Origin of the sequence: Pseudomonas sp. JY-Q, assembly GCF_001655295.1 — a bacterium.
In the GTDB taxonomy this organism is placed as follows: Bacteria; Pseudomonadota; Gammaproteobacteria; order Pseudomonadales; family Pseudomonadaceae; genus Aquipseudomonas; species Aquipseudomonas alloputida.
This window is the reverse complement of sequence record NZ_CP011525.1, coordinates 170,400-282,912: the sequence shown is the minus strand read 5'-3', so window position 1 is coordinate 282,912 and position 112,513 is coordinate 170,400. Positions and strand designations below refer to the sequence as shown.

The 112,513-nt window shown below is 62.5% G+C and carries 102 protein-coding genes, 1 other RNA gene and 3 pseudogenes (2 of these 106 only partly in view); 38 read left to right on the top strand and 68 right to left on the bottom strand.

The window, feature by feature from the left end:
* The 3 genes in view from AA098_RS01275 to AA098_RS01265 are tightly spaced (at most 51 nt apart) and all read right to left on the bottom strand, a layout consistent with a single transcriptional unit that may run on beyond the window.
* Positions 1-173: the beginning of a thymidylate synthase gene (locus AA098_RS01275; RefSeq protein ID WP_003249029.1), read on the bottom strand. 799 nt of this gene lie to the left of the window's left edge; the window shows 173 of its 972 coding nt (coding positions 1-173); its start codon is at positions 171-173; the stop codon falls past the left edge of the window.
* 51 nt (positions 174-224) lie between these two features.
* Positions 225-1,031 carry a prolipoprotein diacylglyceryl transferase gene (lgt, locus tag AA098_RS01270; RefSeq protein ID WP_003249027.1) on the bottom strand — a complete coding sequence of 269 codons (807 nt, stop codon included), beginning with the start codon at positions 1,029-1,031 and terminating at the stop codon, positions 225-227.
* A 16-nt stretch (positions 1,032-1,047) separates the two neighbouring features.
* Complete coding sequence (locus AA098_RS01265) at positions 1,048-1,830, bottom strand: sulfite exporter TauE/SafE family protein (RefSeq protein WP_064613749.1); 783 nt, start codon at positions 1,828-1,830, stop codon at positions 1,048-1,050.
* A gap of 130 nt (positions 1,831-1,960) precedes the next feature.
* On the opposite strand from AA098_RS01265, the gene AA098_RS01260 reads away from it, so the two are divergent.
* Positions 1,961-2,707 (top strand): NRDE family protein, encoded by a 747-nt coding sequence (locus tag AA098_RS01260; protein ID WP_064613748.1) that lies wholly within the window; start codon positions 1,961-1,963, stop codon positions 2,705-2,707.
* A gap of 133 nt (positions 2,708-2,840) precedes the next feature.
* Here the strand turns inward: AA098_RS01260 and ptsP are convergent, their stop codons facing one another.
* Entirely contained in the window at positions 2,841-5,120 is a 2,280-nt protein-coding gene (gene ptsP, locus AA098_RS01255; protein WP_003249020.1) for a phosphoenolpyruvate--protein phosphotransferase, read from the bottom strand.
* A gap of 22 nt (positions 5,121-5,142) precedes the next feature.
* On the bottom strand, positions 5,143-5,622 hold the full coding sequence (locus tag AA098_RS01250; RefSeq protein ID WP_003249017.1) for an RNA pyrophosphohydrolase: 480 nt from the start codon (positions 5,620-5,622) through the stop codon (positions 5,143-5,145).
* A 141-nt stretch (positions 5,623-5,763) separates the two neighbouring features.
* Between AA098_RS01250 and AA098_RS01245 the strand changes: the two genes are divergently transcribed.
* Positions 5,764-6,420: an HAD family phosphatase gene (locus AA098_RS01245; protein WP_003249010.1), complete on the top strand. Its 657-nt coding sequence runs from the start codon at positions 5,764-5,766 to the stop codon at positions 6,418-6,420.
* Between the two features lie 129 nt (positions 6,421-6,549).
* On the opposite strand, the gene AA098_RS01240 is transcribed toward AA098_RS01245, so the two are convergent.
* Both AA098_RS01240 and ilvA read right to left on the bottom strand, forming a co-directional pair.
* Positions 6,550-6,975 (bottom strand): DUF2269 domain-containing protein, encoded by a 426-nt coding sequence (locus AA098_RS01240; RefSeq protein ID WP_003249008.1) that lies wholly within the window; start codon positions 6,973-6,975, stop codon positions 6,550-6,552.
* A gap of 69 nt (positions 6,976-7,044) precedes the next feature.
* Positions 7,045-8,559, bottom strand: a complete 1,515-nt coding sequence (gene ilvA, locus AA098_RS01235) for a threonine ammonia-lyase, biosynthetic (RefSeq protein ID WP_003249006.1) — start codon at positions 8,557-8,559, stop codon at positions 7,045-7,047.
* Positions 8,560-8,692: 133 nt separating this feature from the next.
* On the opposite strand from ilvA, the gene rpiA reads away from it, so the two are divergent.
* Positions 8,693-9,367, top strand: coding sequence for a ribose-5-phosphate isomerase RpiA (gene rpiA, locus AA098_RS01230; RefSeq protein WP_003249004.1), 675 nt, complete (start codon positions 8,693-8,695; stop codon positions 9,365-9,367).
* 104 nt (positions 9,368-9,471) lie between these two features.
* Here the strand turns inward: rpiA and AA098_RS01225 are convergent, their stop codons facing one another.
* From AA098_RS01225 to AA098_RS01210, 4 genes are all read right to left on the bottom strand, one after another.
* Positions 9,472-10,374, bottom strand: a complete 903-nt coding sequence (locus AA098_RS01225) for an SdiA-regulated domain-containing protein (RefSeq protein ID WP_004575853.1) — start codon at positions 10,372-10,374, stop codon at positions 9,472-9,474.
* Between the two features lie 90 nt (positions 10,375-10,464).
* Positions 10,465-11,385, bottom strand: coding sequence for an SdiA-regulated domain-containing protein (locus AA098_RS01220; RefSeq protein WP_004575852.1), 921 nt, complete (start codon positions 11,383-11,385; stop codon positions 10,465-10,467).
* A gap of 181 nt (positions 11,386-11,566) precedes the next feature.
* Positions 11,567-12,232 carry a fumarylacetoacetate hydrolase family protein gene (locus AA098_RS01215; protein ID WP_064613747.1) on the bottom strand — a complete coding sequence of 222 codons (666 nt, stop codon included), beginning with the start codon at positions 12,230-12,232 and terminating at the stop codon, positions 11,567-11,569.
* Between the two features lie 26 nt (positions 12,233-12,258).
* A complete protein-coding gene (locus AA098_RS01210) occupies positions 12,259-13,656 on the bottom strand; it encodes an FAD-binding oxidoreductase (protein WP_054888577.1) in 1,398 nt (465 codons plus the stop codon).
* A 171-nt stretch (positions 13,657-13,827) separates the two neighbouring features.
* Between AA098_RS01210 and serA the strand changes: the two genes are divergently transcribed.
* Positions 13,828-15,057: a phosphoglycerate dehydrogenase gene (serA, locus tag AA098_RS01205; RefSeq protein WP_003248995.1), complete on the top strand. Its 1,230-nt coding sequence runs from the start codon at positions 13,828-13,830 to the stop codon at positions 15,055-15,057.
* Positions 15,058-15,105: 48 nt separating this feature from the next.
* Here the strand turns inward: serA and AA098_RS01200 are convergent, their stop codons facing one another.
* Entirely contained in the window at positions 15,106-15,582 is a 477-nt protein-coding gene (locus AA098_RS01200; RefSeq protein WP_003248993.1) for a DUF4399 domain-containing protein, read from the bottom strand.
* A 223-nt stretch (positions 15,583-15,805) separates the two neighbouring features.
* Between AA098_RS01200 and AA098_RS01195 the strand changes: the two genes are divergently transcribed.
* Complete coding sequence (locus AA098_RS01195) at positions 15,806-16,294, top strand: ABC transporter substrate-binding protein (protein ID WP_003248991.1); 489 nt, start codon at positions 15,806-15,808, stop codon at positions 16,292-16,294.
* 190 nt (positions 16,295-16,484) lie between these two features.
* Here AA098_RS01195 and AA098_RS01190 read toward each other — a convergent pair whose 3' ends face one another.
* Entirely contained in the window at positions 16,485-16,988 is a 504-nt protein-coding gene (locus AA098_RS01190) for a DUF523 domain-containing protein (protein ID WP_003248988.1), read from the bottom strand.
* Positions 16,975-17,607: a 2OG-Fe(II) oxygenase gene (locus AA098_RS01185; RefSeq protein WP_014861370.1), complete on the bottom strand. Its 633-nt coding sequence runs from the start codon at positions 17,605-17,607 to the stop codon at positions 16,975-16,977. The genes AA098_RS01190 and AA098_RS01185 overlap by 14 nt, the downstream gene beginning before the upstream one ends.
* 113 nt (positions 17,608-17,720) lie before the next feature.
* Here AA098_RS01185 and AA098_RS01180 point away from each other — a divergent pair, with 113 nt between their 5' ends.
* Entirely contained in the window at positions 17,721-18,473 is a 753-nt protein-coding gene (locus AA098_RS01180; protein ID WP_003248984.1) for a DUF2059 domain-containing protein, read from the top strand.
* Here the strand turns inward: AA098_RS01180 and AA098_RS01175 are convergent, their stop codons facing one another.
* On the bottom strand, positions 18,474-19,400 hold the full coding sequence (locus AA098_RS01175) for an alpha/beta hydrolase (protein ID WP_004575848.1): 927 nt from the start codon (positions 19,398-19,400) through the stop codon (positions 18,474-18,476).
* Between the two features lie 280 nt (positions 19,401-19,680).
* On the opposite strand from AA098_RS01175, the gene AA098_RS01170 reads away from it, so the two are divergent.
* On the top strand, positions 19,681-20,250 hold the full coding sequence (locus AA098_RS01170) for a DUF6436 domain-containing protein (RefSeq protein WP_004575847.1): 570 nt from the start codon (positions 19,681-19,683) through the stop codon (positions 20,248-20,250).
* Here AA098_RS01170 and AA098_RS01165 read toward each other — a convergent pair.
* Positions 20,229-20,795 (bottom strand): sugar O-acetyltransferase, encoded by a 567-nt coding sequence (locus AA098_RS01165; protein ID WP_004575846.1) that lies wholly within the window; start codon positions 20,793-20,795, stop codon positions 20,229-20,231. The two genes, AA098_RS01170 and AA098_RS01165, sit on opposite strands and share 22 nt — an antisense overlap.
* A gap of 86 nt (positions 20,796-20,881) precedes the next feature.
* Between AA098_RS01165 and AA098_RS01160 the strand changes: the two are divergent.
* Positions 20,882-23,247: pseudogene (locus AA098_RS01160) on the top strand (penicillin acylase family protein).
* A gap of 209 nt (positions 23,248-23,456) precedes the next feature.
* Here the strand turns inward: AA098_RS01160 and AA098_RS01155 are convergent.
* The 11 genes from AA098_RS01155 to AA098_RS01105 form a co-directional block, all read right to left on the bottom strand.
* On the bottom strand, positions 23,457-24,242 hold the full coding sequence (locus AA098_RS01155) for a MetQ/NlpA family ABC transporter substrate-binding protein (protein WP_003248974.1): 786 nt from the start codon (positions 24,240-24,242) through the stop codon (positions 23,457-23,459).
* A gap of 175 nt (positions 24,243-24,417) precedes the next feature.
* The gene (locus AA098_RS01150; RefSeq protein ID WP_004575844.1) at positions 24,418-25,248 is read right to left on the bottom strand and encodes a sigma 54-interacting transcriptional regulator; all 831 of its coding nucleotides are present in this window, start codon (positions 25,246-25,248) and stop codon (positions 24,418-24,420) included.
* Between the two features lie 64 nt (positions 25,249-25,312).
* Entirely contained in the window at positions 25,313-25,894 is a 582-nt protein-coding gene (locus AA098_RS01145) for an alpha/beta hydrolase (RefSeq protein WP_010955697.1), read from the bottom strand.
* Positions 25,895-26,104: 210 nt separating this feature from the next.
* Entirely contained in the window at positions 26,105-27,094 is a 990-nt protein-coding gene (locus tag AA098_RS01140; protein WP_064613746.1) for a sulfate/molybdate ABC transporter ATP-binding protein, read from the bottom strand.
* Positions 27,095-27,097: 3 nt separating this feature from the next.
* Positions 27,098-27,970 carry a sulfate ABC transporter permease subunit CysW gene (cysW, locus tag AA098_RS01135; RefSeq protein ID WP_004575843.1) on the bottom strand — a complete coding sequence of 291 codons (873 nt, stop codon included), beginning with the start codon at positions 27,968-27,970 and terminating at the stop codon, positions 27,098-27,100.
* Between the two features lie 11 nt (positions 27,971-27,981).
* A complete protein-coding gene (cysT, locus tag AA098_RS01130) occupies positions 27,982-28,800 on the bottom strand; it encodes a sulfate ABC transporter permease subunit CysT (protein ID WP_003248961.1) in 819 nt (272 codons plus the stop codon).
* Between the two features lie 185 nt (positions 28,801-28,985).
* Positions 28,986-29,993, bottom strand: coding sequence for a sulfate ABC transporter substrate-binding protein (locus tag AA098_RS01125; RefSeq protein ID WP_003248959.1), 1,008 nt, complete (start codon positions 29,991-29,993; stop codon positions 28,986-28,988).
* A 50-nt stretch (positions 29,994-30,043) separates the two neighbouring features.
* Positions 30,044-30,226: a sulfur starvation response protein OscA gene (oscA, locus tag AA098_RS01120; protein ID WP_003248957.1), complete on the bottom strand. Its 183-nt coding sequence runs from the start codon at positions 30,224-30,226 to the stop codon at positions 30,044-30,046.
* Positions 30,227-30,459: 233 nt separating this feature from the next.
* Entirely contained in the window at positions 30,460-33,513 is a 3,054-nt protein-coding gene (locus tag AA098_RS01115; protein WP_064613745.1) for an efflux RND transporter permease subunit, read from the bottom strand.
* A complete protein-coding gene (locus AA098_RS01110; RefSeq protein WP_003248943.1) occupies positions 33,510-34,577 on the bottom strand; it encodes an efflux RND transporter periplasmic adaptor subunit in 1,068 nt (355 codons plus the stop codon). The genes AA098_RS01115 and AA098_RS01110 overlap by 4 nt, the downstream gene beginning before the upstream one ends.
* Entirely contained in the window at positions 34,574-35,662 is a 1,089-nt protein-coding gene (locus AA098_RS01105) for an efflux RND transporter periplasmic adaptor subunit (RefSeq protein ID WP_004575841.1), read from the bottom strand. The genes AA098_RS01110 and AA098_RS01105 overlap by 4 nt, the downstream gene beginning before the upstream one ends.
* A 278-nt stretch (positions 35,663-35,940) precedes the next feature.
* Here AA098_RS01105 and AA098_RS27725 point away from each other — a divergent pair, with 278 nt between their 5' ends.
* A complete protein-coding gene (locus AA098_RS27725; RefSeq protein WP_371914698.1) occupies positions 35,941-36,972 on the top strand; it encodes an RHS repeat-associated core domain-containing protein in 1,032 nt (343 codons plus the stop codon).
* Between the two features lie 240 nt (positions 36,973-37,212).
* Positions 37,213-38,115, top strand: a complete 903-nt coding sequence (locus AA098_RS27720) for an RHS repeat-associated core domain-containing protein (protein ID WP_082916823.1) — start codon at positions 37,213-37,215, stop codon at positions 38,113-38,115.
* A 108-nt stretch (positions 38,116-38,223) separates the two neighbouring features.
* Here the strand turns inward: AA098_RS27720 and AA098_RS01100 are convergent, their stop codons facing one another.
* From AA098_RS01100 to AA098_RS01070, 8 genes and pseudogenes are all read right to left on the bottom strand, one after another.
* Entirely contained in the window at positions 38,224-39,117 is an 894-nt protein-coding gene (locus AA098_RS01100; RefSeq protein WP_003253739.1) for an ABC transporter permease subunit, read from the bottom strand.
* Positions 39,114-40,034, bottom strand: a complete 921-nt coding sequence (locus AA098_RS01095; RefSeq protein ID WP_003253736.1) for an ABC transporter permease subunit — start codon at positions 40,032-40,034, stop codon at positions 39,114-39,116. The genes AA098_RS01100 and AA098_RS01095 overlap by 4 nt, the downstream gene beginning before the upstream one ends.
* Complete coding sequence (locus tag AA098_RS30050; protein WP_371914697.1) at positions 40,031-40,693, bottom strand: TOBE domain-containing protein; 663 nt, start codon at positions 40,691-40,693, stop codon at positions 40,031-40,033. Before AA098_RS30050 ends, AA098_RS01095 begins: the two co-directional genes overlap by 4 nt.
* Positions 40,694-41,172 (bottom strand): annotated as a pseudogene (locus tag AA098_RS30045) (ABC transporter ATP-binding protein); the annotation flags it as partial. It abuts the gene before it with no gap.
* Between the two features lie 70 nt (positions 41,173-41,242).
* Complete coding sequence (locus AA098_RS01085; RefSeq protein WP_003253732.1) at positions 41,243-42,337, bottom strand: polyamine ABC transporter substrate-binding protein; 1,095 nt, start codon at positions 42,335-42,337, stop codon at positions 41,243-41,245.
* 156 nt (positions 42,338-42,493) lie between these two features.
* Positions 42,494-43,591, bottom strand: a complete 1,098-nt coding sequence (locus tag AA098_RS01080) for a polyamine ABC transporter substrate-binding protein (protein WP_004575838.1) — start codon at positions 43,589-43,591, stop codon at positions 42,494-42,496.
* A gap of 168 nt (positions 43,592-43,759) precedes the next feature.
* Positions 43,760-45,121 carry an aspartate aminotransferase family protein gene (locus AA098_RS01075; protein WP_064613744.1) on the bottom strand — a complete coding sequence of 454 codons (1,362 nt, stop codon included), beginning with the start codon at positions 45,119-45,121 and terminating at the stop codon, positions 43,760-43,762.
* A gap of 48 nt (positions 45,122-45,169) precedes the next feature.
* A complete protein-coding gene (locus AA098_RS01070; protein ID WP_003253727.1) occupies positions 45,170-46,528 on the bottom strand; it encodes a glutamine synthetase family protein in 1,359 nt (452 codons plus the stop codon).
* 574 nt (positions 46,529-47,102) lie between these two features.
* Here AA098_RS01070 and AA098_RS01060 point away from each other — a divergent pair.
* Entirely contained in the window at positions 47,103-48,479 is a 1,377-nt protein-coding gene (locus tag AA098_RS01060; protein WP_003253725.1) for a glutamine synthetase family protein, read from the top strand.
* Between the two features lie 147 nt (positions 48,480-48,626).
* Here AA098_RS01060 and argA read toward each other — a convergent pair whose 3' ends face one another.
* Positions 48,627-49,925: an amino-acid N-acetyltransferase gene (argA, locus tag AA098_RS01055; protein ID WP_003253723.1), complete on the bottom strand. Its 1,299-nt coding sequence runs from the start codon at positions 49,923-49,925 to the stop codon at positions 48,627-48,629.
* Between the two features lie 124 nt (positions 49,926-50,049).
* The gene (gene argE / locus AA098_RS01050) at positions 50,050-51,192 is read right to left on the bottom strand and encodes an acetylornithine deacetylase (RefSeq protein WP_003253722.1); all 1,143 of its coding nucleotides are present in this window, start codon (positions 51,190-51,192) and stop codon (positions 50,050-50,052) included.
* Between the two features lie 116 nt (positions 51,193-51,308).
* On the opposite strand from argE, the gene AA098_RS01045 reads away from it, so the two are divergent.
* The gene (locus tag AA098_RS01045) at positions 51,309-52,676 is read left to right on the top strand and encodes an inorganic triphosphatase (protein ID WP_064613743.1); all 1,368 of its coding nucleotides are present in this window, start codon (positions 51,309-51,311) and stop codon (positions 52,674-52,676) included.
* A gap of 131 nt (positions 52,677-52,807) precedes the next feature.
* On the opposite strand, the gene AA098_RS01040 is transcribed toward AA098_RS01045, so the two are convergent.
* Entirely contained in the window at positions 52,808-53,278 is a 471-nt protein-coding gene (locus tag AA098_RS01040) for an Lrp/AsnC family transcriptional regulator (protein ID WP_003253717.1), read from the bottom strand.
* A 126-nt stretch (positions 53,279-53,404) separates the two neighbouring features.
* Here AA098_RS01040 and AA098_RS01035 point away from each other — a divergent pair, with 126 nt between their 5' ends.
* The 3 genes from AA098_RS01035 to AA098_RS01025 all read left to right on the top strand — a co-directional run bounded on the left by AA098_RS01035 (position 53,405) and on the right by AA098_RS01025 (position 55,963).
* Entirely contained in the window at positions 53,405-53,710 is a 306-nt protein-coding gene (locus AA098_RS01035; RefSeq protein ID WP_003253715.1) for a hypothetical protein, read from the top strand.
* A gap of 176 nt (positions 53,711-53,886) precedes the next feature.
* Positions 53,887-55,560 (top strand): GspE/PulE family protein, encoded by a 1,674-nt coding sequence (locus AA098_RS01030; RefSeq protein ID WP_004575835.1) that lies wholly within the window; start codon positions 53,887-53,889, stop codon positions 55,558-55,560.
* Positions 55,561-55,648: 88 nt separating this feature from the next.
* Complete coding sequence (locus tag AA098_RS01025; protein WP_004575834.1) at positions 55,649-55,963, top strand: DUF2388 domain-containing protein; 315 nt, start codon at positions 55,649-55,651, stop codon at positions 55,961-55,963.
* 65 nt (positions 55,964-56,028) lie between these two features.
* Here the strand turns inward: AA098_RS01025 and gcvP are convergent, their stop codons facing one another.
* From gcvP to AA098_RS00975, 10 genes are all read right to left on the bottom strand, one after another.
* Positions 56,029-58,902, bottom strand: a complete 2,874-nt coding sequence (gene gcvP, locus AA098_RS01020; protein ID WP_064613742.1) for an aminomethyl-transferring glycine dehydrogenase — start codon at positions 58,900-58,902, stop codon at positions 56,029-56,031.
* A 196-nt stretch (positions 58,903-59,098) separates the two neighbouring features.
* Positions 59,099-59,482, bottom strand: coding sequence for a glycine cleavage system protein GcvH (gene gcvH, locus AA098_RS01015; RefSeq protein ID WP_020191591.1), 384 nt, complete (start codon positions 59,480-59,482; stop codon positions 59,099-59,101).
* 51 nt (positions 59,483-59,533) lie between these two features.
* Positions 59,534-60,616, bottom strand: coding sequence for a glycine cleavage system aminomethyltransferase GcvT (gcvT, locus tag AA098_RS01010; RefSeq protein ID WP_003253703.1), 1,083 nt, complete (start codon positions 60,614-60,616; stop codon positions 59,534-59,536).
* Between the two features lie 127 nt (positions 60,617-60,743).
* Positions 60,744-62,366, bottom strand: a complete 1,623-nt coding sequence (locus AA098_RS01005) for an iron ABC transporter permease (RefSeq protein ID WP_003253701.1) — start codon at positions 62,364-62,366, stop codon at positions 60,744-60,746.
* A 152-nt stretch (positions 62,367-62,518) separates the two neighbouring features.
* Positions 62,519-63,520 carry an extracellular solute-binding protein gene (locus AA098_RS01000; protein ID WP_004575832.1) on the bottom strand — a complete coding sequence of 334 codons (1,002 nt, stop codon included), beginning with the start codon at positions 63,518-63,520 and terminating at the stop codon, positions 62,519-62,521.
* Positions 63,521-63,688: 168 nt separating this feature from the next.
* The gene (locus AA098_RS00995; RefSeq protein WP_162996151.1) at positions 63,689-64,906 is read right to left on the bottom strand and encodes a 2-octaprenyl-3-methyl-6-methoxy-1,4-benzoquinol hydroxylase; all 1,218 of its coding nucleotides are present in this window, start codon (positions 64,904-64,906) and stop codon (positions 63,689-63,691) included.
* A gap of 9 nt (positions 64,907-64,915) precedes the next feature.
* Positions 64,916-65,398, bottom strand: coding sequence for a DUF4442 domain-containing protein (locus AA098_RS00990; RefSeq protein WP_003253696.1), 483 nt, complete (start codon positions 65,396-65,398; stop codon positions 64,916-64,918).
* The gene (ubiH, locus tag AA098_RS00985; RefSeq protein WP_064613741.1) at positions 65,395-66,594 is read right to left on the bottom strand and encodes a 2-octaprenyl-6-methoxyphenyl hydroxylase; all 1,200 of its coding nucleotides are present in this window, start codon (positions 66,592-66,594) and stop codon (positions 65,395-65,397) included. The genes AA098_RS00990 and ubiH overlap by 4 nt, the downstream gene beginning before the upstream one ends.
* Positions 66,591-67,925 carry a Xaa-Pro aminopeptidase gene (gene pepP, locus AA098_RS00980; RefSeq protein WP_003253692.1) on the bottom strand — a complete coding sequence of 445 codons (1,335 nt, stop codon included), beginning with the start codon at positions 67,923-67,925 and terminating at the stop codon, positions 66,591-66,593. The genes ubiH and pepP overlap by 4 nt, the downstream gene beginning before the upstream one ends.
* Before the next feature lie 21 nt (positions 67,926-67,946).
* Positions 67,947-68,501 (bottom strand): YecA family protein, encoded by a 555-nt coding sequence (locus AA098_RS00975; protein WP_014861353.1) that lies wholly within the window; start codon positions 68,499-68,501, stop codon positions 67,947-67,949.
* 181 nt (positions 68,502-68,682) lie between these two features.
* Between AA098_RS00975 and AA098_RS00970 the strand changes: the two genes are divergently transcribed.
* From AA098_RS00970 to AA098_RS00955, 4 genes are all read left to right on the top strand, one after another.
* Complete coding sequence (locus tag AA098_RS00970) at positions 68,683-68,865, top strand: TIGR02449 family protein (protein WP_029886233.1); 183 nt, start codon at positions 68,683-68,685, stop codon at positions 68,863-68,865.
* Entirely contained in the window at positions 68,862-69,182 is a 321-nt protein-coding gene (locus AA098_RS00965; protein ID WP_003253687.1) for a cell division protein ZapA, read from the top strand. The genes AA098_RS00970 and AA098_RS00965 overlap by 4 nt, the downstream gene beginning before the upstream one ends.
* A 17-nt stretch (positions 69,183-69,199) precedes the next feature.
* Positions 69,200-69,379: non-coding RNA, 6S RNA (ssrS, locus tag AA098_RS00960), on the top strand.
* Between the two features lie 125 nt (positions 69,380-69,504).
* Positions 69,505-70,113, top strand: coding sequence for a 5-formyltetrahydrofolate cyclo-ligase (locus AA098_RS00955; RefSeq protein WP_003253685.1), 609 nt, complete (start codon positions 69,505-69,507; stop codon positions 70,111-70,113).
* Positions 70,114-70,132: 19 nt separating this feature from the next.
* Here the strand turns inward: AA098_RS00955 and AA098_RS29415 are convergent, their stop codons facing one another.
* Entirely contained in the window at positions 70,133-70,285 is a 153-nt protein-coding gene (locus AA098_RS29415; protein WP_003253683.1) for a hypothetical protein, read from the bottom strand.
* Positions 70,286-70,463: 178 nt separating this feature from the next.
* On the opposite strand from AA098_RS29415, the gene AA098_RS00950 reads away from it, so the two are divergent.
* The 4 genes from AA098_RS00950 (at position 70,464) to AA098_RS00935 (ending at position 75,799) form a co-directional block, all read left to right on the top strand.
* The gene (locus AA098_RS00950; RefSeq protein WP_003253680.1) at positions 70,464-70,913 is read left to right on the top strand and encodes an EVE domain-containing protein; all 450 of its coding nucleotides are present in this window, start codon (positions 70,464-70,466) and stop codon (positions 70,911-70,913) included.
* Between the two features lie 95 nt (positions 70,914-71,008).
* Positions 71,009-71,968 (top strand): HlyD family secretion protein, encoded by a 960-nt coding sequence (locus AA098_RS00945; protein WP_003253678.1) that lies wholly within the window; start codon positions 71,009-71,011, stop codon positions 71,966-71,968.
* A complete protein-coding gene (gene rbbA / locus AA098_RS00940) occupies positions 71,965-74,685 on the top strand; it encodes a ribosome-associated ATPase/putative transporter RbbA (protein WP_014754796.1) in 2,721 nt (906 codons plus the stop codon). The genes AA098_RS00945 and rbbA overlap by 4 nt, the downstream gene beginning before the upstream one ends.
* A 1-nt stretch (position 74,686) precedes the next feature.
* Entirely contained in the window at positions 74,687-75,799 is a 1,113-nt protein-coding gene (locus AA098_RS00935; RefSeq protein ID WP_003253673.1) for an ABC transporter permease, read from the top strand.
* 180 nt (positions 75,800-75,979) lie between these two features.
* On the opposite strand, the gene AA098_RS00930 is transcribed toward AA098_RS00935, so the two are convergent.
* On the bottom strand, positions 75,980-76,414 hold the full coding sequence (locus AA098_RS00930) for a type II toxin-antitoxin system PemK/MazF family toxin (RefSeq protein WP_060489058.1): 435 nt from the start codon (positions 76,412-76,414) through the stop codon (positions 75,980-75,982).
* Between the two features lie 163 nt (positions 76,415-76,577).
* Complete coding sequence (locus tag AA098_RS00925; RefSeq protein ID WP_003253671.1) at positions 76,578-76,982, bottom strand: flagellar basal body-associated protein FliL; 405 nt, start codon at positions 76,980-76,982, stop codon at positions 76,578-76,580.
* A 157-nt stretch (positions 76,983-77,139) separates the two neighbouring features.
* Between AA098_RS00925 and AA098_RS00920 the strand changes: the two genes are divergently transcribed.
* The gene (locus AA098_RS00920) at positions 77,140-78,117 is read left to right on the top strand and encodes an NADPH:quinone oxidoreductase family protein (protein WP_064613740.1); all 978 of its coding nucleotides are present in this window, start codon (positions 77,140-77,142) and stop codon (positions 78,115-78,117) included.
* Positions 78,118-78,282: 165 nt separating this feature from the next.
* On the opposite strand, the gene AA098_RS00915 is transcribed toward AA098_RS00920, so the two are convergent.
* The 5 genes from AA098_RS00915 to trxA form a co-directional block, all read right to left on the bottom strand.
* A complete protein-coding gene (locus tag AA098_RS00915) occupies positions 78,283-78,933 on the bottom strand; it encodes a gamma-glutamylcyclotransferase (RefSeq protein WP_012054059.1) in 651 nt (216 codons plus the stop codon).
* 246 nt (positions 78,934-79,179) lie between these two features.
* Positions 79,180-80,148, bottom strand: coding sequence for a CDP-6-deoxy-delta-3,4-glucoseen reductase (locus tag AA098_RS00910; protein ID WP_064613739.1), 969 nt, complete (start codon positions 80,146-80,148; stop codon positions 79,180-79,182).
* Positions 80,148-81,614 carry a 4-hydroxy-3-polyprenylbenzoate decarboxylase gene (gene ubiD / locus AA098_RS00905; protein ID WP_003253663.1) on the bottom strand — a complete coding sequence of 489 codons (1,467 nt, stop codon included), beginning with the start codon at positions 81,612-81,614 and terminating at the stop codon, positions 80,148-80,150. The genes AA098_RS00910 and ubiD overlap by 1 nt, the downstream gene beginning before the upstream one ends.
* Positions 81,615-81,821: 207 nt before the next feature.
* Entirely contained in the window at positions 81,822-83,081 is a 1,260-nt protein-coding gene (rho, locus tag AA098_RS00900; RefSeq protein WP_003253661.1) for a transcription termination factor Rho, read from the bottom strand.
* Between the two features lie 227 nt (positions 83,082-83,308).
* Positions 83,309-83,638 (bottom strand): thioredoxin TrxA, encoded by a 330-nt coding sequence (trxA, locus tag AA098_RS00895; RefSeq protein WP_003253660.1) that lies wholly within the window; start codon positions 83,636-83,638, stop codon positions 83,309-83,311.
* 253 nt (positions 83,639-83,891) lie between these two features.
* Between trxA and ppx the strand changes: the two genes are divergently transcribed.
* Positions 83,892-85,394, top strand: coding sequence for an exopolyphosphatase (gene ppx / locus AA098_RS00890; RefSeq protein ID WP_064613738.1), 1,503 nt, complete (start codon positions 83,892-83,894; stop codon positions 85,392-85,394).
* Here the strand turns inward: ppx and ppk1 are convergent.
* The gene (gene ppk1, locus AA098_RS00885) at positions 85,381-87,624 is read right to left on the bottom strand and encodes a polyphosphate kinase 1 (protein WP_003253658.1); all 2,244 of its coding nucleotides are present in this window, start codon (positions 87,622-87,624) and stop codon (positions 85,381-85,383) included. The genes ppx and ppk1 overlap by 14 nt on opposite strands.
* 213 nt (positions 87,625-87,837) lie before the next feature.
* Between ppk1 and AA098_RS27715 the strand changes: the two genes are divergently transcribed.
* A complete protein-coding gene (locus AA098_RS27715) occupies positions 87,838-88,482 on the top strand; it encodes a DedA family protein (protein WP_012054060.1) in 645 nt (214 codons plus the stop codon).
* Positions 88,483-88,983: 501 nt separating this feature from the next.
* Here AA098_RS27715 and AA098_RS29665 read toward each other — a convergent pair.
* Positions 88,984-89,610: pseudogene (locus AA098_RS29665) on the bottom strand (sterol desaturase family protein); the annotation flags it as partial.
* A 112-nt stretch (positions 89,611-89,722) separates the two neighbouring features.
* On the opposite strand from AA098_RS29665, the gene elbB reads away from it, so the two are divergent.
* Complete coding sequence (gene elbB, locus AA098_RS00870; RefSeq protein WP_003253655.1) at positions 89,723-90,382, top strand: isoprenoid biosynthesis glyoxalase ElbB; 660 nt, start codon at positions 89,723-89,725, stop codon at positions 90,380-90,382.
* A 201-nt stretch (positions 90,383-90,583) separates the two neighbouring features.
* On the opposite strand, the gene AA098_RS00865 is transcribed toward elbB, so the two are convergent.
* Positions 90,584-91,036 carry a YaiI/YqxD family protein gene (locus AA098_RS00865; protein ID WP_003253654.1) on the bottom strand — a complete coding sequence of 151 codons (453 nt, stop codon included), beginning with the start codon at positions 91,034-91,036 and terminating at the stop codon, positions 90,584-90,586.
* A gap of 166 nt (positions 91,037-91,202) precedes the next feature.
* Here AA098_RS00865 and AA098_RS00860 point away from each other — a divergent pair, with 166 nt between their 5' ends.
* Positions 91,203-94,058: a class I adenylate cyclase gene (locus tag AA098_RS00860; protein WP_064613737.1), complete on the top strand. Its 2,856-nt coding sequence runs from the start codon at positions 91,203-91,205 to the stop codon at positions 94,056-94,058.
* Between the two features lie 90 nt (positions 94,059-94,148).
* Here AA098_RS00860 and rnk read toward each other — a convergent pair whose 3' ends face one another.
* From rnk to cyaY, 3 genes are all read right to left on the bottom strand, one after another.
* Complete coding sequence (rnk, locus tag AA098_RS00855) at positions 94,149-94,559, bottom strand: nucleoside diphosphate kinase regulator (protein WP_003253652.1); 411 nt, start codon at positions 94,557-94,559, stop codon at positions 94,149-94,151.
* 146 nt (positions 94,560-94,705) lie between these two features.
* A complete protein-coding gene (locus AA098_RS00850) occupies positions 94,706-94,930 on the bottom strand; it encodes a DUF1289 domain-containing protein (protein ID WP_003253651.1) in 225 nt (74 codons plus the stop codon).
* A 1-nt stretch (position 94,931) separates the two neighbouring features.
* On the bottom strand, positions 94,932-95,264 hold the full coding sequence (gene cyaY, locus AA098_RS00845) for an iron donor protein CyaY (protein ID WP_004575827.1): 333 nt from the start codon (positions 95,262-95,264) through the stop codon (positions 94,932-94,934).
* 239 nt (positions 95,265-95,503) lie between these two features.
* Between cyaY and AA098_RS00840 the strand changes: the two genes are divergently transcribed.
* From AA098_RS00840 to AA098_RS00815, 6 genes are read left to right on the top strand one after another with little or no spacing between them, the layout of a single operon-like run.
* Positions 95,504-95,722: a lipoprotein gene (locus AA098_RS00840; protein WP_003253649.1), complete on the top strand. Its 219-nt coding sequence runs from the start codon at positions 95,504-95,506 to the stop codon at positions 95,720-95,722.
* A gap of 9 nt (positions 95,723-95,731) precedes the next feature.
* Entirely contained in the window at positions 95,732-96,979 is a 1,248-nt protein-coding gene (gene lysA, locus AA098_RS00835) for a diaminopimelate decarboxylase (protein ID WP_003253648.1), read from the top strand.
* A 4-nt stretch (positions 96,980-96,983) separates the two neighbouring features.
* Positions 96,984-97,814 (top strand): diaminopimelate epimerase, encoded by an 831-nt coding sequence (dapF, locus tag AA098_RS00830; RefSeq protein WP_003253647.1) that lies wholly within the window; start codon positions 96,984-96,986, stop codon positions 97,812-97,814.
* A gap of 13 nt (positions 97,815-97,827) precedes the next feature.
* Positions 97,828-98,538, top strand: coding sequence for a DUF484 family protein (locus tag AA098_RS00825; protein ID WP_003253646.1), 711 nt, complete (start codon positions 97,828-97,830; stop codon positions 98,536-98,538).
* Entirely contained in the window at positions 98,538-99,437 is a 900-nt protein-coding gene (xerC, locus tag AA098_RS00820; RefSeq protein WP_003253645.1) for a tyrosine recombinase XerC, read from the top strand. Before AA098_RS00825 ends, xerC begins: the two co-directional genes overlap by 1 nt.
* A complete protein-coding gene (locus AA098_RS00815) occupies positions 99,434-100,129 on the top strand; it encodes an HAD family hydrolase (protein WP_003253644.1) in 696 nt (231 codons plus the stop codon). Before xerC ends, AA098_RS00815 begins: the two co-directional genes overlap by 4 nt.
* 98 nt (positions 100,130-100,227) lie before the next feature.
* On the opposite strand, the gene sutA is transcribed toward AA098_RS00815, so the two are convergent.
* The 3 genes from sutA to glnK form a co-directional block, all read right to left on the bottom strand.
* Positions 100,228-100,557: a transcriptional regulator SutA gene (gene sutA / locus AA098_RS00810; protein WP_003253643.1), complete on the bottom strand. Its 330-nt coding sequence runs from the start codon at positions 100,555-100,557 to the stop codon at positions 100,228-100,230.
* Between the two features lie 429 nt (positions 100,558-100,986).
* Positions 100,987-102,318: an ammonium transporter gene (locus tag AA098_RS00805; RefSeq protein WP_003253642.1), complete on the bottom strand. Its 1,332-nt coding sequence runs from the start codon at positions 102,316-102,318 to the stop codon at positions 100,987-100,989.
* A gap of 46 nt (positions 102,319-102,364) precedes the next feature.
* Entirely contained in the window at positions 102,365-102,703 is a 339-nt protein-coding gene (gene glnK / locus AA098_RS00800) for a P-II family nitrogen regulator (RefSeq protein ID WP_002555808.1), read from the bottom strand.
* A gap of 519 nt (positions 102,704-103,222) precedes the next feature.
* Between glnK and AA098_RS00795 the strand changes: the two genes are divergently transcribed.
* The gene (locus tag AA098_RS00795) at positions 103,223-103,489 is read left to right on the top strand and encodes an accessory factor UbiK family protein (RefSeq protein WP_003253640.1); all 267 of its coding nucleotides are present in this window, start codon (positions 103,223-103,225) and stop codon (positions 103,487-103,489) included.
* Positions 103,490-103,843 (top strand): gamma-glutamylcyclotransferase family protein, encoded by a 354-nt coding sequence (locus AA098_RS00790; RefSeq protein WP_004575824.1) that lies wholly within the window; start codon positions 103,490-103,492, stop codon positions 103,841-103,843.
* Here the strand turns inward: AA098_RS00790 and AA098_RS00785 are convergent.
* A complete protein-coding gene (locus tag AA098_RS00785) occupies positions 103,797-105,866 on the bottom strand; it encodes a DUF4034 domain-containing protein (RefSeq protein WP_004575823.1) in 2,070 nt (689 codons plus the stop codon). The two genes, AA098_RS00790 and AA098_RS00785, sit on opposite strands and share 47 nt — an antisense overlap.
* A gap of 262 nt (positions 105,867-106,128) precedes the next feature.
* On the opposite strand from AA098_RS00785, the gene AA098_RS00780 reads away from it, so the two are divergent.
* Positions 106,129-107,619 carry a YifB family Mg chelatase-like AAA ATPase gene (locus AA098_RS00780; protein ID WP_064615153.1) on the top strand — a complete coding sequence of 497 codons (1,491 nt, stop codon included), beginning with the start codon at positions 106,129-106,131 and terminating at the stop codon, positions 107,617-107,619.
* A 67-nt stretch (positions 107,620-107,686) separates the two neighbouring features.
* Here the strand turns inward: AA098_RS00780 and AA098_RS00775 are convergent, their stop codons facing one another.
* Positions 107,687-108,055 (bottom strand): response regulator transcription factor, encoded by a 369-nt coding sequence (locus AA098_RS00775; protein WP_173881306.1) that lies wholly within the window; start codon positions 108,053-108,055, stop codon positions 107,687-107,689.
* Entirely contained in the window at positions 108,052-109,044 is a 993-nt protein-coding gene (locus AA098_RS00770) for a response regulator (protein ID WP_060544904.1), read from the bottom strand. The genes AA098_RS00775 and AA098_RS00770 overlap by 4 nt, the downstream gene beginning before the upstream one ends.
* Positions 109,045-109,283: 239 nt before the next feature.
* Here AA098_RS00770 and AA098_RS00765 point away from each other — a divergent pair, with 239 nt between their 5' ends.
* Positions 109,284-112,513: the 5' portion of an ATP-binding sensor histidine kinase gene (locus AA098_RS00765; RefSeq protein ID WP_064613736.1), read on the top strand. Its footprint extends 1,819 nt past the window's final position; the window shows 3,230 of its 5,049 coding nt (coding positions 1-3,230); it begins with the start codon at positions 109,284-109,286; the stop codon falls past the right edge of the window.

Genomic DNA, 112,513 nt, shown 5'->3' with positions numbered 1-112,513 from the left:
TCACCGATCGCCGACTTGAACGCCAGCTTGCGCGTGGTAATGGCCGGAAAGCCCTTCTGCAGGTCGAAACGCAGCATCGCGCCCGGCAGGCTGATGGTGCGGATGCCGGTGCGGTTTCCCTGCAACGTGCCGTTATCAATGACGTCGCGGACCAGGTCCAGATACTGTTTCATGGCTTACCTGTAGCAAAAACGGCAGGGGGATCGCCCCTGCCGTGGGATTAATCAGGCGGGTTTCGCCGTGGGCTTGCGATTATAAGCCCACCAGATCAGACCGAGGCCAGCCAGGATCATCGGCACACAGAGAATCTGACCCATGGTCAGCCAGCCCCAGGCGATGTAACCCAGCTGAGCATCCGGCACCCGCACGAATTCGACGATGAAGCGGAAGATACCGTAGAACAGCGCGAACATGCCTGACACCGCCATGGTCGGCCGTGGCTTGCGCGAGAACAGCCACAGGATGACGAACAGCGCCACGCCCTCAAGGGCGAACTGGTACAGCTGCGACGGGTGGCGCGGCAACTGGGCCGGGTCGCTGAACGGCGGGAAGATCATCGCCCATGGTACGTCGGTGGGTTTGCCCCACAGTTCGGCGTTGATGAAGTTGCCGATACGCCCGGCACCCAGGCCAATCGGTACCAGCGGGGCGACGAAGTCCATCAGCTCGAAGAACGACTTGTTGTTGCGCTTGCCGAACCACAAGGCCGCCAGCATCACGCCGATGAAGCCGCCGTGGAACGACATACCGCCTTTCCATACCTCGAAGATCAGCGTCGGGTTGGCCAGGTAGGCGTGCAAGTCGTAGAACAGCACATAGCCCAGGCGCCCGCCGACAATCACCCCCATCGACAGCCAGAACACCAGGTCGGACAGCTTCTCGCGGCTCCAGGTGGGGTCGAAGCGGTTCAGCCGGCGTGAGGCCAGCAGCCAGGCACCGCCGATGCCGATCAGGTACATCAGGCCGTACCAATGGATTTTCAGCGGCCCGATGGCCAAGGCCACGGGGTCTATCTGCGGGTAAGGCAGCATGGAACTTCCTCTCGATTCAAATCAAAAAGCTGAGGCCAACACAGAACAACAGGGCTGCGAACAGGCGTTTCAACAAACGGGGCGACAGCTTGTGCGCCAGGCGCGCGCCGAAGCGGGCGAAGAACATGCTGGTCACGGCAATGCCGACCAGCGCCGGCAGGTACACGTAACCCAGGCTGTGGGGCGGCAGGTGCTCCTCGTGCCAACCCAGCAGCATGAAGCTCAGGGCACTGGCCACAGCAATCGGCAGGCCACAGGCCGATGACGTGGCCACTGCCTGCTGCATGGGCAGGCTACGCCAGGTGAGGAACGGCACCGTCAGCGAACCACCGCCAATGCCGAAAATGGCCGAAGCCCAGCCAATCACCCCACCTGCACCGATCAGCCCAGGTTTGCCGGGAACGCCACGGCTGGCCTTGGGTTTGAGGTCAAGGGCCATCTGCGCGGCGATGACCAAGGCGAACACACCGATGATCTTTTGCAGCAGTGGGCCCTGGATCAGCGAAGCGGTCTTGGCACCGACACCGGCCCCCAGGAGGATGCCGAAGGTCATCCAGACGAAGATCGGCCATTGCACCGCGCGCTTGCGGTGGTGCTCCCGCACGGCGTTGATCGAGGTGAAGACGATGGTGGCCAGTGACGTGCCAACGGCCAGGTGAGTCAGCACCGAAGCGTCGAAACCCTGCAGGGTAAAGCTGAACACCAGCACCGGCACGATGATGATGCCGCCGCCCACGCCGAACAGCCCGGCCAGCACACCGGCACAGGCGCCCAACAACAGATAGAGCACGAATTCCATTCGGCGTCCCCTAGAAATCAATCCGGCATGGTAACGGAAGCCGGGCTCGGGGCTCTAGTGAACTCTGTGTCAGGATGGATCCGCATCGTTCCTGTGGGTACAGTGACAAAAAAACACAGAGGCCCAACCTATGTGCCTGATCGTATTTGCCTGGCGGCCGGGGCACGCCCTGCCGCTGATCGTGGCGGCCAACCGCGACGAATTCTATGCCCGCCCCACTCAGCCCCTGGCGGCCTGGGAGGATGCACCTGGGGTGCATGCCGGGCGCGACCTGGAGGCAGGCGGTACCTGGCTGGGCGTAGGCCCACAGGGGCGCTTTGCCGCGCTGACCAACATCCGCGACCCGGGCCAGGCGCAGGGGCCCCGCTCGCGGGGTGAGCTGGTGGCGGCGTTTCTGCAGGGCGAGCTAGGGGTCGAGGCTTACCTGGACCAGGTGGCCAGCCGTAGCGGGCAGTACTCGGGGTTCAACCTGCTGGTGGGTGATGGGCAGCAACTGGGCTATCTGCATGCCCGTGAGGCCACGCCGCGCCTGCTGAAGGCTGGGGTTTACGGGCTTTCGAACGCCGGGCTGGATACACCGTGGCCGAAGCTGGTGAAGGCACGTGACGGGCTGGAAAACCTGCTGGACACGCCGGAGCCGGACAGGCTGCTGGCTTTGCTCGCGGATAACGAGCCCGCAGCTGATGGTGACCTACCCGAAACAGGCGTGGGGTTGGCAACCGAGAAGTTGCTATCGAGCGTCTTCATCGCCAGCCAGAATTACGGGACCCGGGCGAGCACAGTGCTCATTGTGGATGATCAGGGGCAAAGACGGCTGGTTGAGCGCAGTTTCGGGCCTTTTGGCGGGCATTTGGGGGAAATTGAGTTGTTGGCCTGAACATTTGATGTTGTCTGTTCGGGCCTCTTCGCGGGTAAACCCGCTCCTACCACGTACACACATCTGGGGTTGGACCCAGGCCGTTGTAGGAGCGGGTTCACCCGCGAAGAGGCCGGGACAGACCACATCACCCTCACAAGGTTTTATTAGCCCCAGGCCCAATCATCCGCGCCAACCCAAGGTTCTTCAGGGCCAGCTGCAGCGAGCTGTGGATAACCTGCGGGTTGTCATGGCTCAAGGCCTCGGCCAGCAGTTCCTTGGCCTTGCCCATATTGATCTGGCGCAGCATCCACTTGACCTTCGGCAGGTTGGTGGCGTTCATCGACAGGCTGTCGAAACCCATGGCCATCAACAGGACCGCTGCCGCCGGGTCACCGGCCATCTCGCCGCAGATGCTCACCGGCTTGCCTTCGCCATGGGCGTCGCGCACCACCGTGTTCAGCGCCTGCAGTACCGCCGGGTGCAGGTAATCGTACAGGTCGGCGACCCGCGGGTTGTTGCGGTCCACCGCCAACAGGTACTGGGTCAGGTCGTTGGAGCCTACCGACAGGAAGTCCACCTGCCGCGCCAGCTCCTTGGTCTGGTACACCGCCGCCGGAATTTCCACCATCACACCCACGGGCGGCATCGGTACATCGGTACCTTCGTCACGCACTTCACCCCAGGCACGGTGGATCAGGTGCAGCGCCTCTTCCAGCTCGTGAATGCCGGAAATCATCGGCAGCAGGATGCGCAGGTTGTTCAGGCCCTCGCTGGCCTTGAGCATGGCGCGGGTCTGTACCAGGAAGATTTCCGGGTGGTCGAGGGTGACGCGAATGCCGCGCCAGCCGAGGAACGGGTTTTCTTCCTTGATGGGGAAGTACGACAGAGCCTTGTCGCCACCGATGTCGAGGGTACGCATGGTCACCGGCAGCGGGTGGAAGGCCGCCAGCTGCTCACGGTAGATGGCCAGCTGCTCTTTCTCACTGGGGAAGCGCTGGTTGATCATGAACGGCACTTCGGTGCGGTACAGGCCTACCCCTTCGGCGCCGCGCTGCTGGGCACGGGCCACGTCAGCGAGCAGGCCAGTGTTGACCCACAGGGGCATGCGGTGGCCGTCGGGGGTGACGCACGGAAGTTCGCGCAGTGCATCCAGCCCTTGGGCCAGCTGGCGTTCCTCCTCGACCACTTCGCTGTACTGCTTGCGCAGCACTTCGCTGGGGTTGGTGAACACCTCGCCCTTGTAGCCGTCGACGATCAGTTCAATACCGTCGACTTTGGAGTATGGCAGGTCGACCAGGCCCATCACCGTGGGGATGCCCATGGCCCGCGCGAGGATGGCGACGTGGGAGTTGCCCGAGCCGAGTACCGAGACCAGGCCGACCAGCTTGCCTTCCGGCACTTCACCGAGCATGGCCGGTGTCAGTTCCTCACTGACCAGGATGGTGTTGTCGGCATACACCAACGACTGCGAGCGCGCTTCCTGCAGGTAGGCCAAAAGGCGGCGCCCCAGGTCCTTGACGTCGGAGGCACGCTCACGCAGGTAGTCGTCGTCCATCAGCTCGAAGCGGTTGACGTGCTCACCAACCACCTGGCGCAGGGCGCCCTGGGCCCACTGGCCGGTCTTGATGACCTCGGTCACCTCACCGCCCAGGGCTGCGTCTTCTAGCATCATCAGATAGACGTCGAACAGCGCACGCTCTTCCGGGCGCAGCTGGGTGGCCAGTTTGGCCGACAGCTTGCGCATGTCGTCGCGCACACCTTCCAGGGCGTTCTGGAACAGCTTGAGTTCGGCGTCGATGTCATCGACGGTCTTGTCCGGGACCACTTCCAGGTCGGCCGGCGGCAACATCACCACCGCACGCCCCACCGCGGCACCAGGCGAACCCGGCACACCCACGAAGCGCGCTTCCTGAATACCTTTGCCCTGACGGCCCAGGCCACGGATCGAGCCGGTAGCCTCGGCGTGGGCGATAACCCCGGCAAGCTGGGCGCTCATGGTGACCAGGAAGGCTTCCTCGCCCTCGTCGAACTGGCGGCGCTCCTTTTGCTGGATGACCAGTACCCCGACCACACGGCGGTGGTGGATGATCGGCGCACCCAGGAAGGAGGCGAATTTCTCTTCGCCGGTTTCGGCAAAGTAGCGGTAACGCGGGTGGTCGGCGGCGTTTTCCAGGTTCAGCGGCTCTTCCCGGGTACCGACCAGGCCAACCAGGCCTTCGTTGGGGGCCATGCTGACCTTGCCGATGGAGCGCTTGTTCAGGCCTTCGGTCGCCATCAGCACGAAGCGGTTGGTTTCCGGGTCGAGCAGGTAGACCGAGCAGACCTGGCTGCCCATGGCTTCCTTGACGCGCAAGACAATGATCCCCAACGCCGACTTGAGATCTTTGGCGGAGTTTACTTCCTGGACGATCTTGCGCAGCGTATTGAGCATGGCTCGGGGTCGAACTCCGTCGTCAGTCGCGCGTCAACAGACGCGGTGCTAGCTCTTTCAGGGCGCGCCGGTACACCTCGCGCTTGAATGTCACAACCTGGCCCAGCGGATACCAATAGCTCACCCAGCGCCAGCCGTCGAATTCCGGCTTGCCGGTCAGGTCCATCCGCACCCGTTGTTCGTTGCTCACCAGGCGCAGCAGGAACCACTTCTGCTTCTGGCCGATGCACAGCGGCTGGCTGTGGGTACGTACCAATCGCTGGGGTAAACGATAACGCAACCAGCCACGGGTGCAGGCAAGAATTTCTACATCGTCGCGTTCAAGGCCAACTTCTTCGTTCAGCTCGCGGTACAGGGCGTCTTCCGGCGTCTCGTCAGGGTTGATACCACCCTGGGGGAATTGCCAGGCATCCTGGTTGATCCGTCGAGCCCATAGCACCTGCCCGGCATCATTCGTGAGAATGATCCCGACATTGGGGCGAAAACCATCCGGGTCGATCACGGCAGCAACCTCGCAAACGCATGTCAATGCATTGTTCCACAAAGCTTGCGAGCGCAGCAACGCGCCCGCCAAGCTTATGTGCAGCTGCGTGAAAACTCCGTATTCTGCGGGCCTACCCTGTGGCTGATACGAGTGACCGCGATGCGCCTGGCTTTATTCGACCTGGACAATACCCTCCTCGGTGGCGACAGCGACCATGCCTGGGGTGACTATCTTTGCGAGCGCGGCATTCTCGACCCGGTCGCCTACAAGCAACGCAACGACAGCTTCTACCAGGATTACCTCAATGGCACCCTGGACCTGCAGGCCTACCTGGCCTTTTCAATGGAAATCCTGGCGGCAACACCCATGCCCCGGCTCGACGAATGGCACCGCGACTTCATGCGCGACTGCATCGAGCCCATCGTCCTGCCCAAGGCCCTGGCCTTGCTGCAGCAGCACCGCGAGGCGGGTGACCAGCTGGTGATCATCACCGCTACCAACCGCTTCGTCACCGCACCGATCGCCCGGCGCCTGGGGGTGCGGGTGTTGCTGGCAACCGAATGCGAGGTGCGCGACGGCCGCTACACCGGGCGTAGTACCGATATACCGTGTTTCCGTGAAGGCAAAGTGACGCGGCTGGAACGCTGGATGCTGGAGAACGGCTTTGATCTTGAGGACAGCTACTTCTATAGCGACTCGATGAATGACCTGCCGTTGTTGCAGCGGGTGACGCATGCAGTGGCAGTGGACCCGGCCCCGGACCTGCGGGCCGAGGCGGATAAGCGTGGGTGGCCGGTGATCTCGCTGCGGGATTGAGGTTTTCCGTGCCGGTCTTTTCGCGGGCACGCCCGCTCCCACAGGAATCACCACAGGCCTTGAGGGCTGCGCTGTACCTGTAGGAGCGGGTTCACCCGCGAATAGGCCGGCACAATCAGCACAAGGCTGTCAGACCGGCTTGGCCCCCATCAGCCCGGCAATGGACAGGAAGCAAACCCCACTGAATACCGCCAGCGCCAGGGTAAACCGCAGCCCTACCACCTCGGCCTTGCGCAGCCGGTTCAGCCGCACCAGCAGCCACCACACGGCAAACGCGCCAAATGTATAGATGACACTGGATGCCAACACCCAGGTCTGCCCCAGTGGCCAGCCCACCAGGTGTACCAGCCACCAGCCGGTGAACGGCATGCTCACCAGGCTCAGGCCCATCACCAACCAGACGAACACCAATGGCCGGCGCAACAGCTTGGCGTAGGCCTCGGCATCGCCCTGGCGGCGGGCGCGCCAGGTCCAGATCGCCAGGCCCAGGGCGCCCAGAAGCAGCAGCGCGGTGGCGATGATGTGCAGGGTCTTGAGCGTGGTCAGGTGTTCCATGTCTCGGTCGTCCTTAAACGGGCATTTTGCGGTCGCTTCTTCGCGGGCCATCAGCCCTAGCTTAGCCGCTCAGCCCAGGAACAGTTTGTAGGCCGGGTTTTCGGTCTCGTCCCAGTACGGGTAACCGATCTTGGCCAGCGCTGCCGGCACCAGGTGACGTTCGTCCTCCGGCACCTGCAGCCCCGCCACCACGCGCCCATCAGCCGCGCCATGGTTGCGGTAGTGGAACATCGAGATGTTCCAGCGCCCGCCCAGCTTGTTGAGGAAGTTGAACAGCGCCCCCGGCCGCTCGGGGAATTCGAAGCGCAGCACCATTTCGTCGCTGGCACCGGCCGAGTGGCCGCCGACCATATGACGAATATGCAGCTTGGCCAGTTCATTGTCGGTCAGATCGGTAACCGGGAAGCCCTGCTCGGTCAGTTGCTGCACCAGCGCTGCGCGGGGGTCGTTTTCCGGGTGGGTCTGCACCCCAACGAAGATATGCGCTTCGTCAGAGGTGTGCTTGCGGTAGTTGAACTCGGTGATCTGACGCTTGCCGATAGCCTCGCAGAAGGCCTTGAAGCTACCCGGGCGCTCAGGGATGGTCACGGCGATGATCGCCTCGCGCTTTTCACCCAGCTCGGCACGTTCGGCCACATGGCGCAGGCGATCGAAATTGACGTTGGCACCGGAGTCGATGGCCACCAGGGTCTGGCCGCTGACGCCGTATAGCTCGACGTACTTCTTGATGCCCGCCACACCCAGCGCGCCAGCAGGCTCGGTGATCGAGCGGGTATCGTCGTAGATATCCTTGATTGCTGCACAGATCTCATCGGTACTGACAGTGACGACTTCGTCCACATGGTGGCGGCAGATATCGAACGTGTGCTGGCCAATCTGCGCCACCGCCACGCCATCGGCGAACAGCCCGACCTGCGGCAGCACCACGCGCTCACCGGCAGCCATGGCCGCCTGCAGGCAATTGGAATCGTCCGGCTCGACACCGATTACCTTGATTTCCGGGCGCAGGTACTTCACGTAGGCAGCAATGCCAGCGATCAGGCCGCCACCGCCCACCGGCACGAAGATCGCATCCAGCTGGCCAGGGTGTTGGCGCAGGATTTCCATGGCGACGGTGCCCTGCCCGGCGATGGTGTGCGGATCGTCGTAAGGGTGAACGTAGACGAAGCCCTTTTCATCGACCAGTTTCAGCGAGTAGGCCAGCGCTTCAGGGAACGAATCGCCATGCAGCACCACCTTGCCACCGCGCGAGCGCACGCCTTCGACCTTGATCTCCGGAGTAGTCTTGGGCATCACGATGGTGGCCTTGATGCCCATTTCGCGCGCGGCCAGGGCCAGGCCTTGGGCGTGGTTGCCGGCCGAGGCGGTGACCACGCCACGGGCCAGTTCTTCCGGGCTCAGCTGGGCCAGCTTGTTATACGCGCCGCGGATCTTGAACGAGAACACTGGCTGCAGGTCTTCGCGCTTGAGCAAAATCTGGTTGCCCAGGCGCTTGCTCAGCTGCCCGGCGCTCTGCAACGGGGTTTCGACGGCAACGTCATAGACGCGCGAGGTGAGGATCTTCTTGACGTACTGTTCGAGCATCGGGAAAGCATCACTGGGCCGCGGGACGAGGGCTGGGAGTCTACCCTAGCGCTACGTCGGGCGACCACAGCAAAGCCGTGCGAGCCGTTATACTAGGTGACTTTGAAACCGCCCTGCCCCTTCCGGAGCCCGCATGACCCAGGACCAACTCAAACAGGCCGTCGCCCAGGCCGCTGTCGACTTCATTCTGCCCAAGCTGGATGAAAAGAGCGTCGTAGGCGTCGGTACCGGTTCGACCGCCAACTTCTTCATCGATGCCCTGGCTCAGCACAAGACCGCGTTCGACGGTGCAGTCGCCAGCTCCGAAGCCACTGCCCAGCGCCTGAAGGGCCATGGCATCCCGGTCTACGAACTGAACAGCGTCAGCGAGCTTGAGTTTTACGTGGACGGAGCTGACGAGAGCGACGCACACCTGCACCTGATCAAGGGCGGCGGCGCAGCCCTGACCCGCGAAAAGATCGTCGCGGCCGTGGCCAAGACCTTCATCTGCATCGCCGACGGCAGCAAGCTGGTGCCGGTACTGGGGGCCTTCCCGCTGCCGGTCGAAGTGATCCCCATGGCCCGCAGCCACGTGGCACGTCAGCTGGTGAAGCTGGGTGGCGACCCGGTGTACCGTGAAGGCGTGGTCACCGACAACGGCAACGTGATCCTGGATGTGTACAACCTGCAGATCACCAACCCGGTGGAACTGGAAGCGCAGATCAACGCCATCGTCGGCGTGGTCACCAACGGCCTGTTCGCGGCGCGGCCGGCGGATCTACTGTTATTGGGCACTGCTGAGGGCGTTAAGAGCCTCAAAGCCGAGTAACAATCTTCGCGGGTAAACCCGCTCCTACAAGGTACCCCACCGGCCTGGAACCGTGGCGATCCCTGTAGGAGCGGGTTTACCCGCGAACAGGCCCTGACAGGCGATCAGTCAGTCGGCTGCTTGAACACATAGAACAGGTTCGGCTCACTGACCAGGTAAATGGTCCCCGCGTCATCCATCGCAATGCCCTCCGCCTGCGGCACCGTCGCCTGCAACCCCTGGAAGCCCTTGCGCAACGACAAGGTACTCAGCGGCTGGCCCTGTACATCCAGCTCCAGCACCAACCGCGACTCGTCCGACAATGCCAGCAAATGCCCGCTGCGTTCATCGAACTGCAAACTCGACAAATCCCGCACAAACAACCGTGAATCGCGCTTGCGGTCCTGCACCACATGCACGGCATAGGGCTTTTCCGGATTGTCATGCGGGAAGCCATGCACCTCATAGATCAGCATCGGGTCACGCTCTTTCGCCACGAACAGGCGCTTACCCGCCGAATCGTAGGCCAGGCCCTCGAAGCCTTTGTTGCCATTGAGGCCAATACCCAATGTCAGCTGTTCGGCATCACCGGCATCGAGAAACATCGTGTCGTCTTCCAACCGTACGCGAATCAGCCGTTGCTGACGCTCGTCGGTGATCACATAGCTGTTAGGCCCAACGTACTCCACAGCCTCCGGGTCGCCGAAGCCAGTCAGCGGCACACGCCGCAGGATACGGCCATCCAGCGACAGCTCGATCAGCTCCGAACGGGCGTTGGTGACCGTGAAGAGGGTTTTGCGGTCGGGGTCGTAGGTCAGCGCCGAAATGTCATCATCCAGCCCTTCGATCGGCTGCGCCTCCAGCACCACCCGGTAGCGATCCAGACCAATGCTGCGCTCCACAGGCTGCCACCAGGTCTTCAGATTGAACCAGCCACGCTCGAACAGGCGAAACTCCTGCCCTGCCCAGCCAAGCAGGAGCAGACCAAGGGCAGCCAGAACAAGAAACAGGCGAACAAAACGACGCATAGGGACAGACTCGACACAGGGGTGGCGAATCTAATCATGAATGGCTGAAGCAAAGCTTAATGCAAGCGTCAGGCAATTCTGATGATGTTGTCAGTTCTTTTTGAATCGATAGAAAAGCGCCGGCTCGCTGACCATGTACAAGGTGCCCTTGTCGTCCATGGCCACCCCTTCAGCCCGCGGAATGGTGCCTTCAAGCCCGTTGAAGCCGCCCAGCAGCGTCATGAAGCTGACTTGCTGGCCCTGCTCGTCCAGCTCCAGCAGCATGTTGGAGTCGGCCGAAAGCACCAGCAGGTGGCCAGTACGCGGGTCGACACCCAGCGCAGACAGGTTGCGCAAGTCGAGCTCATCGCTAGGCAACGGCTGCTTCTCACCCTTGAGCGGGCTGCGGCCATCGGTGTTCCAGGTGTACAGCTTGGGCGGGCGCTCCTCACCAATGATCAGGCGCTGGCGCAGCGGGTCCCAGGCGATGGCCTCGAAACCCTTGTTGCTCTTGGCCGAAGGGCCCAGGTCATGGCTCGGGAAGTCATCGTGGTTCAGCGCGGTGGTCTGCGCGTTCACCTTGACCACGGTCAGGTCATGCAGGCGCTCGTCGGTGATGGCCAGGTTGCCGTCTTCCAGCACCGCGATGCCTTCGGGGTTGTTCCAGCCGTTGAGCGGGATCTTGCGCAGTACATCGCCCTCCAGGCTCAGTTCGACCAGGATCGGGTTCTTGCCCATGACCGCGAACAGGGTGCGGGTTTGCGGGTTGAAGGCCACATCCGAGGCTTCGTCATCCTCCATGCCTGGCAACGGCTTGGCGTCGATGTCCACCTGGTAATCCGGCAGCCACACGCTTTCGCTGCGCTCGGCGGTGCTTTCGAAGCTTTCTTTTACCCACAGTGCACCGCGGTCATCCCAGTGCATGGCCACGGCCACGCCATAGCCGATCACCGCCGCCACGGCCAGGCCGAAGGGCCAGCGCAGGTAGAAACGACGCTTGGGGGTTACCGGGGCGCTGGAGGAAGACGGCATGCGGTGATCCTGGGGAAATGGGCGTAGGTACGCGCATTATCCGGATTGGGTGTGAAAAATCGGTAAACAGTGCCTGCCTCTTCGCGGGCATGCCCGCTCTCAAGGGGCTGCGCAGTATTCAAGGCCTGTGCAATCCCTGTAGGAGCGGGTTTACCCGCGAAGAAGGCGACGCGGTTTCGAGTTAAAGCACCCGGCTTTCGAAGCGGCTCACACCCGGCAGTTCCAGCACCAGCTCGTCACCGACATTGAACGGCCCAACACCCGCCGGGGTACCGGTGAGGATTACATCCCCCGCTTGTAGCGAGAAATGCGCTGCCATGTACTGGATCATCGGCACGATCGGGTTCAGCATCATCGCGCTGTTACCCTCCTGGCACACTTCGCCGTTCACGGTCAGGCGCACCGGGATGTCTGCCACGTCCTCAAAGCTGGCGGCCGAGACGAACGGTGGCAGCACGCAAGCGCCGTCAAAGCACTTGGCCAGCTCCCAAGGCAGGCCCTTTTCCTTCAGTTTGGCCTGCACGTCGCGCAGGGTCAGGTCCAGCGCCGGTGCGTAACCGGAAATGGCGTCCAGCACCTCTTCCTCGCTCGGGTGGGTCGACAGCGGCTTGCCCAGCAGCACGGCAATTTCAACTTCATAGTGCACCGACCCACGCTCGGCCGGGATCTTGAAGCCACCTTCGGCCGGCACCACGCAGCTGCCTGGCTTGATGAACAGCAGCGGCTCGGTGGGGATCGGGTTGTCCAGTTCCTTGGCGTGCTCGGCATAGTTACGGCCGATGCACACCACCTTGCCCAGCGGGAAGTGAATGCGCGTGCCGTCTACGTACTGGTGCTGGTAACTCATGGCCGACTCCTTCTGGATACTGCTTTTTATTCAGGTGCGAAGATCTTACCCGGATTCATGATGCCGTTAGGGTCGAACACGGCCTTTATTGCCTTCATGCAGGCGATTTCTTCGGGGGAGCGGCTGTAGCCCAGGTAGTCACGCTTGGTCATGCCCACGCCATGCTCGGCAGAAATCGACCCGTTGTAACGCTCGACGATCTCGAACACCCACTTGTTGACCTTGGCACACGAAGCGAAGAAGTCGTCCTTGTTCATATGCTCAGGCTTGAGGATGTTCAAGTGCAGGTTGCCATCACCAATATGGCCGTACCACACCACTTCATAGTCCGGGTAATGCGCTGAGACGATGGCGTCGATATCGCGCAGGAACGCAGGCACTTTCGAGACGGTGACGGAAATGTCGTTCTTGTACGGTGTCCAGTGCGAGATGGTTTCCGACAGGTACTCGCGCAGCTTCCACAGGTTTCTCAGCTGGCTTTCGCTCTGGCTCATCACCCCATCCAGCACCCAACCCTGCTCGACGCAGTGCTCGAAGGTAGCCAATGCTTCATTGGCAACCTCTTCAGTGCTGGCCTCGAACTCCAGCAGCGCATAGAACGGGCAATCCGTCGCGAATGGCGCAGGCACATCGCCGCGGGCGAGGATCTTGGCCAACCCCTTGTCGGAGAAGAACTCGAAAGCGGTCAGGTCCAGCTTGCCCTGGAAGGCGTGCAGCACCGGCATGATAGCGTCGAAGTCCGGTGTGCCCAGCACCATGGCGGTGAGGTTGCGCGGTGCGCGGTCCAGGCGCATGGTGGCCTCGACCACGAAGCCCAGCGTACCCTCGGCACCAATGAACAGCTGGCGCAGGTCGTAGCCGGTGGCGTTCTTGATCAGGTCTTTGTTCAGCTCCAGCAACTCGCCCTTGCCGGTGACCACTTTCAGCCCGGCCACCCAGTTGCGAGTCATACCGTAACGAATCACCTTGATCCCGCCGGCATTGGTGCCGATATTGCCGCCAATCTGGCTGGAACCGCTGGAAGCGAAGTCCACCGGGTAATAGAGACCTTGCTCTTCGGCGTAGGTTTGCAACTGGCGGGTGACGACCCCTGGCTGGCAAACCACAGTACGGTCGAAAGCATTGAAGCCAAGGATCTGGTTCATGTAGTCGAAGGCGACGACAACCTCGCCATTGGCCGCCACGGCGCCGGCAGAAAGCCCGGTGCGCCCGCCAGAGGGCACCAGCGCCACCTTGTGCGCATTGGCCCAGTGCACAATGGCTTGCACCTGTTCTATCGTTTTGGGAAAGACGATGGCGCTGGGCGCTGGCGGGTAATGTTTGGTCCAGTCCTTGCCATACGCTTCGAGGGAAACCGGGTCAGTCAGGACCTTGCCAGGGTCGACAAGGGTCATCAGTTCTTCAATAACAGCGGGGTGGGTCATCGCTGGAACTCTCGACTTATTCATGGTCACCCTGAGCACTCTTCACCTGTCGGGATAAGCTCAGATTGTGTCGCGTATGCTAGCATAGCCCTCCCGCTGTTCATGCTAAGGCTGCCCTCGCGCCTGGCATCACCCCTCGCCAATTTATCTCCGGGATACAGGTTTACGCAGATGAGCAAGACTTCTCTCGACAAGAGCAAGATCCGGTTCCTTCTTCTTGAAGGTGTGCACCAGAACGCGGTCGATACTCTCAAGGCCGCCGGCTACACCAACATCGAATACCTCACTGGTTCGTTGCCGGAAGCCGAGCTGAAGGAAAAGATCGCTGATGCCCACTTCATCGGCATCCGTTCGCGTACCCAGCTCACTGAAGAGATCTTCGACTGCGCCAAGAAACTGGTCGCTGTTGGCTGCTTCTGCATCGGTACCAACCAGGTTGACCTGGAAGCTGCCCGCGCGCGCGGTATCGCCGTGTTCAACGCACCGTACTCCAACACCCGTTCGGTGGCCGAGCTGGTGCTGGCCGAAGCCATCCTGCTGCTGCGCGGCATCCCTGAGAAGAACGCCTCCTGCCACCGTGGTGGCTGGATCAAGAGCGCGGCCAACTCGTTCGAAATCCGCGGCAAGAAACTGGGCATCGTCGGCTACGGCTCGATTGGTACCCAGCTTTCGGTACTGGCTGAGAACATGGGCATGCAGGTGTACTTCTTCGACCCGCTGACCAAGCTGCCACTGGGCAACGCCGTGCAGGTCACCAGCCTGAACGAGCTGCTGGGCCTGGCTGACATCGTCTCGCTGCACGTGCCTGAGCTGCCCTCCACCCAGTGGATGATCGGCGAGAAGGAAATCCGCTCGATGAAGAAGGGCGCGATCCTGATCAACGCCGCCCGTGGCACCGTGGTCGAGCTGGACCACCTGGCCGCTGCCATCAAGGACAAGCACCTGATCGGCGCCGCCATCGACGTGTTCCCGGTCGAGCCACGCTCCAACGACGAAGAGTTCGAGAGCCCGCTGCGCGGCCTCGACAACGTGATCCTGACCCCGCACATCGGTGGTTCCACCGCCGAAGCCCAGGCCAACATCGGCCTGGAAGTGGCCGAGAAACTGGTCAAGTACAGCGACAACGGTACTTCGGTGTCCTCGGTCAACTTCCCAGAAGTGGCCCTGCCGGCTCACCCAGGCAAGCACCGTCTGCTGCACATCCACGAAAACATCCCGGGCGTGCTCAGCGAGATCAACAAGGTCTTCGCCGAGAACGGTATCAACATCTCCGGTCAGTTCCTGCAGACCAACGAGAAAGTCGGTTACGTGGTAATCGACGTTGACGCCGAGTACTCGGACCTTGCGCAAGAGAAACTGCAACAGGTCAAGGGCACCATCCGTTCCCGCGTCCTGTTCTAAATCTCGGTGCAGTATGAAAAAGGGAGGCCCTGAAGGCCTCCCTTTTTTTTATTTCACTTCAACCGTGATCTTCATCGACTCGACGCTAGGCTTGAATGGCACATGATACTGGTCACCCAGAATCAGTTGCAGGGTGTGCTTGCCCGGGGTCAGGGTAATGCTGGTTTCGGTCTGTGCCTTGCCAAAGTGCAGCACTTGCGGGCCCTTCGGCAGTGCGACGCCGGCCTCTGGCATCAGGCTGGTTGGCAGCGGCATGTCAGCCACCGGCTCTTTGTCGACATCCACCAGCAGATGGTGGTGCCCGGTGTGCGGGGTTTGGTCACCCGCAGGCTTGAGGCCCATACCCTCGATACCGAACTTGACGGTGAAGGTCTTGTCGACCGTTGCACCATCGGCGGGGGAAACGATGAAGACCTTCGCCTCCTTGGGCGGCTCCTGGCTCTTCAGGGCGTCAGTGGCACTGGCGAACACCGACGCTCCCATCAGCAGACCGGCAACGGCAGCACGCGAAAATAGGCTGTTCATTCACTTCTCCTGTGATTCACTTATTGACCGCAGCCTGTAATCCAAAGGCGGCGGTAGTTCACCTTAGTTGAAATATCCGCCAAGGTGTTCACATTGCCTGGCAGAAATATTTCAGTCAGGGTTAAACAATGCCGAGGCTTGAAGGTCATAGGCTGCGCTCGATCACGGCGAGGAAGAAAGCCGTGACGATCGATTTCAAACTGCTAAATGAAAAGGGGCATACATGCGTTCGACCATAGGGGTACTGCTGGCAGTACTGATCAGTCCATTGGCTCAGGCAGAGCTGATCGACGAAATCGCCGACCGGGGCGAACTGCGCATTGCCGTACAGGCCGAGAACTCGCCATACGCCTTCAAACAAGACGACCACCTGACAGGTTTCGACATCGAATTTGGCCAGGCCCTGGCCAAGGAACTGGACTTGCGCGCCGAGTTCGTCGAAGCCCCGTCTGCCGAAGTGCTGGCGGGTGTCGAGAGTGGCAAGTACGACATCGCATTCGCCCCGTCGAGTGAATCGCTCACAGACGACGGCCCGCTCGATGTAAGCCTGCCGATTGGTGAGAAGAAGCTGGTAATCCCGTTCCAGAAGGACAACCCGGCGTTTGAAAGTGCCGTAAACAATGCGTTGCAGCGTTTGAAAGAGAGTGGCCGGACTGCCGAGCTTGAGCAGAAGTGGTTCAAGGGTGTGCAGGAGACTGCAGCCGGGCAGTGAGGTCTTCTTTGCAACCTGTAGCCGCGAATACGTTCGCGGCGGCAATGGTGAACGGCGGGTGGAGATTGGCCAGCAGGGCCGGCCTCTTCGCGGGTGAACCCGCTCCTACACGACGGCCTGTGTCCAACCCCCGATGGGTGTCCACCACCGTGGTAGGACCGGGTTCACCCGCGAAAGGGCCGGCACAGGTTCAAACAGATCTATCAGCCAAAGCCCGCCGCGCCTGGTCCAGCTCAAGCTCGCTGAACACCTGCACGCCCGCCCGCCGCAGCAGCGCCGTGGTTACCCCTTCCCCCGCCACTTTCACACCCCTGAAGGTGCCATCATAGGTCAACCGGTTGCCACACGAAGGGCTGCCAGACTTCAGCACCGCTACACGAATGCCATGCCGCCGTACCAGCTCCAGCGCCAACCGCGCACCCGCCAGAAACGCGGCACTGACATCTTCACCCGTCACCGTCAGCACCTGCGTGTCGCCATCGAGCACTGCGCTGCCCTGCCCTCCCGGGATCTCCGCTGGCGGCCGCGGTGTCGGCAAGCCGCCGGCTACCTCCGGGCACAACGGCACCACGCGCCCTTCGGCCTGCCACTGCTGCAACAAATCAGGATGACCGCTTGCCCGGCCGTCATAGCGTACTGGCTGCCCCAACAGGCAGGCGCTCACCAGCACCTTGGGCCTCTCAGAACGGGTCATTGCCACGCCGCCTGAACCAGCCGGTCAACGACAACCGCTCACGCCCGGCCGGCAGGACTTCGTGAGGCACTTCGCCCGACAGGAATACCACCAGGCAACCGGCCACTGGCTCGACATCGTGCTCGACACCGTCGGCCAGGAACATACGCAACTGGCCACCGTCATGCGATTGCCAACCTTCATTGAGGTAAAGCACCGCCGAGACCATGCGACGGTCATCGTCGCGGAAGCGGTCCAGGTGCCGGCGATAGAACGCCCCCGGTGGGTACAGGGCAAAGTGGCACTCAAAGTCTTCCAGGCCCAGGAAAAGGCCTTGGTTGATTGCCAGGCGCAGCTGATCCATCGCCGCCAGGTACTGGTCGCAGGCCTCGGCCTGCCCCGGGTCGATCCACTGGATCTGGTCACCGCGAATGGCTTCGCGCACCTCCTGGGTAGCACCCCGCCCAACCCCTGCGGGGTTCAGTTCGCCTTCGGCATCACGCCGCCGGCACTCGGCTGCCAGCGCGCGCACCAGGTCGGCAGGCAGAAAGTGCGCCTGCTGGGACCAGCCATGGGTGGCCAGATCGTCGACGACGGCCGCAAGCATCGGGTGTTCAGGGGATATGTGCATGGCGCGCATCATATCCATTCGCCCTGTCGCCGCACAGCGCCACTTGGCCGAGAAACACGCGGGTATCTCGACAAACCGGCGCCGGGCCAAGGACAATAGCCACCTGCCGACAGGAGTCCTGAATGCGCCGTCTGTTTTCCCTGATTCTGCTGATGATCTGCACCATGCCTGTCTGGGCAGACAACCTGGATCAACTGTACAAGGCCGCCGGCTGGCCCGACCAGCGCGCCCACTTCAACGATGCCCTGACCGCTGCCCAGGAGCGCTACCGCAACAGTTTGCCACCCGCCGTCTACCAGGCGCTGGTCAACAACAGCAACCAGCGCTTCCAGGCCCAGGCGGTGGACCGTCGCGCCCAGGCAAAGCTGCGCGCCACCCTGGCCAACCCGGCACCGGCCCTGGCCTTCTTCCAGTCACCGCTAGGGCGCAAAGTGGTGGCGGCCGAGCTCAAGGCCACCCGCAAGGACGAACTGGCCAAGAACGCCAAAGGCCTGCCCAAGATCCAGGCCAGCGACGATCGCCTGCTGGTCATCGGCCACCTGGCCCAAGCCCTGCCTGCGCGTGAAGCCGGCGCCGAAGTCAGCCTTGCCATCGCCGGTGTAGCCGCCGACAGCCTCAGCTCGATGATCCCCGGCCTGTTCGGCGGCGGCCAGGCCCAGAACCTGCTGGATGGCCAGCGCCAGCGGTTGATGGGGCAGATTGGCGAAGACCTGAACAACACCCTGCTGTACGTCTACCGCGACCTGTCCGATGCCGAGCTGGAAGCGTTCGCCACCTTTGCCGAGTCGCCCGAGGGCAAGGCTTACTACCAGGCGGCCCTGGCCGCTGTACGCGCCGGCCTGGCGGTTGGCCAAAGCACCAACGACCTGAAGTGATCAGCCCAGGCGCTGGTCGATGAAGTCGAAGTAGCGCTGGCGGATACCCGGCAACTCGTTGGCCAGGTGGTGACGGGCCTCGGGCAGCATCAGGATCTGCGGCTCGGCAAACTTGGCCTTGAGCACTTCGAGGTTGTAGGGCCAGTCCACCGTGCCATCCGCCTCCCCCTGCACGATCAATGGCCGACGCGCACTGCGCGGCGCGGCCTCGATGCGTTTGACCCAGGCGATCAGTGCGCCCACCCAAGCCGTTGGCAGGCGACGCGGTTGCAGCGGGTCGGCCTCCAGGAACGGCAGGAAGGCCGGGTCGTTGGTGTTCTCACTGAAGCGCCGTTCGATGCCATTGACGAAGTGGCGCAGCACGCAATAACTGAACTTCGACCAGCGCCAGGAACTTGGCCGCACCAGCGGGGCCAGCAGGATGACCTGGCCATCGACGGGGCTGCGTGCGCCGTGGTACAGCAGATGATCCACGGCAATCGCCCCCCCCGTGCTCTGCCCACAAAGGTGCCACGGGTGCGGCAGTTGCAGCGTGTGCGCCTGTTCGAACAAGGCCTCCAGCACCTGCTGGTACACCGCAAAATCATTGATGCTGGCCCGCTCACCGCTGGACAGGCCGTGGCCGGGCAGGTCACAGCTGATCACGGCGAAACCCTGCTTGAGTGCCCACTCGATCACATGTCGGTAGAGGCCCATGTGGTCGTAATAGCCGTGCAGCAGGAACAGCGTCGCGCTTGGCTGCTCGGGCAGCCATGCCTGCCCGACCAGGTCGAACCCCGCTGCCTGAAAGCTGCCCAGCCAGCTGTGTGCCGGCAGGTTCAGGCCATAGAAGCGCTGGTAGTCCTGCGCTTGTGCCGACAGTGGCTGGCGAGTGGTGAACGGCGCCAGGCTGGTGCGCAGGCGGTCGGGGTGAAAGGCAGGGGGCATCGGGTACATCCACATTGATGCAAGTATTGATCTGGAATCTTCAGCTCTGGCCGGCGCCATGGCAAGCTTGCTCACCTCGAACAACCAGCACCGAACTAATTGTGGGAGCGGCCTTGTGTCGCGAGCGGGCCGCAAAGCGGCCCCAGCGATCTGTGCATGATGCCGAGATCCTGGGGCCGCTGCGCGGCCCTTTCGCGACGCAAGGCCGCTCCCACAGGGATCGCGCCAGCTTTTAGAAATTGAGCAAGACAGTTGCTCCCACAAGGGCCACCGACTCTTCATGAATAGCCGAATCATCAAACCGCTGTGCACGGTCATCGCCTTGTTGGTCGGCGCCGTAATTCTCTGGCAGGCCTACAGCGCCTTTCAGGCTCGCTACCTGCGTCCGTTCGACAACCAGGCCACGCTGTTCGACGGCAGCCAATTACAGTTACCTGCCGAGCTGGCCGGTGCTGGCCCGATCCGCGTCGTGCATTTCTGGGACCCGGCCTGCCCATGCAACGTTGGCAACCAACAGCACCTGGGCGACCTTATCAGCCAGTTCGCTGGCCACGACGTTACCTTCCATGTGCTGCAAAAGCCCGGCAGCCACGGCCAGCTACCGGCCAATATCGGTAGCTTGCAACCCATCACCCACCTGCCCGGCAGCGAGCACCTGCCTGCGTCCCCGGCCGTGGCCATCTGGGACCGGCAAGGCCGACTGGCTTATTTTGGCCCCTACAGCGAAGGCGCCGTGTGCAACGCCAACAACAGCTTCATCGAGCCAATCCTCAAGGCTTTGCTCGACGGCCGCCAGGTCAACGCCTCCAATACCCTGGCGGTAGGCTGCTACTGCCCTTGGTCGGGCTGACGGACCCTCGCCGGGTTACCCACCACCGTCGCGCCCGCGGGCACATCCCGGGTCACCACACTGCCGGCGCCGACGATGGCGTTATCACCGATGGTCACCCCCGGCAGGATGATCGCCGCACCGCCGATCCACACGTTGTCGCCGATGGTCACCGGCCGCCCACTCTCCAGCCCGCTGCGCCGCACTTCAGGATCGAGCGGATGGTCGGCGGTATAGATCTGCACGTTGGGGCCGATCTGGCAGTCCTCGCCGATACGCACCGGTACCACGTCGAGGATCACGCAGTTGAAGTTCATGAACGTATTACGGCCAACGCTGATGTTGTAGCCGTAGTCGCAATAGAACGGCGGGCGAATCACCGCGCCTTCGCCAACCTGGCCAAAGTGCTCCACAAGCAGCCCGTGGCGTGCGTCGTTGAGCAGTTCGACACTGTTGTTGTAGCGGTGCATCCAGTGCTTGTTGGCGATCTGCTCGGCCTGCAGTTCAGGGCAGCCAGCATGGTAGAGCTGGCCGGTGAGCATTTTGTGTTTTTCGCTGAGGGACATGGAAACTCCTTCCTGGGGCTATGCTCTGTTCGCGAATCCGCCGATGATCGGACCACATTTTTCGTTTGAATGCACAAGGAGTCTGAATGAAGCGCAGCCTGACCCTGCTGGCGGTGGTAGTCACCGTTTCCGCTGGCGCCGCCGGTTACTGGTACGTGCAGGGGAAGCTGCCGCAGCGCGAGGGCGAGGTCGCCATTACCGGCCTGCAAGCGCCGGTCAGCGTGCGCTACGACGCCCGCGGCGTGCCACACCTGCAGGCACAGAGCGAGCCGGACCTTTACCGTGCACTGGGCTACGTGCATGCCCAGGACCGGCTGTTCCAGATGGAGATTTTGCGCCGCTGGCCCGTGGCGAACTGGCTGAGGTGCTCGGCGACAAGCTGCTGCCCACCGACACCCTGTTCCGCAGCCTGCGCATACGCGAGCAGGCCGCGCTGATGGCCAAGCGGCAGGATCCGCAGGCGCCGGCATGGCAGGCCCTGCAAGCCTACCTCGAGGGGGTCAACAGTTGGCAGGCCAGCCACCCCAAGCCCACGGAATTCGACCTGCTCGGCATCACCCCGCGCCCGTTCACCGCCGAGGACACGCTGAGCATCGCCGGCTACCTGGCCTACAGTTTTGCCGCCGCGTTCCGCACCGAGCCAGCGCTGACCTACATCCGCGACCAGCTGGGGCCTGACTACCTGAAAATATTCGACCTTGGCTGGCAACCCGAGGGCGCACTGGGCACGCCACTGGCCGCTGCCGACTGGCAAAGCCTGGAAGCACTTGCGCGCTTAAGCAATGAGGCACTGGGCGACGCCGGCATCCCGCAGTTCGAAGGCAGCAACGCCTGGGCGGTCGCGGGTAGCCGCACCCGCAGTGGCAAGCCGTTGCTGGCTGGCGACCCGCACATCAGCTTCGCCGTACCTGCGGTGTGGTACGAGGCCGAACTGTCAGCGCCCGGTTTCAATCTCTACGGCTATTTCCAGGCACTCAACCCGTTCGCTCTGCTCGGCCACAACCGTGATTTTGGCTGGAGCCTGACCATGTTCCAGAACGATGACGTCGACCTGATCGCCGAAAAGACCAACCCTGCCAACGCCGATCAGGTGATGGTCGATGGCCAGTGGCGCACACTGGAAAAGACCGAGCAGACGATTGCCGTCAAAGGCGAGCAGCCGGTCACCATCAGCCTGCGCCGCTCGCCCCATGGCCCGATCGTCAACGACGTACTGGGCAGCACCACTGGCCCCACGCCAATCGCCATGTGGTGGGCATTCCTGGAAACCGAAAACCCGATCCTCGACGGCTTCTACCAGCTCAACCGCGCCGACACCCTGGGCAAGATGCGCGAGGCCGCCGCCAAGGTTCACGCGCCGGGGCTCAACCTTGTCTGGGCCAATGCCCGTGGCGACATCGGCTGGTGGGCGGCGGCAAAGCTGCCAATCCGCCCCGACGGGGTCGACCCGGCGTTCATCCTCGACGGCACCAGCGCCCAGGCCGACAAGCTCGGTTTCTACCCCTTCAGCGTCAACCCACAGCAGGAAAACCCGGCCCGCGGCTATATCGTCTCGGCCAACTACCAGCCACCGGCGGCGGTGCCGATACCGGGTTACTACAACCTGCCCGACCGTGGCCGCCAGCTCGATCGCCACCTGGCCAACCCAGAGGTGAAATGGGACACCCAAAACAGCCAGGCACTGCAGTTGGACACCGCCAGTGACTATGGCCCGCGCACGCTTGCCCCGCTTCTGGCAACCCTGCGGGCGGTGGCAGAAGGTGATGAAGAGCAAGAGCTGGTCGAGCAACTGGCGGCTTGGGCTGGGGACTACCCGCTCGACTCGACCAGCGCCACGCTGTTCAACCAATTCCTTTATGAACTGGCATTCGCGGCCCTGCATGACGAGCTGGGCGATACCTGGTTCCCGGTGCTGATCAGCACCCGCGCCATCGACGCCGCCCTGCCACGCCTGGCAGCGCAAGCCGATTCACCCTGGTGGAACACCCGTGGTGGCAGCCAGCGAACGGACCGTACCACCGTCGTGCGCACAGCGTGGCAAAGCAGCTTGAAGCACCTGCGCGACACCCTGGGCAGTGATCCGGCCAGCTGGCAATGGGGCAAGGCCCATACCCTGACCCACAACCATCCGCTTGGGGTGAAAAAGCCGCTGAACCTGCTGTTCAACGTTGGGCCGTTCGCCGCACCTGGTACCCACGAAGTACCGAACAACCTTTCGGCGAAGATCAGCGCTGCGCCATGGCCGGTAACCTATGGGCCGTCGACGCGGCGGCTGATCGATTTTGCTGATGCCGGACAGGCCCTGACCATCAACCCGGTCGGGCAGAGTGGCGTGCCGTTTGACCGGCATTACGCGGACCAGGCTGAGGGGTATGTGCAGGGGCAGTATCAGAAGGCACAGATGGGGGTAATACCGGCGCAGAGTACCTTGCGATTGGTGCCAGGGCCGTAAGGGGCTGCCTTGCTCAAAACCCAAAAGTTTGCGCGAGCACTGTGGGGATTTAGCCGCGAACACCGGCGCAGCCGGTGCCATGCTCCGCGTTGGATTCTTCGCGGGTAAACCCGCTCCCACAGGGATCGCACCAGCTTTCAGAAATCCCAGCAATGAAAACGCCGACACAAAGGTGTCGGCGTTGGGTCATGCAAGGTGAAGCAAGCGCATCAGAACGCCGGCAGCACCGCACCTTGGTACTTCTTGGCAATGAATGCCTTCACTTCAGGGCTGGTCAGGGCCTTGGCCAGTTTCTGGATGGCTTCGCTGTCCTTGTTGTCCGGGCGGGCAACCAGGAAGTTCACGTACGGCGAGTCGGCACCTTCGATCACCAGCGCGTCCTTGGCCGGGTTCAGGCCGGCTTCCAGGGCGTAGTTGGTGTTAATCATGTCCAGGTCGACCTGGTCCAGCACACGCGGCAGCATGGCCGATTCAAGCTCGCGGAACTTCAGCTTCTTCGGGTTCTCGGCAATGTCCTTTGGCGTGGCCAGGGCGTTTTTCGGGTCTTTCAGGGTGATCAGGCCAGCCTTCTGCAGCAGAATCAGGGCGCGGCCGCTGTTGCTGCCTTCGTTAGGGATGGCAACGGTGGCGCCCTCCTTCAGCTCGGACAGGTTCTTGATCTTCTTCGAGTAACCACCGAACGGCTCGACGTGCACACCGATCACGGTTTCCAGGTGGGTGCCCTTGCCTTCGTTGAAGCTCTTCAAGTACGGCAGGGTCTGGAAGTAGTTGGCGTCCAGACGCTTCTGGTCCACCTGCACGTTCGGCTGTACGTAATCGGTGAAGACCTTGATCTGAAGGTCCACGCCTTCTTTTGCCAGGGTCGGCTTGATCAGTTCGAGAATTTCGGCGTGCGGTACCGGGGTAGCGGCAACCACCAGTTTCTCGGCAGCAGCGGCCAGGCCGGAGAACGACAGGGCAGCAGCCAGGGCAGTGGTCAGCAGGGTCTTCTTCATGGTGGTCCTTGTTCTGAATCTGGGCCATCGACGATGGCAAATCGGGTGCCCAACCGGTTCACCAGTGGGCTTGAGGCGGACGATACCCAAATTTTTTATTCCGCAACAATATCTTTTACTTAGCTGCTTATTCCAAAAACACAATACCATCAGCCTCTTTACCCATGAGCGATGTCTAACGCGCGGGGTCAGGCAGTTCGAGGTCTTCTGGCAGGATCTCTTCGCCGTCATTGACCAGCAAGGCAAAGTGGATGACGTTCTCCAGTTCGCGGGTATTGCCCGGCCAGAAATGCGCCTCCAGCACCCGCTGCGCCGCCTCGCTCACCAAGGGCACAGGCCGTTGCAGGCGCACGCTGTAGATGCCCACGAAGTACTCGGCCAGCGGCAGGATATCGCCCGGCCGCTCGCGCAGCGGCGGCAGTTCCAGCGCGCCCTCGCGCAGATACTGGTACAGGCGCTCGTTGAAGCGCCCTGCACGTACTACACGGGCCAGGTCGATGCTGGTGGCGGCTACCAGACGCACATCCACCGGCTGTGGCTGCTGCGCGCCCACCCGAGTGACCTCGCGGTTTTCCAGGGCCGCCAGCAGCTTGCCCTGGATGGCCAACGGCAAGTCGGCAATCTCGTCCAGGTACAAGGTGCCGCCGCTGGCCGAACCGAACCAGCCGGCGCGGCTGCTGGCCGTACCGCCATGGGTGCCCGCGCTATAGCCAAACAGCTCGGCATCGGCGTAGGTGGGGCTGATGGCCGCGCAGTTGACCGACACGAACAACCCTCCACGGTCGCTGGTACGGTGGATCTGCCGAGCCAGCAGCTCCTTGCCGGTGCCGGTCTCGCCTCGGATCAGCACCGGCAAAGGTTGTGGCGCCAGGCGCTCAAGGTCCTCGCGCAGCTGCTGCGAGCGCGGGTCGATGAACACCAGCGCCTTGGCACGAATGCTCAGCGGGCTCTTGTCCAGCTCGGGGAAGGTCAGCAGCGGCTGGCCGAACGGGTTTTGAAACGTCATGACGAACTCCCGCCCCAGGCCCGTAATGGCCAGGCGTCAGGCAAAGGGTGAACAGTAAGGGCGATCAGGCGCGGCGCAGTGCGCGCTGCTCGATCCGGCTCTGCAAGCGATACAGGTAGGCGAAGCCTTGTTCCCAGCGCTCATGACCGGACTTGACGTTGATGTGCCCGGCATTGCTCAGCAAACCCGCTTCGGCGCCCCATGCCTGGGCCAGGTACAGCGCCCGTGGCACGTTCACGGCCGGGTCGTTGTCCGAGCTGACGACCTGGCTAGGGAACGGCAGCACCTCGGTAGGGATCGGCGCAAAGTTGCGCAGCACGGGTGCACAAGTGGGCCGTTCGACATCTGCCGGCGCCACCAGCAGTGCACCACGCACCTGCCGCAGCAAGGCTGGGCTTGCCTGCGCTGCCCAATGGGCGACAGTGATGCAACCAAGGCTGTGGGCAATCAGGATCACCGGCGAGCGCTCGGCGGCAATCGCCTGCTCCAGCGCGTGCACCCAGTCCTGCCGCTGCGGGGTGAGCCAGTCTTGCTGTTCAACCCGTGCACTGTTGGGCAGGGTGCGCTGCCAGTGACTCTGCCAATGGTTGTCTGGCGATCCTTGCCAACCCGGCACAATCAGGTAGCGAATCGACTCATTGCGCATGGGGACGCCTCCAGTAAGTTTGCGTGCTTGGAGACAAGTATAGGGAGGACGAAATATTCGTAAAGGAATAAGAAGATATTTATTAATACCCATAGGGCATAACAAGTGCGCTACCGCCACTCGCTTGTAAAAGGCTGTAAAGCTGCCCTGTCAAACGTTCAGGCAAGAAAAACCCGGGACCATGCCCGGGCTCTCTTTTCCTTGTGCGACTCAGATATCCGCCACCTTCTGCCAAACCTTCGGCCGGAAGAACAACGTCTCTCCCCGCGCCAGCCCGGTCAGGCTGTCATGGTCTTTCACCACCTCGGCCTCGATCAGCTCGCTCTGCCCTTCCACCTTCAAGGTCACCCGCGTGGTCGCGCCCAACGGGCGAATGTCGCGCACCTCGGCCGCATGGTGCCCTTCGGTCTCATGCCGCGACAGCGACACCTCGTGCGGGCGAAACAGCACGTGATGCCCTTCGCTCAAGGTCAGGCGGTTGGAGTCACCGAGGAAGTGGTAGACGAAATCGTTGGCCGGCTGATCGTACACCTCACCCGGCGAGCCGATCTGCTCGATCACGCCCTTGTTCATGACCACGATGCGGTCGGCTACTTCCATGGCTTCTTCCTGGTCGTGGGTAACGAACACCGACGTCAGGTTGATATCCTCGTGCAGCCGCGCCAGCCAGCGCCGCAGCTCTTTTCGCACCTTGGCATCCAGCGCACCGAATGGCTCGTCCAGCAGCAGCACCTTCGGCTCCACCGCCAGGGCACGGGCCAGGGCGATACGCTGACGCTGGCCACCGGAAAGCTGCTCGGGGTAGCGGTCGGACAGCCAGTCCAGTTGCACCATGTTCAGCAGCTCATGCACCTTCTCGGCAATCTTGCTCTCGCTTGGGCGCTCGCCCTTGGGCTTCATGCGCAGGCCGAAAGCAACGTTGTCGAACACGCTCATGTGGCGGAACAGCGCGTAGTGCTGGAACACGAACCCGACGTTACGGTCACGCACGTCATGGCCGGAAACGTCCTCGCCATGGAACACGATGTTGCCCTGGTCCGGGGTTTCCAGGCCGGCAATGATGCGCAGCAGGGTGGTCTTGCCACAGCCGGACGGGCCGAGCAGAGCCACCAGCTCGCCGCTGTTGATGTCCAGGTTGATTGCGTTCAGGGCCTGGAAGCTGTTGAAGCGCTTGCTGACGTTACGAACTTCGATCGACATGAATCATTCCTCCGCGGCGCTATGGCGCAGGCGGTTAATACGGTTCTCGCTCCACTGCTTGAGCAGCAGGATGAAGAGCGCCAGGATCAGCAACAGGCTGGCCACGCTGAAGGCTGCGACGTGGTTGTACTCGTTGTAGAGAATCTCCACATGCAGCGGCAAGGTGTTGGTCACGCCACGGATGTGGCCCGACACCACCGACACCGCACCGAACTCGCCCATGGCCCGCGCGGTACACAGCACCACGCCGTAGATCAGCCCCCATTTGATGTTCGGCAGGGTCACGTGCCAGAACATCTGCCAGCCGTTGGCACCGAGCAGCCGTGCAGCCTCCTCCTCCTGCGTGCCTTGCTCCTGCATCAGCGGGATCAGCTCACGGGCCACGAACGGTACGGTAACGAAAATGGTCGCCAGGACAATGCCCGGCAGGGCGAACACGATCTGGATATCGTGGTCCTGCAGCCACGGACCGAACAGGCCCTGCGCGCCGAACATCAGCACGTAGACCAGGCCGGCGATCACGGGTGACACCGAGAACGGCAGGTCGATCAGGGTGACCAGGATGCTCTTGCCACGGAAGGTGTACTTGCTCACGCACCAGGCAGCGCTTACGCCAAATACCAGGTTCAGCGGCACCGAGATAACCACGGCGAGCAGGGTCAGCTTCAGCGCCGACAACGCATCGGGTTCGAAGATCGCCTCGAAGAAGGTGCCAAAACCGTTCTTCAGCGCCTGCGATACCACGATCACCAGCGGCAGCAGCAGGAACAGGGCGAACACCAGCCAGCCAAGGCCGATCAGGATACGCCGTGACGTGGCGCTGCCACGGCGGGCGGCGTTGGCTGCGGCACTTGCACTCAGGGATGAACTGGACATGCCGGCCTCCTTCAAGGGGTTTCGATGCGGCGCTGCAGCAGGTTGATCAGCAGCAGCAGGATGAAGGAAACCACCAGCATCAACACGCCGATGGCGGTCGCGCCGGTGTAGTCGTACTGGTCGAGCTTGACCATGATCAGCAGCGGCAGGATCTCGGTCTTCATCGGCATGTTGCCAGCAATGAAGATCACCGAACCATACTCGCCCACGCCACGGGCGAAGGCCAGGGCAAAGCCGGTGAGCCATGCCGGCAGCAGGGCCGGCGCCAGGATGTGGCGGAACACCTGCAATGGCTTGGCCCCCAGGCAGGCTGCGGCCTCTTCCACTTCACGCGGGATGTCGGCCAGTACCGGCTGCACCGTGCGCACCACGAACGGCAGGGTCACGAAGGTCAGTGCCAGGGTGATGCCCAGCGGGGTATAGGCGATCTTGAAGCCCAGGTCGGTGGCGAACTGGCCGACCCAGCCCTGCGGCGCGTACAGGGCAGTCAGGGCGATACCGGCAACCGCGGTCGGCAAGGCGAACGGCAGGTCGATCATCGCATCGATGATCTTGCGCCCAGGGAAGGTGTAACGCACCAGCACCCAAGCCAGCAGGGTACCGATCACACCGTTGATGATGGCGGCGAACAGGGCGGTGCCGAAGCTCAGCTTGAGCGCAGCGATCACCCGCGGCGCACTGATGATGGTCCAGAACTGCTCGAAGGTCAGCTGCGAGGCATGGATGAACATGGCCGCCAGCGGTATCAGCACGATCAGGCTGAGGTACACCAAGGTGTAGCCCAGCGTCAGCCCGAAGCCGGGTATGACGGGGGAGATGCGACGCGACATAAATATCCCTGGTTGAACGCACTAAGCCCGGAAACAATCCCGGGCCGGTGCAAGCTTTTGTATCCTGGGGCTGCTTGGCAGCCCATTCGCGACACAAGGCCGCTCCCACAGGGGACTATGGTTCCTTGTGGGAGCGGCCTTGTGCCGCGAATGGGCCGCAACGCGGCCCCGCGTTCCTTTGGCCCTTACTGTGCCTGATAGATCTGGTCGAACACACCGCCATCATTGAAGAATTTCGGTTGTGCAGTCTTCCACCCACCAAAGTCCTTGTCGATGGTCACCAGGTCCAGTTTCGGGAACTGCTTGCCGAACTCCGCAGCGACTTTCTCGTCACGCGGGCGGTAGAAGTTCTCGGCGGCAATCTTCTGCCCGGCCGGGCTGTACAGGTGCTTGAGGTATTCGGTGGCAATCTCGGTATTGCCCTTCTTCTCGGCGTTCTTGTCGACCACGGCCACTGGCGGCTCGGCCAGGATCGACAGCGACGGCACGACGATGTCGAACTTGTCGGCACCCCCGTCTTCCTTCAGGGCCAGGAAGGCCTCGTTTTCCCAGGCCAGCAACACGTCGCCCTGGCCATTGTTGACGAAGGTGATGGTCGAACCACGGGCGCCGGTATCCAGCACCGGTACATGCTTGAACAGCTCCTGCACATAGGCCTTGGCCTTCTCTTCGCTACCGCCGGCCTTCAGGCCGTACGCCCATGCTGCGAGGAAGTTCCAGCGCGCACCGCCGGAGGTTTTCGGGTTCGGGGTGATGACCGACACGTCCTTCTTGATCAGGTCGCCCCAGTCCTTGATGCCTTTCGGGTTGCCCTTGCGCACCAGGAACACGATGGTCGAGGTGTACGGGGTGCTGGCGTCAGGCAGGCGGGTCTGCCAGTTCTCGGGCAGTGTCTTGCCAAGCTTGGCCACTTCGTCGATGTCACCGGCCAGGGCCAGGGTCACCACGTCAGCGCGCAGGCCGTCGATCACCGCACGGGCCTGCTTGCCCGACCCCCCATGGGATTGCTGGATTTTCACCTTGTCACCCGGATGGGCCTGTTGCCAGTGTTTGATGAACTCAGCGTTGTACTGCTGGTACAGCTCACGGGTCGGGTCGTAGGACACGTTGAGCAGTTCGTAGTCCTTGGCGATGGCGGAACCGGCAAAAACAGCACTGGCCAGAGCGGCGAGCGCATAACGGCGGATGGACATGGTGAAGCTCCCGATTGGCATTTTTCTAGTTTTGGATGTTGTGGCGCCGATCAGCCGGGCTTGTTGCCGGGCTGTTGCAGGCGGAACTTCTCCTTGCGCTCGATCTGTACGACCTGAGCGTTGTGCACGGTGATCTCCACCGCACCGAAACGCAGGTCGCGCAAGGCGCTCTGGATTTCACGCAAGATGGTGGCTTCGTCCTGACCGTCGATGCTACGCAGAGATGCACTCATGCTCGTTCTCCTTGGAGTGAGGGCGCCGGGCAGAGGTTTGAAGGGGATTTGCGCCTGGCTTGAGGGCAATAGTAGTGAGGCGGGATTATTCTTAAAAATACTGTTTAAGAATTTTTATATAACCATTTAAAAGCACACGCCCCTTGTAGGAGCGGGTTTACCCGCGAATACGGTGGTCGATGCACCATCGCATTCGCGGGTAAACCCGCTCCTACAAGGGGCCATATGGGCCTTCAGGCGTGTTTCTGCGGCTCGCGGATCTTGTACCAGGCCACGTACAGCGCCGGCAGGAACAGCAGCGTCAGCAAGGTCGCCACGATGATCCCGCCAATCATGGCGTAGGCCATGGGGCCCCAGAACACCTCGCGTGCAATCGGGATCATGCCCAGGCTCGCCGCCGCCGCGGTCAGCAGGATCGGCCGGCGCCGATGGTTGGTGGCCTCCACCACCGCATCCCACGGCGACAGGCCCTGGGCTTCGAACTCGTCGATCTGGGTCACCAGGATCACCGAGTTACGAATGATGATGCCCGCCAGCGCAAGGATGCCGAGGATCGCCACAAAGCCCATCGGCGTACCCGTAGGCACCAGCGCCAACACCACGCCAATCAACCCCAGCGGCGCCACGCTGACCACCAGGAACAGCTTCTGCACGCTGTGCAACTGGATCATCAGGAAGGTCGCCATGAGGAACAGCATCAGTGGGATGACCTTGGCGATCGGCCCCTGGGCCTTGCTGCTTTCTTCAACCGTACCCCCCGTGGCCACTTCGTAACCGACCGGCAGCTTGCTGGCGAACTCGTCAATTTTTGGCTTCAGCTGGGCCACCAGGTCAGTGGGCTGGATCTCGCCATTGACTGAGGCCTTGATGGTGATGGTCGGCTTGCGGTCGCGGCGCCACACCAGCGGCTGTTCCAGTTCGTAGCGCACGGTGGCGAACGACAGCAGCGGGATCGACGTGCCGTTAGGGGTAAGAATTTGCAGGTTCTGCAGGGTATCAGGCGAGCCACGTTCGCTGTCTTCGGCGCGCGCGACCACATCGACCAGGTAGATGTTGTCGTTGACCTGGGTGATCTGCACGCCACTGACGATGCTGTTCATCACATTGGCAACATCTTCGGACGACAGCCCCAGCTGGCGTGCCTTGTCCTGGGCAATTTCCACGCGCAGCACCTTACCCGGCTCGTTCCAGTCGTAGATCATCTCGCCGATGTGCTCGTTCTGGTCGAGCAAGGTGGCCAGCTCGATGGCGTGTTTGCGCACCTGGTCGATGTCGGCACCGCTGACCCGGTACTGGATCGGCCGGCCTACCGGCGGGCCCATCTCCAGCGATTGCACGTTGGTGCCGACGCCGACGAACTCTTCGTGCAGGATCTTCCGCAGGCGGTCCATCATGGCCTCACGCTCTTCGAAGCCCTTGCTGACAATCACCAGCTGCGCGTAGTAAGGGTTCTGCAACTGCTGATCGAGGGGCAGGTAGAAGCGGATCGCGCCCTGGCCGATGTAGGTACTCCAGTGCACCAGGTCCGGGTCGTCCTTGATCCGTGCCTCGAAGCGGTCGACCACCTTGCGCGTCTCCTCGATCGAGGCGTTCTGCGGCAGGTTGAGGTCGACGAGAATTTCCGGGCGGTCCGAGGACGGGAAAAACTGGTTCTGCACAAAACGCATGCAGAAGATCGCCAGGGCAAACAGCACCACGGTGCCGATGATGGTCAACCAGCGGTTGCGCATGCACCACAGCAACCCGCCTTCAAATGCCCGCCCGACCCGGCCAGGCTCAGCCTCGTGCGCCTTGAGCTTGTCGCCTTTGAGAATATGCACGCCAAGCACCGGCGCGAAGAACACAGCCACCACCCACGACACGATCAGGGCCACGGCAATCACCGCGAACAGGGTGAAGGTGTATTCACCCGCAGAGCTGGCGTTGAGGCCGATAGGCACGAACCCGGCCACGGTCACCAAGGTGCCGGTAAGCATGGGGAAGGCTGTGGAGGTGTAGGCGAACGTCGCCGCCTGCTCCTTGCTTTCACCCATTTCCAGCCGCGTGACCATCACCTCCACGGTAATCATCGCATCGTCCACCAGCAGGCCAAGCGCAATGATCAGCGCCCCCAGCGAAATCCGCTGCATGGTGATGCCGCTGTACTCCATGAACACGAACACCATGGCCAGCACCAGCGGGATCGAGCAGGCCACCACCAGCCCGGCGCGCACGCCAAGACTGACAAAGCTCACGGCCAGCACGATCACCACCGCCTCGAACAGCGCGCTGGTGAAACCGCCGACCGCCTGCTTGACCACCACGGCCTGGTCAGAAACGGTGTGTACACCGACACCCACCGGCAGGTCCTGGACCACCTGGTCCATGCGCTTTTTCAACGCCGCACCGAACACCTGGATGTTGCCGCCGGCCTTCATGCCGATGGCCAGGCCAAGGGCTGTCTGGCCGTTGTAACGGAACATTGGCGAGGGTGGGTCGACATAGCCGCGCTCGATGTCGGCGATATCAGCCAGGCGGAAGAAGCGGTCGTTGATCCTCAAGTTGACGGATTGCAGGTCTTTTTCCGAGGCAAACTGCCCGGACGTGCGCACCGAGATGCGCTCCGGGCCGGCCTCGATCATGCCGGCCGGCGTCACCGCATTCTGCGCTTGAAGTGCCTGCATTACCTGGCGCTGGTCAATGCCCAGGGCAGCCAGCTTGCGGGTGGAGAAGTTCAGGTACAGCACTTCGTCCTGGGTGCCGACCAGCTCGATCTTGCCGATGTTGGGTACATCGCGGACCTCGGCCCTTGCCTGTTCCACGTAGTCCCGCAGTTGGCGCAGGGTCAGGCCGTCAGCGGTAAAGGCATAGATCGAACCGAATACATCACCGAATTCGTCGTTGAAGCCCGGCCCCTGGATACCGGCGGGAAATTCGCCACGAATGTCCTGGATCTTCTTGCGCACCTGGTACCAGATTTCCGGGATGTCCTTGGCCTTGGTGGTGTCGCGAAGGTACACGTAGACCGTGGACTCGCCGGGGCGGGTGTAGCTTTTGGTGTAGTCGAGTGAATCGAGTTCCTCGAGCTTCTTCTCGATACGGTCGGTGACCTGGTAGAGGGTTTCGTCCTGGGTCGCACCGGGCCAGCGGGTCTGGATGACCATGGTTTTGATGGTGAACGACGGGTCTTCCTCACGGCCCAGGTTGAAGTAGGAGAAAGTCCCCATCAAAAGGCCAACGAACATCAGGTACCAGACGAACGATTGATGCTTGAGCGCCCAGTCGGACAGGTTGAAGCTTCCTTTCATTGCGCATCCTCGTCGAAGGTGACCTTCTGGCCAGGCTTGAGGCTGTTGACGCCGGCAGTGACCACGCGCTCACCGGGCTGCACGCCGGCGCTCAGTACGATGCTGTCATCGGTGCGGTCGATCAGCGCCACGTCACGGGTGGCCACGGTCTTGTGCTGCGTATCGATCACCCACACCTGGGTCTTGCCGTCGCGCTCGAGCAAGGCACTCAAGGGCAGTTCGCTGCGCGGGGACACTTCCGAGCTAAGGGTCACACTGATGGCGGTGCCAAGGTGAAAGGCCGCCGGTGTGCTGGCCAGGGTCAGGCGAGCACGGCGGGTCCGGGTGGTGGCATCGGCCTGGGGCTCCAGTTCGCGCAGGCTGGCCGTGGTGTTGATGGTCGGGTCCAGTTGCGAAGCAACGGTGAAGGTCAGGCCTTTGCTCAACTGCTCGGCCAGATCGATCGGCAGGTCGATTACCGCTTCCTTCACGTCCGGCCGGGCCAGGGTCACCACGGCTTGCCCGGCGGTAACGGTTTGCCCGGCTTCGGCCTGCCACGCGGTAATCACGGCAGCGTGGTCGGTACGCAGGGTGCTGTAGTCGAGCTGGTCGCGGGCCTGGCTGACGGCGGAGCGCGCCTGCTCCAACGCCGCGCTGGTGGTTTTCAGGTTGGTCTGGGCAATATCCAGCTGTGCCTGGGCGCCTACCCCACGGTCATACAACTGCTGCTGGCGACGGGCATCGGCCTGGGCGTTGATCCACTGTGCCTGCACCTTGGCCAGATCGCCTTCGGCGGCGCGCAGCTGGTTCTGCTGGTCGGTGGGGTCCAGGGTGGCCAAGGTGTCACCCGGTTTCACCTGGGCGCCCACGTCCAGCCAGCGCCGGGCAATGCGCCCGGAAACCCGGAAGCCCAAGGTGCTTTCGAAGCGCGCCTGAATACTGCCGGCGAAGCGGCCCAGCTGCGACTGCACCTGGGGTTCGACCTTGACCGACAGCACTGGCCGGATCGCCTCTGGTGCCTCTTCTTCGCTACTGCAACCGACCAGCAGCACCCCGGCCGACAGCATCAGCAGCAGACGCTTCATAGCTCACCCCCTGGGCCCTTGGCGTCGACCTTCTGTACCTGCATGCCGGGGTGCAGCAACTGGCCGCCATTGACCACTACGGTCTCGCCGCCTTTCAGGCCGCTGGCGACCACGATCTTGCCGGTGAGGTAACGGCGGATTTTGACTTTGCGCAGTTCCACCTTGTCGCCCTCGCCCACCACCCACACGGCAGGCTCATGCAAGGCCTTGGTCAGCGCCGACCACGGCAGCTCGATGCTGGGCCGGCCCTGGGCATTGGTGGTGGCAGTAACCGGTGCCCCCAATTGCATCCCGGGCGGCACGTCCTTGAGCCCCACCTTGACCTGCACGGTGCCGCTTTGCGCCGACACGGTGGGGGTTATTTCGCGCACGAAGCCACGGGCCTGGACCTTGGGATCGTCCAGCAGGCTCACGACTACCCCGGCATCGCTGGGCGGCGCCACCAGCAGCGACTCGTAGACGTTGAACACCGCATCGCGGTCGCCATCGACGGCCAGGCTGAAGATCGGCATGGTCGCCTGCACCACTTGGCCAACCTCGGCCTGGCGCTCGGTGATGACCCCGGCGGCCTCGGAGACCAGTGCGGTGTAGCTGAGCTGCTCGTTGGCATTGGCCAGTTGCGCCTGGGCGGCCTTGAGTGCGCTCTGATTGCTGCGCAGCGCGGCCTCGGCAGCATCGTACTCGCTCTGGCTGGTGTAGCCCTTGGGCAGCAGTTTTTGCTGGCGCACGAAGGCCGCACTGGTCTGGGTGACCCGCGCCTGCGCGGCGAATACTTCGGCCTTGGCCGAGTCGACATTGTTCTGCAGGTCTTTCGGGTCAAGCCGGGCCAGCACCTGGTTGGCCTTGACGTGATCGCCCACGTCGACGCTACGCGAAATGATCTTGCCGCCGACGCGGAATGACAAATCGGTCTGCACCCGCGCCTGCACGTCACCGGTCAAAGTGACCCTGGCAGCGAAATCGGTGGGTTGTACCTGCTGCACCCCCACCCGAGGCAGCGTCTTGGGGACCTCTTCCTTGCTACAGCCGGTGAGCATGTACAACAACCCCAGACAGATGACCGACAGCGGACGCATCAACGCCATGCTGGCTCCTTGCTTGCGCACAAATGATTTGTGGGATGCGACTGTGAGCGTAGTTCAGGGTTCGATAAACATCACTGGCGGGGGCCATGCTGGCATTTTTGTTGCCGGCCCCGGCGGTTTCATGGCGAAAGGGCCGAGCCTAGCCGAAGCAGCCGACTCGGAAAGGAAAAATCCGAGGCCTGCATGAGGGCTCGGATTCAGCAAAATGGCTTACTGATGACCTGACATTTCTACCAGTAGCCGGGCACTCCCCGCCACTGCACACTGTGTTCAAACTGATGTTTTCACCTGTGCGAGCAATAACCAGACAGCGCTCTGCTCAATGTCGAATCCCAGGAGGCCCCGTGGCCGCTGCAAAAAAAACACTGCGCTTTTATCAGAACAGTCGTATTGCTACCGAAGTCAAAGACGCTCTGACACATTCGGTCTTCCGGCATGCGGGTGGTCTTTTAGCGCAACGCGCATCATCTGCTGACGAAGGTTACGTGCTCATGGGCGTCAGCAATACAGACACCCTCATGACCCAGTTAGAGGCTGCTGCAAAAAAAGAGTATTCGTACAGCCCTTATGGCCACCGCCCCGCCCGCAACGAGTCGAATATTCCTTTGGCATTCAACGGCGAGCCGCTGGATTTGGCAACCGGCTGTTATGCCCTCGGCAATGGGTATCGTCTGTACAGTCCCACACTCAAAAGGTTTTGCAGCCCTGATAATCTTAGTCCGTTCGGGAAAGGTGGGTTGAGCGCTTATATGTATTGTGCGGGTGACCCGGTAAATCGCGTTGATCCCACAGGACACTTAAGTTCCGGTGTCATTTGGTCGGGGCTTGTATTAACCGGCCTCGCCGCTTCGACTATCGGAGCCGGGTTGTCGGTCGCTGGGGGAGTGAAAAGAGACGTAACACTCACATTGGTTGGAGGAGCACTTATGGGACTAGGCCTAACGATGATGGGTACTGGGCGATATATGTACCCAAGAATGCGCACCCTTTACTATACCAGGCCAACGCAGCCCCCTCGCCGCAACCTTAATTCTAGGCCTATCGCGACAAACAATCAGCGAGTTCCGGCTTTCGCCCCCCCACCAGCTTTCGCTGACAGTATGCCCGCACGTCAACCGGCTAATGCGCCAGCGTCTCGTCAACCTACTACAATTTCACCTCTACCGACTTACGAACAGGTAAGGCAGGCACATCCATCAACTTACCCAGTAATTGAGGAACCTCCACCGACGTACCAAGAAGTGGTGCAAGCCACTCATTCAACCTCATCTATGCGCGACACCGTAAGGACCTCCGGCCAAGTTGAATAATCAAAGAATCCACTGAGGGTACCCGCGAAAGTGGGCGGCGCAGGTCGAAGCAGCCGCCTGGCAGATAAAACAATGCCAAGGCATGCGATACGCGGCAGGCTCAGCTCGCTTGATGACCTGACATTTCTACCAGTAGCCGGGCACTCCCCGCCACTGCACACTGTGTTCAAGCTGATGTTTTCACCTGTACGAGCAATAACCAGATAGCGCTCTGCTCAATGTCGAATCCCAGGAGGCCCCGTGGCCGCTGCAAAAAAAACACTGCGCTTTTATCAGAACGGCCGTATTGCTACCGAAGTCAAAGACGCTCTGACACATTCGGTCTTCCGGCATGCGGGTGGTCTTTTAGCGCAACGCGCCTCAGTTGCTGACGAAGGTCACTTACTCATGGGCGTTAGCAATACTGACACCGTCATGACCGAGTTAGGGCATGCCGCGCTGAAGGCGTATCCCTACAGCCCTTATGGCCACTGCAACGCCCGTAGCGAATCGAATACCCTCTTGGCATTCAACGGCGAGCCGCTGGACTCAGCAACAGGCTGCTATGCGCTCGGTAATGGGTATCGTATGTATAATCCCACGCTCGAGAGGTTCTGCAGCCCAGATAATATTAGCCCATTCGGGAAAGGTGGATTGAACGCTTATATGTATTGTGCGGGTGACCCGGTAAATCGCGCTGATCCCACAGGGCACTTAAGTTTCGGTATCATTGGGGCGGGGCTTCATTATACTGCACTCGCCACCGGGCTTGTGGGAAGCGGGCTGGCGATCGCTGGAATGATTACAAAGTCCAAAAAACTAGAAATGGCTGGAGGATTTCTTTCCTTAGTAACCCTACTGATTATAGGTGCCGGGCAACTTGCCATGCTAAAAATGCGCACCATTAACGCTGCTCGGTCGGCCCCTCTCCCTGAAGATTTACCACCTTCTTACAGTCAAGCTATAAATCGCGCAAGGCCTAGTGTCCCTACAGAGCCCCCACCACCTTCTTACAGTGAAGCTACAGCAGCCTTGGAAGCGGCTCATGCAGCGGCTGCTCGAGCCCTTAACCCTAATGCAGGTACGTCCAGCGGGCCTGTTAACAACAACGGCAGGACAAGCGCATTTGCCACCCAGATCAGCATGGGCAATCTACGCCAATAATCATGATATGCCGACTGAGCTAAGAAAATCTGGTGAATATCAGCCAGGCAATTTCGGAGCTTGTACGAGCCTGTTCGCGGCACTGGCTCGCCGCGAACAGGCTCTATATCAGGCTGAAGCCGTGAGCTGGCTCGGGCGCTTGACCTGCGGCTGCGAAGCGTTGGCTGCAGCACCCTCTTCGATCGCCTGCTGAATCGCCTTGCGACGACGCTCTTCGGCCTGGCGGCTGAAGTACCAGACGAAGAAGGTCACCAGCGATACCGACAGCAAGATCAGGCTGGCCACGGCGTTGATCTCCGGTTTCACACCCAGACGCACCGCCGAGAACACTTCCATCGGCAAGGTGGTCGAGCCAGGCCCGGAGACGAAGCTGGCCAGTACCAGGTCGTCCAGCGACAGGGCGAACGACATCATGCCGCCCGCCGCCAGCGATGGCGCGATCATCGGGATGGTAATCAGGAAGAACACCTTCCACGGCTTGGCACCCAGGTCCATCGCCGCTTCCTCGATCGACAGGTCCAGCTCACGCAGGCGAGCCGACACCACCACCGCCACATACGCCGCACAGAACGTTGTGTGGGCGATCCAGATGGTGACGATACCCCGCTCCTGCGGCCAGCCGATCATCTGCGCCATGGCCACGAACAGCAGCAACAGCGACAGACCGGTGATCACTTCGGGCATTACCAGCGGCGCAGTAACCAGGCCACCGAACAGCGTGCGGCCCTTGAAGCGGGTGACGCGGGTCAGCACGAAGGCCGCCAGGGTACCCAGCGCCACTGCCGCCACCGCCGTGTAGCAGGCGATTTCCAGCGAGCGCATCACCGAACCCATCAGCTGGGTGTTGTCGAGCAGGCCGACGTACCATTTGATCGACCAGCCGCCCCACACCGTCACCAGCTTGGAGGCGTTGAACGAGTAGATCACCAGGATCAACATCGGCAGGTAGATGAACAGCAAGCCGAGCACCAGCATCAGCTTGGAGAAACTGAAGCGTTTCATGCGCGGCCCTCCATCTCTTTGGCCTGGCTACGGTTGAACAGCAGGATCGGCACGATCAGGATCGCCAGCATCACCACTGCCAGGGCGGATGCCACCGGCCAGTCACGGTTGTTGAAGAACTCCTGCCACAGCACTTTACCGATCATCAGGGTTTCCGGGCCGCCGAGCAGTTCCGGGATCACGAACTCGCCCACCACCGGGATGAACACCAGCATGCAGCCGGCGATGATGCCGTTTTTCGACAGCGGTACCGTAATCTTCCAGAAGCTGTTGAAGGTGCTCGAACCCAGGTCGGAGGCAGCTTCGAGCAGGCTCGGATCATGCTTCACCAGGTTGGCGAACAGCGGCAGGATCATGAACGGCAGGTACGAATAGACCACGCCGATGTAGACCGCCAGGTTGGTGTTGAGGATCTGCAACGGCTGGTCGATCAACCCGGTCCACAGGAGGAAACCGTTGAGCAGGCCGTTGTTGCTGAGGATACCCATCCAGGCATAGACGCGGATCAGGATCGCGGTCCAGGTTGGCATCATGATCAGCAACAGCAGGACCGTCTGGGTCTCCTTCTTGGCGTTGGCAATGGCGTAGGCCATTGGGAAGCCGATCAGCAGGCACAGCAGGGTGCTGAAGAACGCCATCTTCAACGAACCCAGGTAGGCCGAGAGGTACAGCTCATCCTCGGTCAACAGCCCGTAGTTGGCCAGGTTGAGGACCAGCTGGATCTTGTCTTCGACGTAGGTGTAGATCTCGGTATACGGCGGGATTGCCACATCAGCTTCGGCAAAACTGATCTTCAGGACGATGAAGAACGGCAGCATGAAGAACAGGAACAGCCAGATGAACGGCACGCCGATCACCAAGTGCCGCCCCTCCGGGACCAGACGCTGGAAGGCTCGCTTGAGCTTGCGCAGTTTCATGACCGCAGTACCACGCCGCTGTCGTCTTCCCACCATACGTACACTTCATCGCCCCAGGTAGGACGGGTACCTTGGCGCTCGGCGTTGGCAACGAACGACTGCACGATCTTGCCGCTCGGCAGCTCCACATAGAACACCGAGTGGCCGCCCAGGTAGGCAATGTCGTGGATCTTGCCGCGCGACCAGTTGTGCTCGCAGGTTGGCTGCTGGGTGGTGACCAGCATCTTTTCCGGGCGCAGGGCGTAGGTGATGTGCTTGTCTTCCACCGAGGTGGTGATGCCGTGGCCCACGTAGATCTTGCGCTCCAGCTCCGGGCTGGCAATGATCGCGTAGCCTTCGGCGTCGTCGACCACGTCACCTTCGAACAGGTTGACGTTACCGATGAACTCGCACACCAGGCGGCTGGTAGGTGTCTCGTAGATGTCCACTGGCGAGCCGATCTGGGCGATCCAGCCCAGGTGCATGATCGCGATGCGCTGGGCCATGGTCATGGCCTCTTCCTGGTCGTGGGTCACCATCACGCAGGTTACACCCACGCGCTCGATGATCTCGACCAGCTCCAGCTGCATCTGCGAACGCAGTTTCTTGTCCAGTGCACCCATCGGCTCGTCGAGCAGCAGCAGTTTGGGGCGCTTGGCCAGCGAGCGGGCCAACGCCACACGCTGACGCTGGCCGCCCGACAACTGGGCGGCTTGCGCTTGGCGTACTGGGTCATGTGCACCAGCTTGAGCATCTCGGCCACGCGGGCATCGATCTCGGCCTTGGGCATCTTGTCCTGCTGCAGGCCGAAGGCGATGTTCTGCGCCACGGTCATGTGCGGGAACAGTGCGTAGGACTGGAACATCATGTTGATCGGCCGCTCGTACGGCGGCATGTCGGTGATGTCGACGCCATCGAGGAAGATCCGCCCTTCGGACGGGCGCTCGAAGCCGGCCAGCATGCGCAGCAAGGTGGACTTGCCGGAACCGGAGCCGCCCAGCAGGGCGAAGATCTCGCCCTTGCGGATTTCCAGGGACACATCGTCCACGGCTACCGTTTCGTCGAACTTTTTCGTGACCCGGTCGATCTTGACCAGCACCTGCTTGGGTTGCTGGCCACCCTCGAGGGCTTTTTTATAGGCACCGGAGGCAACTGCCATGAGTGAAACTCCCAACAAGATTTTTGTGCCCGCGTGGCCTGTTCTACGGTGCCGTCGCGGGTCTGGATTTTTACTTGCCCGACTTGACCTTGGTCCAGCTGCGGGTCATCAGCCGTTGCACCTTGGGGGGCAACTCTGAGTTCACGAACATCTTGTCCAGCACTTCCTGCGGTGGGTAAACCGCGGCGTCAGTCCTTACGGCCTGGTCCATCAGGGCGCCAGCCTTGGGGTTCGGGTTGGCGTAACCGACGTAATCACTGACCTGGGCGATAACCTCAGGTTTCAGCAAATAGTTGATGAAGGCATGCGCCTCTTTGACGTTCTTGGCGTCCTTGGGGATCGCCAGCACGTCGAACCAGAGGTTGCCGCCTTCCTTGGGAATGGCGTAGGCCAGGTTCACGCCCTTCTTCGCTTCTTCAGCACGGGCCTTGGCCTGGAACACATCACCCGAAAAACCTGCCGCGACGCAGATGTCGCCGTTGGCCAGGTCGGTGATGTACTTGGACGAGTGGAAGTAGGTCACGTACGGGCGCACCGCCAGCAGCTTCTGCTCGGCCTTGGCGTAATCCTTGGGGTCGGTGCTGTTGGGGTTGAGGCCCATGTAGTTGAGCACCGCTGGCAGCATTTCGTCTGCCGAGTCGAGGAAGGCCACACCGCACTTGGAGAGCTTCTTCATGTTTTCGGGCTCGAACAGCACGGCCCAGGAATCGATGGTATCCACGCCCAGCGCAGCCTTGACCTTGTCGACGTTGTAACCGATGCCGTTGGTACCCCACAGGTAAGGTACCGCGTACTGGTTGCCCGGGTCGTTCTTTTCCAGGCGCTTCATCAACGCCGGGTCGAGATTGGAATAGTTGGGCAGCAGGTTCTTGTCGAGCTTCTGGAAGGCGCCCGCCTTGATCTGCTTGCCCAGGAAATGGTTGGACGGCACCACCACGTCATAGCCGGTGTTACCGGCCAGCAGCTTGCCTTCCAGGGTTTCGTTGGAGTCGAACACGTCTTGCACAGGCTTGATGCCCGTAGCTTTCTCGAAGTCCGCGAGTGTAGTCGGGCCGATGTAGTCGGACCAGTTATAGAAGTGCACCGTCGGCGCCGCTTGGACGCTGCATGCCAGCGTCAGGCCCGCGCTGGCCATCAAGGCCTTGCGGAATACAGAAATAGACAAGTGGGGGTCCTCACAATCAGTGCCTGGGTAGCGACAATGCTGCCGCACACGCAAAACCGGCGCGCAACTTAACTTCGCAGCTTCGATGCCGCAATCATCAATTACCTTTCAATGGCTCTGGGCCGGCAAACCCGGCCCAGAGGTGTCGCATCAGGCTTACTTGCCCGACTTGATCTTCGTCCAGCTGCGGGTGATCACTCGCTGCACGGAAGCGTCAGGCGCAGCGATCGCGTACAGATGCTTCTTCACTTCAGCAGGCGGATAGATGCTTGGGTCGCTGCTGATGTCTTTGTCCACGAACGGGGTGGCAGCAGCGTTACCGTTCGGGAAGCGCACAGCGTTGGTGATTTCAGCCATGATTTCCGGCTGCATCAGGAAGTTCATGAACTCGTAGGCCGCGTCTTTATGCTCGGCATCTTTCGGGATGGCGACCATGTCGTAGAAAGTACCGGCACCTTCCTTCGGAATGACGTAGTCCACTTTGACCTTGTCGCCCGCTTCATGGGCACGGGCCTTGGATTGCTCCAGGTCACCCGAGTAACCGACGGCTACACAGATGTTGCCGTTGGCCATGTCGCCGATGTACTTGGACGAGTGGAAATAGGTGATCGAAGGACGGATCTTGAGGAACAGGTCCTCGGCGGCCTTCAGGTCTTCTTTCTTGGTGCTGTCGGTCGGCTTGCCGAGGTAGTGCAGCGCAGCCGGGAGCATTTCGGTCGGGGCGTCGAGGAAGCTCACGCCGCAGCTCTTGAGCTTGGCGATGTTCTCAGGCTTGAACACCACATCCCACGAATCGATCTTGTCCACGCCCAGCGCAGCCTTGACCTTTTCCGGGTTGTAGCCGATGCCGATCGAGCCCCACATGTAAGGGAAGGCATGCTTGTTGTCCTTGTCGCTGGCATCGCCAACGGCCTTGAGCAGGTCGGGGTCGAGGTTCTTCCAGTTCGGCAGCTTGGACCGGTCCAGCTCCTCGTACACGCCCGCCTTGATCTGCTTGGCCAGGAAATTGTTCGAAGGCACGACGATGTCATAGCCCGACTTGCCTGCCAGCAGCTTGGCTTCCAGGGTTTCGTTGCTGTCGAAGACGTCGTACTTGACCTTGATCCCCGTCTGCTTCTCGAACTTGGCGATGGTGTCCGGAGCGATGTAGTCCGACCAGTTATAGACGTTCAACACTTTGTCTTCAGCCTGAACAGCGGAGGCCATGGCACCCATCAGGGCGGCGGCCAGCAACGTCTTGCCCATTTTATTCATGCGTAATGCTCCAGAATTTTTATTTAGCAACTGTCCAGCAGCCAGAACCCACGGTGCAGAGCGCGCGGCGACTGAAACAGTCGCTAGTCTGGCAAGTTACAAGGCCCTGTATCAAGGAAAGCAGGGCCATGTAACGACTTAATGTCACAACGCTAGCCTAGCAAACGCTTATCGAATCGCCTCAAGGGTCAGGTCCAGGCACTTGCGCGCCTTTTCCACCAGTTCGTCGATCTCCGCATGGCTGATTACCAGCGGCGGCGCGATGATCATGGTGTCACCCACCGCACGCATGATGAGCCCGTTCTCGAAGCAGAAGGTGCGGCAGATCATGCCCACGCCCTTGCCCTCGTAACGGCTGCGGGTGGCCTTGTCCTTGACCAGCTCGATCGCACCCAGCATGCCCAGGCCGCGCACTTCACCCACCAGTGGATGGTCCTGCAGCTCGCGCAAACGCTTTTGCAAATACGGTGCCGCTTCCGTGCGCGCCTTCTCGACAATTTTCTCGTCACGCAGAATGCGCAGGTTTTCCAGGCCCACCGCGGCCGCCACCGGGTGACCGGAGTAGGTGAAACCGTGGTTGAAGTCGCCGCCTTCGCTGATCACCTTGGCCACGGTGTCACGCACAATCACACCGCCCATGGGGATGTAACCGGAGGTCAGGCCTTTCGCGATGGTCATCAGGTCGGGCTTGAGGTCGTAGTAGTCCGAGCCGAACCACTCGCCGGTACGGCCGAAGCCGCAGATCACCTCGTCGGCGACGAACAGGATGTCGTACCTGGCGAGGATCTCCTTCACCTTCGGCCAGTAGGTTTCCGGCGGGATGATCACGCCGCCAGCGCCCTGGATCGGCTCGGCGATGAAGGCAGCGACGTTGTCTTCGCCGACTTCGAGGATCTTCTTCTCCAACTGCTCGGCGGCCCAGATACCGAATTCGTCAGGAGTCATGTCGCCACCCTCGCCGAACCAGTACGGCTGAGGGATGTGTACGATGCCCGGAATCGGCAGGCCACCCTGCTCGTGCATGCCGCTCATGCCGCCCAGGCAAGCACCGGCGAAGGTGGAGCCGTGGTAACCGTTGATGCGGCCGATGATGGTCTGCTTGTGCGGTTTGCCCTTCAGCGCCCAGTAGTGGCGCACCATGCGCAGCACTGTGTCGTTGCCTTCGGAGCCGGAGCCGGTGAAGAACACATGGGTCATACCCTTCGGCGCCACGTCGGTGATCGCCTTGGCCAGCTCGAGCGCAGGCGGGTGAGCGGTCTGGAAGAACAGGTTGTAGTACGGCAGCTCGCGCATCTGTTTTTCCGCCGCCTGCACCAGCTCTTCACGGCCGTAGCCGACCGCCACACACCACAGACCGGCCATGCCGTCGAGAATCTTGTGCCCCTCGCTATCCCACAAATGCACACCCTGGGCCTTGGTGATAATGCGCGGCCCCTTCTCCTTCAGTTGCTTGTAGTCACTGAAAGGTGCGAGGTGATGCTCCCCGCTCAGGGTTTGCCATTCACGGGTTTGCGGGTTGTTGACGCTCATGTGCTTCTCCGTTATTGGACCGCCGCGCTCCTGCGGCACCAGGGTTGATCAGACAGCGAACAGCAGGAACTCACGCTCCCACGAACTGATGACACGTTTGAAGTTTTCGTGCTCGGCGCGCTTGGTCGCGACATACCCGGTAATGAATTTCTTGCCCAGGTACTGCACCAGCGCACGGCTGTTTTCCATGCGTTCCAAGGCATCTTCGATGGTCAGGGGCAGGCGCAGGTTGCGGCGTTCGTAACCACGGCCCTGCACTGGCGCGCTGGCCTCGATGCCTTCGACCATGCCGATGTAGCCACACAGCAGGCTGGCGGCGATGGCCAGGTATGGGTTGGCGTCGGCGCCCGGCAGGCGGTTTTCGACGCGCCGGCTTTGCGGGCCGGCATCCGGTACACGCAGGCCGACGGTGCGGTTTTCTTCGCCCCACTCCACGTTTACCGGCGCCGAAGTGTCGGGCAGGAAGCGGCGGAACGAGTTGACGTTGGGCGCGAACAGCGGCAGCGCCTCGGGGATGAACTTCTGCAGGCCACCAATGTGGTTGAGGAACAGCTCGCTCATGCTGCCGTCTTCATTGCTGAAGATGTTCTTGCCGGTGGCCACGTCGACCACACTCTGGTGCAGGTGCATGGCACTGCCCGGCTCGCCGGTCATCGGTTTGGCCATGAAAGTGGCAGCCACGTTGTGCTTGAGCGCCGCCTCGCGCATGGTGCGCTTGAACACCAGGATCTGGTCGGCCAGGTGCAGAGCGTCGCCGTGACGGAAGTTGATTTCCATCTGCGCCGTGCCGTCTTCGTGGATCAGCGTGTCGAGGTCCAGTTGCTGCAGCTCGCACCAGTCGTAGACGTCTTCGAACAGCGGGTCGAATTCGTTGGCAGCTTCGATCGAGAACGACTGACGGCCGGTTTCCGGGCGACCGGAACGGCCTACCGGGGGCTGCAGCGGGAAGTCCGGGTCTTCGCTGCGCTTGGTCAGGTAGAACTCCATCTCCGGTGCGACGATCGGCTGCCAGCCCTTGTCAGCGTATAGCTTGAGCACTTTCTTCAGCACGTTGCGCGGCGACAGTTCGACCGGGTTGCCCTTCTTGTCGTAGGTGTCGTGGATGACCTGTGCGGTTGGCTCGATGGCCCACGGCACGAGGAACACGGCGTTCTCGTCAGGGCGGCAGATCATGTCGATGTCTGCAGGGTCGAGCAGTTCGTAATAGATGTCGTCGTCGACGTAGTCGCCGGTCACGGTCTGCAGCAGCACGCTCTCGGGCAGCCGCATGCCTTTTTCAGCGATGAATTTGTTGGTTGGCGAAATCTTGCCGCGCGTGATGCCGGTCAGGTCGCTGATCATGCATTCGACTTCGGTGATCTTGTGCTCTTTCAACCAATCGGTGAGCTGGTCGAGGTTGTTACTCATAAATACCTCAGGAGGTAAGGTGGTCCGCGACTTGATTCTGGATGGAGTCGATTGCTAAAGCAAAAACCCACGCGCAGAGCCACAGTGGATACACTGAAATCAGCTGTGTCCGTAATGAGTTCAAAAGGCAGGAAGACGAAGCGAAGGGCGGCAAGCCGCTACGAGGACGGGTCCGGGAACGCCAAACGTCAATTATTGCGGCCAGGGCGACCACGCCATTGACGAAGCTTGCAAAAACGACGGAAGTACCCGATTGCACTGCGCAGGCAGTACTTTCAGGTCGCGGCAAGCGGACCATGTGACCCTCGTATTATTGTGTTCTGGGTTGTGACCGAGCTTAGCCTTGTTCATTTTTTTACACAACACTTCCGTAAAAAATAAAACACGGCACGTTTGAGATCACCCTTTCAGGCAGAAATAGCGGATAATGGCCTGCCCCGATATGCAGCAAATCTGCCGTAGATGTGCCATTTCAGGGCGTCATGGGGTTGGCTTGACATCAGTATGGCTTTTCGGTTGACTGGTCCTGCAAGCCCCCCTTGATTGATATTTTTAACAACAAAGGTGTTGCATCATGTCGGTACCCCCGCGTGCCGTTCAGCTTAACGAAGCGAACGCGTTCCTTAAGGAACATCCTGAGGTTCTCTACGTTGACCTTCTGATTGCAGATATGAATGGTGTGGTGCGTGGCAAGCGCATAGAGCGCACCAGCCTCCACAAGGTTTACGAGAAAGGCATCAATCTGCCGGCCTCCCTCTTTGCCCTGGACATCAACGGTTCCACCGTCGAAAGCACCGGGCTGGGCCTGGACATCGGCGATGCTGACCGCATCTGCTATCCAATCCCCGACACGCTCTGTAATGAGCCGTGGCAAAAACGCCCTACCGCCCAGCTGCTGATGACCATGCACGAGCTGGAAGGCGAGCCGTTCTTCGCCGACCCGCGTGAAGTGCTGCGCCAGGTGGTGAGCAAGTTCACCGATATGGGCCTGACCATCTGCGCCGCATTCGAGCTGGAGTTCTACCTGATCGACCAGGAGAACGTGAATGGCCGCCCGCAGCCGCCGCGCTCGCCAATCTCGGGCAAGCGCCCGCAGTCGACCCAGGTGTACCTGATCGACGACCTCGACGAGTATGCCGACTGCCTGCAGGACATCCTCGAAGGCGCGAAGGAGCAAGGCATCCCGGCCGACGCCATCGTCAAGGAAAGCGCCCCGGCGCAGTTCGAAGTCAACCTGCACCACGTGCCCGACCCGCTCAAGGCCTGCGATTACGCGGTACTGCTCAAGCGGTTGATCAAGAACATCGCCTACGACCATGAAATGGACACCACTTTCATGGCCAAGCCCTACCCGGGCCAGGCTGGTAACGGCCTGCATGTACACATTTCCGTGCTGGACAAAGATGGCAACAACATCTTCACCAGCGAGGATCCCGAGCAGAACGCCGCGCTACGTCACGCTGTCGGCGGTGTGCTCGAGACCCTGCCCGCGTCCATGGCGTTCCTCTGCCCGAACGTCAACTCGTACCGCCGCTTCGGCGCGCAGTTCTACGTACCGAACGCGCCAAGCTGGGGCCTGGACAACCGCACCGTGGCCCTGCGCGTACCGACCGGCTCGCCGGACGCCGTGCGCATCGAGCACCGCGTGGCCGGTGCCGACGCCAACCCGTACCTGATGATGGCTGCGGTGCTGGCGGGCGTGCACCACGGCCTGACCAACAAGATCGAGCCGGGCGAGCCGATCGAAGGCAACTCGTACGAGCAGCTGGAGCAGAGCCTGCCGAACAACCTGCGCGATGCCCTGCGCGAGCTGGACGACAGCGAAATCCTGAACAAGTACATCGATCCGAAGTACATCGACATCTTTGTCGCGTGCAAGGAAAGCGAGCTGGAAGAGTTCGAGCACTCGATCTCCGACCTCGAGTACAACTGGTACCTGCATACCGTGTAAACGAAAACGCCGCCCCCCATTGTGGGAGCGGCGTCGCGATAGGGGCGAAAGTGCCCCCAATATTTGCGCATCAAGCTGATAATGTCGGGGCCGCTTTGCGGCCCTTTCGCGACGCAAGGCCGCTCCCACATGAGCTGCGGTACAGGCTTACAGGGGCTTCTCGAAAATCTTCGAATTGCGCTGGTAGTTGTACAGCGAAGCCCGCGCCGCCGGCAGCCGCTCCACGCCACTGGGCGCAAAGCCGCGCTCGCGAAACCAGTGCGCAGTGCGCGTAGTCAGCACGAACAAAGTACTCAAACCCATCTGCCGTGCCCGGCTCTCGATGCGTTCCAGCAGCTCATCGCCACGTCCGCCATGGCGGTACTCCGGGTTCACCGCCAGGCAAGCCAGCTCCCCGGCCTCGGAATCGGCAATCGGGTACAGCGCCGCACAGGCGATGATCATGCCCTCGCGCTCGACCACGCTGAACTGCTCGATCTCTCGCTCCAGCACTTCGCGCGAACGGCGCACCAGGATGCCCTGCTCTTCCAGCGGGCTGATCAACTCCAGCAGGCCACCGACGTCCTCGATGGTCGCCTCGCGCACCACTTCGAACTGCTCCTGCGACACCAGCGTACCGCCACCGCCCCGGGTGAACAGCTCGGTGAGCAGCGCGCCGTCCTCGGCATAGCTGACGATATGGCTGCGCGCCACACCGCCTTTGCAAGCCTCGGCCGCAGCATCCAGCAGTTCGCCCTGGTAGTCGCTGCCTAGACGCTGCAGATGCGGAGCAACCTGCTGCGGGCGCAGTTCACGCACCAGCCTTCCGTCAGCGTCCAACAGGCCCGGCTCGGCGCCGAACAGCAACAATTTGTCGGCACCCAGTTCGATGGCCGCGCGGGTAGCCACGTCTTCGCAGGCCAGGTTGAAGATTTCACCGGTAGGCGAGTAGCCCAAGGGCGACAACAGCACGATAGAGCGCTCGTCGAGCAGGCGGCTGATGCCCTTGCGGTCGACGCGGCGCACTTCGCCAGTGTGGTGGTAGTCCACGCCTTCGAGCACGCCGATCGGCCGCGCAGTGACCAGGTTGCCGGAGGCCACGCGCAGGCGCGAGCCCTGCATGGGCGAAGCGGCGATGTCCATCGACAGCCGCGCTTCAATGGCCAGGCGCAGGGCGCCGACGGCATCGATCACGCAGTCCAGGGTGGCCGCATCAGTAATACGCATGCCCCGGTGATAGTGCGGCGTCAGGCCGCGATCGGCCAGCCGGCTTTCGATCTGCGGGCGCGAGCCATGCACCAGCACCAGGCGCACGCCCAGGCTGTGCAGCAGCACCAGGTCGTGAACGATATTGCCGAAATTAGGGTGTTCCACCCCATCGCCAGGGAGCATGACCACAAAGGTGCAGTCGCGATGGGCATTGATATAGGGGGATGCATGACGCAGCCAGTTGACGTAATCGGGCATGACAGGGCCTGTGGATAAGTGGACGGAGAACGGCGATGCAGGGGGCGTTCAGGATCATCGTCGGAACAGGCTTGCGGTCACGCGCGGTCTCCTCTAGGCAGGAACGAATCAGTTCGATTGACGTTTAGTGCAGGCAATAGTGCCGGATCAGGTCACGCAATAGACGCACGGTAGGCTCGATTCGTGACATTTCAAGGTATTCGCCGGGCTGGTGGGCGCAGGCAATGTCGCCAGGGCCCAGCACGATGGTCTGGCAGCCCAGTTGCTGAAGATAAGGTGCTTCGGTGCCGAACGCCACCGCTTCAGCGCGATGGCCAGTCAGGCGCTCCGCGACCTGAACCAGTTCGACATCGGCAGCCTGCTCGAACGGCGGCACCTCCGGGAACAGCGGCGCATAGTCGATGCGCACCTCATGGCGCTCGGCTACGGGTACCAGCTTTTCGCGAATGGCCGCGCGCAGTTGCTCCACATCCATGCCCGGCAGCGGCCGCAGGTCGAATTCCAGGGCACACTGGCCGCAGATGCGGTTGGGGTTGTCACCGCCGTGGATGCAGCCGAAGTTCATGGTCGGGGTCGGCACGGTGAATTGCGGGTTGCTATAGGTGTTTTGCCAGTGCTGGCGCAGGCCCATCAGCTCGCCCATGACTGCGTGCATGGCCTCCATGGCGCTGCGGCCCAGGCTTGGATCCGACGAATGGCCACTGCGGCCGAGGATGTCGATGCGGTCCATGAGGATGCCCTTGTGCATGCGAATTGGCCGCAGCCCGGTAGGCTCACCGATGACCGCTGCACGCCCCAGTGGCTGGCCGGCCTCGGCCAGGGCACGGGCGCCGGACATGGAGCTTTCTTCGTCGCAGGTGGCAAGGATCAGCAGTGGCTCCTTGAAGTCGTGCTCCAGCAGCGGGATGACCGCTTCGATGACCAGGGCGAAGAAGCCCTTCATGTCGCAGCTGCCCAGGCCGACCCAACGGCCATCGGCTTCGGTCAGCTTCAGCGGGTCGCTGGCCCACAGCTGTTCGTCATAGGGCACGGTATCGCTGTGCCCGGCCAGCACCAGCCCTCCTGGGCCGGTGCCACGGCTGGCCAGCAGGTTGAACTTGCCGGGGCTGACCTGCTGGATATCGCACTTGAAACCCAGGTCGCCGAGCCAACCGGCCAACAGGTCGATAACCTGGCGGTTGGACTGGTCCAGCGCAGGTTGGGTACAGCTAACCGAAGGCGCGGCGATCAAGGCGGCAAACTGGTCTTTCAGCGTCGGCAACGGCATGCGCGTACTCCTCGGAAACGTTGCCCATCATAGGACTATCCGCTGTCTGGAATAAACCGTTGAGGGCTGACTGCTGTAGACTCTCTGCCAACCACGCCCCCTCTTTCGAGTCTGTGATGCACAAAGAAACCGAACTGAAGCTCCGCGCCAGCCGCGAGACCCTTGCCGCACTTCGCGAGCACCCTCTGCTGAAAAAGCGCAACAAGTCCGGCTGGCAGACCCGTGAACTGCTCAACCAGTACTTCGACACCCCCGAGCGTGAGCTGTCCGCCGCCCGTGTCGCCCTGCGCCTGCGCCGCGATGGCGACGCTGTCATCCAAACCCTCAAGTGCCGCGGCCAGAGCGTGGCTGGCCTGTCAGAGCGCAACGAGTACGAATGGAACCTGGACAAGGTCAAGCTCGACCTGAAGAAGCTGGACGCCACCTGCTGGCCCGAGCAACTGGCCAATCTGGACAAGAAAACCATCAAGCCGCTGTTCACCACCGACTTCAGCCGTGAATACGCTGAAATCGCCTGGGGCCGCGGCAAGAGCAAGGTGGTGATCGAGGCCGCGCTGGACCAAGGCTTCGTGATCGCCGGCAAGCGCAAGGAAGAGATCTGCGAGCTGGAGCTGGAGCTGCGTGAAGGTGAACCGCAAGCACTGCTGGAACTGGCTGCAGAACTGGCCGCCAGCCTGCCACTGATGCCGTGCGACATCAGCAAGGCTGAGCGCGGTTACCGCCTGCTGGAACCGGACAGCTACGATCTGGACCTGCCGCACACCGCGCTGGAAGCCGAAATGGCCTTGGACGACGCCTATGCCGCCCTCGCCTGGCAACTGCTGGGCAGCAGCCAGCGCCTGGCCGAGCAGTACCGCCACAACGGCCACTGGCGCCTGCTCCAGGACTGGGTCGAGTGCCTGAGCGAGCTGCGCGCACTCACCGCCAGCCTGGGCCAGGCAGCACCGCGCGCCACCACCCGCGACCTGCGCGCCAGCCTTGATGCCTTGCTTGAAGACTGGCGCCCGCTGGTTCAGGCCGGCAACGATGACGAAGACATCCGTCGCGCCGCGCCCGAGCAGTTCGCCGAAGAGCTGGAAGACGTACGCTGGGGCCAGTTCTCGCTGGAAACCTCACGCTGGCTGATGGCCCGGACCTGGACCGCTGAGCGCAAGGGCCGCGGTGAACGCCAGGGCAAGGCGCAGTTGGCCAGCTGGCTGGGTCACCTGCTGGGTGAGGAAGGCCGCGCGCTGAAGCTGCCGCTGTACACCCAGCGCCCGGAAGACCTGGCTGAGCAGCTGCCACGTATCGAGCAACTTCTGGCCTGGCTGCACCACGCCCGCCAGGTGCTGGAAGCGCCGCAAATGGACCGCTTGTACGGCGACCTGAAAAAGCTGCACGAGCTGGCCGAGCAGCCTATCAGCGATGAAGTGCTGGAAGCGCGTATCGAACAGGCTCGGGCGGTGGACCAGAGCCGCGGCTGGAAGCACCTGCTCAAGGCGTGATACCGCGTCGCCTGCTTCGCGGGTAAACCCGCTCCTACGTACGATCCGCGCCAGGCGTGGGGCCAGTGTAGGAACGGGTCCACCCGCGAATGGCCTCAACGGTGTAGGAGCGGGTTTACCCGCGAATGGCCTCAACGCGATAGCGGCAGGCTAGTGGTGGACTTGATCTCGGAAAGCGCCACAATCGAATTCACCTCCTGAATCCCCGGCACGTTCGACAGTTTTTCGAAGAAGAACCGCTCGTAGGCCTCGATGTCCGACGTGACGATGCGCAGCAGAAAGTCCACAGCCCCCATCAGTACATAACACTCCAGCACCTCAGGGAACCCGCGGATCGCCTCGGTGAACTCGGTGAAGTTGGAGCGCCCGTGGGCGTTCAATTTCACTTCGGCGAAAATCTGCGTGTTCAGGCCGACCTTCTTGCGGTCCAGCAAGGTCACCTGCCCACGAATCACCCCCTCTTCCTTCAAGCGCTGAATGCGCCGCCAGCACGGCGATTGCGACAGCCCGACGCGCTCGGCGATCTGTGCACTGGACAGCGAAGCGTCCTCCTGCAGCAGTTCGAGGATGCGACGGTCGTAGGCGTCCAGCTCGCTGTGCATTATCTATTCTCCACATCAGATTTTTTTGAATAAAAGAATTCACCAATAAGGTGAAATAACCCAATCATAGCGAAAAAATACCGCCAACAACGTGCAAGAATTTCTCCCTCATTTGCGGAGACCAGCATGAACGCACAGCCCCGTACCGACGCCTGGGCCGCCACCAACGCCCACAGCACCGTGCACTATCGCCTGCAGGCCGAGGCCGAGCCCGATAGCCTGTGCCGGGTGCTCAACCTGTTCGCCTTGCAGTTCCTGACCCCGCATAGCGTGCAGGTCAGCCAGCAGGATGACTGGCTGGATATCGAAATCGGCATTGGCGGGTTGAGCTGGCACCGGGCCGAGGTCATTGCACAGAAACTGCGTAACCTGGTGTGTGTGGGTGAGGTGAGCCTGACCAACTTGCAGCGAGTGGCGTTGGCAGTGGTCTGAACCACCCTCTCTGCTGGACCTGTACCTCAAGGCACGTACGATCCCTGTAGGAGCGGGTTCACCCGCGAAGCGTCCGGAACAGGCGCAGCAAAATCCCGAAACCTTTCACCTCCAATAGCCACCCGCCGCCCGGCTAGCCTTGATCAGCACTACCCGATCAGGCACGGACGCCACCCATGCATACCCCCGACAATCCGGCACTCGACCTCAAGCGTGTGCTCCAGGCCCTGCTCGCTGACCAGCACCTGCACGCCAGCGATACCCTGCAAGTACTCGAACACGCCGCTGCCCACCCCACTAGCCACCCGCTGGAACACATCGCCGCCTGCAGCCTGGAAAACCGCCAGCACCCTGGTCAGCCTCTGGACCTGGAGTACCTTTGCCAATGGCTGGCCGACAAGGTCGGCCAGCCCTACCTGCGCATCGACCCCATGCAACTCGACCTGCCCCAGGTCACCGGCCTGATCTCCCCAGCCTTCGCCCAGCGCCACGGCATCCTCATCGTCGCGGCCGATGCCTCCAGCGTCACCGTCGCCAGCGCCCAGCCTTTCCAGGATGACTGGCAGGCCGACCTGGCCCGTAGCCTCGGCCGATCGATCCGTCGCGTACTGGCCAGCCCGCAGCAGATCCGTGAGTCAGCGCAGTCGTTCCACCGCCTGGCCCAGTCGGTAAAAGGCGCGCAATACCAGCAGTCGGCCAGCCTGGGGGAACTTGAGCAATTGCTGGAGCTGGGCAAACGCCAGGCCGAGGCCAGCGCAGACGACGCACACATTGTGCATATCGTCGACTGGCTGCTGCAGTACGCCATTGAGCAACGCGCCAGCGATATCCACTTGGAACCGCGCCGCGAACAGGGCCAACTGCGCTACCGCATCGATGGCCTGCTGCACACCGTCTATGCCTTCCCCGCCGGGGTCACCCTGGCCCTCGTCAGCCGCCTGAAACACCTGGGCCGCATGGACGTTGCCGAGAAACGCCGGCCGCAGGACGGCCGGTTGCAAAGCCGCCTGCCCGGTGGTGGCGAAGTGGAGCTGCGGCTTTCGACCCTGCCCACCCCGTTTGGCGAGAAACTGGTGCTGCGCCTGTTCGACCCGCACCAGTTGCAAGAGGGCTTCGACCGCCTTGGCCTGCACGGCCAGCAACTGGCCCAATGGCAGCGCCTGCTACGTCAGCGCCAAGGCATCATCCTGGTCACCGGCCCCACCGGCTCCGGCAAAACCAGCACGCTGTACACCAGCCTCAAACTGTTGGCCACCCCACAGGTCAACCTGTGCACCATCGAAGACCCGATCGAGCGCCTGGAGCCAGCCTTCAACCAGCTGCAGGTGCAGCCCGCGCTGGACCTGGGGTTTGCCAACGCGGTCAGGGCCATGCTGCGCCAAGATCCCGATATCATCATGATCGGCGAAATTCGCGACCGCGAAACCGCCCTGGTGGCAGTTCAGGCAGCGCTGACCGGGCACCTGGTACTGTCCACCCTGCATACCAACGACGCTTGTGCAGCGATTACCCGCTTGCAAGAGCTGGGTGTGGCCGACTACCTCATCAAGGCGACGCTTATCGGGGTGATGGCCCAGCGCCTGGTGCGAACCGTCTGCACCGACTGCCAGGCAGGTTCATCAGCCACCTGCCGAGCCTGCCGCGGCACCGGTTTTCAGGGGCGAACAGGATTATTCGAACTGCTCGAGCCCAGCGACACCTTGCGCGCATTGATCGGCCCTGATGCCGACCTGACCCGATTGCGGCGCCAGGCGCTGGCCGATGGCCTGATTGACCTGCGCCATTGCGGCGAGGCCAAAGTGGCCGCTGGGCAGACCCGTGCCGAGGAAGTGCTGCGCGTCTGCAACTGACGAAAAGTCCTTTGTATTCAAGGAACTTGCCTCGCCCGAAAAGATCCAAGCGCGCATCTTCAACCATCACCCTTCGAGGTGTTTCAACATGCGTCTCAAAACCGCCATTGCCGCCGCTACCTTGCTTTCGCTGCCTATTGGCTCGGCCATGGCCGATACCTTCTGGCGTAACGTGATGACTTCCGGTGCTACCACGGCATCGAGCTACCTGACCTCGCGGGATCACAAGCTGGTAGTGGCCGCGCAGGATGACGCCAGCAGCTTCGTCGCCAGCGAAGGCGCGATCCGCGGGCCGTTCCTGGAAGCGGCCATGCGCGAGGCACGGGCAGAGAACCCAGGGATGCAGGCTTCCGACATGGAGTTGGCCAATGCCATCCTGGCCAAAAATGCAGTAGCCGAGTAACTGCGTCGCCTGCTTCGCGGGTAAACCCGCTCCTACAGGCACCCGCGAAGCATCCAACACCTACCTCAGCGATAAGCCTCCACCGGCACACACGCACAGAACAGATTCCTGTCCCCATACACGTTGTCTACTCGGTTCACCGCCGGCCAGTATTTGTGCTGGCGCACGTGAGCACTGGGGGCCACCGCCTGCTCCAGGCTATACGGCCTGTCCCACCCCCCCAGCACATCAGCCAAGGTATGCGGTGCATGCTTCAGCGGGTTGTTCTCCGCTGGCCAGTTGCCCTGCTGTACTTCGTCAATTTCCGCCCGAATCGCCAGCATCGCCTCGACGAACCGGTCCAGCTCGGCCTTCGATTCACTCTCGGTCGGCTCCACCATCAACGTGCCCGGCACCGGGAACGACATGGTCGGTGCGTGGAAGCCATAGTCCATCAGGCGCTTGGCCACGTCCTCTTCGCTGATGCCTGTCAGCGCTTTCAACGGCCGCAGGTCGAGGATGCATTCATGCGCCACGCGCTGGTTGCGGCCGCGGTAGAGCACCGGGAACGCCGCGCCCAACTGGCTGGCCAGGTAGTTGGCCGAAAGGATGGCCACCTCGCTGGCGTCGGCCAGCTGCGGGCCCATCATGGCGATATACATCCAGCTGATCGGCAAGATGCTTGCGCTGCCCCAGGGCGCGGCGCTGACCGCGCTGTTGTTCGGGTCCAGCCCAGGCACCGGCACCACCGGGTGGCTGGCGACGAACGGCTTGAGGTGCGCGCGGATACCGATCGGCCCCATACCCGGGCCGCCACCGCCGTGGGGAATGCAGAACGTCTTGTGCAGGTTCATGTGTGAAACATCGGCCCCAATGTCTGCGGGGCGCGCCAGGCCCACCTGGGCATTGAGGTTGGCACCGTCCATGTAAACCTGGCCGCCGTGCTGGTGCACCACATCGCAGATTTCGCGTATCCCTTCCTCGTACACACCGTGGGTCGAAGGGTAGGTGATCATCAGGCACGACAGACGCTCCCCGGCCGCGTGCGCCTTGGCTTTGAGGTCAGCCAGGTCGACGTTGCCATCGTTGTCGCAATCGACGATCACCACGTCCATGCCGGCCATCTGTGCCGACGCCGGGTTGGTGCCGTGGGCCGACGAAGGGATCAGGCACAACGTGCGCATCGGCTGATGGCGGCTGCGGTGATAGCGCGTAATGGCCATCAGGCCGGCGTATTCACCCTGAGCACCGGAGTTGGGCTGCATGCAGATCGCATCGAAGCCGGTGATCGCGCACAGCCAGCTTTCCAGTTCGTCGATCATCGCCTTGTAGCCTGCCGCCTGGGCCGCCGGGGCGAACGGGTGCAGCTGGGCAAAACCGGGCCAGGTGATGGGGATCATCTCACTGGTGGCGTTGAGCTTCATGGTGCACGAGCCCAGCGGAATCATCGACTGGTTCAGCGCCAGGTCCTTGTTCTCTAGCTGCTTGAGGTAGCGCAGCATCTCTGTTTCGCTGTGATGCAGGTTGAACACGGGGTGGGCGAGGAATGGCGTGCGTCGCACCAGGCTGGCGGGGATGCCTTCAGGCAGGGCCAGCTGGTCGAGGGCGGTAATTTCCAGGCCATGATCCACCCCCAGGAAGATGTCGAGCAGGCGCAGCACCGTCTGTTCGTTGCAGGTTTCGTCCAGGCTCACGCCCAGGTGCCCGCGACCGAGAATGCGCAAATTGATGTGCGCGGCCTCGGCGCTTTCAATGATGGCAGCCTGGGCACCACCAACATTCAGAGTAAGGGTGTCGAAGAAGTGCTGATTGATGCGTTTGATGCCTTTGGCCTCAAGGCCGGCAGCCAAGATGAAGGTCAGCCGGTGCACACGCTGCGCGATGCGTTGCAGGCCTTCCGGGCCGTGGTACACCGCGTAGAAGCCGGCAATGTTGGCCAACAGCACCTGGGCCGTGCAGATGTTGGAGTTGGCCTTTTCGCGGCGAATATGCTGCTCGCGGGTTTGCAGGGCCATCCGTAATGCAGTGTTGCCACGGGCATCGCGCGATACGCCGATGATGCGACCCGGCATGGCCCGCTTGTAGTCGTCGCGACAGGCGAAATAGGCCGCGTGAGGCCCGCCGTAGCCCATCGGCACACCAAAGCGCTGGGTCGAGCCCAGCACCACATCGGCGCCCAGCTCTCCGGGCGGTGCCAGCACCACCAGGCTCAGCAGGTCAGCGGCTACGCAGGCCAAGGCCTGTTGGCCGTGCAAATGGTCGATCAGCGGGCGCAAATCGCGCACTTCGCCGTGGGTGTCGGGGTACTGCAGCAAAGCGCCGAACACCGAGTGTTTGGCAAGGTTATCCACAGAATCGACGATCAGCTCGAAGCCGAACCCCTCGGCGCGGGTCTTGAGTACCGAAAGGGTCTGCGGGTGGCAGTGCTCGTCGGCGAAGAAGGCGTTGCTCTTGTTGCGTGCCACCCGCTTGGCCAGGGACATGGCTTCGGCGGCAGCGGTGGCTTCATCAAGCAGCGAGGCATTGGCCAGAGGCAGGCCGGTGAGGTCGATGACCATTTGCTGGAAGTTCAGCAGCGCCTCCAGCCGGCCTTGGGCAATTTCGGGTTGGTAGGGCGTGTAGGCGGTGTACCAACCGGGGTTTTCCAGCACGTTGCGCAGGATGACCGTGGGGGTGATGGTACCGTGGTAGCCCATGCCGATGAGGCTGGTCCAGACCTGGTTCTGTTCGGCATAACCGGCCAGCTTGGCCAGGGCGGCTTGCTCGTCCAGTGCCGCAGGGAGGTCGAGGGGGCGATTGAGGCGGATGTCTGGGGGAACGGTCTGCTCGATCAGCTCGTTGCGGCTGGCGATACCCAGGGCGTTGAGCATGGCCTGCTGCTCTGTGGCATCGGGGCCCAGGTGGCGGCGCAGAAATGGGTTGAGCTCTTGCAGTTGATGCAGGGATGGCGACTGGGACATGACGACGCTCTCTTCCTAGACCAGGCCTCATGGAGACTTACAAGTCTAGGAAGGGATTGCCGATTGTGCGGGGAAACTTGTCTGCAGGCCCGGCCTCTTCGCGGCTAAAGCCGCTGCTACAGGGGCTGCACCCGTCTCGAATGCAGCGCTGTACCTGTGTAGGAGCGGCTTTAGCCGCGAAGCAAGCGACGCGGTCTTACTCGCCAATCAGCGCCTGGTAGCCAGCCGCATCCAGCAACTTGTCCAGCTCGGCCGGGTTGCTTGGCTTCAATTTGAAGATCCACGAACCGTAAGGCTCTTCGTTGAGCAGTTCCGGGCTATCGGCCAGCTCTTCGTTGACCGCAATCACTTCGCCACCGACCGGGGCATAGATGTCCGAAGCGGCCTTGACCGACTCCACCACACCTGCAGCGTCGCCAGCGCCAAACACTTTGCCGACTTCAGCCAGTTCGACGAACACCACATCACCCAAGGCTTGCTGGGCGTGATCGCTGATACCCACGGTCACACTGCCGTCGGCTTCCAGGCGAGCCCACTCATGGCTTTCGGCAAAACGCAGTTCGGCGGGGATATTGCTCATGTCTTGAATTCCTCGATTGGCTCAGCGGTACGCCCGCCGGTTATAAATTGTTCAGATCAGGATCTTGCCGTGGCGCACGAAGGTCGGTTTGACCACCCGCACCGGGTACCACTTGCCGCGAATTTCCACCTCGGCCCGATCACCGGTAGCCATAGGCACGCGCGCCAACGCAATGGACTTGCTCAGCGTAGGCGAGAAACTACCACTGGTGATCTCCCCTTCGCCAATGCCGGCTACACGCACGACCTGATGGGCGCGCAGTACACCGCGCTCTTCCAGCACCAGACCCACCAGCTTTTCCTGCACGCCGTGCTCGATTTCCGCAAGCAGGCCGACACGGCCGATGAAGTCGCGCTCGGCCGGTTCCCAGGCGATGCTCCAGCCCAGGTTGGAGGTGAGCGGGGTGTGGTTTTCGTCGATGTCCTGGCCGTACAGGTTCATGCCGGCTTCCAGGCGCAGGGTATCGCGGGCGCCCAGGCCGCTTGGGGCGATACCGGCGCCGACCAGATCGTTGAAGAAGGCCACCGCCTGATCGCCCGGGAAGATGATCTCCAAGCCGTCCTCACCGGTATAGCCGGTGCGGGCAATGAACCAGTCGCCGTCAGCAACGCCCTCGAACGGGCGCAGTTCGCGGATGAGTGCAGCGCGCGCGGGGCTGAGCAGGGCCGCGACCTTTTCGCGGGCCCGCGGCCCCTGGATGGCAAGGATGGCCAGATCAGGGCGGACCTGGAAGTCCACGGAAAACCCGGCACGCTGCGATTGCAGCCAATCGAGCACCTTGGCACGGGTGGCGGCGTTGTTGACCAGGCGATAGCCGGTTTCCGTGCGGTAGACGATCAGATCATCGATTACACCGCCCTGTTCGTTCAGCAGTGGGCTATACAGCGCCTTGCCGGTGTCGTCGAGGCGGGCCACATCGTTGGCCAGCAAGCGCTGCAGCCAAACAGTGGCATCAGTGCCGTCGACATCGATCACGGTCATATGGGAGACATCGAAGACGCCGCAATCGCTGCGCACCTGGTGGTGCTCCTCGACCTGCGAGCCATAGTGCAGGGGCATGTCCCAGCCACCGAAATCGACCGTCTTGGCGCCTAGCGCCAGGTGCAGGTCATACAAAAGCGTGCGCTGTCCCATGGGTTTCTCCTTCCGGGCGTGGCGAAGCGGCGGCGGTCGATGACGTTGGGTCGTCAGCTTTTCTTGTTACTCACACCCGCCGCGCGAATGCCGCGCATTGTAGCCGCAAGGTCGCAAACTGACATCCTCAGTGACTGTGACCGGGTCGACGTGCCGAACGGCGAATCAGGCCGATGACCGGCAGCAGCCCCACCAATACCAAGGTCAGTGCCGGCAGCGAGGCGCGCGCCCACTCGCCTTCGCTGGTCATCTCGAACACCCGCACGGCGAGGGTGTCCCAGCCGAACGGCCGCATCAGCAAGGTGGCGGGCATTTCCTTGAGCACATCGACGAACACCAGCAGCGCGGCGCTAAGTGCCCCCGGCACCAGCAGCGGCAGATACACCTTGAAAAACAATCTTGCGCCGCCAACACCCAGGCTGCGCGAGGCTTCAGGGAGTGACGGGCGGATGCGCTCCAGGCTGCTCTCCAGCGGCCCGTAGGCCACCGCGATGAAGCGCACCAGGTAGGCCAGCAGCAACGCCGAGAGGCTGCCTAGCAGCAGCGGCTTGCCGGCGCCGCCCATCCAGCTGGACAGCGGGATGACCAGGTGGTTGTCGAGGTAACTGAAGGCCAGCATGATCGATACCGCCAACACCGAACCGGGCAGGGCATACCCCAGATTGGCCAGGCCAACCCCGGCGCGGATTCCGCCCGTCGGTGCCTGGCGCCGGGCGAAGGCCAGCAGCAGCGCCACGCATACCGTGACCAGCGCCGCCATGCTGCCCAGGTACAGGGTGTGCAGCACCAGGCCGACGTAACGCTCATCCAGGTCATGCCGACCGCGTTGCCAGAACCACACCAGCAACTGCAGCAGCGGGATGACGAAAGCGCAGGCAAACACCAGCAGGCACCAGCCACTGGCCAGCAGCGCCTTGAGGCCGCACAGGTGATACAGCGCCTGCGCGCGCGGCCGTTCGTTGCCGCTTCGGCTGGCACCGCGGGCGCGGCGCTCACCGTACAGCACCAGCATCACCGCCAGCAGCAGCAGGCTGGCCAGCTGGGCCGCACTGGACAAGCTGAAGAAGCCGTACCAGGTCTTGTAGATGGCCGTGGTGAAAGTGTCGAAGTTGAATACGGCCACTGCACCGAAGTCGGCCAGGGTTTCCATCAGCGCCAGGGCGATACCGGCACCGATCGCCGGCCGAGCCATGGGTAAGGCCACCCGCCAGAAAGCCTGCAGGGGCGATAACCCAAGTACCCGCGCCGCCTCCATCAGGCCCTTGCCCTGAGCCAGAAAAGCCGTGCGTGCCAACAAGTAGACATAGGGATAGAAGACCAGCACCAGGACGGTGATTACCCCACCAGTGGAACGCACACGAGGCAGGCGCATTGGCCCGAACACCTCGCGCAGGGCGCTTTGCACCGGGCCGGCAAAGTCCAGCAGGCCGACGAAGACGAATGCCAGCACGTAGGCCGGGATGGCGAACGGTAGCATCAGCGCCCAGTCCAGCCAGCGTCGACCGGGGAAGTCGCAGAGGCTGGTGAGCCAGGCCAGGCTGACGCCCAGCACGGTGACACCCACACCCACACCCACCACCAGGGTCAGGGTATTGCCGAGCAGGCGCCCCATCTGGGTGTCGAGCAGGTGGGACCAGATCTGCAGGTCGATGGATTGCCAGGACAACAGCAGCACGCTCAGGGGCAGCAGCACCAAGGCGGCGATCAGGGAGACCGGGAGGTACCAGCGGCGTTGAGGGGTGTGGGGCAAGGCTGAAATCTCGAGTGCGATTGCGACCGCTGCGCGGTCGTTCGCGGGTAAACCCGCTCCTACGGGGACCGCGCAAGGCAGTGCAGATCCCGTAGGAGCGGGTTTACCCGCGAAAGGGCCCTAACGGGCCCAAAGAGGATAAGGCCTGGCGCTTAGTTGTAGCCAGCCCGATCCATCAAGCGAATGGCTTCAGCCTGGCGCTTGCCGGCAATTTCCACCGGAATGCTGTCGGCCTTGAAGCTGCCCCACGCCGCCACTTCCTCCGATGGCTTCACCTTCGGGTTGGCCGGGAACTCCTGGTTGATATCAGCAAACAGCTTTTGCGCTTCTTCGCCGGTCATCCATTCCACCAGTTTCTTCGCGGCCTCCGGGTGTGGCGCATGCTTGGTCAGGCCAATGCCCGACAGGTTCACGTGCACACCACGGTCACCCTGGTTGGGCCAGAAGATCTTCACCGGCAGGTTCGGGTTCTGCTTGTGCAGACGGCCGTAGTAGTAGGTGTTGACCACGCCCACATCACACTGCCCGGCCTCGATGGCCTGGATCACCGCGTTGTCGTCGGAGAACACATCGGTGGACAGGTTGTTGACCCACCCTTTGACGATTTGCTCGGTCTTGGCCTCACCGTGGGTTTCGATCAGGGTGGCGGTCAGCGACTGGTTGTACACCTTCTTGGCCGTGCGCAGGCACAGACGGCCTTCCCACTGTTTGTCAGCCAGGGCTTCGTAGGTGCTCAACTCCTCGGGTTTGACCCGCTCGGTGGAGTAGATGATGGTGCGGGCGCGCAGGCTCAGGCCGGTCCAGTCATGGGACGAGGCGCGGTACTGCGCCGGGATGTTCTGGTCGATGACGTCGGACTCGATCGGCTGCAGAATGCCCATCTGCTCGGCCTGCCACAGGTTGCCTGCATCGACGGTCAGCAGCAGGTCGGCCACGCCGTTATCGCCCTCGGCCTTGATGCGCTGCATCAGCGGGGCTTCCTTGTCGGTGATGAACTTGATCTTGACCCCGGTCTTGGCGGTATAGGCATCGAACACCGGCTTGATCAGCTCGTCGATGCGCGAGGAGTACACCACCACTTCGTCCGCTGCCTGGGCAGTGCCGCCGAACAGGGTCAGGGCCAAGGCGGCCAGTAGGGGCTTGCGTGGCAACATGAAATGCACTCCTCGATCGTATGAGAGGTGCGAATGGTAGTGAATCCCATTTTCTGGCTCACCTACCTAGCCGTTACCGGATGTTGCAAAGGGCTGCCACAGGTGATTGCGCCACACTGTGGGAGCGGCCTAGTGTCGCGAAAGGGCCGCAGAGCGGCCCCGGCACTCTCAAGCCTTGGCCAGATCTGGCAGGTCACCACTCAAACCCAACGCCTGGCGCACAAACAGCGCCTTGGCCTCCGGCATCTGCTCCACCAGTTTCAACCCGCTGTTGCGCAACCAGCGCAACGGCAGCGGATCGGCCTGGAACAACCTCTCGAAGCCCTCCATCGCCGCCATCAACGCCAGGTTGTGTGGCATGCGCCGGCGCTCGTAACGGCTCAGCACCTTCACATCGGCCAGTCTCTCGCCGCGCTCGCAAGCATTGACCAGCACCTCGGCCAGCACCGCCGCGTCGAGGAAGCCGAGGTTCACACCCTGCCCGGCCAGCGGGTGGATGGTGTGCGCGGCATCGCCAATCAATGCAAGGCCTTCACCCACATAGCGCTTGGCGTGGCGCTGACGCAGCGGCACGCATACCCTTGGGTCGGCCTGCAACACGTCGCCCAGGCGGCCCTCGAAGGCACGCCCGAGGGCTTGCAGGAAGGCCGCTTCATCCATCGCCATCAGCTGCTCGGCATGCTCCGGAGTGGTCGACCATACGATTGAGCACCAGTCTTGCTGGCCATCGCGGCTCAAGGGCAAAAAGGCCAATGGCCCTTCGTCAGTGAAGCGCTGCCAGGCCGTGGCCTGGTGCCCGGCGCTGCAACGCACGCTGGTGACAATGGCATGGTGCAGGTAGTCCCATTCGCGGGTTTCGCAGCCGGCCAGACGCCGCACCGCCGAATTGGCACCGTCGGCGGCGATCACCAACGGTGCACGCAGTTGCCGGCCATCGGCCAACGTCAGCAGCCACTCATCGCCAGAGCGGCGTAATTGCTCCAGCCGCGCATTGGCCAGCAGGCCGATGTCGCTGTCGTGCAGGCGCTCCAGCAGGCCGTCCTGCACCACCCGGTTCTCGACGATATGGCCGAGCACCTGGGCATGCACACTGGCCGCCGAGAAGTGAATCTGACCGGTGCCGCTGCCATCCCACACATGCATGTCGGAATACGGCGTGGCGCGTCGCTGGGCAATGCCGTCCCAAGCGCCAAGGCGCTCGAGGATGCGCTGGCTGGCCGCCGATAGCGCGCTGACACGCGGCTCGAACGGGGCCTGGGCATCGAAAGGTACGACCGTCAGCGGGCCACCGTCGAGCAACAAAATTTGCAGGCCACTGTGGCGCAACGCCAAGGCCAGGGCGCTGCCGACCATACCGGCACCCACAATCAACAGATCTGCGCGCATGTCCATGCCTTACGCCAGCCTCGCTTGCGGCTTGAGCCGCACGTATAGGGTTTTATCGACCCGCGCCACCAACTCGCCGGCGCCATCGCGGATATCGACCTGCAAACGCGGCAGGCATTTCTTGCCGGTGGCGGCCTGCTGGCGGATTTCCTGCAGCAGCGCATCATCGACGTGGAATTCGGCATACACCGGGCCTTTGCCCGGCGAGATGAAATCGATGCTGGCGGCCTTGTCCCAGACGATGTAGTCACGCCCCAGCTGCTCGATCAACAGCAGCATGTAGAACGGATCGACCATGGCATACAGGCTGCCACCGAACTGGGTACCGACGTAATTGCGGTTCCAGCGAGTCAGTTTCATCGCCACCTTGACGCTACGCAGGTCCGGGCTGATGTGCTGCACACGGATACCGGCACCCAGGTATGGTGGGTAGAGGTTCAGCATCCAGCGCAGCATGCGCGCCCGACGCGCCAGTTTACGCGGGTTGCTCATGCCTGGCCCCGCGGATCAGGGCGGGTGCCCAGGCCCATGGCCTGGCGGGCGAACCAGCTTTTTGCCGGTGGCAGCAGGTCGAGCCCAAGCAGGCCAAGGTTGCGCCCGGCAGCCAGCAACGGCTGATTGCTGCCAAACAGGCGGGTGACCTGGTCAGAGAAGCCGATGGTCATCGCCTGGTCCAGGCGCTGGCGCTGGTGATAGGCCTGCAGCGTGGTCAGGTCGCCAGGCTGTTGTGGCCCCGCCAGCAGCGCCTCGGCCAGGGATTGCACGTCACGCAACGACAGATTGAAACCCTGGCCCGCGATGGGGTGCAGGCTGTGTGCTGCGTTGCCCAGCACCACCAGGTGCGGCCGCACCTGCTCCTGGGCCTCGATCAAGGACAGCGGGTAGAGGTGCCGTGCGCCTACCTGGCGCAGCGCGCCCAAGCGGTAGCCGAACACACCCTGCAGTTCGCGCAGGAAGCTGCGCTCGTCGATGTCGGCCAGGCGCCGCGCATCCATGCCCTGGCGGGTCCACACCAGTGCGCAGCGGTTTTCCGGCAACGGCAGCAAGGCCATGGGGCCCTCTTCGGTGAAGCGCTCGAAAGCCTGGCCGCCGTGGGCCTCACCCGGGGTAATGTTGGCGATCAACGCGCTCTGCTGGTAAGGCGTGTGGCGTACATGGATACCCAACTGCTCGCGCAGGCCAGAGCGGCCACCATCGGCCAGTACCGCCAGGTCACATTCCAGCTGGGTGTCGTCGTTCAGCCGCAGGCGGTAACCGCGTTCGATGGCCTGCATCGAGGTCACTTCGGCCGGGCAGCGCCAGCTCACCACCTCGCTGTCCAGCCCTTGCCACAGGCACTGGCCGAGCCAGGCGTTTTCCACCACGTAACCCAGCGCCGGTACGCCCTCTTCCAGGGCATCCAGGCGGGTGGCGCCAAAGCGACCACGGTCGGACACGTGAATCTGGCGAATAGGCTCGGCGCGGTGGCCGATGACCTGCCACAGGCCCAGTTGCTGATAAATCTGCTGGGTGCCGAAGGACAATGCCGACGAGCGCGCATCGTAGCTGGGCTGGTAGCTGTCGCCGGGGGCGAACGGCTCGATCAGCAGGATCTTCCAGCCGCGCGCCTTGGCGCCGGCCTGCAGGGCCAACGCCAGGCTTGCGCCAACCAGGCCACCGCCGATGATCGCCAGGTTTACCCGGCTCATGCCACGGCCTTGCGGGCAGCCTGCATCAGCGCCTCGATCTCGGCGACGGTACGCGGCACGCCCGAAGTCAGGATTTCACAACCTTGCCTGGTCACTACCACGTCGTCCTCGATCCTTACCCCAATGCCGCGCCACTTTTTGGCCACGGCCTGATTGTCGGCGCCAATGTAGATACCCGGCTCCACGGTCAGCGCCATGCCGGGTTCCAGCACCCGCCACTCGCCGCCCACCTTGTACTCGCCCACGTCATGCACATCCATGCCCAGCCAGTGCCCGGCGCGGTGCATGTAGAAGGCGCGATAGGCTTCGCTGTCGATCAGCGCCTGCACATCACCTTCGAGCAAGCCCAGCTCCACCAGGCCCGCGGTGATGACCCGCACGGTCGCCTCATGGGCGTGGTTCCAGTGCTTGCCGGGGGCTATTTCGGCAAACGCCGCCGCCTGCGCCTTTAGCACCAGCTCGTAGATGGCCTTCTGCTCGGGCGAAAACCGCCCACTGACCGGGAAGGTGCGGGTGATGTCGCTGGCATAGCAGTCGATTTCGCAGCCGGCGTCGATCAGCACCAGGTCGCCATCCTTGAGCGGCGCATCGTTCTGTTGATAGTGCAGGATGCAGCCATTGCGCCCGGCCGCAACGATCGAGCCGTAGGCCGGCATCTTCGCCCCGCCCTTGCGGAATTCGTAGTCCAGCTCGGCTTCCAGGCTGTACTCGTGCAGCCCGGCGCGGCAGGCCTGCATGGCCCGCACATGGGCACGCGCAGAAATGTCTGCAGCAGCACGCATCACCTTCACTTCCGCCGCCGATTTATACAGGCGCATATCATGCAGCAGATGATCCAGCGCAACGAACTCGTTCGGTGGCTGGGCGCCCAGGCGTGCCTTGGAGCGGATCACGTTGATCCAGTCCATCAGCCGGCGGTCGAACTCCGGGTTGCTGCCCATGGCGCTGTAGACCCGCTCCCGGCCTTCGATCAGGCCAGGCAGGATTTCGTCGATATCCGTGATGGGGAAGGCATCGTCAGCGCCGAAATCGCGCACCGCCCCTTCCTGGCCGGCCCGCAGGCCGTCCCACAGCTCGCGCTCGGGGTTGCGTTCACGGCAGAACAGCACGTACTCGCCATGCTCGCGCCCTGGAATCAAAGCAATCACCGCCTCGGGCTCCGGGAAGCCGCTGAGGTACTGGAAGTCGCTGTCCTGGCGGTACACGTGCTCGACGTCGCGGTTGCGGATGGCAACCGCGGCGGCGGGCAGAATGGCGATGCTGTTGGGGACCATCTGCGCCATCAGCGCCTTGCGCCGACGGGCATACTCGGCCTTGGGAATGTGGCTCATGGGCAGACTACCCCTGGTTGATCAGTGCAGCGAGGGCTTGGGGGCGGGTGCGGCCGGCTTGGCCAGTTCGGAGAACAGCAGCAGGGGCGCCACACGCAGGTATTCCATGACTTCCATGTAGTCGCTCTCGCCGTCTTCGGACTCTTCGAGCGCTTCCTGGACCTGCGAAATGGCCACCAGGTCCTGCAGCACTTCCTTGGCCTCATCGGACAAGTCCTTACCGCCAGCGTTCAGGCCGAAACCGGTCACGAAGCCTTGGCACCACTGGCCCAGCGCGGTGGCGCGGTCGCTCAGTGGAGCATCATCGGAAGGCAGCAGCAGGACGATCGCCATGTCGTCGCTGGTCAGCTCGCCCTTGACCATTTCCTGCAAGCCGACCAAGGCGTTGCGGACACTGTCACCAGGCTCGATTTCCAGCAGTTGGGCGGCATCGGCCAACCAGGCATCGGCATCGAAGCCGGCGCCGGCGCAGCTGCGGCCAATCAGCAGGCCGTGCAGTTCGGCCGGGGTGACAGGATGGCCATTGCTCGAGAGCAGCATGGCGAAAGCGTTGTAGGGCGATTGAGTATTGGGCATGGGCAGCTAGGCGCCAGACGGCGCAATGTCTAGAATGAAGACCTTGTATCCTAGCACCGGCAGGCGCGCCAAGACCATCGGCACTGGCCGTTGCCGCCCAGGGAGAGGCATCATCGCCAGGTGACTCAACGACGGAGCGAATCGAGTGCAACCCACGCAAGAGAACGACCTGCAGGCACTGATGAGCCGATTCGAGTTGCTGATCGAACGCGTCGAGCAACTAAAACGGCAAAATGCACTCCTAGTAGCTCAGGAAAAATCCTGGCGCGAAGAGCGCGCCCACCTCATCGAAAAGAACGAGATCGCCAAGCGCAAAGTCGAGTCGATGATTTTACGCCTCAAGGCTCTGGAGCAAGACTCATGAGTTCAAGCAATAGCGTCACCGTGCAGATCCTCGACAAGGAATACTCGATCATCTGCCCGCCGGAAGAGCGCAACAACCTGGTCAGCGCTGCGCGCTACCTGGACGGCAAGATGCGCGAGATCCGCAGCAGCGGCAAGGTGATCGGTGCCGACCGCATCGCGGTGATGGCGGCGTTGAACATTACCCACGAAATGCTGCACCGCCAGGAAGACCGCAACGATGCGCCGGTCAGCGGCACAAACCGCGAACAGGTGCGCGACCTGCTGGATCGGGTAGATAAGGCTTTGTCCGACGACACGGATACCAAAATCGGCTGAGATTGGTATACTGGCGCCACTCCCTGGGGGATGCGCCAGTCGGTTATGTCCCTGAGCCGATACGCACAACCACGGGGGTTGCACGCTGGGGCCGGTGTGCATGTCCGCCCGACGGAAAGCCTTAACGCCCCCTGCAATCTCCACCTTGAACTTTCGGGTTCAAGGGCTACACCGATAGCGGTCTTATCGGGGAGCCTGAATTTTCTTGCCCGCCCCCCAAGGCGGGCAATTCGTTTTGGCCGACTTTATTCAAGCTTTGTACGACGATTCACCGCGCAGGCACTGTTCGTACCAAGCCAGCACATCTGGGATTGCCCGTGCCATGACCGAAAACGTGCCGCTCACCCGTCCCCAGCTTCGTCGCCTGCTTCGCAATGCCCGCCGCGCCCTTACCCCTGCCCAGCAACGCCAGGCCACCCTCGGCCTGTACCGCCAACTGGCGCAACACCCCTTGTTCCGCCGCGCCCGCCACATCGCCCTGTACCTGCCCAACGACGGTGAAATCGACCCTCGCCTGCTGATGCGCGAAGCCCAGCGTCGCGGCAAGTGCACCTACCTGCCGGTGCTGCACGCCTGGCCGCGCACGCGCATGGTGTTCCAGCGTTTTGAGCAGGGTGAGAAGCTCAAGCCCAACCGCTTCCGTATTCCAGAGCCGATCATCGATCGCAAACGCCAGCGGCCGATCTGGGCGCTGGATCTGATTCTGCTACCGCTGGTCGGTTTTGACGAAGTGGGCGGCCGCTTGGGTATGGGCGGTGGCTTCTATGATCGCAGCCTGGCCTACCAGGCGCGTCGGCAAACCTGGAAAAAACCGTTGCTGCTGGGGCTGGCGCATGAATGCCAGAAGGTCGAGCGGCTGGCGCAGGCCAGTTGGGATGTACCGCTGAAGGGCACGGTCTCGGACCGTGGCTGGTACCTGGCGCCACGTTGAGCGGCGCCAGCGGGGGGTATCAACGTTGTGGCTGGCTGGCGTCGACCGGCATCTGATAGGCGTTGTCCAGCTTGCGCTCCCAGAACCCTTGCGCATAACCGGTAGTGACCACACCCAGGCCAAAAATGAACACCAGGATCCACAGCAGATCCGGCTTTTTACGTTGATTCATCGAAGATTGCCCCCCAGGCAAACTGTTCAGTACTCGGCGATATTCTGGGTACCGCCGGCGCACGCGCTTTAAACGGGGCGCATTTTCCGACAACATGCGTCCGCACGCAAACCTTGACGCCAACCGGCTGTCGGTTTCGTGCAACAGGTTATTTCAAACCTTTTCAGGAGCAGCATCCATGGCTTACTGGCTGATGAAATCCGAGCCCGACGAGCTCTCCATCGAAGCCCTCGCACGCTTGGGCGAAGCGCGCTGGGACGGCGTGCGCAACTATCAGGCGCGTAATTTTCTGCGGGCCATGAGCGTGGGTGACGAGTTCTTCTTCTACCACTCCAGTTGCCCGCAACCCGGCATCGCCGGCATTGCCAAAATCACCCGCGCGGCCTACCCGGACCCGACCGCGCTGGACCCGGAAAGCCATTATCACGATGCCAAGGCCACGATCGACAAGAACCCGTGGAGCGCGGTGGATGTGGCCCACGTACAAACCTTTCCAAGGGTGCTGGAACTGGGGTGGCTGAAACAGCAGGCCGGTCTGGTCGAGTTGCCCCTGGTGCAAAAAGGCAGCCGCCTGTCGGTCATGCCGGTAACGCCCGAGCAATGGGCGGTGATTGTCGCGTTGCGCTGAATACGCAGCTAAGGTCAAGGGCTTGACCGATATCAACACGCCACACATGGCCGCCAGGCATGATGTACTGTGCATGACCGCAAGGATGCAGAACGATGAACCGATACGCCCCTAGAATCTTCGCCACTGCACTGATCGCACTGCTCGCTGCAGCCGGCGGGCTGGGGTACTGGAAGTCGCTTCACGACCAGTTGCCCGAAGGCCTGAGCATGGGCAACGGCCGCCTTGAAGCCACCGAAGTGCAGATCGCCAGCAAGATCCCCGGTCGCCTGGCCGAAGTACTGGTCGATGAAGGCGACAACGTGACCCGTGGCCAGCTACTGGCACGCATCGACACACGCACCATGGAAGCCCAGCGCAGCCAGGCCGAAGCCGAAGTGCTGCGCGCCCGGGAAAACTACGCCGCCGCCCAGGCCACCGTGCAACTGCGCCAGAGTGAACTGCTGTTGGCCAGCCAGGAGCTCAAGCGCGTACGCGAAATCTTCCAGCGCAAGTTCGCCAGCCAGCAGTTGCTCGACCAACAGCAGGCGCGCTTTGACACGGCCAACGCAGCAGTAGTCGCTGCCCGCGCCCAACTGGCAGCGATCAAGGCCGCCATTGGCGCCGCCGAAGCCCAAGTGGCGCAGCTCACCAGCGAAATCGACGACAGCAGCCTGCGTGCGCCCATCAACGGCATCATCCAGCTGCGCCTGGCCGAACCCGGTGAAGTGCTGGGTGCCGGCGGCCGTGTGCTGATGCTGATCGACCCCAGCGACCAGTACATGAACCTGTACCTCCCGGCCTCTACCAGCGGCCGGCTGACCGTAGGCGATCAGGCGCGCATCGTGCTCGACGCCCTGCCCGAGCGCGCGCTGCCGGCCAAGGTGGCCTTTGTCGCAGCCAAGGCCCAGTTCACCCCCAAACAGGTGGAAACCCGCGACGAACGGCAAAAGTTGGTGTTCCGGGTCAAACTGCGCCTGAGCGACCCAGGCGCCGTGCCGCAAGCCAAACCAGGCATGCCAGGCGCCGGCTATGTACGCACGGCTGAGGTGGACTGGCCGGCCAACCTGCAATGAACGCCCCGGCACTGCTGGCCGAAGGCATCAGCCACCGTTACGGCGACGTGATAGCCCTCCACCCACTAGGCTTCAGCCTCCCTGTGGGTACCCGCTGCGCGCTGATAGGCCCTGACGGGGCTGGCAAGTCGACCCTGCTGGGGCTGATCGCCGGCGTGAAACGCCTACAGCAGGGAGAGCTGCAGGTGCTGGGTGGCTCGATCCGCCAACGCCGCCATCGCACGGCGCTCTACCCCAAAGTGGCGTTCATGCCGCAAGGGCTGGGCAACAACCTGTACCCGGAACTGTCGATCAGCGAGAACATCCGTTTTTTTGCCACCCTGTTCGGGCTGGGCCGCCGTGAGTGTGAACAGCGCATGGCCAATCTGTTGCAGGCCACCGACCTGCAGCGCTTTGCCCAGCGCCCGGCCGGCAAGCTGTCGGGAGGCATGAAGCAGAAGCTGGGCCTTTGCTGCGCGCTGATCCACGAGCCAGACCTGCTTATCCTGGACGAGCCGACCACCGGCGTCGACCCACTGTCGCGGCGGCGCTTCTGGGAGCTGGTTGAACAGGTTCGCGCACAACGCCCGCAACTGACCCTGCTGGTGGCTACCGCCTACATGGAAGAAGCCGAACAGTTCGAGCATTGCCTGATGCTCGATGGCGGCCGGCTGCTGGCCGCCGGCCCTAGCCACGAACTGGCTGCAGTCACCCCGAGCGGCAAACTGGATGATGCCTTTACCCACTACCAGGGCGCGGGCAAGGCGCAGCATCAACCACTGGCAATCCCGCCGCGCCAAGCCACGGACGGCCCGGTCGCCATCGAGGCACACGACCTGACCCTGCGCTTTGGCGACTTCACAGCGGTGAACAAGGTCAGTTTCGCCATTGGCCGCGGGGAGATCTTCGGCTTCCTGGGTTCCAACGGTTGCGGCAAGACCACCACCATGAAAGTGCTCACCGGCCTAATGCCGGCCAGCGAGGGCAGCGCCAGCCTGCTGGGGCGCCCGGTGGACGCCAGCGACCTGGCCACACGCAAGCGGGTCGGCTTCATGTCGCAGAGTTTCTCTCTGTATGGCGAGCTCAGCACCCGGCAGAACCTGGCCCTGCATGCCCGCCTGTTCGACTTGCCCAAAGCCGAGAGCGCCCAGCGCATCGATGAGCTGATCGAGCGCTTCGACCTCGCCGCTATCGCCGACCAACCGTCTGGCGCCCTGCCCCTTGGTTTGCGCCAGCGCCTGTCGCTGGCAGTGGCGGTTCTGCATCGCCCGGAAGTCTTGATCCTCGACGAACCGACCTCCGGCGTCGACCCCGCCGCCCGCGACGACTTCTGGCGCCTGCTGGTAGAGCTGTCCCGCGAGCAGGGCGTGACCATTTTCCTCTCCACCCACTTCATGAACGAAGCCCAGCGCTGCGATCGTATTTCGCTGATGCACGCCGGGCGGGTGCTGGCCTGCGACACGCCCGATGCCCTGCAGCACCAGTACCAGGGCGACACGCTGGAAGACGCGTTCGTCCGCTGCCTGGAACAGGCCCAGGAACTGGCGCCAGCCGCCACCGACAGCAGCGTGCTGGAACAGGCGTCCACCCCCACCCTACCGCTGCGCCAGGGTTTCAGCCTGCGTCGCCTGCTCGCAGTGGCCGGCCGTGAGGGCAAGGAGCTGCTGCGCGACAAGGTGCGCCTGGCCTTCGCCCTACTGGGTGCACTGTTCATGATGGTGATCTTCGGCTACGGCATTTCACTGGATGTGGAAAACCTCGCCTTCGCCGTGCACGATCAGGACCAGAGCCCGCAAAGTCGTGCCTACCTCGAAGCCTTCCGTGGCTCACGCTACTTCGCCGAACAGGCGCCGATCCGCGACAGCAGCGAGCTGCACCAGCGCCTGCAACGCTCGGAAATCAAACTGGCACTGGAAATTCCGCCCGGCTTTGGTCGCGACCTGTACGCAGGACGCCAGCCGGTGGTGGCTGCCTGGCTCGACGGTGGCATGCCGTTCCGCGCCGAAACCAGCCGCAACTACGTGGAAGCCGTGCACCAGGCCAACCTGGAGCAACTGGCAAAGGCCAGCCCACAACCGCAGCCGCGCCAGGACCCGGTGCGCCTGGAAACGCGTTTCCGCTACAACCAGGATGTGGTCAGCGTGAACGCCATCGGCCCGGGTGTGATGGCACTGATACTGGCCTTCATTCCGGCCATGCTCACGGCACTGGGCATCGTGCGCGAGAAGGAGCTCGGCTCCATCACCAACTTCTACGCCACACCCCTCACCCGCCTGGAATTCCTGCTTGGCAAGCAGATGCCCTACCTGGCTGTGAGCCTGGTCAACCTGGCGCTGCTGGTGGCGATGAACCGCTGGCTGTTCGCCGTACCGCTCAAGGGCAGCGTACTGGCTTTGGCATGTGGCGGCGTGGCCTACCTGCTGGCAACCACCAGCCTGGGCCTGCTGATTTCGGCATTCACCCGCACCCAGATCGCCGCCATTCTCGGCACCATGATCATTACCAGCCTGCCGACCATCCAGTTTTCCGGGCTGATCGTGCCACGCTCGTCGCTGGACGGCGCGGCAGCGGTGATGGGCCAGTTGTTCCCGGCGGGCTACTTCCTCGACATCGCAGTCGGCACCTTCACCAAGGCGTTAGGCCTGCGCGAGTTGTGGCCGCAGTGCCTGATCCTGCTGAGCTTCTTTGCCGCGTTCACCGGCCTGAGCCTGGCAATGCTGAAAAAGCAGGAGGCCTGACATGTCGCGCCTGAACCACACCCTGCGCCTGGGCCTGAAAGAACTGACCAGCCTGCGCCATGACAGCGTCCTGCTGCTGTTCCTGCTATATGCCTTCAGCGTGGCGATCTACATGCCGGCAGCCGGCTCGGTGATCGGTGTACACAACGCCAGCGTGGCGGTGGTGGATGAAGACCATAGCCTGCTCTCGCGCAAGCTCAGCGAAGCCCTGCAACCGCCCGAGTTCCAGCCAGCCGTGCCGCTGCCTCCGCAGCGCCTGGACCAGGCCATGGACAGCGGCCAGTACACCTTCGTCATCAACATACCGGTGAACTTTCAGAGCGACCTGCTGGCCGGGCGCTCGCCGGAGCTGCAGATCAACGTCGATGCTACAGCCATGAGCCAAGCGTTCATGGGCGCCGGCTACATCGGCCGCATCTTCGAGCGCGAGCTGCTCGACTACAGCCAGCGTGGTAACGAGCAAAGCCCGGTGCTGATCAACCCCAAGGCGCTGTTCAACCCCAACCTGGAGGGGGGCTGGTTTCTGGCCGTGATCCAGATCGTCAACAACATCACCATCCTGGCGATCATCCTCACCGGGACCGCGCTGCTGCGCGAGCGTGAGCATGGCACCCTCGACCACCTGCTGGTGCTGCCGTTGACCGCGCTGGAGATCATGCTGGCCAAGATCGGCAGCAACGCGCTGGTGGTGGTGATCTGCACCTGGATTTCGTTGGTGGTAGTCGTCAAAGGTGCACTGGGCGTGCCGCTGTCTGGCTCGATGGGGCTGTTCCTGGCCGTGACCGCGCTGTACCTGTTCGCCAGTACATCGCTGGGCATTTTCCTCGCCACCCTGGCGCGCTCGACGCCGCAGTTCGGCCTGCTGGCGATCCCGGTGATCATCCCGATGCTGTTGCTGTCCGGCGGCAGCACACCTCTGGACAGCATGCCGCAGTGGCTGCAGTGGGTGATGCAAGGGTCACCCTCAACGCACTTTGTCAGCCTGAGTGCCGCAATCCTGTTCAGGGATGCCGGGTGGGCGGTGGTATGGCCGGATATCCTGGCGCTGACGCTGATCGGCCTGGTGTTCTTCAGCGTGGCGCTGGCACGGTTTCGTCGGAGCCTGGCGTCTTGAAGGCATGCGCGAGCGTCCGCCGAAAATTGGAAAACTGGCACAAAGACAAAGGGCGCCTTTCGGCGCCCTACTCACAGACAGGTCGACTTGTCATCGCCATATACCTGCCCGGCTCTGTAATTGCTGGTCGAACCAGGATCCTCAGAGTCTTACAAGCCCCTTGCGGGAACAGGCTGATTATCACGCATCGAGCGTAACATTGACAACAGACCGCTCTGTTGCTGGATGTGTGAAACCCAGCGTAAAGCCAACTGCAGCCCTCACGGCGGCGAAATGCTCTGGCCGCATTGTAAAGGTCATGTATTCCCGACCACTTCCTTGCCGCGATTTGACCCGACATCTGTCCAATCTGGAGGTAGCCACCGTGTAGATCATGTCGCACTTGGCCCAGCATGTCAGGGCCGAACCAGGCAGATAACTCGGCAGCACAACGTGATGCCCTGCCATGTGATCCGGTGCCGTGGTACTCAACGGGACTATCGTCACTAACTGGCGATTTTGACTGTGCTTGCGAAGAACGACCACGGGACGCACCTTGATCATTTCAGGCACTTGAAAGCCTGAAAAGTCGCACATCAGTACAGTCGCCTCTTTCGGCTGGTACTTCAAAGCCATTGCCAACACTCTCGAGCAACTGAAGACAAGGCACAATCTAGCTTGGCCATGGCCCCAACAACTGAAAACTGGCGGGCTTACAGGAAAGACAGAAGGGTCCTACACACGGGGTAAGCCTGAATTCAATCCGACTTACCAGTGATGGACCTCACCCTGTTTCAGGTCACTGCACGATCAGGTTGTTGAACAGCAAGTCTTCAACGATCGGCTTGCCCTCTTCCGCCTCCAGCACCTGCTGCACCTGTTTCAGCGCCTCTTGGCGAAGATGCTCCTTGGCCTCGACGTTGCTCATGCTGTCCACCGTCTGCTGGGTGAACAGTGCCACCAGCTGGTTACGGATCAGCGGTTCGTGGTGCTTCACCGTCTTGGCCGCTTCGTCGCCCGTCACGCGCAGGGCCACGTCAGCCTTGTACACGCGCAGCCGCGGGCTGCCGTCGAGCGCATAGTTGCCAACGAAGGGCGGGCTCAGACTGATGTAGGCGACCTTGGGCACCCCTTCCTTGGCTTCCTCGGCCATGGCCGCAGCCGGCAGCAGCAGCGCCAGCACCATCAAGATCCACGCTTTCACGAATTCGCTCCTCAATACAGTTGGCGCCAGCTTACCCAGCACACCGCTCAAACCCAAGCCCGGGCTTATGCCGGCCCATCAGGGCGGGCCATGCTCGTTGACCTGCCAAGCGGCCCTCCTACACTTATCGGCCACTACCCGCAAAGGAATAGCCCCGATGAAAGCTGTGTTGTGCAAAACCCTGGGTCCGGCGCGCAACCTGGTGCTGGAAGAGGTGGCCAGCCCACTGCCGAAGAAGAACGAGATCCTGCTGGACGTGCAGGCTGCCGGGGTCAACTTCCCCGACATCTTGATCATCGAAGGCAAGTACCAGTTCCAGCCACCGCTGCCGTTCTCTCCAGGTGGCGAGGCAGCAGGCGTGGTGGCCGCCGTCGGCGAAAAGGCCGGCGCGTTCAAGGTCGGCGACCGGGTCATGGCGCTCACCGGCTGGGGTGCGTTCGCCGAGCAAGTGGCGGTGCCGTTCTATAACGTTCTGCCGATCCCGGCGAGCATGGACTTCACCACCGCTGCGGCCTTCGGCATGACCTACGGCACCTCGATGCACGCCCTGCGCCAGCGTGGCCAGTTGCAAGCCGGCGAGACCCTGCTGGTAATGGGCGCTTCCGGCGGGGTGGGCCTGGCGGCGGTGGAGATCGGCAAGGCCATGGGCGCGCGGGTGATCGCGGCGGCCAGCAGTGCCGAGAAACTGGCCGTGGCCAAGGCTGCCGGGGCGGATGAGCTGATCGACTACAGCCAGGCCAACCTGCGCGAAGAAATCAAACGCCTGACCGGTGGCCAGGGCGTGGACGTGATCTATGACCCGGTCGGTGGCGAGCTGTTCGAACAAGCGGTGCGCGGGTTGGCCTGGAATGGCAGGCTGCTGGTGGTGGGTTTTGCCAGTGGCAGCATTCCACAGCTGGCGGCCAACCTGGTGCTGCTCAAGGGCGCGGCGGTACTGGGCGTGTTCTGGGGGGCATTTGCCCAGCGCCAGCCGGAGGACAACGCGGCCAACTTTCACCAGCTGTTTGCCTGGCATGCCGAGGGCAAGTTGAAGCCGCTGGTGTCGCAGACTTATCCACTGGAAGAAGCCGGGGCTGCTATCGAGAAGCTGGGGCAACGGCAGGCGGTGGGTAAGTTGGTGGTGCTGGCCAGGTAAGGCAGTACCGGCCTCTGCGCGGTCGCCTGTAGGCGCGGGTTTACCCGCGAAAGGGCCGGGCCTGCCGGCCAATTCCACCCGCCGTTCACCGTTGTCGCCACCACCGTATTCGCGGGTAAACCCGCGCCTACAGGGATTACCCGCGAAGAGGCCGGAACAGGTTGCTCACACTTCGCGCAGATTGTGGCAACGCCTGAATCGCGCTTCCAGGTTGCGATCGGGCATCTGGTGACTGCGAAGTGCATTCAAGGTCTGCTCGACATAGTCACGCGTGGTGCCATAACGCCCCTTGGCACTGGCCAGGATCTGGCTGAGCAACGTATCCGGCAAGTTACCGGCATAGCACGGCAGATGCCGCTCCAGTACAAAGCCCAAGGCCTGCACCTTGCTACCATCGCCCAGGCGGCAGTTGAGCCAGTGCGGCCGGTATGCCGGATAGGGCATCTCGCGTTGCCACAGGGCCATCAGTGAGTCGTCCAGGTTGCGTTCATCCAGCCGGTAGGCAAAGCCGCTGCAGGAGCCACCGCGGTCCAGGCCAAACACCAGCCCGGGCGTTTCCGGGGTACCGCGATGTTCATGCGACCACAGGTACAAGCCACGGTGATAACCATGTACCCGCGCGCGCTGGCGCTCCACCGAATTGCACTCCGGGCGCCAGATCAACGAACCATAGGCAAACAGCCACACCGGCCCACCCTGATGCCTGGACATGGTTGTTTTCATGGAGCTGAACAACTGTTCGCGAGTATGTTGCTGACCGAAATCAAGTGCCGGAGGGTATGAAACTTCCCAAGACATACTTTCAAGTGCCGACATAAGCTGCCGCCATTATTCCTGTGAACTACGGATGTAGCGAGCTTCGATTACGCTGCGGCCCCAGGCCGCTTTACCAAGGGCGCTTGCAGTAACCATAGGCCAGAATTGCAGGAATACTCAAGCCCTTGAGCACGTGTTTCATACACGGCTCCGACGACTGGGAAGTACTGTTTCAGCAGCGGTGAAAGTTATTGGCCAAGGCGGTAACAATTACCGCCTTATACCGACACTTTCAAACTTCGGTTATTAACCGCGCGGCGCGTAGGCGAACACATCGGCACGCATGCGGTGCGCATCCATACCGGCTTCGACCAGGGCGTCGAGCGTGGCGTAGATCATGTTCGGTGAGCCGCTGGCATACACATGCACGCTATTGAGGTCGGCAATGTCGTCGCAGACCGCTTCATGCAGCAAGCCGCAGCGGCCTTCCCAGCCACACAGGTCGCTGACCACTTGATGCAGGAACAGGTTAGGCAGACGCTGCCATTCGTCCCAGTGCTCGATCTGATAGAAATCCTCGGGCCGGCGCACCCCCCAGTACAGGTGTACCGGGTGCTTGAAGCCCTGAGCCCGGCAGTGCTCGACCAGGCTGTGCATCTGGCCCATGCCAGTGCCGGCGGCAATCAGCACCAGCGGCCCGTCGGGCAGCTCGGCCAGGTGGGTGTCGCCAAACGGCATTTCAATGCGCGCCAGGCCATCTCGCCTCAGCTGGTCGATCAGTTGCACCGCACTGGGCTCACGCGCCAGCACATGCAGCTCCAGTTCACGCCCGGCATGTGGCGCGGACGCCAGCGAGAAAGCTGCCTGCTTGCCGCCCTCACGTTCGATCATCAGGTATTGCCCCGCGTGATAACGCAGAGGTTTACCGGCAGGCGCACGCAGGCGCACCCGCCAGACGTCGCCGCCGACGTCGACGCACTCACTGACGCTGCACGCCAGCTTGCGCACTGGCAGCTCGCCCAAGGCAAGCACACCGTCCCAGAGCAACACGCAGTCCTCCAGCGGTTCGGCAATGCAGGTGAACAACTCACCATGGTCGCGGACTTCGCCATCCTGGCGAACCCGTCCTTCAACCAACAACGCGGCGCAAACATGGCAATTGCCATTGCGGCAGCTGTTTGGGCAGTCATAGCCCAGCCGCCGTGCTCCATCCAGGATCCGTTCCCCGGGTTCAAGCGCCAGCACCGCCCCGGACGGCTGCAACGTTACCTGCATCAATCTATTCCCAACTGATCCCACAGCTCATCGATACGGCGGGTGACGGCCTCATCCTTGACGATGACCCGGCCCCATTCGCGTGTAGTCTCGCCCGGCCACTTGTGCGTAGCGTCCAGGCCCATCTTCGAACCCAGCCCCGACACCGGTGACGCAAAGTCCAGGTAGTCGATCGGGGTATTGTCAATCATTACCGTATCACGCTTGGGGTCCATGCGCGTGGTAATAGCCCAGATCACATCGTTCCAGTCACGAGCGTTGATATCGTCATCGGTGACAATAACGAACTTGGTGTACATGAACTGTCGCAGGAACGACCACACACCCAGCATTACGCGCTTGGCGTGGCCTGGGTACTGTTTCTTCATGGTCACCACCGCCATCCGGTACGAGCAGCCTTCCGGCGGCAGGTAGAAGTCGGTGATTTCCGGGAACTGCTTCTGCAGGATCGGCACGAACACTTCGTTCAGCGCCACGCCGAGAATGGCCGGCTCATCTGGCGGCCGGCCGGTGTAGGTGCTGTGGTAGATCGGTTTTTGCCGGTGGGTGATGCGCTCAACGGTGAACACCGGGAAACTGTCCACTTCGTTGTAGTAGCCCGTGTGATCGCCGTAAGGGCCTTCCGGGGCCATTTCGCCTGGGTGGATCACCCCTTCCAGAATGATCTCGGCGGTTGCCGGTACCTGCAGGTTGCTGCCACGGCACTTGACCAGTTCGGTGCGATTGCCTCGCAGCAGGCCGGCGAAGGCGTACTCGGAAAGGGTGTCCGGGACCGGGGTCACCGCGCCGAGAATGGTCGCTGGGTCAGCGCCCAGGGCCACGGCGACCGGAAACGGCTGGCCGGGGTTCTTCTCGCACCACTCTCGGTAGTCGAGGGCGCCGCCACGGTGGCTGAGCCAGCGCATGATCACCTTGTTGCGGCCGATCACCTGCTGGCGGTAGATGCCCAGGTTCTGGCGGTCCTTGTTCGGACCACGGGTCACGGTGAGGCCCCAGGTAATCAGCGGCGCCACGTCGCCAGGCCAGCAGTGCTGAATCGGCAGCGTGCCAAGGTCGACATCGTCACCCTCGACCACCACTTCCTGGCACACCGCGTCCTTGACCACTTTTGGCGCCATCGACACGACCTTCTTGAAGATCGGCAGCTTCGACCAGGCGTCCTTCAGGCCCTTGGGCGGCTCGGGCTCCTTGAGGAAGGCCAGCAGCTTGCCGATTTCCCGCAGTTCGCTGACCGACTCGGCGCCCATGCCCATGGCCACCCGCTCCGGAGTACCGAACAGGTTGCCCAGCACTGGGATGTCGAAGCCGGTGGGCTTTTCGAACAACAATGCCGGGCCCTTGGCGCGCAGGGTGCGGTCGCAGACCTCGGTCATTTCCAGGACGGGGGAGATCGGTACCTGGATGCGCTTGAGCTCGCCGCGCTGTTCCAGGCCACGGATGAAGTCGCGCAAGTCGCGATACTGCATGCAGGAGCCTCGTGTTGGCCGTATCGGTCGGGGTGCAGAGTGTAGCGCCGTTCGGGCCTTGTTTGGGGGTGAAAATGCATTGGGGCCGCTTTGCACCCCTTCGCGGGCAAGCCCGCTCCTACAAGGGCCGCAGTGACCTGTGTAGGAGCGGGCTTGCCCGCGAAGGGCCGCAAGGCGGCCCCAATCAATCCAGCCTGAAACGCTCGCTTACTTGCGCTTCATCGACAGGAAGAACTCATCGTTGGTCTTGGTCTGCTTGAGCTTGTCGACCAGGAACTCGATGGCAGCGATTTCGTCCATCGGGTGCAGCAGCTTGCGCAGAATCCACATACGCTGCAGTTCGTCGTCAGCGGTCAGCAACTCTTCGCGGCGGGTACCGGAACGGTTGATGTTGATGGCCGGGAACACTCGCTTCTCGGCGATGCGGCGGTCCAGCGGCAGCTCCATGTTGCCGGTACCCTTGAACTCTTCGTAGATCACTTCGTCCATCTTCGAGCCGGTTTCAACCAGCGCAGTGGCGATAATGGTCAGCGAACCGCCTTCCTCGATGTTACGCGCAGCACCGAAGAAGCGCTTGGGCTTCTCGAGGGCGTGGGCGTCGACACCACCGGTCAGCACCTTGCCGGAGCTCGGGATCACGGTGTTGTAGGCACGCGCCAGTCGAGTGATCGAGTCCAGCAGGATAACCACATCTTTCTTGTGCTCGACCAGGCGCTTGGCCTTCTCGATCACCATCTCGGCAACCTGCACGTGGCGGGTTGGCGGCTCGTCGAAGGTGGAAGCAACCACTTCGCCACGCACGGTGCGCTGCATTTCGGTCACTTCTTCCGGGCGCTCGTCGATCAGCAGGACGATCAGGTGGCACTCAGGGTTGTTACGGGTGATGTTGGCCGCAATGTTCTGCAGCATGATCGTCTTACCGGCTTTCGGCGGGGCAACGATCAGGCCGCGCTGGCCTTTGCCGATCGGGGCGCACAGGTCGATGACGCGACCGGTCAAGTCCTCGGTGGAGCCGTTACCGGCCTCCATCTTCAGGCGCTTGTTCGGGAACAGCGGCGTCAGGTTTTCGAACAGGATCTTGTTCTTCGCGTTTTCCGGGCGGTCGAAGTTGATGGTATCGACCTTCAGCAGGGCGAAGTAACGCTCCCCTTCCTTCGGTGGGCGGATCTTGCCGACGATGGTGTCGCCGGTACGCAGGTTGAAACGGCGGATCTGGCTGGGCGAGACATAGATGTCGTCTGGGCCGGCAAGGTAGGACGCATCAGCCGAACGCAGGAAACCGAAACCATCCTGGAGAATCTCCAGCACGCCGTCACCCGAGATCTCTTCGCCGCTTTTCGCATGCTTCTTCAGCAGGGCGAAAATCACGTCCTGTTTGCGCGAACGGGCCATGTTTTCGATGCCCATCTGTTCGGCCATTTCCAAAAGATCGGTAATCGGCTTTTGCTTGAGTTCAGTCAGGTTCATAAGGGGAATGACGTAATCATGTAAGAAGGGAGAATTAAGCTTCTGGCTTAATGAGGCCGCGCCGCTGGATGGCGACAGGATCGCGTACTGATTCGAATTAGGGATGCTTCGGCGACGGCATGTAGAGGGCACTGGAAAAGCAGTGCGAGGCCGAATGTAACACTTGCTTTTTTCTGCGTCTAGTGCTCTGAAAAAGAAAAGCCCCGCATTTGCGGGGCCTTTTCACATCACAGGTGGGCGTCGAGGAATGCGGCCAGCTGCGATTTGGACAGTGCACCAACCTTGGTGGCTTCGACGTTGCCGTTCTTGAACAGCATCAGCGTCGGGATACCACGCACACCGTGCTTGGCCGGGGTTTCCTGATTCTCGTCGATGTTCAGCTTGGCGACGGTCAGTTTGCCCTCGTAGGTGGAAGCGATGTCGTCCAGAACCGGAGCGATCATCTTGCATGGACCGCACCATTCAGCCCAGTAGTCGACCAGTACCGCGCCTTCGGCCTTCAGGACATCGGCTTCGAAGGAGGCGTCGGTGACATGTTTGATCAGATCGCTGCTCATGGATATCTCCAGGGTCGTAAGCAAAAAACGTGGCCCATGATAGCCGCACCTACGCCGGACAGGAAGCCACGGACGATTGAGTGTAACTATAGTTGCGCAAGACGCCTCGAATCGAAACTGTCATATGGCCGTCATAGAATCGAATGGCACATTGCCTTGCATCAAGGCCAGTACAACGGCTGAGTGTCACGCGTTGGCGATAGCCTGCTATCGTGGCACGATTGCCAGGTTAACGACCGAGAACAACCAGATCATGCCGCATACCATCGCGAAGAACCTGTCCCTGATCGCCGCCATCGACCTTGGCTCCAACAGTTTTCACATGGTCATGGCCAAGGCCCACCATACCGAAATCCGTATCCTTGAGCGGCTCGGCGAGAAGGTTCAACTGGCCGCCGGCATCGACGAAGAGCGCATGCTCAGTGAAGAGGCAATGGAAAGGGGCCTGGATTGCCTCAAGCGCTTTTCCCAGCTGATCAACGGCATGCCGGCAGGCGCCGTGCGTATCGTCGGTACCAACGCCTTGCGCGAAGCGCGCAACCGTAACGAATTCATCCAGCGCGCCGAAGCCATCCTCGGCCACCCGGTGGAGGTCATCTCTGGCCGTGAAGAGGCGCGCCTGATCTACCTGGGCGTGTCGCACACCCTGGCCGACACCCCCGGCAAGCGCCTGGTGGCCGACATCGGCGGCGGCAGTACCGAGTTCATCATCGGCCAGCGCTTCGAGCCGCTGCTGCGTGAAAGCCTGCAGATGGGTTGCGTGAGCTTTACCCAGCGTTACTTCCGCGACGGCAAGATCACCCCGGCCCGCTATGCCCAGGCCTACACGGCCGCGCGCCTGGAACTGATGAGCATCGAAAATGCCCTGCACCGCCTGACCTGGGATGAGGCCATCGGCTCATCCGGCACCATTCGCGCCATCGGCGCTGCCATCAAGGCCGGTGGCCTGGGCAATGGCGAGGTCAACGCCGAAGGCCTGGCCTGGGTCAAACGCAAGCTGTTCAAGCTGGGCGAGGTCGACAAGATCGACTTCGACGGCGTCAAGCCAGACCGCCGCACTATCTTCCCGGCGGGCTTGGCGATTCTCGAAGCGATCTTCGATGCCCTTGAACTGAACCGCATGGACCACTGCGACGGCGCCCTGCGCGAAGGTGTGCTGTTCGATCTGCTTGGCCGCCACCACCACGAAGACGTGCGCGAACGCACCCTGAACTCGCTGATGGAGCGCTATCACGTGGACCAGGGCCAGGCTGCGCGCGTCGAGCGCAAGGCGTTGCACGCATTCGACCAGGTGGCCGACGCTTGGAACCTGAAAGACGGAAACTGGCGCGATCTACTGGGCTGGGCCGCGAAAGTGCACGAAATCGGGCTGGACATTGCCCATTATCACTACCACAAGCACGGCGCCTATCTGATCGAGCACTCGGACCTGGCAGGCTTTTCCCGGGAAGATCAGCAGATGATGGCCCTGCTGGTACGCGGCCACCGCCGCAACATCCCCAAGGACCGTTACGCCGAACTGGGTGATGAAGGGGTCAAGCTGCTGCGCCTGTGCGTGCTGCTGCGCTTTGCCATCCTGTTCCACCACATCCGCGGCACTCAGCAAATGCCAAAGGTAGAACTGCACGGCGGGGACAACAGCCTGGATGTAGCCTTCCCTGACGGTTGGCTGGAGCAGAACCAGCTGACCCAGGCCGACTTCGCCAACGAGGCGGAGTGGCTGGCCCGGGTCGGCTTCGTCCTCAGCGTACGTTGAGGACCGGGTTGCTCAGGCGCTCCAGCAAGGTCGCCTGAACGCTGCGCGGGTTCTGGTTGCCGGTCGGGGTGCTGCGCACGTAGCGCCCGTCCGGCTGCAAGGTCCAGGCGTGGGTATTGTCGGTCAGGTAGCCTTCCAGCTCCTTCTTCACCCGCAGCAACAGTTTCTTGCCTTCCACCGGGAAGCAGGTCTCGACACGCTTGTCGAGGTTGCGCTCCATCCAGTCGGCGCTGGACAGGTAGATCTGCTCTTCGCCGCCATTGAGGAAGTAGAACACCCGCGTGTGCTCGAGGAAGCGGCCAATGATCGAGCGCACCTGGATGTTGTGCGAAACCCCCGGAATGCCCGGGCGCAGGCAGCACATGCCACGCACCACCAAGTCGATTTTCACGCCCGACTGGCTGGCCTTGTACAGCGCCTTGATGACTTTGGCGTCGGTCAGCGAATTGAACTTGGCGATGATGTGCGCCGGCTTGCCTTCAAGGGCAAACTGGGTTTCCCGCGCGATCATGTCGAGCATGCCCTTTTTCAGGGTGAACGGCGCATGCAGCAGCTTCTTCATGCGCAAGGTCTTGCCCATGCCGATCAACTGGCTGAACAGCTTGCCGACGTCTTCGGTGAGCGCATCGTCAGAGGTCAGCAGGCTGTAGTCGGTGTACAGGCGGGCGTTGCCGGCGTGGTAGTTACCGGTACCCAGGTGCGCATAACGCACGATCTCGCCCTGCTCGCGGCGCAGAATCAGCATCATCTTGGCGTGGGTCTTGAAGCCGACCACACCGTAGATCACTACCGCACCGGCCGCTTGCAGGCGGCTGGCCATCTGCAGGTTGGACTCTTCGTCAAAACGCGCACGCAACTCGATCACCGCAGTGACCTCCTTGCCGTTACGCGCTGCGTCCACCAGGGCGTCGACGATTTCCGAGTTAGCCCCCGAGCGGTACAGGGTCTGGCGCACGGCGAGCACGTGCGGGTCCTTGGCGGCCTGGCGCAGCAGGTCGACCACTGGCGTGAAGGACTCGAACGGGTGCATCAGCAGGATGTCCTGCTTGCTGATCACACTGAAAATGTTGTCAGCGTTCGCCAGCAGCTTGGGGATCGCCGGGGTGAACGGTGTGTATTGCAGCTCCGGGTGGCTGTCCAGGCCGGTGATGCTGAACAGGCGGGTGAGGTTGACCGGGCCATTGACCTGGTACAGCTCACTTTCGCTGAGGCTGAACTGCTTCAACAGGTAGTCCGACAGGTGTTTCGGGCAGGTGTCGGCCACTTCCAGGCGCACGGCATCACCGTAGCGGCGCGAGAACAGCTCGCCGCGCAGCGCGCGGGCCAGGTCGTCGACCTCTTCAGAGTCAAGCGCCAGGTCGGCGTTGCGCGTCAGTCGGAACTGGTAGCAGCCCTTCACCTTCATGCCCTGGAACAGGTCGTCGGCGTGCGCGTGGATCATCGACGACAGGAACACATAGTTTGCGCCCGGGCCGCCCACCTCTTCCGGCACGCGAATAACCCGCGGCAGCAGGCGTGGCGCCGGAATGATCGCCAGGCCCGAGTCGCGACCGAAGGCGTCCACCCCCTCGAGCTCGACGATGAAGTTGAGGCTCTTGTTCACCAGCAGCGGGAACGGGTGAGTCGGGTCGAGGCCAATCGGGGTAATGATCGGGGCAATTTCGTCGCGGAAGTAGCGGCGTACCCAGGTCTTGAGCTTGGGTGTCCAGTAGCGGCGGCGGATGAAGCGGATCTGGTGCTTTTCCAGCTCTGGCAGCAGCACGTCGTTAAGGATCGCGTACTGGCGCTCTACCTCGATGTGCACCAGTTCGCTGATACGCGCCAGCGCCTGGTGCGGTTGCAGGCCATCGGCGCCGGCCTGTTCACGGGCGAAGTTGATCTGCTTCTTCAGGCCTGCGACACGAATCTCAAAGAACTCGTCGAGGTTGCTGGAGAAGATCAACAGGAACTTGAGGCGTTCCAGCAGCGGGTAGCTCTCATCCAGTGCCTGCTCCAGCACCCGGATATTGAACTGCAGTTGCGAGAGTTCGCGATGAATGTACAGGCTGCTGTCGTCCAGGCCAGGGACGGCGATGGCCGGGGACGGCGCGGGCACCGGAGCTGCAGGCTCGGCCACCGGCTCCGCTACAGGCTCAGCCGCCGGAGGCAGGTCTGGCGGGGTCTGCAGCATCTCTTCTGGGAGCTCCTGAGCATCCTTGATCGCGACAGGGCTTAGCACTTCATTATTCATCTGGCGTTCCTGAGGACGTTAACGCCCTATCATCTATTGAGCGGCAAGATAAGCGCCCATTATGACGCCCGTGTTACACATATGGGCAAGCCGTGGCAAGGGGCCTCTGGCATTGTCTGCGCTGGAATTGTTCACGTCGAGACACATTTGGACACTTTCACGAACGCGCGCGAAGGGGTAGGCTGCGCGTTCATTTCGCCAGCACCTCAGAAAATGCTTCAACAATTCCTGCAGGATTTCGGCTACTTCGCCCTTTTTCTAGGCACCTTCTTTGAAGGCGAGACCATTCTGGTGCTTGCGGGGTTCCTTGCGTTCCGCGGTTACATGGATATCAATCTGGTGTGCCTGGTGGCCTTCTTCGGCAGCTACGCGGGCGACCAGTTGTGGTACTTCATGGGCCGACGCCACGGGCGCAGGATCCTGGCGCGCAAGCCGCGCTGGCAGGCAATGGGCGACCGGGCGCTGGACCATATCCGCCGCCACCCCGATATCTGGGTGCTGAGCTTCCGCTTTGTCTATGGTTTGCGCACGGTCATGCCGGTGGCCATCGGCCTGTCGGGTTACCCGCCACGTCGCTACCTGCTGCTGAACGGGATTGGCGCGGGCATCTGGGCAGTGGCCCTGGGCGCCGCCGCCTACCACTTCGGCGCCATCCTCGAAGGCTTGCTGGGCAACGTCAAACGTTACGAGCTATGGGTGCTTGGCGGCCTGGTGGCGCTGGGCGGCCTGCTGTGGCTGCGCCGGCGCTTCCGTACTTTGCGCGCGGAGCGCAGGGCGGCGAGCCAGGCCCAGCCCCCAGAGGCTGAGCAGGCTGTAAGCCACGAGCAGAAACCAGGCCAACGGCGCGACCACCGCTAAGCCCAAGGCGCCGGCCAGGTACAATGCCGGCGCATTCAGACACAACCGCGCCAGCTCCAGGCGTGCAGACCAGGGCCGGTTCTCCAGCAACGCGCCCAGCACGAACAAACCAAACGCCATCAGTGACCAGCCGAGCACCAGCGCGGCGGCCGACACCCGGTCGGCCACGTCCATCAGGTAGCTGCCCAAGGCCACATAAACCACGAACTGCGCCGCCACATAGGCTTGTTGCCCGCGCCCCAGGGCAATCTCGAACTTGCGAAACAGCGCCAGGTCCTGCTTGGCCTGTGGGTAGCGTGCGGCCACATCGGCCGGGCGCCAGCCGGTAGGCATGAACCAGATACGCAGCTTGTCCCACAGGCTGGTGGTGCGCCGGGCGTCGTGCCAGAGCTGGGCATAGAACTGCAGGTTGGCCCATAGCGGGTTCCAGCTGGCCAGCGGCGTGGTCACCCCGAACACCACCGGCTCGGCCGGGTCCTCCTCCTTGAACGTGCCGAACAGACGGTCCCAGAGAATGAACACACCACCGTAATTGCGATCCAAGTAAGCAGGGTTTTGCGCATGGTGGACGCGATGATTGGACGGCGTGATCAACACCCACTCCAGCCAGCCAAGTTTAGGGATATGCCGGGTATGCACCCAGAACTGATACAGCAGGTTGAGCGAGGCGACGGTGATGAACACCAGTGGCGGCACACCCAGCAGCGCCAGCGGCAGGTAGAACAACCACGAGAAGAGGAACCCGCTACTGGTCTGGCGCAGCGCCGTGGTGAGGTTGTACTCCTCGCTCTGGTGATGCACCGAGTGCGCAGCCCACAGTACGTTGCGCTCATGCCCCAGGCGGTGCAGCCAGTAGTAGCAGAAGTCGTACAGGACAAAGGCCAGCAACCAGACCCACCCTGCCTGCGCCGGCAATTGCAACAGCGCCAGGTGCTCGAAGACCAGAGCATAGGTGACCAGCCCTACGCCTTTGGTCAGCAGGCCGGTACTGGTCGACAGTGCGCCGGTACTCAGGCTGTTGATCGAGTCGGCCAGGGTGAAGTTGTGCTGGCCGCGCACGCGGTCGGCGACCAGCTCGACGGCTATCAGCACAAAAAAGAACGGCACGGCCAGCAGTATCAGGTCCATGGGCGCGACCTCAGGCGTTATCCACCAAGATTAGGCCGCCCCCGCAGGAATCCCTATGGCGACATCTGCCAAACTAGAGGACATTTAGCGCCTCGACACTGGAGTAATGAGCATGACAAAAAAAGTAGCGGTGATTCTTTCCGGCTGTGGCGTGTATGACGGCGCCGAAATCCACGAAAGCGTGATCACGCTGCTGCGCCTCGACCAGCGCGGTGCGCAGGTGCAGTGCTTCGCGCCGAACATCGCACAGATGCATGTAATCAACCATCTGACCGGCGAAGAAATGCCCGAATCGCGCAATGTGCTGGTGGAGTCGGCGCGCATTGCCCGCGGCGAGGTCAAGGATATCCGTGAAGCCAAGGCCGAAGACTTCGACGCACTGATCGTGCCGGGCGGTTTCGGGGTGGCTAAAAACCTGTCCAACTTTGCCGTGGAAGGCGCCAACTGCAGCGTGAACCCAGACGTGCTGGCCTTGGCCGAAGCCTTTGCCGACGCCTGTAAACCCGTTGGCCTGATCTGCATCTCGCCGGCGCTTGCGGCGAAGATCTACGGGCCGGGCGTGGTCTGCACCATCGGCAGCGATGCCGGCACTGCGGCGGCTGTCGAGAAGATGGGCGGCACCCATGAAGCGTGCGATGTACACGACATTGTCGAAGACACCCAGCGCAAGCTCGTGACTACCCCGGCGTACATGGAGGCCAAGTCGATCAGCGAGGCGGCGGGCGGGATCTACAAGCTGGTGGACCGAGTGCTGGAGCTGACGCACGAGTAAATTACTGCGTTGGCTTCTTCACGGGCATGCCCGCTCCCACAGGCCCAGCGCAGGCTTCAAGGCCACTCGGTACCTGTGGGGGCAACTTATGAAAAGCCTGCGCAATCGCCTGTAGGAGCGGGTTTACCCGCGAACACCGGCAGAGCCGGTGCCATCCACCGCGCCACGCTGGACTGTCGCCGACAGGAACCGTGTCAGCGCTCAGCTTTTCGAGAGGCGGGCAATGATCCGGTCCAGTGCATTGGCAAACGCCTGTTTCTCACGTTCGCCATAGGCCGCCTGCCCGCCCCCCACCTGCCCCTGCTCACGCAGCTCGGTGAACAGGTTGCGCGCCGCCAGGCGGTCGCCCATGTTGCGCTCGTCGAACTCACGCCCACGCGGGTCCAGTGCGGCCACGCCCTTTTTCACCAGGCGGTCGGCCAGCGGCACGTCACTGCAGATCACCAGCTCGCCAGGCACGGCGTGCTCCACTATGTAATCGTCGGCCGCATCCATGCCGCTGGGCACCACGATCAGACGCACGATCGCGAACGCCGGCTTGGCCACCGCCTGCCCCGCCACCATCACCACCTCGAACTTGCGCTTGAGGGCGAACTTGACGATCAGATCCTTGGCCGCCTTGGGGCAGGCGTCGGCATCGATCCATACACGCATTGGACACTCTCTACATGAACTCAATGCGCCCATCATGCCTGAAGCGCAGCGAAAGCTGGAGCAGGCCAGCGCTGGAAAAATGGCGCCAGAATTTCAATTACCGCTTATCCGACCCCGCCACTCAGGCTAAACTCGCCACAGCTTCAATGGCCTGCCCGAGCGCGCAATGAACCACCCTCACGAAATCCGCCCTGACCTGGACGAAGGCATCGACCGCAAGGTCCTGGCGACATTGCGTGCGCGCTTCCTGCATCTCAACCAGGGCCGACTGCAGCGGGCAAAGGAAGGCCTGTCAACGCGCCAGCAACAGGTACTGTCGTTGCTGCCGCTGCTGTTTCACGTGAACCACCCGCTATTGCCGGGTTACGTCTCCGGCAGCACCCCTGCGGGCGTATCGGCTTACGAGCCAAGCGCCGAGCTGGTGGCAGATGCCCAACGCCTGGCCCGCTCGTTCACTTACAAGGCCCAGCATGGCAACCCGCCACGCCCGATCCACGGCCTGTTCCTGATGGGCAGCCTGGGCTCGCTGGCGCAGGCCGAGCACAGCGACATGGACCTGTGGGTGTGCCATGCACCCGGCTTGCCCGAACAGCTGCTGGGTGAGCTGCGCCGCAAGTGCCAGCTGCTGGAGGCCTGGGCGGCAAGCCTGGGCGCCGAAGCACACTTTTTCCTGATCGACACACAGGGCTTCGCCCAGGGTCAGCGCGATGGCCAGCTCGGCTCCGACGACTGCGGCACCACCCAGCACTACCTGCTGCTGGACGAGTTCTACCGCACCACCCTGTGGCTGGCCGGGCGTACGCCGCTGTGGTGGCTGGTACCGGTGTACGAGGAACACAACTACTACAGCTACACCCAGACGTTGCTGTCCAAGCGCTTTATCCGCAGCCAGGAAGCCCTTGACCTCGGCAACCTGGCGCACATTCCGCCCGGTGAGTTCGTCGGCGCTGGCCTGTGGCAATTGTTCAAAGGCATCGACTCGCCCTACAAATCGCTGCTCAAACTGCTGCTGACCGAAGCCTACGCCGGCGAACACCCTGCGGTGCGCTGCCTGAGCCTGGACTACAAGCAGGCAGTATTTGCCAACCAGCTCGACCTCGATGAGCTGGACCCCTACGTGATGGTCTACCGGCGCATCGAACGTTACCTGCTGCAACGCGGCGAACCCGCGCGCCTGGAGCTGGTACGGCGCAGCCTGTACCTGAAGGTGAACAAGAAGCTCAGCGACCAAGGCCGCAGCCATGGCTGGCAACGCCGGCTGCTGCAGCGCCTGACCGACGAGTGGGGCTGGGACCAGCGCCAGTTGGCCCTGCTGGACAGCCGCAGCCAATGGAAAGTGCAGCAGGTTGCCGTCGAGCGGCGTGAGCTGGTGGCCGAGCTTAACCTCAGTTATCGCTTCCTCAGCCAGTTCGCTCGCACCCAGAACGCCAGCAGCCGCGCCGACCAGCGCGACCTCAATGTGCTGGGCCGGCGCCTGTACGCAGCCTTCGAGCGCCGCGCCGGCAAGGTCGAAGTGATTAACCCCGGCATCGCCCCTGACCTCGCCGAAGGCACCCTGACGCTGGTCCAGGCACCCAACCGCAAGGAGCCGGGCAGCTACCACTGGGAGCTGTACAGCGGCAACCTGAGCACCCATGAGGTGCAGCACTTCAGCCCGATCAAACGCTGCCGCGAGCTACTCGAACTGCTGACCTGGGCCCATCGCAACGGAGTGATCGACAGCAGCACCCGCATGGCGCTGCACCCAGGGGCCAGCGACCTTGGGGAATTTGAGCTGTTCAACCTGCTGGGCTGTCTGCGGCAAAGTATCCCCCTGCCCTTGCCGACCGTCAGCGAAGTGCGCCTTTTGCAGCCCAGCGTTGCCGATGAGGTGTTGTTGCTGGTCAACGTCGGCGTCGACCCGCTGCGCCACCACCGCGAGCTGAACGTTTTGATGACCACAGAGCGCACCGACGCGTTGAGCTACGCTGGCGTGCGCGAAAACCTGGTGCTGACCCTGGACCAGGTCACCGTCAACAGCTGGAACGAGGTACTGGTCCAGCGCTATGACGGTGAACACGCGCTGGTGCGCTGCCTGCGCGACTTCCTCAACAGCCCGGCGCAGCGCGGCCACCGGCCAAGGGTGCGAGTACGCTGCTTCTGCCAAAGCCGCGCCCAGCCGATCGGCCAGCGCGTAGAGGAAATTTTCGACACCGCCCAGCTGCTGCGGGATCAAGGGCTCCACCACCGCTACCTGCTGCAAGTGGCCCACCACACCCATGTGCTGGAGCTGTTGCCCGAGCATGTCAGCCTGACGACCCTGGCCGAGCATGAGGCGCTACTGGCCTACCTGGGCGAAGAGCGAGGCACCTACAGCCCGCTGTACCTGGATGCCAATGCGCTGCAGGACCACGACCTGCGCCTGGTGCTGGAGCAAGGCCGACCAGCCTGCATTCAGGTGTTCTACCGCCTGCAGGGCGGCTGGGCCGATGTGTATGTGCTGGATGAATACAACGCATTGTGGCAACAACGCCTGCCGCTGCATGACGAAGCGCATCTGCTGTTGCCACTGCAACGTTTTCTGCGCTCGGTGGTGATGCGCCGCGATGCCCGCCTGCCCCTCGATAGCCTGCGACCCGCCTCGCTGGATATCCACTACGCGCAGCTGCTGCCCACCGGCCCAGGCAAGGCACGCAACATCGAGCCGCGCCTGGCCCCGGCCGAGGGCAGCGACCAGCCTTACTATGAGGTACAGGCGATTATCCAGGCGGGTGTAGCGGGCGTGGCGCATGTGACGCTGTACTGCGACCAGCAGGAGTTTTCCGAGCTGGAACATGGTGAGCAGCTGTATGCGGTGGTGGCCAGGCAGATCATCGGTCAGCGCCGTGGCACAGCGCAGTACCGGTGCTATATCACCGACCTGGATTTGTCCGAGTTGCTGGATGACCGGCTGGGGGCAACGCAGGCCTACCTGAGCTACAAGCGGGTGCTGGAGCTGGCTCTGAATGAGGGGTTGGAGCAGGTTTTGGCGGAGGGCGCCTGAACTCGCAGCACAAGGCGGCGACAAAAGAGTGCATCTCTCTGTAGCAACAGCCTTGCGCTGCAAACGGGCCGCGAAACGGCCCCCTGGCCCTTACAGGTCGTAATCGCCCGCCGCCTCCGGCTGGTACTCCACTTCCAGCAGCTTCAGCTTGAGGGTCTTGCCCCCCGGTGCCGGCCAGTCGATCTGCTCGCCCACCGACAGCCCCAGCAAAGCGCAGCCAATCGGCGCCAGGATCGAGACCTTGCCTTCCGGCCCAGCATCCTTGGGGTACACCAGTGTCAGGTGGTAGTCCTTGCCGCTGGCTTCCTCACGGCAGTGCACCCGCGAGTTCATGGTCACCACGCCCGCCGGCACTTCCTCGTGACCGACCACCTGCTCGGCGCGGTCAAGCTCGTCCTGCAGGGCGAGCACACCCGGCGTACTCTCGTCGAGGCTGTCGATCAGACGCTCCAGACGTTGTACGTCCAATCGGGTGAGGATGAGGGAAGGCTTGGTGCTCATGATCCAGTCAGACTCCTTTGAACAGGCAGTTTTCAATGTGCAAATAAAGCAAAACCCCGCCCAAGGGCGGGGTTTGAGAAGGCTTTGGCGTCACCGACGCAGAACCCGACACTACCACAGCCGGGCAAATACTCAAGCCCCTGCGCTCAGTGTGCCTTAGCCTGCTCGCGCAAGACCTGGGCCTCGCGGCAGATCTGCCGGCGCCGTTCGTCATCGGCCGAGCGCCATTCGCGAATGTGCTCGACATGCCGATGGCAACCGGTGCACACCCGCTGTTCGTCCAGCCGGCATACGCTGATGCACGGTGACGGCACTGCAGGGCTGACGTTGCTGTAAAGCGGCTTGGGCGGCCGGGCCTGGGCGCTACTCATGTCAGATTTCGTCGAAGTCCAGCTTCTCGCCGGCCCGCTCCCAGACGATACGCTCGAGCATTTCACCCAGCAACTCTTCGCTCTTTTCGCACACCCACTTGCCGCTGTCTTCGTCGTAATCGAAGTGGAAACCACCGGAGCGGTCGGCAAGCCACAGCTGGCGCAATGGCTCCTGACGGCTGAAGATCAGCTGGGCGCCGCCCTCGAACTTGACGGTCAGGACACCGGCGGAGTTCTCCATGTCCAGGTCCAGACCGCTCTCGTCGAACAGATCTTCCAGGGCCTGTTGGGTCGCGTCGACCAGATCATGGAAACGCGCTTCACTCAAACTCATTGCAGGAACCTCGAAATTGGCTGCGTTACAGGCAAGCCGGGCAAGATACGGGCGCTTGCCGCCGAATGCAAAGGTTTAGCCGTTGCGTTCACCGGCCTCTTCGCGGGCGAGCCCGCTCCTACGGGGGGCTGCGCAGAGGCTAAGCATAGCCCGCCCGGCGGACCGGTCCTTGCATAGGCAAGCCGCCGGTCGCTCGGTATACTCGGGCGCAATACTGCATTTTTCTAAGGATTTCACCCATGAAGCGCCTGATTTCCTCCTTCGCGGCGCTGGTCGCTGTTGCCTGCCTCGTTTCGGCCTGTGGCCAGAAAGGCCCGCTGTATCTGCCTGAAGATGGCGATAACGGCAAAGCGCACACGTCGCACCAGCACCAGCCAAAAGCCAAGCCGGCCCCGGCACAAGAACAGCAGCCCGAGCTGCAGTCCGAGTCCGAGTCCGAGCAGTCGCCAGCGCAGTAAGGAAACCAGATGAACGCTTTCAACTACCGCGACGGTGAGCTGTTCGCGGAAGGCGTGGCCCTGTCGGCCATTGCTGAACGTTACGGCACCCCCACCTATGTGTACTCGCGCGCCCACATCGAGGCCCAGTACCGTAGCTACGCAGACGCCCTGCAAGGCACCGAGCACCTGGTGTGCTTCGCGGTCAAGGCCAACTCCAACCTTGGCGTGCTGAACGTGCTGGCGCGCCTGGGCGCAGGCTTTGACATTGTTTCCGGTGGTGAACTGGAGCGTGTACTGGCCGCTGGCGGGCGTGCCGACCGCGTGGTGTTCTCCGGCGTTGGCAAAACCCGTGAAGACATGCGCCGTGCCCTGGAAGTTGGCGTGCACTGCTTCAACGTCGAATCCACCGACGAGCTGGAGCGCCTGCAAGTAGTCGCCGCCGAAATGGGCAAGGTTGCCCCGGTGTCGCTGCGGGTCAACCCGGACGTCGATGCCGGTACTCACCCGTACATCTCCACCGGCCTTAAAGAAAACAAGTTCGGCATCGCCATTGCCGATGCCGAGGCCATCTACGTACGCGCCGCACAGCTACCGAACCTGGAAGTGGTCGGTGTCGACTGTCACATCGGCTCGCAACTGACCACCGTCGAGCCATTCCTCGACGCCCTCGACCGCCTGCTGGTGCTGGTCGACCGCCTGGCCGAGTGCGGCATACACCTGCGCCACCTGGACCTGGGTGGCGGTGTCGGCGTGCGCTACCGCGACGAACAGCCACCACAGGTGGCCGACTACATCAAGGCCATCCGCGAACGCGTGGGCGAGCGCGACCTGGCCCTGGTGTTCGAGCCTGGCCGCTACATCGTCGCCAACGCTGGCGTGCTGCTGACCCGCGTGGAATACCTCAAGCACACCGAACACAAGGACTTCGCGATCATCGATGCAGCGATGAACGACCTGATCCGCCCGGCCCTGTACCAGGCCTGGATGGGTGTCAGCGCGGTCAAGCCACGTGCAGGCGAAGGCCGTGCCTATGACCTGGTCGGCCCTATCTGCGAGACTGGCGACTTCCTCGGCAAGGACCGCGTACTCAACCTGGCCGAAGGTGACCTGCTGGCCGTAGAGTCCGCGGGCGCCTATGGTTTTGTCATGAGCTCCAACTACAACACCCGCGGCCGTTGCGCTGAAATCCTGGTCGACGGCGACCAGGCGTTCGAAGTACGCCGCCGCGAGACCGTCGCCGAACTGTATGCTGGCGAAAGCCTGCTGCCGGAGTAAGCCCATGCTGCTGCGTTTTACCAAGATGCATGGGCTGGGCAACGACTTCATGGTCCTGGACCTGGTCAGCCAGCACGCGCACATTCAGCCCAAGCACGCCAAGCAATGGGGTGACCGCCACACCGGCATCGGCTTTGACCAGTTGCTGATCGTCGAGGCGCCGAACAACCCGGAAGTGGACTTCCGCTACCGCATCTTCAACGCCGACGGCTCCGAGGTCGAGCAATGCGGCAACGGTGCGCGCTGCTTTGCCCGCTTTGTGCTGGACAAGCGCCTGACCGCGAAAAAGCGCATCCGCGTGGAAACCAAGAGCGGCATCATCGTGCTGGACGTGCAGAACGACGGCCAGGTGAGTGTCAACATGGGCCCGCCGCGCTTCATCCCTGCCGAAATTCCCTTTGTCGCCGACGCACAGGCGCCAAGCTACCCGCTGGAAGTTGACGGCCAGTTGTACTCGATAGCCGCCGTGTCCATGGGTAACCCGCACGCCGTGCTGCGTGTCGACGACGTGTTTACTGCGCCTGTGCATGAGCTGGGCCCGAAGATCGAAAACCACCCACGCTTCCCACAGCGGGTGAATGCCGGCTTCATTCAAGTCATCGACCGCCACCGCGCCAACCTGCGCGTGTGGGAACGCGGCGCCGGCGAAACCCAGGCTTGCGGCACCGGCGCCTGCGCCGCAGCCGTGGCGGCGATCAGCCAGGGCTGGATGGATTCCCCGGTGTCCCTCGACCTGCCCGGTGGTCGCCTGCACATCGAATGGGCCGGCCCCGGCAAGCCCGTGATGATGACCGGCCCGGCCGTACGCGTCTACGAAGGACAGGTTCGTCTCTAAACGAGTAACCGCCATGACCGATCAGCCCAAGGTTGTACCCAAGCAGTCCGCCGAGCTCGATGCCGAAGCGGTGGTCGCCTACCTGCGCGCCCACCCCACCTTCTTCGCCGAGCACGACGAGCTGCTGATCGAACAGCACATCCCGCACCAGCGAGGAGACAGCGTGTCGCTGGTGGAACGCCAGCTCAAGCTGCTGCGTGACCGCAACATCGAAATGCGCCATCGCCTGTCGCAACTGATGGACGTGGCCCGCGACAACGACCGGCTGTTCGACAAGACCCGCCGGCTGATCCTTGACCTGCTCGATGCCGGCAGCCTGGAAGAAGTGGTAATGGCGGTCGAAGACAGCCTGCGCCAGGAATTCCAGGTGCCCTTCGTCAGCCTGATCCTGTTCGGCGACAACGTCGCGCCGGTGGGGCGCTGGGTCAGCAATGCCGAGGCGCAGCAAGCCATCGGTGCCCTGCTGGGCGGTGGCAAGACCGTCAGTGGCAACCTGCGCGAGCACGAGCTGGCTTTCCTGTTCGGTGAAGAACAGCGCCGGGAAGTAGGCTCCAGCGCCGTGGCAGCTCTTGAGTACCAAGGGCTGCATGGGGTTCTGGCCATCGGCAGCCGCGACCCGCAACACTACAAGAGCAGCGTCGGCACCCTTTTCCTCGGCTATATCGCCGAAGTGCTCGGCCGCGTTGTGCCACGCGTTACCCAGACACTGCGCTCGGTACGCTGATGAAACGCCAGCTGGAGGCTTATTGCGCACACCTGCGCAACGAGCGCCAGGTGTCGGAGCACACCTTGCTGGGCTACCGTCGCGACCTGGAAAAAGTCATCGCCTACTGCAAAGAACACGGCATTGCCGAGTGGCAGGCGCTGCAAATCCAGCAACTGCGCCAGCTGATCGCCCGCTTGCACCACCATGGCCAGTCCCCGCGCAGCCTGGCACGCCTGCTGTCGGCAGTACGCGGCCTGTACCGTTACCTCAACCGCGAAGGCCTGTGCCAGCACGACCCGGCCACCGGCCTGAGCGCACCCAAAGGTGAGCGTCGGCTGCCCAAGGTACTGGATACCGATCGCGCACTGCAGCTGCTCGATGGTGGCGTCGACGACGACTTCATTGCCCGGCGTGACCAGGCGATCCTCGAGCTGTTCTATTCCTCAGGCCTACGCCTATCGGAACTGACCAACCTCGACCTTGATCACCTCGACCTCGCCGCCGGCCTGGTGCAGGTACTGGGCAAGGGTGGAAAAGCCCGCGTACTGCCGGTGGGTCGCAAGGCTCGCGAGGCGTTGCAGGCCTGGTACCGCTTGCGCGGCATCGGCAACCCACGCGACCGTGCAGTGTTCATCACCCGCCAGGGCAATCGCATCAGCCCCCAGGCAGTTCGGCTGCGGGTAAAGGCCGCCGGTGAGCGTGAGCTGGGCCAACACCTGCACCCGCACATGCTTCGCCATTCCTTCGCCAGCCATGTGCTGGAATCATCCCAGGACCTGCGCGCGGTGCAGGAGATGCTCGGCCACGCCGACATCAGCACGACGCAAATCTACACCCACCTGGACTTCCAGCACCTGGCCGCGGTGTACGACAGCGCCCACCCTCGGGCCAAACGCAGCAAAGGCACAGACTCATGAGCATCAAGCTGATCACCTTCGACCTCGACGATACCCTGTGGGACACCGCGCCGGTGATTGCTACCGCGGAAGTCGTGCTGCGCGACTGGCTCGAGGCCAACGCACCCACCCTCGGCAGTGTGCCGGTGGAACACCTGTTCGCCATCCGCGAGCGCCTGGTGCAAGCAGAGCCCGGCCTCAAGCACCGCATCAGTGCCCTGCGCAGGCGCGTGCTGTTTCATGCCCTGGAAGAGGTCGGCTACAGCGAGCAGCACGCACAGGCGCTGGCCAACGAAGGCTTCGAAGTGTTCCTGCATGCCCGCCACCAGGTGGAGATCTTCCCAGAGGTGCAGCCGGTGCTCGAAATCTTGCGCCATCAATACATCCTGGGCGTGGTCACCAACGGCAATGCCGACGTCAGCCGGCTAGGGCTGGCGGATTACTTCCGCTTTGCCCTGTGCGCCGAGGACCTGGGCATCGGCAAACCAGACCCTGCACCATTCCTTGAAGCGTTGCGCCGGGGCGAGGTGGACGCGGGTGCGGCAGTGCACATCGGCGATCACCCTGGCGATGACATTGCCGGTGCCCAGCGCGCCGGGTTGCGGGCGGTGTGGTTCAACCCGCAAGGCAAGGCCTGGGCTGGCGATCAGGCGCCGGACGCCGAGATCCAGCGCCTGTCGCAACTACCTGACGTGCTTGCGCGCTGGCGCTGACGGGGCCGCTTTGCGGCCCATTCGCGGGCACGGACAACACAAAACCCACAGGCATAAAAAAGCCCGCAGCGACGGCGGGCTTTTTTGCGATCAGCCACTCAGATAGGGCGGCTGCCGTACTTGTTGTCCGGCTTCTTGGGCGGGTCAGCGACCACGTTGGCCTCGACTTCCTGCACCTTGCCGCCGCGAGAAAGGAATTCTTCCATCGCCTTGGCCAGTGCATCACGCTCTTTCTGCTTGGCTTCCATGCTCGGCATCTCGTCTACCGAGACTGCGGCCTTGGATTTGCCCTTGGCAACGGGTGCCGGGCTGCTGTCGTCATCGCCAGCGTCTTCAACGCCGTCATCAGCCGCCCCTTCAAGGACCTCATCACCCTCGTCTTCGTCGCCTACTTCGAGGTCATCATTTTCCAGATCGTCGTCGCTCATGTTCTACCTCATGACTTGCGAAAAGCAGGTTGGTTATAGACCAGTGCAGCCGTAGACCGGCAGCCACCAGTGAAAATTCAACTGGCCGTGGGTTAGGCCACTGCCCTTGGGTCGGCACTCCTGATGGGAGGCGGCACCCAGCAGGCCCTGCTCCTGGCAGGACCTGACAAATCCATTAGCCCCTGCTGGCCACACGCTATTGGCAAGCCTAGCAAAGGCTGGCGAAGTGTGTGGACTACTCGTCAAACACCCTTCGGCGCGCATTCTAGCGCGCCCGTGGAAAAAGCAAAGCACCATAAACGCCCTGTGGCTTGTAAGTTTTTTACCTACGTCACGAACGTGTCGAATAAACCGTTTGCCGTGCGGGAAATGCTGAAAAACTGGCAAAAAAATGCCCGGCAAGCCGGGCAAGTTTTTACCGCGTCGCAGTTACAGGTTGTAGCCGCGCTCGTTGTGCTGAGCCAGGTCAAGGCCGACCGACTCTTCTTCTTCGTTGACCCGCAGGCCCATCACCACATCCAGCACCTTGAGAATCACGTAGGTGACGATGGCGGTGTAGACCACGGTGAAAATCACACCTTTGGCCTGGATCCAGACTTGCATGCCGATGTCGGTGACGGTACCGAAGCCGCCCAGCGCCGGGGCCGCGAACACCCCCGTGAGGATGGCACCGATGATGCCGCCAACACCGTGCACGCCGAAGGCATCCAGGGAATCGTCATAGCCAAGTTTGCGCTTGAGCGTGGTGGCGCAGAAGTAGCAGAGCACACCCGAAACCAGGCCGATAATCAGCGCACCAATCGGCCCGACGGTGCCCGCAGCCGGGGTGATGGCGACCAGGCCAGCAACCACGCCCGAAGCGATGCCCAGAGCACTTGGCTTACCGTGACCGACCCACTCGGCGAACATCCAGCCCAGGGCGGCGGCGGCGGTCGCGATCTGAGTCACCAGCATGGCCATGCCGGCAGTACCGTTGGCGGCAGCAGCAGAGCCTGCGTTGAAACCGAACCAGCCGATCCACAGCATCGCTGCGCCCATCAGGGTATAGCCGAGGTTGTGCGGGGCCATCGGCGTGGTCGGGTAGCCCTTGCGCTTGCCCAGTACCAGGCAGCAGACCAGGCCTGCGATACCGGCGTTGATGTGCACCACGGTGCCGCCAGCGAAGTCCAGTACGCCCCAGTCCCACATCAGGGCACCGTCACCGCTCCACACCATGTGTGCGATCGGCGCATACACCAGGGTGAACCAGATGCCCATGAATACCAGCATCGCCGAGAACTTCATGCGCTCGGCAAAGGCGCCGACGATCAAGGCCGGGGTGATGATGGCGAACGTCATCTGGAAGGTGATGAACACCGCTTCAGGGAACAGCGCGGTGGCCGAGGTCAGGCTGTTGGGCGTGACGCCGCTGAGGAAGGCCTTGGAGAAGCCGCCAACGAAAGAGTTGAAGTTGAGCACGCCCTTTTCCATACCGGCGGTATCGAAGGCCATGCTGTAGCCGTAGACGACCCAGAGAATGCTCATCAGGCCGGTAATTGCAAAGCACTGCATCATCACCGACAGCACGTTCTTGGAACGCACCATGCCGCCATAGAACAGGGCCAGGCCTGGAATGGTCATGAACAGCACCAGCGCCGTTGCGGTCAGCATCCAGGCGGTGTCGCCGGAGTTCAGCGCTGGGGCAGCTTCCTCTGCCAGGGCAAGCCCGGGCATTACGAGGGACAATAGGGCTCCTAGCCCTGCGATCTTACGCAGAGTCATGTTGTTTTCTCCTGGGGCGTTGGGTTTGGTGAGGCTTTGTTGCTGCTTAAATCGCGTCGGTATCGGTTTCGCCGGTACGGATGCGGATTGCCTGCTCCAGATTCACCACGAAAATCTTGCCGTCACCAATCTTGCCGGTGTTGGCTGCCTTGGTGATGGCTTCGATTACCCGATCAAGGTCCTTGTCATCGATGGCGACATCGATCTTCACCTTGGGCAGGAAATCGACCACATATTCAGCACCGCGATACAGCTCGGTGTGGCCCTTCTGCCGACCGAAACCTTTGACTTCGGTGACGGTGATGCCCTGCACGCCGATTTCCGACAACGACTCGCGCACGTCGTCCAGCTTGAACGGCTTGATGATGGCTGTGACTAGCTTCATGAAACTCTCTCCCGATTTGGTGGACTTGCCCCAGGAAAACAAACCCGTCTCAAGTCTAAGCGCAGCGGTTGGCTTTGTAACGCGTCGTCGGCATCCGGCTCCGCGTGCGCACTGCCTGGTCACAAGGAACTGCTTCAGTGCATGGCTCGTACAGGTCTTTGCAGAAACCTTGCCAGTTCGGACAAAGCGCCGAAAAACAGAGCGTTATGTGATTTGGTCGGGATTGGCCAGTCGCCAGCATTGGAAACATGCACAGTTTCGGTGCGCCGAGGCGGGGCAAGCTGCGCGAAAAATGTGCAACTGATTGAAAACCGCACGCGCTCTTTGTGGGGGCGGCCTTGCGTCGCGATGGGGCTGCGAAGCGCCCCTACGATTTGTGCCTTGGTGCCGATATTGCCGGGGCCGCTGTGCAGCCCAATCGCCACGCAAGGCCATTCCCACAAAGGCCAATGTGCACTCAGGCGCCAGGTTTGTGCGTGCTACACTGGCGGCCATTTCTCCGTTTCAGTGGACAGCCCCATGCTCGCGCCCAAAGCCCTTCTCGATGCCCTGAGCGACCAGGCCTCGCGCCTGTTCAGCAGCGATGCCGCCCAGCCCCGTGCGGAACTGGAAAGCCAGTTCAAAGTGTTGATGCAAGGTGCCTTCAGCAAGCTGGACCTGGTCAGCCGCGATGAGTTCGACAGCCAGATGGTCGTGCTGGCGCGCACCCGCGCACGCCTCGAGGCCTTGGAAAAACAGGTAGCCGAGCTGGAAGCGCGGCTGAACCCAACTTCACAGGATGAGTGAATGCAGCCCTCCAGCGCATACCCGGTACTGTTGTTTTCCTACGGCACCTTGCAGGATAAAGCCGTGCAACTGGCCAACTTTGGCCGTGAGCTGAACGGCCAGGCCGACCGTATGCCGGGCTACCGCCTGGACTGGGTCGAGATCACTGACCCGGACGTACTGGCGACCAGCGGCAAGTCCCATCACCCCATCGTTTCCCCCAGCAGCCAGGCCAACGACAGCGTGGCCGGTATGGTCTTCCAGATCAGCGAAGACGAACTGGCAGCGGCGGACCGCTATGAAGTTGCCGACTACAAGCGTGTCGCCGTCACCCTCGCATCGGGCCTGACAGCCTGGGTTTATGTGCGCGCCTGAGCCCCTCCGATGCAGGTTGAACCCGTAACGACTCGGCGTGGGTAAAGGCCTGTTTCGGTGGTAGCTCGCTTGCATGCAAGGTGCCGCGGAACAACGCCGCCCCGCACTGAGTAAACAATGTCTTCACCCGGTTGTGCGAATTGAGGATCTGGGCCTGGATATCACCAATGGCCGTATCCCTTGGTTGCAAGCTGGCCGCTCGGTTGACCCATTCGATGGCGGCAAAGCGGCTTTGCTTGCGGGTGCCACGCCCCTGCATCCAGGCCAGCCCCAGTTCGGCGCTGGCACGCCCTGCAAGCCACGGGTCCGGGTGCTCGACCAGGCTCAGCAGGTAAGCAACCGCCTCGGTCCGCTCCTGCGCCTCACCAAACCGGCGCAACAAAATCCCCAGATGCAAACGCGCACGCGCGTTGATCTGCGGGTTGCCCAGCGCGTCGACAAGCAGGCGCCTGACCGCCAGCATGGCACTGCGCTCGTTCAAATCCTCATCGCCGTCCATGCGCAGGCAGGCCAGGTTGTATTTGGCCTGCCTGCTGCCCGCCTCCACCGCACGCTGCAGCCAGTACCCGGCGGCCTCGTCATCCAGGTAATGCGCCGGGGTGTTGGCCAGGCCGCCATGGTGCAGCTCGTACAAGGCCAGGGCAGCACCCGGCAGGTTCAGTTCGGCGAAGCGTTCGTACAGGTAGCAGGCCACTTCATGCCGGTTGGCTGCCCACAGCACCCGTGCCACTTCAAGCACTTCGAACCCCGGTGCCTGGCCCGCGCACTGGCGATTCACCGCCCGTTGCAACCATAGCCTTGCCTGCTCGGCCGAGCGTGGCAGCGCCCACAGCCCAAAACGGTGCCCGGCCGCGCGTAATGCACAGGCAGCAGCATGTGAACGGCCGTCACACAGGCGCTCAATAGCGCCGTGTAGCAGTTGCCTCTCATCTACCATGCCATCGCGCAGTATCAGCTCGACCAAACAGCGAAACGGCACGCCCATGGCGCGGATGGCGCCAAGATCGGCATTGCACGCCACGCTCGCGGCAAAGTCGCGCATAGCGCCAGCATGGTCGCCCAATGCCCTGCTGTGCAGCGCCCCCCGCCATGCCAGAACGACAGCACGTTCCCTGGGCCTCAACGGGCGTTGTGACCAGTCTTCGAACACGTGCTGCCAGTCGGCTACGGCCTGCACCTTGTCAGCCTGTGGCAGCTTCAGCCGGCCTTCGACAGCCATCCAGCGCAGCGCATTACGCAAACGCTCGTCCCAGGTTGCGCACAGCGGGCCATTGACCAACAGCTCGAACGCATCGAGGCTGCCGCCCCAGCGGGGCAGCAAGTACACAGCAAGGGCCTGGATCGCTTCGAAGCAACCGGGGCGGGCGATCAGCGCATGGCGCAGCCAGTAATAGCGAGGGTCCTCGTTTTCATGGTCGACCCGCTTGCCCAGGTAGTGCGGCAGCGCCTGTGGCAGCTCGGCCAAGGGCAACAACCCATGCCTCACCAGCAACGGCGCTGCAGTTTCCTGTACCTCTACATCGGCATGGGCACTGGGCCTGAAGCGTGCAGGCTCCCCCTGGAACAGTTGGAGCAACCAACCAGGCTCATGGAGCTGCGCACTGATGCGCAGCATGCCAATGGCCGCTGCCACGGGGTGCGCAGAGCGGTCCATTGCACGCAACAGGTGCGCGGTGGCGGATTCACAAATTTGCGCGACCGCCAGCAAGCGTGCAGCGTTGCGTGGGCCATCAACCTGCACCTGGCAGGCCCGGTGGAAGCAGTGCATACCCATTACCACTTGTGGGTGGTAAGCCCTGGGGCACGCGTCAATCCAGGCTCTGAGCACTTGGCTCAGGGCCCTGTCGCCCTGGTTTTCCTGGTCGAGCAGCATGTGCCCTTCAATGGCCGCCAGGTAGGCCGGGAACTCGCCGGGCGGGGCTTGGCGCCATTGAGCCTCAAGCTTGTCGAAAAAGCGGTTGAGTTCAACGAATGCACTGGCCTGCACCAGTTCGCGAATTGCCTGGTGCGTGCGGGTGAGCATTTGCACGGTGCAATACCTCAAGTCCATTTGAAAGAAGACGCAGTGCCATCCCATGGCAACTGCGGTTGCCCAACAACACTAAGTCATACCTGACGACTGCGCAAAGCCTATTGGATCCATTTTTGCCGAAGCGCATGAAAGCGCAGGGAAAACCCCTGCCCTGAAAAACCACGACGCACACTTGTTGCGCCTGCCATGGCAGCACTGGCTATTCTTTGCCCAGCCGCAGGAAGCGGCATTTTCCAGCAACAACGGAGTGTTCATGTCTCTAGCCCTCGTCCACAGCCGCGCCCAGGTAGGCGTGCAGGCACCGGCGGTCAGCGTCGAAACCCACCTGGCCAACGGCCTGCCTCATCTCACCCTGGTCGGCCTGCCGGAAACCACGGTCAAGGAAAGCAAGGACCGGGTGCGCAGCGCCATCGTCAACTCCGGGCTGAAGTACCCGCAGCGGCGCATTACCCAGAACCTCGCCCCCGCCGACCTGCCCAAGGATGGCGGCCGATATGACCTGGCCATCGCCCTGGGCATCCTCGCCGCCGACGGCCAGGTGCCGATTGCCACCCTGGTCGATATGGAATGCCTGGGCGAACTGGCGCTGTCGGGGAAATTGCGCCCGGTGCAGGGCGTGCTGCCTGCGGCACTGGCGGCACGCGAAGCAGGCCGGGCGCTGGTGGTACCACGGGAAAATGCCGAGGAAGCCAGCCTGGCCGGCGGGTTGGTGGTGTATGCGGTGGGCCACCTGCTGGAGTTGGTCGCCCACCTGAACGGCCAGGTGCCGCTGCCGCCCTACGCAGCCAACGGCCTGATCCTGCAGCAACGCCCCTACCCGGACCTGAGCGAAGTGCAGGGCCAACTGGCAGCCAAGCGTGCCTTGCTGCTGGCTGCGGCCGGGGCGCACAACCTGTTGTTCACCGGGCCGCCCGGCACCGGCAAGACCTTGCTCGCCAGCCGCCTGCCCGGGCTGCTGCCACCGCTGGACGAGCACGAAGCGCTGGAAGTGGCGGCAATCCAGTCGGTCAGCGGGAAAGCGCCGCTGAACAGCTGGCCACAGCGCCCCTTTCGCCATCCCCATCACTCTGCGTCCGGCCCGGCGCTGGTCGGTGGCGGTAGCCGACCGCAACCAGGTGAAATCACGCTCGCCCATCACGGCGTGTTGTTTCTCGACGAACTTCCGGAGTTTGAGCGGCGCGTACTGGAAGTGCTTCGCGAGCCACTGGAGTCAGGTGAAATCGTGATTGCCCGTGCCCGCGACAAAGTGCGTTTCCCCGCGCGCTTCCAGCTGGTGGCGGCGATGAACCCCTGCCCTTGCGGCTACCTGGGCGACCCCACTGGCCGCTGCCGCTGCAGCACCGAGCAGATCGCGCGCTATCGCAACAAGCTGTCCGGGCCACTGCTGGACCGCATCGACCTGCACCTGACCGTGGCTCGCGAGAGCACTACATTGAACAACCAGCCTTGCGGTGAAACCAGTGCCGATGTCGCCGTCAGGGTGGCTGAAGCGCGGGAGCTGCAGCACAGGCGACAAGGGTGTGCGAATGCATTTCTCGACCTTGAAGGTTTAAGGCATCACTGTGGGTTGGTAGCGGCGGACCAAGTCTGGCTGGAAGGGGCCTGCGAGCGGCTGACCTTGTCGCTACGCGCGGCGCACCGGTTGTTGAAGGTGGCGCGGACGTTGGCGGACCTGGAGGGATGCGAGAAGATTGGCCGGGCGCACCTGGCCGAGGCCCTGCAGTACCGGCCGGGGAGCAGTTAGATTGCCAGGGCTGTGATGCCCCCTGCAGGCGCGGGTTTACCCGCGAAGAGGCCGGCACAGCCGTACCTCACTGACCGCCAGCCAAAGCCTCTTCAACCACCTTCAGCAGCACCTCTTCAGAAAACGGCTTGCCCAGGCAGGCCAGTGCCCCAAGGCCCATCGCTGCCCGTACCGAGCCATCATCCCAATGTGCCGACATGCAGATCACCGGCAAGCGCCTCCCCCGCTGTGCCAACTCACGCTGTACCTCCAGCCCGCTCATTCCCGGCATCTTCAGGTCCAGCAACACACAACCCGCCTCGCCCGCCAGTGGCGAGGCCAGGAAGGCGTGCCCGGCGGAAAACGACAAGGTCTCGAACCCCGCCGAGCGCAGCAGGTTGGCCAGGCTTTTGCGCACCGAGGCATCGTCGTCGACGATGCACACCCCTCTGCTCATGCGCCGCCCAGGCTCGCAGACCGCGCTCCGAGGAGGTTGTGCATGGCCGCAAGCTCCAGCAGCGAGCGGGACTGCATTTTGTTCATGATGTTCTTCTTGTGCACCTTGGTCGTCACCTCGCTGGTGCCGATCTGCCTGGCGATCTGCTTGTGCGACAAGCCGCCTACCACCAGCGAGAAGACCTGGCGCTCACGCTGAGTCAGGCGCTGGTACTTTTCCTCGACCTGACGCGCCTGCAGCCACTTGCGGCCTTCGCCCACGGCACGGGCGCGCACTGCCTGCAACAGGGTCAGCAACTGGTCTTCATCGAACGGTTTGGTCAGAAACTCCACCGCCCCGGCGCGCATGGCCTGGACGGTCATCGGGATGGTGCCGAAGCCGGTCATGAACACGATCGGCCAGGGCAGCGCCAGCCGGCACAGCGCATCCTGTACCTCCAGGCCGCTTGTACCCGGCAAGTGCATGTCCAGCAGCAGGCAGGCACAGGGGGTTTCCAGGCGGGCCTCGAACAGCGCCTCGGCACTGGCAAACAAGTGGTGCGGGATGTCCTGCGAGCGCAACAGCCGGCCCAACGCGGTGCGCACCGACGGGTCGTCATCCACCACCAGCACCGGCACATTCACGCGCTCATCGAGCGGCTCGACAGTCTCGGCCAGGCTGCGCAGCAATGACCTGCCCAGTGCCTGACCAGGCACCTCGAGGCTGATCTGCGCGGCCAGTCGATAGCCCCGGCGCGGCACGGTCTGGATCAGGCTACGGTCGCCAAAGGCCTTGCGCAGCAAGGACACCTGAACCTGCAAGTTATTGTCCTCGACCACCGTGCCGGACCACACCTGGCTGAACAACTCGTCCTTGCCGACCACGCGGCCCTTGGCCCTGATCAGCGTGGCCAGCACGTCGAAAGCACGCCCACCCAACAGGATCGGCTTGCCGTCGACAAAGACTTCGCGCCGCTCCAGCGACACCTGGGCATTGCCTATTCGGATCATGGCTTCCTCGCGCGGGCACAGGCGTTTTCGCTGTCCGGGGCAGCCTAGGCCAGCGTACGCGTTCAGACAATTATCCCGAGGGATAGGTCGGCCAAAGGACTATACAAAAGCCCGCCAGCCCCAAGGGGACGATAACGGACAACAGCGTGCCCGTTCCTGCCAAGCAGGCTGTAACCCGCATCCACGCTGGGCCCGCTGCGTATACTCGCGCCTCAGGATGTCGCTAGCGGGGGTGCTTTATGCTCGATGAACGCCTTGCCCACAGGCCCATCGATTACGACCAGTCAATCGACGAGGGCTGGCTGAACCGGTGCGAGATCAGCGCGCTGGGCCAGGAAGGTGAGCTCAGCTATTTCCGCCTGCGCGACCCCGCTTCACATCAAGCCTGGATCGCCGTGCGCGCGCCGCTCGAGGCACCTTCCGCCTGTCAGCGCCTGGAGCGTGACTACCGCCTGCAACTGGACCCGCAGTGGGCGGTGATCCCCTCGGCGTTCGTGCGCTCGGCCGAAGGCCCCTTGCTGGTGTACCCGGCCGGCCTCTCAGTCGCCGACCTGATCGCTGAAGGCCCTGCGGCGCTGGAGCCGTTTCTAGACATCGCGGTGAACGCTGCCCATGCGTTGGCGCAAGCGCACGAACGCAATGCGCTGCACGGTACATTGCAGCCCGAACATGTGTACCTGCGCGCCCACCAGCGGGTGCGCCTGGGCTTCTTTCGCGCCGACCCAGCAGAACGGATCAGCGAACAGGGCACCCCGCTCGGCAACTGGGCCTACCTGGCGCCGGAGCAGGTTTGCCCGCACGGAAGCAGCAGCGACCGACGCAGTGATATCTATGCCCTGGGGGCAATCCTCTACCAGTTACTGGTAGGCGAACTGCCGCTGGCCGGGCGCGACACCCAGCACTGGCGACAGCTGCATGCTGGTGTGCAGCCGCGGGCGGCCAGCGAAGTGGACAGCAAGGTGCCGCCCCCCCTCAGCCTGGTCCTGGCAAAGGCCTTGGCCAAAGAGCCGGACGCCCGCTACCAGAGCGCGCGCGCCTTTGCAGTGGACTTGGCTCACTGCCAGCGGCAGTGGGCCGCCCACAAAACCATGGCACCCTTCACCCCAGGCTGCGCCGACCCGGTAGCGCCCGACCACGCACGCCTGTATGGCCGCAGCGCCGAGCAAAAGGCTATCGCCCTGCTGCTCAAGGCCTTGCATCGCGACAGCAAACCACAAGCCCTGGTCATCTACGGCGCTGCTGGCATGGGCAAGTCGAGCCTGGTCAAAGCAGCTCTCAAGGCCAACGCCGAAGGTTACTGGGCCGTCGGCACGTGCAACAGCCACGCCCAAGCAGTGCCCTACACGCCCTGGATCGAAGTACTCGGTGCCCTGACTACCCAGTTGCTGGCCAAGAACAGTCAGGACCTCGTCACCTTGCGCCGCGAAATCCAGCGCCGTATCAAAGGTCACGGTCGTCTGCTCGGCAAGCTGGCCCCGGACCTGCAACTGATTCTCGGCCCCTTGCCCCAATTACCCGCCAAGCCCACGCGCCTTGCGTTGCACAAGGAACTGCACGCGATCATTGAATTCCTGCAGGTTTTCAGCCGGCCTGGCCAACCGCTGGTGCTGTTCTTCGACGACTTGCAATGGGCCGACGACGCCACCCGGCAACTGCTGGCCCAACTGCTGGCTAACGTGCCGGCTAACCTGCTGCTGATTGTCACCCAGTGCAACGATACGCCCACCACCAGCGCACCGTTGGCCATACCCGCAACGGTGCGAAGCACCACGCTGAACCTGCGGCCACTGGCCGTGGGGGCAGTGACCGAGCTGATTGGCGAGCGCTTCCATGTTGCCCCTGAAGACGCATATCAGCTGGCCGAACGGGTGCACGGCAAGACGGCGGGCAACCCGTTTTTCATCAACCAGATCCTCAGGGCCATGGTCGAAGACCAGCTGTTCATCTTCGACACCCAGGCCATGCGCTGGTCATGGTGCCTGCAGGCCGTGGCCCGGCACTGCTATTCCGACAATGTCGCCGACTTGATGGTCCACCGCCTGGAGCGCCTGACGGCACCGCAACGCGACCTGTTGCGGGTCGTCAGCGCGGCGGGCAGCCACTGCGATGAACGCCTGCTTCGGCAGGTACTCGCCCAACCGCCGGGCGAACCGTTGAAAGCCTTGATTCGCGCCGGTTTCCTGCAACCGGGCCAGAATGGCTTAGGCTGCACTCATGACCGGGTGATGGAGGCCGCTTATGCACTCACGCCCGTGCACGAGCGCGCCTCGCTGCATGCACGCATCGCCCTGGCCATGCGCCAGGCTTGGCCAGGGCGAACGCACGAGGTGTTGTTCGAGCTCGCCAGCCAGCTGCAACGCGCCAGCCCATGCGGGTTTGCAGCGGATGACTGCGAAGCGTTCCTGCAGCTTTTACGCGAAGCCGCATCCCGCGCACGCGACACCGGCGCCTTCGAACAGGCCGCTGGCTACCTGCACACCGCCGAGCAGTTGCTGCACCACAGCGCCACGCTGGAAAGCCGCGCCACGCATGGCTTTGCCGTCGCCTGCATGGCGACGGAGTGCGACATGCAACTGTCGCGAACGATCGCAGCGCAGGCCCGCCTCACTGAATGCCGCCAGCGTGCCCGCTCGGTGTTGGACCAGGCGCGGGCGTGCCGGCTGCAGGCACTGCTGTACACCTTGCACGGTGACTATCAGGCGGCTATCGACAGCGCCCTGGACGGCCTGGACTTGCTGGGCATAAGCCCCGTGCGGGGCGTCGACTGGCAAGAGGTCGAGGCCAGTCATGCCCATGTGCAGGCGTTGATCGAACAGAAGGACCGGCATTGCCTGGAGTCACTGCCGCGCACCGATTCGGAGGAAGTGACGGTTGCCATCAGCCTGCTGGCCACTCTGTCATCATCCTTCTTCGTGAAGGACGACATCTGCTTCCTGCACCTGGCCAAGCTCATGGAGATGTCGCTACTGCACGGCGTTGCCCCTGGCAGCACCTACGGCATGGCCTGGTACGGCGTGATGATTGCCGAGCGTTTTGGCGCTTACCATGATGGCCATGCCTGTTGCCTGGCCGCGCTCAAGCTGATCGAGCGGCACGGTTTCGACGCTGATCTGACCAGCGCGTTGCTGGCCCTGGACCAGGTCAGCGCCTGGACCTCGCCCATGGAATTCGCCCGACGTACCGCGCTGGACGCGGTCGACTCGGCGCGCCTGAGCGGTGACCTGGCGATGAGCTGCTATGCCTGCAACCACCTGGTTTCAGATTCGCTGTTCATGGGCCGCTACCTGCCGGACGTGGTCGAGGAAGTGGCGCAAGGCCTGGCCACTGTGCGTCGCCACGGCTACGGCGATATCGAGCAGATCCTGCTGGCCCAGCAAGCGTTCGTCGCCAACCTGAGCGGCATGCCCTGCCCGGCCCCGGCCACTGCCTCGAGATCGCCCACCACGCGGTTCTTCCAGCACCTGTTCGC

What these genes read in the sequence shown, in the direction of transcription:
- lgt (WP_003249027.1), bottom strand. Translation starts at nt 1,031, where the DNA reads ATGCTGCCTTACCCGCAGATAGACCCCGTGGCCTTGGCCATCGGGCCG.
- AA098_RS01265 (WP_064613749.1), bottom strand. Translation starts at nt 1,830, where the DNA reads ATGGAATTCGTGCTCTATCTGTTGTTGGGCGCCTGTGCCGGTGTGCTG.
- AA098_RS01260 (WP_064613748.1), top strand. Translation starts at nt 1,961, where the DNA reads ATGTGCCTGATCGTATTTGCCTGGCGGCCGGGGCACGCCCTGCCGCTG.
- ptsP (WP_003249020.1), bottom strand. Translation starts at nt 5,120, where the DNA reads ATGCTCAATACGCTGCGCAAGATCGTCCAGGAAGTAAACTCCGCCAAA.
- AA098_RS01245 (WP_003249010.1), top strand. Translation starts at nt 5,764, where the DNA reads ATGCGCCTGGCTTTATTCGACCTGGACAATACCCTCCTCGGTGGCGAC.
- AA098_RS01240 (WP_003249008.1), bottom strand. Translation starts at nt 6,975, where the DNA reads ATGGAACACCTGACCACGCTCAAGACCCTGCACATCATCGCCACCGCG.
- ilvA (WP_003249006.1), bottom strand. Translation starts at nt 8,559, where the DNA reads ATGCTCGAACAGTACGTCAAGAAGATCCTCACCTCGCGCGTCTATGAC.
- rpiA (WP_003249004.1), top strand. Translation starts at nt 8,693, where the DNA reads ATGACCCAGGACCAACTCAAACAGGCCGTCGCCCAGGCCGCTGTCGAC.
- AA098_RS01225 (WP_004575853.1), bottom strand. Translation starts at nt 10,374, where the DNA reads ATGCGTCGTTTTGTTCGCCTGTTTCTTGTTCTGGCTGCCCTTGGTCTG.
- AA098_RS01220 (WP_004575852.1), bottom strand. Translation starts at nt 11,385, where the DNA reads ATGCCGTCTTCCTCCAGCGCCCCGGTAACCCCCAAGCGTCGTTTCTAC.
- AA098_RS01215 (WP_064613747.1), bottom strand. Translation starts at nt 12,232, where the DNA reads ATGAGTTACCAGCACCAGTACGTAGACGGCACGCGCATTCACTTCCCG.
- AA098_RS01210 (WP_054888577.1), bottom strand. Translation starts at nt 13,656, where the DNA reads ATGACCCACCCCGCTGTTATTGAAGAACTGATGACCCTTGTCGACCCT.
- serA (WP_003248995.1), top strand. Translation starts at nt 13,828, where the DNA reads ATGAGCAAGACTTCTCTCGACAAGAGCAAGATCCGGTTCCTTCTTCTT.
- AA098_RS01200 (WP_003248993.1), bottom strand. Translation starts at nt 15,582, where the DNA reads ATGAACAGCCTATTTTCGCGTGCTGCCGTTGCCGGTCTGCTGATGGGA.
- AA098_RS01195 (WP_003248991.1), top strand. Translation starts at nt 15,806, where the DNA reads ATGCGTTCGACCATAGGGGTACTGCTGGCAGTACTGATCAGTCCATTG.
- AA098_RS01190 (WP_003248988.1), bottom strand. Translation starts at nt 16,988, where the DNA reads ATGACCCGTTCTGAGAGGCCCAAGGTGCTGGTGAGCGCCTGCCTGTTG.
- AA098_RS01185 (WP_014861370.1), bottom strand. Translation starts at nt 17,607, where the DNA reads ATGCGCGCCATGCACATATCCCCTGAACACCCGATGCTTGCGGCCGTC.
- AA098_RS01180 (WP_003248984.1), top strand. Translation starts at nt 17,721, where the DNA reads ATGCGCCGTCTGTTTTCCCTGATTCTGCTGATGATCTGCACCATGCCT.
- AA098_RS01175 (WP_004575848.1), bottom strand. Translation starts at nt 19,400, where the DNA reads ATGCCCCCTGCCTTTCACCCCGACCGCCTGCGCACCAGCCTGGCGCCG.
- AA098_RS01170 (WP_004575847.1), top strand. Translation starts at nt 19,681, where the DNA reads ATGAATAGCCGAATCATCAAACCGCTGTGCACGGTCATCGCCTTGTTG.
- AA098_RS01165 (WP_004575846.1), bottom strand. Translation starts at nt 20,795, where the DNA reads ATGTCCCTCAGCGAAAAACACAAAATGCTCACCGGCCAGCTCTACCAT.
- AA098_RS01155 (WP_003248974.1), bottom strand. Translation starts at nt 24,242, where the DNA reads ATGAAGAAGACCCTGCTGACCACTGCCCTGGCTGCTGCCCTGTCGTTC.
- AA098_RS01150 (WP_004575844.1), bottom strand. Translation starts at nt 25,248, where the DNA reads ATGACGTTTCAAAACCCGTTCGGCCAGCCGCTGCTGACCTTCCCCGAG.
- AA098_RS01145 (WP_010955697.1), bottom strand. Translation starts at nt 25,894, where the DNA reads ATGCGCAATGAGTCGATTCGCTACCTGATTGTGCCGGGTTGGCAAGGA.
- AA098_RS01140 (WP_064613746.1), bottom strand. Translation starts at nt 27,094, where the DNA reads ATGTCGATCGAAGTTCGTAACGTCAGCAAGCGCTTCAACAGCTTCCAG.
- cysW (WP_004575843.1), bottom strand. Translation starts at nt 27,970, where the DNA reads ATGTCCAGTTCATCCCTGAGTGCAAGTGCCGCAGCCAACGCCGCCCGC.
- cysT (WP_003248961.1), bottom strand. Translation starts at nt 28,800, where the DNA reads ATGTCGCGTCGCATCTCCCCCGTCATACCCGGCTTCGGGCTGACGCTG.
- AA098_RS01125 (WP_003248959.1), bottom strand. Translation starts at nt 29,993, where the DNA reads ATGTCCATCCGCCGTTATGCGCTCGCCGCTCTGGCCAGTGCTGTTTTT.
- oscA (WP_003248957.1), bottom strand. Translation starts at nt 30,226, where the DNA reads ATGAGTGCATCTCTGCGTAGCATCGACGGTCAGGACGAAGCCACCATC.
- AA098_RS01115 (WP_064613745.1), bottom strand. Translation starts at nt 33,513, where the DNA reads ATGAAAGGAAGCTTCAACCTGTCCGACTGGGCGCTCAAGCATCAATCG.
- AA098_RS01110 (WP_003248943.1), bottom strand. Translation starts at nt 34,577, where the DNA reads ATGAAGCGTCTGCTGCTGATGCTGTCGGCCGGGGTGCTGCTGGTCGGT.
- AA098_RS01105 (WP_004575841.1), bottom strand. Translation starts at nt 35,662, where the DNA reads ATGGCGTTGATGCGTCCGCTGTCGGTCATCTGTCTGGGGTTGTTGTAC.
- AA098_RS27725 (WP_371914698.1), top strand. Translation starts at nt 35,941, where the DNA reads ATGTTTTCACCTGTGCGAGCAATAACCAGACAGCGCTCTGCTCAATGT.
- AA098_RS01100 (WP_003253739.1), bottom strand. Translation starts at nt 39,117, where the DNA reads ATGAAACGCTTCAGTTTCTCCAAGCTGATGCTGGTGCTCGGCTTGCTG.
- AA098_RS01095 (WP_003253736.1), bottom strand. Translation starts at nt 40,034, where the DNA reads ATGAAACTGCGCAAGCTCAAGCGAGCCTTCCAGCGTCTGGTCCCGGAG.
- AA098_RS01080 (WP_004575838.1), bottom strand. Translation starts at nt 43,591, where the DNA reads ATGAATAAAATGGGCAAGACGTTGCTGGCCGCCGCCCTGATGGGTGCC.
- AA098_RS01075 (WP_064613744.1), bottom strand. Translation starts at nt 45,121, where the DNA reads ATGAGCGTCAACAACCCGCAAACCCGTGAATGGCAAACCCTGAGCGGG.
- AA098_RS01070 (WP_003253727.1), bottom strand. Translation starts at nt 46,528, where the DNA reads ATGAGTAACAACCTCGACCAGCTCACCGATTGGTTGAAAGAGCACAAG.
- AA098_RS01060 (WP_003253725.1), top strand. Translation starts at nt 47,103, where the DNA reads ATGTCGGTACCCCCGCGTGCCGTTCAGCTTAACGAAGCGAACGCGTTC.
- argA (WP_003253723.1), bottom strand. Translation starts at nt 49,925, where the DNA reads ATGCCCGATTACGTCAACTGGCTGCGTCATGCATCCCCCTATATCAAT.
- argE (WP_003253722.1), bottom strand. Translation starts at nt 51,192, where the DNA reads ATGCCGTTGCCGACGCTGAAAGACCAGTTTGCCGCCTTGATCGCCGCG.
- AA098_RS01045 (WP_064613743.1), top strand. Translation starts at nt 51,309, where the DNA reads ATGCACAAAGAAACCGAACTGAAGCTCCGCGCCAGCCGCGAGACCCTT.
- AA098_RS01040 (WP_003253717.1), bottom strand. Translation starts at nt 53,278, where the DNA reads ATGCACAGCGAGCTGGACGCCTACGACCGTCGCATCCTCGAACTGCTG.
- AA098_RS01035 (WP_003253715.1), top strand. Translation starts at nt 53,405, where the DNA reads ATGAACGCACAGCCCCGTACCGACGCCTGGGCCGCCACCAACGCCCAC.
- AA098_RS01030 (WP_004575835.1), top strand. Translation starts at nt 53,887, where the DNA reads ATGCATACCCCCGACAATCCGGCACTCGACCTCAAGCGTGTGCTCCAG.
- AA098_RS01025 (WP_004575834.1), top strand. Translation starts at nt 55,649, where the DNA reads ATGCGTCTCAAAACCGCCATTGCCGCCGCTACCTTGCTTTCGCTGCCT.
- gcvP (WP_064613742.1), bottom strand. Translation starts at nt 58,902, where the DNA reads ATGTCCCAGTCGCCATCCCTGCATCAACTGCAAGAGCTCAACCCATTT.
- gcvH (WP_020191591.1), bottom strand. Translation starts at nt 59,482, where the DNA reads ATGAGCAATATCCCCGCCGAACTGCGTTTTGCCGAAAGCCATGAGTGG.
- gcvT (WP_003253703.1), bottom strand. Translation starts at nt 60,616, where the DNA reads ATGGGACAGCGCACGCTTTTGTATGACCTGCACCTGGCGCTAGGCGCC.
- AA098_RS01000 (WP_004575832.1), bottom strand. Translation starts at nt 63,520, where the DNA reads ATGTTGCCACGCAAGCCCCTACTGGCCGCCTTGGCCCTGACCCTGTTC.
- AA098_RS00995 (WP_162996151.1), bottom strand. Translation starts at nt 64,906, where the DNA reads ATGCGCGCAGATCTGTTGATTGTGGGTGCCGGTATGGTCGGCAGCGCC.
- AA098_RS00990 (WP_003253696.1), bottom strand. Translation starts at nt 65,398, where the DNA reads ATGAGCAACCCGCGTAAACTGGCGCGTCGGGCGCGCATGCTGCGCTGG.
- ubiH (WP_064613741.1), bottom strand. Translation starts at nt 66,594, where the DNA reads ATGAGCCGGGTAAACCTGGCGATCATCGGCGGTGGCCTGGTTGGCGCA.
- pepP (WP_003253692.1), bottom strand. Translation starts at nt 67,925, where the DNA reads ATGAGCCACATTCCCAAGGCCGAGTATGCCCGTCGGCGCAAGGCGCTG.
- AA098_RS00975 (WP_014861353.1), bottom strand. Translation starts at nt 68,501, where the DNA reads ATGCCCAATACTCAATCGCCCTACAACGCTTTCGCCATGCTGCTCTCG.
- AA098_RS00970 (WP_029886233.1), top strand. Translation starts at nt 68,683, where the DNA reads ATGAGCCGATTCGAGTTGCTGATCGAACGCGTCGAGCAACTAAAACGG.
- AA098_RS00965 (WP_003253687.1), top strand. Translation starts at nt 68,862, where the DNA reads ATGAGTTCAAGCAATAGCGTCACCGTGCAGATCCTCGACAAGGAATAC.
- AA098_RS00955 (WP_003253685.1), top strand. Translation starts at nt 69,505, where the DNA reads ATGACCGAAAACGTGCCGCTCACCCGTCCCCAGCTTCGTCGCCTGCTT.
- AA098_RS29415 (WP_003253683.1), bottom strand. Translation starts at nt 70,285, where the DNA reads ATGAATCAACGTAAAAAGCCGGATCTGCTGTGGATCCTGGTGTTCATT.
- AA098_RS00950 (WP_003253680.1), top strand. Translation starts at nt 70,464, where the DNA reads ATGGCTTACTGGCTGATGAAATCCGAGCCCGACGAGCTCTCCATCGAA.
- AA098_RS00945 (WP_003253678.1), top strand. Translation starts at nt 71,009, where the DNA reads ATGAACCGATACGCCCCTAGAATCTTCGCCACTGCACTGATCGCACTG.
- rbbA (WP_014754796.1), top strand. Translation starts at nt 71,965, where the DNA reads ATGAACGCCCCGGCACTGCTGGCCGAAGGCATCAGCCACCGTTACGGC.
- AA098_RS00935 (WP_003253673.1), top strand. Translation starts at nt 74,687, where the DNA reads ATGTCGCGCCTGAACCACACCCTGCGCCTGGGCCTGAAAGAACTGACC.
- AA098_RS00930 (WP_060489058.1), bottom strand. Translation starts at nt 76,414, where the DNA reads ATGGCTTTGAAGTACCAGCCGAAAGAGGCGACTGTACTGATGTGCGAC.
- AA098_RS00920 (WP_064613740.1), top strand. Translation starts at nt 77,140, where the DNA reads ATGAAAGCTGTGTTGTGCAAAACCCTGGGTCCGGCGCGCAACCTGGTG.
- AA098_RS00915 (WP_012054059.1), bottom strand. Translation starts at nt 78,933, where the DNA reads ATGTCGGCACTTGAAAGTATGTCTTGGGAAGTTTCATACCCTCCGGCA.
- AA098_RS00910 (WP_064613739.1), bottom strand. Translation starts at nt 80,148, where the DNA reads ATGCAGGTAACGTTGCAGCCGTCCGGGGCGGTGCTGGCGCTTGAACCC.
- ubiD (WP_003253663.1), bottom strand. Translation starts at nt 81,614, where the DNA reads ATGCAGTATCGCGACTTGCGCGACTTCATCCGTGGCCTGGAACAGCGC.
- rho (WP_003253661.1), bottom strand. Translation starts at nt 83,081, where the DNA reads ATGAACCTGACTGAACTCAAGCAAAAGCCGATTACCGATCTTTTGGAA.
- trxA (WP_003253660.1), bottom strand. Translation starts at nt 83,638, where the DNA reads ATGAGCAGCGATCTGATCAAACATGTCACCGACGCCTCCTTCGAAGCC.
- ppx (WP_064613738.1), top strand. Translation starts at nt 83,892, where the DNA reads ATGCCGCATACCATCGCGAAGAACCTGTCCCTGATCGCCGCCATCGAC.
- ppk1 (WP_003253658.1), bottom strand. Translation starts at nt 87,624, where the DNA reads ATGAATAATGAAGTGCTAAGCCCTGTCGCGATCAAGGATGCTCAGGAG.
- AA098_RS27715 (WP_012054060.1), top strand. Translation starts at nt 87,838, where the DNA reads ATGCTTCAACAATTCCTGCAGGATTTCGGCTACTTCGCCCTTTTTCTA.
- elbB (WP_003253655.1), top strand. Translation starts at nt 89,723, where the DNA reads ATGACAAAAAAAGTAGCGGTGATTCTTTCCGGCTGTGGCGTGTATGAC.
- AA098_RS00865 (WP_003253654.1), bottom strand. Translation starts at nt 91,036, where the DNA reads ATGCGTGTATGGATCGATGCCGACGCCTGCCCCAAGGCGGCCAAGGAT.
- AA098_RS00860 (WP_064613737.1), top strand. Translation starts at nt 91,203, where the DNA reads ATGAACCACCCTCACGAAATCCGCCCTGACCTGGACGAAGGCATCGAC.
- rnk (WP_003253652.1), bottom strand. Translation starts at nt 94,559, where the DNA reads ATGAGCACCAAGCCTTCCCTCATCCTCACCCGATTGGACGTACAACGT.
- AA098_RS00850 (WP_003253651.1), bottom strand. Translation starts at nt 94,930, where the DNA reads ATGAGTAGCGCCCAGGCCCGGCCGCCCAAGCCGCTTTACAGCAACGTC.
- cyaY (WP_004575827.1), bottom strand. Translation starts at nt 95,264, where the DNA reads ATGAGTTTGAGTGAAGCGCGTTTCCATGATCTGGTCGACGCGACCCAA.
- AA098_RS00840 (WP_003253649.1), top strand. Translation starts at nt 95,504, where the DNA reads ATGAAGCGCCTGATTTCCTCCTTCGCGGCGCTGGTCGCTGTTGCCTGC.
- lysA (WP_003253648.1), top strand. Translation starts at nt 95,732, where the DNA reads ATGAACGCTTTCAACTACCGCGACGGTGAGCTGTTCGCGGAAGGCGTG.
- dapF (WP_003253647.1), top strand. Translation starts at nt 96,984, where the DNA reads ATGCTGCTGCGTTTTACCAAGATGCATGGGCTGGGCAACGACTTCATG.
- AA098_RS00825 (WP_003253646.1), top strand. Translation starts at nt 97,828, where the DNA reads ATGACCGATCAGCCCAAGGTTGTACCCAAGCAGTCCGCCGAGCTCGAT.
- xerC (WP_003253645.1), top strand. Translation starts at nt 98,538, where the DNA reads ATGAAACGCCAGCTGGAGGCTTATTGCGCACACCTGCGCAACGAGCGC.
- AA098_RS00815 (WP_003253644.1), top strand. Translation starts at nt 99,434, where the DNA reads ATGAGCATCAAGCTGATCACCTTCGACCTCGACGATACCCTGTGGGAC.
- sutA (WP_003253643.1), bottom strand. Translation starts at nt 100,557, where the DNA reads ATGAGCGACGACGATCTGGAAAATGATGACCTCGAAGTAGGCGACGAA.
- AA098_RS00805 (WP_003253642.1), bottom strand. Translation starts at nt 102,318, where the DNA reads ATGACTCTGCGTAAGATCGCAGGGCTAGGAGCCCTATTGTCCCTCGTA.
- glnK (WP_002555808.1), bottom strand. Translation starts at nt 102,703, where the DNA reads ATGAAGCTAGTCACAGCCATCATCAAGCCGTTCAAGCTGGACGACGTG.
- AA098_RS00795 (WP_003253640.1), top strand. Translation starts at nt 103,223, where the DNA reads ATGCTCGCGCCCAAAGCCCTTCTCGATGCCCTGAGCGACCAGGCCTCG.
- AA098_RS00790 (WP_004575824.1), top strand. Translation starts at nt 103,490, where the DNA reads ATGCAGCCCTCCAGCGCATACCCGGTACTGTTGTTTTCCTACGGCACC.
- AA098_RS00785 (WP_004575823.1), bottom strand. Translation starts at nt 105,866, where the DNA reads ATGCTCACCCGCACGCACCAGGCAATTCGCGAACTGGTGCAGGCCAGT.
- AA098_RS00780 (WP_064615153.1), top strand. Translation starts at nt 106,129, where the DNA reads ATGTCTCTAGCCCTCGTCCACAGCCGCGCCCAGGTAGGCGTGCAGGCA.
- AA098_RS00775 (WP_173881306.1), bottom strand. Translation starts at nt 108,055, where the DNA reads ATGAGCAGAGGGGTGTGCATCGTCGACGACGATGCCTCGGTGCGCAAA.
- AA098_RS00770 (WP_060544904.1), bottom strand. Translation starts at nt 109,044, where the DNA reads ATGATCCGAATAGGCAATGCCCAGGTGTCGCTGGAGCGGCGCGAAGTC.